At 54.3% G+C, this 115,343-nt stretch carries 113 protein-coding genes and 1 other RNA gene (2 of these 114 cut by a window edge); 58 read left to right on the top strand and 56 right to left on the bottom strand.

Going from position 1 to position 115,343, the window contains the following annotated elements; translation table 11 throughout:
- Positions 1-294, top strand: partial view of a glutathione S-transferase gene (locus J1779_RS18845; RefSeq protein WP_122094497.1) — the 3' end only. The gene continues 375 nt to the left of window position 1, outside the view; the window shows 294 of its 669 coding nt (coding positions 376-669); its start codon lies beyond the left edge, outside the window; it ends in the stop codon at positions 292-294.
- Positions 295-676: 382 nt separating this feature from the next.
- Here the strand turns inward: J1779_RS18845 and J1779_RS18840 are convergent, their stop codons facing one another.
- Positions 677-826 (bottom strand): hypothetical protein, encoded by a 150-nt coding sequence (locus J1779_RS18840; RefSeq protein WP_162997802.1) that lies wholly within the window; start codon positions 824-826, stop codon positions 677-679.
- 14 nt (positions 827-840) lie between these two features.
- On the opposite strand from J1779_RS18840, the gene J1779_RS18835 reads away from it, so the two are divergent.
- On the top strand, positions 841-2,208 hold the full coding sequence (locus J1779_RS18835; RefSeq protein WP_056776138.1) for an NCS2 family permease: 1,368 nt from the start codon (positions 841-843) through the stop codon (positions 2,206-2,208).
- Positions 2,209-2,520: 312 nt separating this feature from the next.
- Complete coding sequence (locus tag J1779_RS18830) at positions 2,521-4,170, top strand: Na+/H+ antiporter (protein WP_056776139.1); 1,650 nt, start codon at positions 2,521-2,523, stop codon at positions 4,168-4,170.
- Positions 4,171-4,231: 61 nt separating this feature from the next.
- Here J1779_RS18830 and J1779_RS18825 read toward each other — a convergent pair whose 3' ends face one another.
- A complete protein-coding gene (locus tag J1779_RS18825) occupies positions 4,232-5,110 on the bottom strand; it encodes a LysR family transcriptional regulator (RefSeq protein WP_217204530.1) in 879 nt (292 codons plus the stop codon).
- Between the two features lie 113 nt (positions 5,111-5,223).
- Here J1779_RS18825 and J1779_RS18820 point away from each other — a divergent pair, with 113 nt between their 5' ends.
- Positions 5,224-5,646, top strand: a complete 423-nt coding sequence (locus tag J1779_RS18820; protein ID WP_183848359.1) for a CidA/LrgA family protein — start codon at positions 5,224-5,226, stop codon at positions 5,644-5,646.
- Entirely contained in the window at positions 5,639-6,328 is a 690-nt protein-coding gene (locus tag J1779_RS18815; protein WP_056776141.1) for an LrgB family protein, read from the top strand. Before J1779_RS18820 ends, J1779_RS18815 begins: the two co-directional genes overlap by 8 nt.
- A gap of 631 nt (positions 6,329-6,959) precedes the next feature.
- Here J1779_RS18815 and J1779_RS18810 read toward each other — a convergent pair.
- The 17 genes from J1779_RS18810 to msrP all read right to left on the bottom strand — a co-directional run bounded on the left by J1779_RS18810 (position 6,960) and on the right by msrP (position 22,409).
- Positions 6,960-7,721: an amino acid ABC transporter ATP-binding protein gene (locus J1779_RS18810; protein WP_056776143.1), complete on the bottom strand. Its 762-nt coding sequence runs from the start codon at positions 7,719-7,721 to the stop codon at positions 6,960-6,962.
- Positions 7,722-7,729: 8 nt separating this feature from the next.
- On the bottom strand, positions 7,730-8,839 hold the full coding sequence (locus tag J1779_RS18805; protein WP_056776145.1) for an amino acid ABC transporter permease: 1,110 nt from the start codon (positions 8,837-8,839) through the stop codon (positions 7,730-7,732).
- A 9-nt stretch (positions 8,840-8,848) separates the two neighbouring features.
- Complete coding sequence (locus J1779_RS18800; RefSeq protein WP_217204485.1) at positions 8,849-10,027, bottom strand: amino acid ABC transporter permease; 1,179 nt, start codon at positions 10,025-10,027, stop codon at positions 8,849-8,851.
- A gap of 110 nt (positions 10,028-10,137) precedes the next feature.
- Positions 10,138-11,163 carry an amino acid ABC transporter substrate-binding protein gene (locus J1779_RS18795; protein WP_056776148.1) on the bottom strand — a complete coding sequence of 342 codons (1,026 nt, stop codon included), beginning with the start codon at positions 11,161-11,163 and terminating at the stop codon, positions 10,138-10,140.
- Between the two features lie 444 nt (positions 11,164-11,607).
- Positions 11,608-11,793, bottom strand: a complete 186-nt coding sequence (locus J1779_RS18790; RefSeq protein ID WP_217204484.1) for a hypothetical protein — start codon at positions 11,791-11,793, stop codon at positions 11,608-11,610.
- A gap of 91 nt (positions 11,794-11,884) precedes the next feature.
- Positions 11,885-12,805 carry a kdo(2)-lipid IV(A) palmitoleoyltransferase gene (gene lpxP, locus J1779_RS18785; protein WP_056776152.1) on the bottom strand — a complete coding sequence of 307 codons (921 nt, stop codon included), beginning with the start codon at positions 12,803-12,805 and terminating at the stop codon, positions 11,885-11,887.
- A gap of 425 nt (positions 12,806-13,230) precedes the next feature.
- Positions 13,231-13,659 carry a DoxX family protein gene (locus tag J1779_RS18780; protein WP_056776155.1) on the bottom strand — a complete coding sequence of 143 codons (429 nt, stop codon included), beginning with the start codon at positions 13,657-13,659 and terminating at the stop codon, positions 13,231-13,233.
- A gap of 202 nt (positions 13,660-13,861) precedes the next feature.
- Entirely contained in the window at positions 13,862-14,158 is a 297-nt protein-coding gene (fis, locus tag J1779_RS18775) for a DNA-binding transcriptional regulator Fis (RefSeq protein WP_004097144.1), read from the bottom strand.
- Positions 14,159-14,179: 21 nt separating this feature from the next.
- The gene (gene dusB / locus J1779_RS18770) at positions 14,180-15,145 is read right to left on the bottom strand and encodes a tRNA dihydrouridine synthase DusB (protein WP_112168396.1); all 966 of its coding nucleotides are present in this window, start codon (positions 15,143-15,145) and stop codon (positions 14,180-14,182) included.
- 402 nt (positions 15,146-15,547) lie between these two features.
- The gene (gene prmA, locus J1779_RS18765; protein ID WP_217204483.1) at positions 15,548-16,432 is read right to left on the bottom strand and encodes a 50S ribosomal protein L11 methyltransferase; all 885 of its coding nucleotides are present in this window, start codon (positions 16,430-16,432) and stop codon (positions 15,548-15,550) included.
- Positions 16,433-16,475: 43 nt separating this feature from the next.
- On the bottom strand, positions 16,476-17,921 hold the full coding sequence (gene panF, locus J1779_RS18760; protein WP_183848366.1) for a sodium/pantothenate symporter: 1,446 nt from the start codon (positions 17,919-17,921) through the stop codon (positions 16,476-16,478).
- A complete protein-coding gene (locus J1779_RS18755; RefSeq protein ID WP_122094492.1) occupies positions 17,911-18,159 on the bottom strand; it encodes a YhdT family protein in 249 nt (82 codons plus the stop codon). The genes panF and J1779_RS18755 overlap by 11 nt, the downstream gene beginning before the upstream one ends.
- Positions 18,160-18,234: 75 nt before the next feature.
- Entirely contained in the window at positions 18,235-19,584 is a 1,350-nt protein-coding gene (accC, locus tag J1779_RS18750) for an acetyl-CoA carboxylase biotin carboxylase subunit (protein WP_056776169.1), read from the bottom strand.
- Positions 19,585-19,595: 11 nt separating this feature from the next.
- Entirely contained in the window at positions 19,596-20,060 is a 465-nt protein-coding gene (gene accB / locus J1779_RS18745; RefSeq protein WP_056776171.1) for an acetyl-CoA carboxylase biotin carboxyl carrier protein, read from the bottom strand.
- 32 nt (positions 20,061-20,092) lie between these two features.
- Complete coding sequence (aroQ, locus tag J1779_RS18740; protein ID WP_112168390.1) at positions 20,093-20,545, bottom strand: type II 3-dehydroquinate dehydratase; 453 nt, start codon at positions 20,543-20,545, stop codon at positions 20,093-20,095.
- A gap of 241 nt (positions 20,546-20,786) precedes the next feature.
- Entirely contained in the window at positions 20,787-21,389 is a 603-nt protein-coding gene (msrQ, locus tag J1779_RS18735; RefSeq protein ID WP_217204482.1) for a protein-methionine-sulfoxide reductase heme-binding subunit MsrQ, read from the bottom strand.
- An 18-nt stretch (positions 21,390-21,407) separates the two neighbouring features.
- The gene (gene msrP / locus J1779_RS18730; protein ID WP_217204481.1) at positions 21,408-22,409 is read right to left on the bottom strand and encodes a protein-methionine-sulfoxide reductase catalytic subunit MsrP; all 1,002 of its coding nucleotides are present in this window, start codon (positions 22,407-22,409) and stop codon (positions 21,408-21,410) included.
- Between the two features lie 283 nt (positions 22,410-22,692).
- On the opposite strand from msrP, the gene csrD reads away from it, so the two are divergent.
- From csrD to tldD, 8 genes are all read left to right on the top strand, one after another.
- Positions 22,693-24,627: an RNase E specificity factor CsrD gene (gene csrD, locus J1779_RS18725; protein ID WP_217204480.1), complete on the top strand. Its 1,935-nt coding sequence runs from the start codon at positions 22,693-22,695 to the stop codon at positions 24,625-24,627.
- A 355-nt stretch (positions 24,628-24,982) separates the two neighbouring features.
- On the top strand, positions 24,983-26,026 hold the full coding sequence (gene mreB / locus J1779_RS18720) for a rod shape-determining protein MreB (protein WP_013577291.1): 1,044 nt from the start codon (positions 24,983-24,985) through the stop codon (positions 26,024-26,026).
- 268 nt (positions 26,027-26,294) lie between these two features.
- Positions 26,295-27,302 (top strand): rod shape-determining protein MreC, encoded by a 1,008-nt coding sequence (gene mreC, locus J1779_RS18715; RefSeq protein WP_056776182.1) that lies wholly within the window; start codon positions 26,295-26,297, stop codon positions 27,300-27,302.
- Positions 27,299-27,787, top strand: coding sequence for a rod shape-determining protein MreD (gene mreD / locus J1779_RS18710; RefSeq protein WP_056776185.1), 489 nt, complete (start codon positions 27,299-27,301; stop codon positions 27,785-27,787). The genes mreC and mreD overlap by 4 nt, the downstream gene beginning before the upstream one ends.
- Before the next feature lie 7 nt (positions 27,788-27,794).
- Positions 27,795-28,388 carry a Maf family protein gene (locus J1779_RS18705; protein WP_122094480.1) on the top strand — a complete coding sequence of 198 codons (594 nt, stop codon included), beginning with the start codon at positions 27,795-27,797 and terminating at the stop codon, positions 28,386-28,388.
- On the top strand, positions 28,378-29,847 hold the full coding sequence (gene rng / locus J1779_RS18700) for a ribonuclease G (protein WP_056776189.1): 1,470 nt from the start codon (positions 28,378-28,380) through the stop codon (positions 29,845-29,847). Before J1779_RS18705 ends, rng begins: the two co-directional genes overlap by 11 nt.
- 97 nt (positions 29,848-29,944) lie before the next feature.
- A complete protein-coding gene (gene yhdP, locus J1779_RS18695; protein WP_217204479.1) occupies positions 29,945-33,775 on the top strand; it encodes an AsmA2 domain-containing protein YhdP in 3,831 nt (1,276 codons plus the stop codon).
- A gap of 142 nt (positions 33,776-33,917) precedes the next feature.
- Complete coding sequence (tldD, locus tag J1779_RS18690; protein WP_056776193.1) at positions 33,918-35,363, top strand: metalloprotease TldD; 1,446 nt, start codon at positions 33,918-33,920, stop codon at positions 35,361-35,363.
- A gap of 33 nt (positions 35,364-35,396) precedes the next feature.
- Here the strand turns inward: tldD and aaeR are convergent, their stop codons facing one another.
- Positions 35,397-36,335 (bottom strand): HTH-type transcriptional activator AaeR, encoded by a 939-nt coding sequence (gene aaeR, locus J1779_RS18685; protein ID WP_217204478.1) that lies wholly within the window; start codon positions 36,333-36,335, stop codon positions 35,397-35,399.
- A 282-nt stretch (positions 36,336-36,617) separates the two neighbouring features.
- Here aaeR and aaeX point away from each other — a divergent pair, with 282 nt between their 5' ends.
- The 3 genes from aaeX to aaeB are packed head-to-tail and all read left to right on the top strand — an operon-like array spanning position 36,618 to position 39,732.
- Positions 36,618-36,821: a p-hydroxybenzoic acid efflux pump operon protein AaeX gene (gene aaeX / locus J1779_RS18680; RefSeq protein WP_015698919.1), complete on the top strand. Its 204-nt coding sequence runs from the start codon at positions 36,618-36,620 to the stop codon at positions 36,819-36,821.
- 7 nt (positions 36,822-36,828) lie between these two features.
- Positions 36,829-37,764 (top strand): p-hydroxybenzoic acid efflux pump subunit AaeA, encoded by a 936-nt coding sequence (gene aaeA, locus J1779_RS18675; protein WP_136376853.1) that lies wholly within the window; start codon positions 36,829-36,831, stop codon positions 37,762-37,764.
- Between the two features lie 9 nt (positions 37,765-37,773).
- Positions 37,774-39,732 (top strand): p-hydroxybenzoic acid efflux pump subunit AaeB, encoded by a 1,959-nt coding sequence (aaeB, locus tag J1779_RS18670; RefSeq protein ID WP_136376854.1) that lies wholly within the window; start codon positions 37,774-37,776, stop codon positions 39,730-39,732.
- Between the two features lie 60 nt (positions 39,733-39,792).
- On the opposite strand, the gene J1779_RS18665 is transcribed toward aaeB, so the two are convergent.
- The gene (locus tag J1779_RS18665) at positions 39,793-40,386 is read right to left on the bottom strand and encodes a sugar O-acetyltransferase (RefSeq protein ID WP_217204477.1); all 594 of its coding nucleotides are present in this window, start codon (positions 40,384-40,386) and stop codon (positions 39,793-39,795) included.
- 184 nt (positions 40,387-40,570) lie between these two features.
- On the opposite strand from J1779_RS18665, the gene J1779_RS18660 reads away from it, so the two are divergent.
- The 3 genes from J1779_RS18660 to J1779_RS18650 all read left to right on the top strand — a co-directional run bounded on the left by J1779_RS18660 (position 40,571) and on the right by J1779_RS18650 (position 42,874).
- The gene (locus J1779_RS18660) at positions 40,571-42,031 is read left to right on the top strand and encodes an NAD-dependent succinate-semialdehyde dehydrogenase (RefSeq protein ID WP_217204476.1); all 1,461 of its coding nucleotides are present in this window, start codon (positions 40,571-40,573) and stop codon (positions 42,029-42,031) included.
- A 94-nt stretch (positions 42,032-42,125) separates the two neighbouring features.
- The gene (locus tag J1779_RS18655; protein ID WP_136376857.1) at positions 42,126-42,575 is read left to right on the top strand and encodes a ribonuclease domain-containing protein; all 450 of its coding nucleotides are present in this window, start codon (positions 42,126-42,128) and stop codon (positions 42,573-42,575) included.
- Between the two features lie 5 nt (positions 42,576-42,580).
- Positions 42,581-42,874: a barstar family protein gene (locus J1779_RS18650; protein WP_056776209.1), complete on the top strand. Its 294-nt coding sequence runs from the start codon at positions 42,581-42,583 to the stop codon at positions 42,872-42,874.
- A 36-nt stretch (positions 42,875-42,910) separates the two neighbouring features.
- Here J1779_RS18650 and yjgA read toward each other — a convergent pair whose 3' ends face one another.
- Positions 42,911-43,462 carry a ribosome biogenesis factor YjgA gene (gene yjgA / locus J1779_RS18645; protein ID WP_056776213.1) on the bottom strand — a complete coding sequence of 184 codons (552 nt, stop codon included), beginning with the start codon at positions 43,460-43,462 and terminating at the stop codon, positions 42,911-42,913.
- A 217-nt stretch (positions 43,463-43,679) separates the two neighbouring features.
- On the opposite strand from yjgA, the gene pmbA reads away from it, so the two are divergent.
- Positions 43,680-45,020, top strand: coding sequence for a metalloprotease PmbA (pmbA, locus tag J1779_RS18640; RefSeq protein WP_122094468.1), 1,341 nt, complete (start codon positions 43,680-43,682; stop codon positions 45,018-45,020).
- Between the two features lie 147 nt (positions 45,021-45,167).
- Positions 45,168-45,554, top strand: a complete 387-nt coding sequence (gene cybC, locus J1779_RS18635) for a cytochrome b562 (protein ID WP_217204475.1) — start codon at positions 45,168-45,170, stop codon at positions 45,552-45,554.
- 632 nt (positions 45,555-46,186) lie between these two features.
- Here cybC and rnk read toward each other — a convergent pair.
- Complete coding sequence (gene rnk / locus J1779_RS18630; RefSeq protein WP_056776220.1) at positions 46,187-46,597, bottom strand: nucleoside diphosphate kinase regulator; 411 nt, start codon at positions 46,595-46,597, stop codon at positions 46,187-46,189.
- A 398-nt stretch (positions 46,598-46,995) separates the two neighbouring features.
- Here rnk and J1779_RS18625 point away from each other — a divergent pair, with 398 nt between their 5' ends.
- From J1779_RS18625 to J1779_RS18580, 10 genes are all read left to right on the top strand, one after another.
- On the top strand, positions 46,996-47,346 hold the full coding sequence (locus tag J1779_RS18625) for a PRD domain-containing protein (RefSeq protein WP_056776222.1): 351 nt from the start codon (positions 46,996-46,998) through the stop codon (positions 47,344-47,346).
- Positions 47,347-47,394: 48 nt separating this feature from the next.
- Complete coding sequence (locus tag J1779_RS18620) at positions 47,395-47,760, top strand: SFCGS family glycine-rich protein (protein ID WP_136377019.1); 366 nt, start codon at positions 47,395-47,397, stop codon at positions 47,758-47,760.
- Entirely contained in the window at positions 47,760-48,059 is a 300-nt protein-coding gene (locus J1779_RS18615) for a DUF4312 family protein (RefSeq protein ID WP_047605601.1), read from the top strand. Before J1779_RS18620 ends, J1779_RS18615 begins: the two co-directional genes overlap by 1 nt.
- Before the next feature lie 32 nt (positions 48,060-48,091).
- Positions 48,092-48,868 (top strand): DUF4311 domain-containing protein, encoded by a 777-nt coding sequence (locus J1779_RS18610; RefSeq protein ID WP_056776226.1) that lies wholly within the window; start codon positions 48,092-48,094, stop codon positions 48,866-48,868.
- Between the two features lie 12 nt (positions 48,869-48,880).
- On the top strand, positions 48,881-49,528 hold the full coding sequence (locus J1779_RS18605; RefSeq protein WP_056776229.1) for a DUF4310 family protein: 648 nt from the start codon (positions 48,881-48,883) through the stop codon (positions 49,526-49,528).
- An 80-nt stretch (positions 49,529-49,608) separates the two neighbouring features.
- Positions 49,609-50,742, top strand: a complete 1,134-nt coding sequence (locus tag J1779_RS18600; RefSeq protein ID WP_056776230.1) for an amidohydrolase/deacetylase family metallohydrolase — start codon at positions 49,609-49,611, stop codon at positions 50,740-50,742.
- Entirely contained in the window at positions 50,732-51,859 is a 1,128-nt protein-coding gene (locus tag J1779_RS18595) for a DgaE family pyridoxal phosphate-dependent ammonia lyase (RefSeq protein WP_217204474.1), read from the top strand. Before J1779_RS18600 ends, J1779_RS18595 begins: the two co-directional genes overlap by 11 nt.
- Positions 51,856-52,596 carry a 2-dehydro-3-deoxy-phosphogluconate aldolase gene (gene dagF / locus J1779_RS18590; protein ID WP_183848384.1) on the top strand — a complete coding sequence of 247 codons (741 nt, stop codon included), beginning with the start codon at positions 51,856-51,858 and terminating at the stop codon, positions 52,594-52,596. Before J1779_RS18595 ends, dagF begins: the two co-directional genes overlap by 4 nt.
- 117 nt (positions 52,597-52,713) lie before the next feature.
- The gene (locus tag J1779_RS18585) at positions 52,714-53,913 is read left to right on the top strand and encodes a lactonase family protein (protein ID WP_217204473.1); all 1,200 of its coding nucleotides are present in this window, start codon (positions 52,714-52,716) and stop codon (positions 53,911-53,913) included.
- A gap of 79 nt (positions 53,914-53,992) precedes the next feature.
- Entirely contained in the window at positions 53,993-55,912 is a 1,920-nt protein-coding gene (locus J1779_RS18580) for a BglG family transcription antiterminator (protein WP_056776240.1), read from the top strand.
- A 124-nt stretch (positions 55,913-56,036) separates the two neighbouring features.
- On the opposite strand, the gene npr is transcribed toward J1779_RS18580, so the two are convergent.
- The 11 genes from npr to J1779_RS18525 all read right to left on the bottom strand — a co-directional run bounded on the left by npr (position 56,037) and on the right by J1779_RS18525 (position 64,054).
- Positions 56,037-56,309 carry a PTS phosphocarrier protein NPr gene (gene npr / locus J1779_RS18575; RefSeq protein WP_056776243.1) on the bottom strand — a complete coding sequence of 91 codons (273 nt, stop codon included), beginning with the start codon at positions 56,307-56,309 and terminating at the stop codon, positions 56,037-56,039.
- On the bottom strand, positions 56,306-57,160 hold the full coding sequence (gene rapZ, locus J1779_RS18570) for an RNase adapter RapZ (RefSeq protein WP_056776246.1): 855 nt from the start codon (positions 57,158-57,160) through the stop codon (positions 56,306-56,308). Before rapZ ends, npr begins: the two co-directional genes overlap by 4 nt.
- Before the next feature lie 67 nt (positions 57,161-57,227).
- Positions 57,228-57,698, bottom strand: a complete 471-nt coding sequence (ptsN, locus tag J1779_RS18565; protein WP_056776248.1) for a PTS IIA-like nitrogen regulatory protein PtsN — start codon at positions 57,696-57,698, stop codon at positions 57,228-57,230.
- A 109-nt stretch (positions 57,699-57,807) separates the two neighbouring features.
- Positions 57,808-58,095, bottom strand: coding sequence for a ribosome hibernation promoting factor (gene hpf, locus J1779_RS18560; RefSeq protein WP_056776250.1), 288 nt, complete (start codon positions 58,093-58,095; stop codon positions 57,808-57,810).
- 23 nt (positions 58,096-58,118) lie between these two features.
- Positions 58,119-59,552 (bottom strand): RNA polymerase factor sigma-54, encoded by a 1,434-nt coding sequence (gene rpoN / locus J1779_RS18555; protein WP_056776252.1) that lies wholly within the window; start codon positions 59,550-59,552, stop codon positions 58,119-58,121.
- A gap of 102 nt (positions 59,553-59,654) precedes the next feature.
- A complete protein-coding gene (gene lptB, locus J1779_RS18550; protein WP_056776254.1) occupies positions 59,655-60,380 on the bottom strand; it encodes an LPS export ABC transporter ATP-binding protein in 726 nt (241 codons plus the stop codon).
- 6 nt (positions 60,381-60,386) lie between these two features.
- Complete coding sequence (gene lptA / locus J1779_RS18545) at positions 60,387-60,944, bottom strand: lipopolysaccharide ABC transporter substrate-binding protein LptA (protein ID WP_056776257.1); 558 nt, start codon at positions 60,942-60,944, stop codon at positions 60,387-60,389.
- Positions 60,922-61,491, bottom strand: coding sequence for an LPS export ABC transporter periplasmic protein LptC (gene lptC / locus J1779_RS18540; protein ID WP_056776259.1), 570 nt, complete (start codon positions 61,489-61,491; stop codon positions 60,922-60,924). The genes lptA and lptC overlap by 23 nt, the downstream gene beginning before the upstream one ends.
- The gene (gene kdsC, locus J1779_RS18535; protein WP_056776262.1) at positions 61,488-62,054 is read right to left on the bottom strand and encodes a 3-deoxy-manno-octulosonate-8-phosphatase KdsC; all 567 of its coding nucleotides are present in this window, start codon (positions 62,052-62,054) and stop codon (positions 61,488-61,490) included. Before kdsC ends, lptC begins: the two co-directional genes overlap by 4 nt.
- Positions 62,055-62,070: 16 nt before the next feature.
- Entirely contained in the window at positions 62,071-63,057 is a 987-nt protein-coding gene (gene kdsD / locus J1779_RS18530; protein WP_056776264.1) for an arabinose-5-phosphate isomerase KdsD, read from the bottom strand.
- Between the two features lie 19 nt (positions 63,058-63,076).
- A complete protein-coding gene (locus tag J1779_RS18525) occupies positions 63,077-64,054 on the bottom strand; it encodes a calcium/sodium antiporter (RefSeq protein ID WP_056776267.1) in 978 nt (325 codons plus the stop codon).
- Positions 64,055-64,391: 337 nt separating this feature from the next.
- Here J1779_RS18525 and mlaF point away from each other — a divergent pair, with 337 nt between their 5' ends.
- From mlaF to murA, 7 genes are all read left to right on the top strand, one after another.
- On the top strand, positions 64,392-65,195 hold the full coding sequence (gene mlaF / locus J1779_RS18520) for a phospholipid ABC transporter ATP-binding protein MlaF (protein ID WP_056776271.1): 804 nt from the start codon (positions 64,392-64,394) through the stop codon (positions 65,193-65,195).
- Positions 65,196-65,210: 15 nt separating this feature from the next.
- Positions 65,211-65,993: a lipid asymmetry maintenance ABC transporter permease subunit MlaE gene (mlaE, locus tag J1779_RS18515; protein WP_112169205.1), complete on the top strand. Its 783-nt coding sequence runs from the start codon at positions 65,211-65,213 to the stop codon at positions 65,991-65,993.
- 4 nt (positions 65,994-65,997) lie between these two features.
- A complete protein-coding gene (gene mlaD / locus J1779_RS18510; protein ID WP_056777186.1) occupies positions 65,998-66,570 on the top strand; it encodes an outer membrane lipid asymmetry maintenance protein MlaD in 573 nt (190 codons plus the stop codon).
- Between the two features lie 39 nt (positions 66,571-66,609).
- Positions 66,610-67,242, top strand: a complete 633-nt coding sequence (gene mlaC / locus J1779_RS18505; protein ID WP_056776278.1) for a phospholipid-binding protein MlaC — start codon at positions 66,610-66,612, stop codon at positions 67,240-67,242.
- A complete protein-coding gene (gene mlaB, locus J1779_RS18500; RefSeq protein WP_056776282.1) occupies positions 67,239-67,556 on the top strand; it encodes a lipid asymmetry maintenance protein MlaB in 318 nt (105 codons plus the stop codon). Before mlaC ends, mlaB begins: the two co-directional genes overlap by 4 nt.
- A 166-nt stretch (positions 67,557-67,722) precedes the next feature.
- A complete protein-coding gene (ibaG, locus tag J1779_RS18495; protein ID WP_056776285.1) occupies positions 67,723-67,977 on the top strand; it encodes a BolA family iron metabolism protein IbaG in 255 nt (84 codons plus the stop codon).
- Between the two features lie 70 nt (positions 67,978-68,047).
- Positions 68,048-69,307: a UDP-N-acetylglucosamine 1-carboxyvinyltransferase gene (gene murA / locus J1779_RS18490; RefSeq protein ID WP_122094450.1), complete on the top strand. Its 1,260-nt coding sequence runs from the start codon at positions 68,048-68,050 to the stop codon at positions 69,305-69,307.
- Positions 69,308-69,382: 75 nt separating this feature from the next.
- On the opposite strand, the gene degS is transcribed toward murA, so the two are convergent.
- The 3 genes from degS to zapG all read right to left on the bottom strand — a co-directional run bounded on the left by degS (position 69,383) and on the right by zapG (position 72,468).
- Entirely contained in the window at positions 69,383-70,450 is a 1,068-nt protein-coding gene (degS, locus tag J1779_RS18485) for an outer membrane-stress sensor serine endopeptidase DegS (protein WP_056776293.1), read from the bottom strand.
- Between the two features lie 87 nt (positions 70,451-70,537).
- Positions 70,538-71,905 (bottom strand): serine endoprotease DegQ, encoded by a 1,368-nt coding sequence (gene degQ / locus J1779_RS18480; RefSeq protein ID WP_217204472.1) that lies wholly within the window; start codon positions 71,903-71,905, stop codon positions 70,538-70,540.
- A 161-nt stretch (positions 71,906-72,066) separates the two neighbouring features.
- Positions 72,067-72,468 (bottom strand): Z-ring associated protein ZapG, encoded by a 402-nt coding sequence (gene zapG, locus J1779_RS18475; protein ID WP_056776302.1) that lies wholly within the window; start codon positions 72,466-72,468, stop codon positions 72,067-72,069.
- Between the two features lie 285 nt (positions 72,469-72,753).
- On the opposite strand from zapG, the gene zapE reads away from it, so the two are divergent.
- The 10 genes from zapE (at position 72,754) to nanK (ending at position 81,766) form a co-directional block, all read left to right on the top strand.
- A complete protein-coding gene (zapE, locus tag J1779_RS18470) occupies positions 72,754-73,890 on the top strand; it encodes a cell division protein ZapE (RefSeq protein ID WP_217204471.1) in 1,137 nt (378 codons plus the stop codon).
- Between the two features lie 317 nt (positions 73,891-74,207).
- A complete protein-coding gene (gene rplM / locus J1779_RS18465) occupies positions 74,208-74,636 on the top strand; it encodes a 50S ribosomal protein L13 (protein ID WP_013577239.1) in 429 nt (142 codons plus the stop codon).
- Positions 74,637-74,652: 16 nt separating this feature from the next.
- On the top strand, positions 74,653-75,045 hold the full coding sequence (gene rpsI, locus J1779_RS18460; protein ID WP_056776311.1) for a 30S ribosomal protein S9: 393 nt from the start codon (positions 74,653-74,655) through the stop codon (positions 75,043-75,045).
- A gap of 380 nt (positions 75,046-75,425) precedes the next feature.
- Entirely contained in the window at positions 75,426-76,067 is a 642-nt protein-coding gene (gene sspA, locus J1779_RS18455; RefSeq protein WP_056776315.1) for a stringent starvation protein SspA, read from the top strand.
- Positions 76,068-76,070: 3 nt separating this feature from the next.
- Complete coding sequence (gene sspB, locus J1779_RS18450; protein ID WP_056776320.1) at positions 76,071-76,565, top strand: ClpXP protease specificity-enhancing factor; 495 nt, start codon at positions 76,071-76,073, stop codon at positions 76,563-76,565.
- Positions 76,566-76,742: 177 nt separating this feature from the next.
- A complete protein-coding gene (locus tag J1779_RS18445; protein WP_217204470.1) occupies positions 76,743-77,525 on the top strand; it encodes a transcriptional regulator NanR in 783 nt (260 codons plus the stop codon).
- Positions 77,526-77,706: 181 nt separating this feature from the next.
- A complete protein-coding gene (nanA, locus tag J1779_RS18440; RefSeq protein ID WP_122094442.1) occupies positions 77,707-78,606 on the top strand; it encodes an N-acetylneuraminate lyase in 900 nt (299 codons plus the stop codon).
- A gap of 89 nt (positions 78,607-78,695) precedes the next feature.
- The gene (locus J1779_RS18435) at positions 78,696-80,186 is read left to right on the top strand and encodes an MFS transporter (RefSeq protein WP_217204469.1); all 1,491 of its coding nucleotides are present in this window, start codon (positions 78,696-78,698) and stop codon (positions 80,184-80,186) included.
- An 18-nt stretch (positions 80,187-80,204) separates the two neighbouring features.
- On the top strand, positions 80,205-80,894 hold the full coding sequence (locus J1779_RS18430; protein ID WP_183848402.1) for an N-acetylmannosamine-6-phosphate 2-epimerase: 690 nt from the start codon (positions 80,205-80,207) through the stop codon (positions 80,892-80,894).
- On the top strand, positions 80,891-81,766 hold the full coding sequence (nanK, locus tag J1779_RS18425; RefSeq protein WP_217204468.1) for an N-acetylmannosamine kinase: 876 nt from the start codon (positions 80,891-80,893) through the stop codon (positions 81,764-81,766). Before J1779_RS18430 ends, nanK begins: the two co-directional genes overlap by 4 nt.
- 65 nt (positions 81,767-81,831) lie before the next feature.
- On the opposite strand, the gene J1779_RS18420 is transcribed toward nanK, so the two are convergent.
- Positions 81,832-83,250: a glutamate synthase small subunit gene (locus J1779_RS18420; protein ID WP_056776343.1), complete on the bottom strand. Its 1,419-nt coding sequence runs from the start codon at positions 83,248-83,250 to the stop codon at positions 81,832-81,834.
- 9 nt (positions 83,251-83,259) lie between these two features.
- Entirely contained in the window at positions 83,260-87,717 is a 4,458-nt protein-coding gene (gene gltB, locus J1779_RS18415) for a glutamate synthase large subunit (RefSeq protein ID WP_056776347.1), read from the bottom strand.
- An 870-nt stretch (positions 87,718-88,587) separates the two neighbouring features.
- Between gltB and arcB the strand changes: the two genes are divergently transcribed.
- Both arcB and mtgA read left to right on the top strand, forming a co-directional pair.
- Positions 88,588-90,930: an aerobic respiration two-component sensor histidine kinase ArcB gene (arcB, locus tag J1779_RS18410; RefSeq protein WP_056776351.1), complete on the top strand. Its 2,343-nt coding sequence runs from the start codon at positions 88,588-88,590 to the stop codon at positions 90,928-90,930.
- An 895-nt stretch (positions 90,931-91,825) separates the two neighbouring features.
- On the top strand, positions 91,826-92,554 hold the full coding sequence (mtgA, locus tag J1779_RS18405; RefSeq protein WP_217204467.1) for a monofunctional biosynthetic peptidoglycan transglycosylase: 729 nt from the start codon (positions 91,826-91,828) through the stop codon (positions 92,552-92,554).
- A 68-nt stretch (positions 92,555-92,622) separates the two neighbouring features.
- Here the strand turns inward: mtgA and dolP are convergent, their stop codons facing one another.
- From dolP to J1779_RS18385, 4 genes are all read right to left on the bottom strand, one after another.
- A complete protein-coding gene (gene dolP, locus J1779_RS18400) occupies positions 92,623-93,198 on the bottom strand; it encodes a division/outer membrane stress-associated lipid-binding lipoprotein (RefSeq protein ID WP_056776359.1) in 576 nt (191 codons plus the stop codon).
- A 9-nt stretch (positions 93,199-93,207) separates the two neighbouring features.
- Entirely contained in the window at positions 93,208-93,798 is a 591-nt protein-coding gene (gene diaA / locus J1779_RS18395) for a DnaA initiator-associating protein DiaA (protein ID WP_056776362.1), read from the bottom strand.
- A 30-nt stretch (positions 93,799-93,828) separates the two neighbouring features.
- Positions 93,829-94,212: a YraN family protein gene (locus J1779_RS18390; protein ID WP_056776366.1), complete on the bottom strand. Its 384-nt coding sequence runs from the start codon at positions 94,210-94,212 to the stop codon at positions 93,829-93,831.
- A gap of 75 nt (positions 94,213-94,287) precedes the next feature.
- A complete protein-coding gene (locus J1779_RS18385; RefSeq protein WP_217204466.1) occupies positions 94,288-96,303 on the bottom strand; it encodes a penicillin-binding protein activator in 2,016 nt (671 codons plus the stop codon).
- 61 nt (positions 96,304-96,364) lie between these two features.
- Here J1779_RS18385 and rsmI point away from each other — a divergent pair, with 61 nt between their 5' ends.
- Positions 96,365-97,234 (top strand): 16S rRNA (cytidine(1402)-2'-O)-methyltransferase, encoded by an 870-nt coding sequence (gene rsmI / locus J1779_RS18380; protein WP_056776374.1) that lies wholly within the window; start codon positions 96,365-96,367, stop codon positions 97,232-97,234.
- Positions 97,235-97,259: 25 nt separating this feature from the next.
- Positions 97,260-97,638: RNase P RNA component class A (rnpB, locus tag J1779_RS18375), an RNA gene on the top strand.
- Between the two features lie 63 nt (positions 97,639-97,701).
- Here rnpB and J1779_RS18370 read toward each other — a convergent pair.
- Entirely contained in the window at positions 97,702-98,406 is a 705-nt protein-coding gene (locus tag J1779_RS18370; RefSeq protein WP_056776378.1) for a pirin family protein, read from the bottom strand.
- A gap of 110 nt (positions 98,407-98,516) precedes the next feature.
- Here J1779_RS18370 and J1779_RS18365 point away from each other — a divergent pair, with 110 nt between their 5' ends.
- Positions 98,517-99,422: a LysR family transcriptional regulator gene (locus tag J1779_RS18365; protein WP_056776382.1), complete on the top strand. Its 906-nt coding sequence runs from the start codon at positions 98,517-98,519 to the stop codon at positions 99,420-99,422.
- Positions 99,423-99,482: 60 nt separating this feature from the next.
- On the opposite strand, the gene J1779_RS18360 is transcribed toward J1779_RS18365, so the two are convergent.
- The 10 genes from J1779_RS18360 to J1779_RS18315 form a co-directional block, all read right to left on the bottom strand.
- Entirely contained in the window at positions 99,483-100,466 is a 984-nt protein-coding gene (locus J1779_RS18360; RefSeq protein WP_217204465.1) for a glutathione S-transferase family protein, read from the bottom strand.
- 152 nt (positions 100,467-100,618) lie between these two features.
- Complete coding sequence (locus J1779_RS18355) at positions 100,619-101,011, bottom strand: DoxX family protein (protein WP_056776388.1); 393 nt, start codon at positions 101,009-101,011, stop codon at positions 100,619-100,621.
- Positions 101,012-101,265: 254 nt separating this feature from the next.
- Positions 101,266-101,550 carry a YqjK-like family protein gene (locus tag J1779_RS18350; protein ID WP_056776392.1) on the bottom strand — a complete coding sequence of 95 codons (285 nt, stop codon included), beginning with the start codon at positions 101,548-101,550 and terminating at the stop codon, positions 101,266-101,268.
- The gene (locus J1779_RS18345) at positions 101,547-101,954 is read right to left on the bottom strand and encodes a phage holin family protein (protein WP_122094431.1); all 408 of its coding nucleotides are present in this window, start codon (positions 101,952-101,954) and stop codon (positions 101,547-101,549) included. The genes J1779_RS18350 and J1779_RS18345 overlap by 4 nt, the downstream gene beginning before the upstream one ends.
- Positions 101,955-101,956: 2 nt before the next feature.
- The gene (locus J1779_RS18340; protein WP_056776398.1) at positions 101,957-102,259 is read right to left on the bottom strand and encodes an ElaB/YgaM/YqjD family protein; all 303 of its coding nucleotides are present in this window, start codon (positions 102,257-102,259) and stop codon (positions 101,957-101,959) included.
- Positions 102,260-102,407: 148 nt separating this feature from the next.
- Entirely contained in the window at positions 102,408-102,785 is a 378-nt protein-coding gene (locus J1779_RS18335; protein WP_056776402.1) for a DUF1090 domain-containing protein, read from the bottom strand.
- A gap of 160 nt (positions 102,786-102,945) precedes the next feature.
- A complete protein-coding gene (mzrA, locus tag J1779_RS18330) occupies positions 102,946-103,329 on the bottom strand; it encodes an EnvZ/OmpR regulon moderator MzrA (protein WP_122094429.1) in 384 nt (127 codons plus the stop codon).
- Positions 103,329-104,009, bottom strand: coding sequence for a DedA family protein (locus J1779_RS18325; protein ID WP_056776407.1), 681 nt, complete (start codon positions 104,007-104,009; stop codon positions 103,329-103,331). Before J1779_RS18325 ends, mzrA begins: the two co-directional genes overlap by 1 nt.
- Positions 104,010-104,392: 383 nt before the next feature.
- A complete protein-coding gene (gene exuR / locus J1779_RS18320; protein WP_056776410.1) occupies positions 104,393-105,169 on the bottom strand; it encodes a transcriptional regulator ExuR in 777 nt (258 codons plus the stop codon).
- Between the two features lie 186 nt (positions 105,170-105,355).
- Positions 105,356-106,648, bottom strand: a complete 1,293-nt coding sequence (locus tag J1779_RS18315) for an MFS transporter (RefSeq protein ID WP_056776412.1) — start codon at positions 106,646-106,648, stop codon at positions 105,356-105,358.
- Positions 106,649-107,507: 859 nt separating this feature from the next.
- On the opposite strand from J1779_RS18315, the gene uxaC reads away from it, so the two are divergent.
- The 5 genes from uxaC (at position 107,508) to J1779_RS18290 (ending at position 113,688) form a co-directional block, all read left to right on the top strand.
- A complete protein-coding gene (gene uxaC, locus J1779_RS18310; RefSeq protein ID WP_217204464.1) occupies positions 107,508-108,920 on the top strand; it encodes a glucuronate isomerase in 1,413 nt (470 codons plus the stop codon).
- A gap of 142 nt (positions 108,921-109,062) precedes the next feature.
- Entirely contained in the window at positions 109,063-110,514 is a 1,452-nt protein-coding gene (locus J1779_RS18305; protein WP_217204463.1) for a tagaturonate reductase, read from the top strand.
- Positions 110,515-110,524: 10 nt separating this feature from the next.
- Entirely contained in the window at positions 110,525-112,015 is a 1,491-nt protein-coding gene (locus J1779_RS18300) for a UxaA family hydrolase (protein ID WP_122094421.1), read from the top strand.
- A 95-nt stretch (positions 112,016-112,110) separates the two neighbouring features.
- Positions 112,111-112,665, top strand: coding sequence for a YgjV family protein (locus J1779_RS18295; protein ID WP_056776425.1), 555 nt, complete (start codon positions 112,111-112,113; stop codon positions 112,663-112,665).
- A 99-nt stretch (positions 112,666-112,764) separates the two neighbouring features.
- The gene (locus J1779_RS18290; RefSeq protein ID WP_338019870.1) at positions 112,765-113,688 is read left to right on the top strand and encodes an IS5 family transposase; all 924 of its coding nucleotides are present in this window, start codon (positions 112,765-112,767) and stop codon (positions 113,686-113,688) included.
- Between the two features lie 150 nt (positions 113,689-113,838).
- On the opposite strand, the gene J1779_RS18285 is transcribed toward J1779_RS18290, so the two are convergent.
- A complete protein-coding gene (locus J1779_RS18285) occupies positions 113,839-114,570 on the bottom strand; it encodes a proteasome-type protease (protein ID WP_136376593.1) in 732 nt (243 codons plus the stop codon).
- 20 nt (positions 114,571-114,590) lie between these two features.
- Positions 114,591-115,343, bottom strand: the 3' portion of a protein-coding gene (locus J1779_RS18280; protein ID WP_056776478.1) for a transglutaminase family protein. 42 nt of this gene lie beyond the right edge of the window; 753 of the gene's 795 nt are visible here — the last part of the coding sequence; its start codon lies beyond the right edge, outside the window; the stop codon is at positions 114,591-114,593.

Genomic DNA, 115,343 nt, shown 5'->3' with positions numbered 1-115,343 from the left:
CTGATCCGCCCGATTGCCGGTGCCATCGGGCAGGGCGTGCAGAAAAATTACATCGATAAACAGCTGACCACCCACATGGATTTCCTCGAGCAGCATCTGGCCGTCCACCCTTATTTCGCCGGTTATCAGTTCAGCGCGGCTGACATCCAGATGAGTTTCCCGGTAGAAGCCATTAATGCGCGCGCAGGGTTGGGAAAATATCCCCGTCTTAATGCCTGGTTATCCAATGTCACGGCGCGACCGGCTTATCAGAAAGCCCTGGAAAATGGAGGGCCATTCACCATCATGCGTTAAGTTTATTTCAGGCTGAGATTTCTTTGTGCCGCGTTGTTTTTATTTTCCGGGCGTTCGTGCGTGACATATTTACGTGATGAGCGCCTTTAAATAAATAACCCTTAATAACTGTCATGATATTTTATTTTCAACGTTTGCCCGCCCGTTCCTGATTTATCTCCGGTGTTTCAGTGCTGAATTTTATTTCTGACGCCGCCGCGTTTTTCACCCGCCGTCCCCGCCTTTTTTGCGTTGCTGTCATCGCGTGCGCAACCGATATCGTTCAGCAAACCGCCATCGGGACAAATTTGCAGCAAATTCGCGTTTTTCTTGACCGGACAACGGTAAATTGTCGGCAAACAGAGTTGAAAAGAGGGTATAAGAGGCCGGATAATCGTTTGCGCTAAATTTTAGTCCCGCCATACGCGATGTGAGTTAAACGTTTGCCCTGCACACGTGACGCCGGTTTTGCCGGTATTTCGTGCATCAGGTAAGGAAGCGAACGTGAAGAAACGGTTTCATAATGACCACGCAGGCTAATCAGTAAAGACATCCAGAGGATTTTCCATGTCGAGTCAACAACCTCAAACGGGCCGCGCTGTTGCGCCAAAGGGCCCGCTTGATGCTTATTTCAAAATCAGTGCGCGTGGCAGCCATGTGCGTCAGGAAGTGATCGCCGGGTTAACGACGTTCCTGGCGATGGTGTATTCGGTGATTGTGGTGCCGTCAATGCTCGGCAAAGCGGGCTTCTCTCCAAGCGCGGTGTTTGTCGCGACCTGTCTGGTGGCCGGTTTCGGTTCCCTGCTGATGGGGCTGTGGGCAAATCTGCCGCTGGCGATTGGTTGCGCCATTTCTCTGACGGCGTTTACCGCGTTCAGTCTGGTCCTTGGCCAGCACATCAGCGTACCGGTTGCGCTGGGTGCGGTGTTCCTGATGGGCGTGTTGTTCACGATTATCTCGGTCACCGGGATCCGTTCGTGGATTTTGCGCAACCTGCCCATGGGCGTTGCGCACGGGACCGGCATCGGCATTGGTTTATTCCTGCTGCTGATTGCGGCTAACGGTGTCGGTCTGGTGGTCAAAAACCCGCTGGACGGTTTGCCTGTTGCGCTGGGCGCGTTCACGTCATTCCCGGTGGTGATGACGTTGCTCGGTCTGGCGGTGATTTTTGGTCTGGAGAAGCTGCGCGTTCCGGGCGGTATTCTGCTGGTGATAATCCTGATTTCCGTTATCGGTCTGATTTTCGATCCGGCAGTGAAATATCAGGGGCTGTTCGCGATGCCTTCTCTGGCGGGCGCGGATGGCAAATCTGTCATTTTCGATCTCGACATTATGGGCGCACTGAAAGCGGCGGTATTGCCAAGCGTTCTGGCGCTGGTGATGACGGCGGTGTTTGACGCCACCGGTACCATCCGTGCGGTGGCCGGTCAGGCGAATCTGCTGGATGAAAAAGGCCAGATCATCAGCGGCGGTAAAGCCCTGACGGCTGACTCCGTGAGCAGTATTTTTGCCTCGCTGGTCGGGGCATCGCCTGCGGCGGTGTATATCGAATCAGCAGCGGGTACGGCGGCAGGCGGTAAAACCGGCCTGACGGCCACGGTCGTCGGCGTGCTCTTCCTGCTAATGTTGTTCCTGTCTCCGCTTTCTTATCTGGTGCCTGCTTACGCCACCGCCCCTGCGCTGATGTATGTCGGTCTGCTGATGCTGAGCAACGTAAACAAACTGGATTTCAACGACTTCGTTGATGCCATGGCGGGGCTGCTGTGTGCGGTGTTTATCGTGCTGACCTGCAACATCGTCACCGGCATCATGCTCGGTTTCAGCTCGCTGGTGATTGGCCGTATTTTCTCCGGCGAATGGCGCAAACTGAACGCGGGCACGGTGATTATCGCCGTGGCGCTGGTGGTGTTTTATGCGGGCGGATGGGCGATTTGATGCCAGGCCGACCGGAAAGTTTCGGTTTCTCACGTGCGGTAATCGCTTAACGCGCTGCGCCGAAACCGCCCAAAGGAGGAAAGTGCTTTTCCTCCTTTGGATCCCTCCTCGCTTTTCAACAAGCGCTTTGCTCGCTGGATCTTAAATTCAGGGGCAGATTGTCTTTTTCTTTCCCGCGACCACGACCTGGGGTTTAAAAACGGGTTTAAGCACGCTCTGATTTAAAAATACGTTTTTTTTGATCTACTATTCCCCCTGTATGTGTCAGACCCCGTCTGATTGAAATCATAAAAACAAGAGTCTAAGGAAAGCATGGAAATATTCTTTACCATTCTGATTTTGATTCTGGTGGTGTCGCTCTCCGGTGTCGTTACCAGAATGTTGCCGTTTCAGGTTCCTCTTCCATTAATGCAGATTGCGGTCGGTGCCTTGCTGGCCTGGCCGAATTTTGGTTTGCACGTGGATTTCGACCCCGAGCTGTTTCTCGTCCTCTTTATTCCACCCCTGCTGTTTGCCGATGGCTGGAAAACCCCGACCCGTGAATTCCTCCACCACGGGCGCGAAATACTTGGGCTGGCGCTGGTGCTGGTGTTACTCACCGTCGTCGGCATTGGCTACCTGATTTATATGATGGTGCCGGATATCCCGCTGGTCGCGGCGTTTGCGCTGGCTGCGGTGCTTTCCCCGACCGATGCCGTGGCGTTGGGCGGTATCGTCGGTAAGGGCCGTATTCCGAAGTCGATCATGAGCGTGCTGGAAGGTGAGGCGCTGATGAATGATGCGTCCGGTCTGGTGTCGTTGAAGTTCGCTATCGCCGTGGCGATGGGCACGATGATCTTTACCGTCGGCGGTGCCAGCGTTGAGTTCCTGAAAGTCGCCATTGGCGGCCTGATGGCCGGTGTCGCGGTGACCTGGCTGTACAGTAAATCACTGCGCATCATGAGCCGCTGGAGTGGTGATGATCCGGCGACGCAAATCGTCTTCCTGCTGTTGCTGCCGTTCGCCTCGTATCTGATCGCAGAACATATTGGTGTGTCAGGCATTCTGGCCGCCGTCGCCGCCGGTATGACCATCAGCCAGTCCGGGATTATCCGTAATGCGCCGCTTGCGATGCGTCTGCGCGCTAACAGCGTCTGGGCGATGCTGGAATTTGTGTTCAACGGCATGGTGTTCATCATGCTGGGCCTGCAATTACCGGGCATTCTGGAAAATTCTATCGATCAGGCGACGCACGATCCGTCCATCGTGACCTGGCATCTGTTTGCTGACGTTGGGATTATCTATTTTGCGCTGCTGATCCTGCGTTTCGTCTGGCTGTGGGTGATGAAGAATTTCAGCAACCGTTTCCTGAAAAAGAAACCGCTGCTGTTTGGCAGCTACAGTACGCGTGAGCTGTGGGTGGCGTCGTTTGCCGGTGTGCGCGGGGCGATTACGCTGGCCGGTGTGCTGTCAATTCCGCTGTTCCTGGCCGATGGTTCGGCGTTCCCGTCGCGTTATCAGCTGGTGTTCCTGGCGACCGGCGTCATTCTGTTCTCGCTGATTGCGGGCGTGATTGCCTTGCCGTTCCTGCTAAAAGGCGTCGTGGTGGCCGATGGCTCGACCTACCGTGAAGAAGAGCGCATGGCGAAATCCATCGCAGCGGAAGTGGCGATCGAAAGTCTGCATAAGATGGAAGAACGTCTGGCGGCGGATACCGAAGAGAACATCGATGAACAGACGCTGAAGGAAATCAGTTCTCGGGTGATCGGGACATTGCGGCGAAGAACGGCCAACCGTGATGATATGGAAACCGCGCTGAAGCTGGAAAACCTTGAGCGTCGCTTCCGTCTGACCGCGTTGCGTGCTGAACGCGGTGAGCTTTATCATCTGCGCGCCACGCAGAAAATCAGTAATGAGACACTGCAAAAACTGCTGCATGATCTCGATTTACTTGAGGCGCTTCTGGTCGAAAAAGAAGTGTAGTCTCGGTCAGAAATGAAAAAACCGCGTGCGCTGAAAGGGGGACGCGGTTTTTTATTGCCCGCTATTTCCAGTGATCGCGGCACAGCGTGATCCACGCCTGCGCGCTGTGAGAAAGATAGCTGCCGTCATGCCAGATGAGCCCCAGTTGCCACGGCATCAGGGGCGCCAGCGGCAGCCATATCAGCGCGTTTTTATCCAGCCGCTGGCAGATGGGTTCCGGCAGGATCGCCACGCCCATGCCGGTTTGTACCATTGCGGCCAGGAAATCCCATTGTCCGCTGCGGGCAGCAATTTTCGGGATGAAACCCTGCGCGGTGAAGGCGTCCATCAGCTGGCGGTACAGGGCAAAATCTTCGTTGTAAATCAGGATGCTTTCATCTGCCAGCTCACTGAGGGCAATATGGGTACGGTTCTCCCAGTACGCCGTGCGCGGTACCACCACGCAGAGCGGATGGCTGAACAGCAGCAGTGAGGCGATGGAGGGCACGGCGTCGGCGGGCAGGGCGGTGAGCGCCAGATCCAGCTCACCGGAGATCACCGCCTGTTGCACCGTCAGGCCGCCGAACTCGGAGATGATCAGTTCAATGCCCGGATACTGCTGGCGGAAGGTGCCGATCAGCGGGGCGATTTGTGTGCCGACCATGGGCGGAATGCCCAGGCGCAAATGGCCGGATTTCAGCGAGTTAATGTCTTCGAGTTCCGCTTCCAGCTGACGGAATTCTTCGAGGATATTCAGCCCGCGCTGATACAACGCCTGGCCGCTGTCAGTCAGGCGTAAACGCCGTCCTTCGCGGACAATCAGCGTGCATTCCAGCTCTTCCTCCAGATGACGCAACATTTTGCTGATGGTCGGCTGGGTGACGAACAGCTTCTCTGCCGCGCGGGTGAAGCTCTGCTGGCGAACCACTTCGACGAAATAACGTAGCGTACGGACGTCCATCATTGAGTATTCCGGTTTGGAATCATTTTTATGATTTTAATTCATTTCTTTACCGGTTTCCTGCCAGCGTATACTTCATTTCTTCCCTTTTTTCGCCTTCCGAGGTCTTTCCCATGTTGCTGGCGTTGCGCACTAAAGCGCCGTCCCTGCTGACCCGCTGTCAAATCCCCGTTCAGGTGGTGTTGTACGCGGTGTTATTTGTGATCGCCGATCGTCTCGTTACCGCGCTGCACCTGCCGCTGCCCGCCAATATTGTCGGGATGCTGATGCTTTTATTGCTGATTATGTTTCGCGTATTGCCCCTGAACTGGGTAAAAGCCGGTTCCCGCTGGCTGCTGGCGGAGATGCTGCTGTTTTTCGTGCCCGCCGTGGTGGCGGTGGTGAACTACGCGCAGCTGCTGATGATCGAAGGCTGGAAAATCTTTCTGGTGATTGGTGTCAGCACGGTACTGACGCTTGCCGCAACGGCATTAGTGGTAGACCGGGTTTACCGGCTGGAACAACGTCTGGCGGCGAGGAAGGCATCCCGTGACTGATCTGCTCATCAGCATAGTCTGTTTTGTCATCACGCTCGGGCTGTATTACGCCAACAAAAAACTCTACCGCCAGCGCCGCACGTTGCTGCTGATGCCGCTGGTGTTCACGCCGATTGTGCTGGTGGTTCTGCTGGTTATCACGCACACGTCGTATCAGGATTACATCGGCGAAACCCACTGGCTGCTGTGGCTGCTCGGGCCTTCGACCATCGCGTTTGCGGTGCCGGTTTACGAGAATATGGCGGTGATCCGCCGCCACTGGATGTCGCTGAGCGCGGGCGTGCTGACGGCTATCGTCGTCGCCGTCAGCAGTTCCGTCTGGCTGGCGCGGATGCTGACGCTGCCGGAAGAGATCCAGCGCAGTCTGGCGGTACGTTCCATTACCACGCCGTTCGCGCTGGCGGCGGCGAAGCAAATGGGCGGTCAGCCTGATCTGGTGGCGCTGTTTGTGGTGATCACCGGCGTATTTGGTATGGCAGTGGGCGATATGTTGTTTTTGCGTCTGGCGGTGAAAAGCGGTCTGGCGAAAGGTGCCGGGTTTGGCGCGGCTTCCCACGGTGCCGGTACGGCCAGAGCGTATGAGCTGGGTGCCGAAGAGGGCGTTGTGGCGAGTCTGGTGATGATGCTGGCGGGTGTGGTGACGGTGGTGATGGCGCCGGTGATCGGGGGAGTGATGTGGTGATGATCTTTTGAAAAAGATCTGAAACGTTTAATTTAAATTCAAATTCAAATTCAAATTCAAATTCAAATTCAAATTCAAATTCAAGGTCGTGGGCGTCGGCCCACACCGACCAGAGACCCGGTAACGCGCGGGCCTCTGGACTCCGCGCTTTTTTAACTGCGCGCTCCGCTCGCGGGCTATGTTTCAGCTGCCCCGGTGATAGCCGCAAAATCCCGCCGCTGCGCGGTGCCCTCCCGTCGGGTTACAACCCGCGCAAAAAAACGCGCGGTTTTCCACCTCTCCCTCCGGCGTGATTTTTGAAAGCGGCTTCAGGCTTATACTTCACAACCTCACCATCTTCTTTTCTGCGGGCGATTCAGACATCTTGCTGAACGGAGCGGCCTGGAGACCAAAGGCTCCAGGACCGAGAGAAGGGACCGCGCAGCGGCAAGATGTCCAGCCTGTCGCAGCGGTTTCTGAAACATAGCCTGAGAGCGGTAGCGCGTGTTGAAAAAGCGAGGGGAAATCCAAAAGGGGAAAAGCACTTTCCCCTTTTGGGCGGTTTCGGCGCAGCGCGATAAGTGATCACCGCCATTGAGAAACCGAAACTTTCACTATGCCGTTCAGATGCCGGTCAAGCTGCGGCCTCAGCTTAATGAATCACCTGTGACAGAAACTCTCTTGTCCTCGCCGATTTCGGATTCGCAAAGAACTCCAGCGGCGGGGCTTCTTCCACGATCTCTCCGCGATCCATAAAGATCACGCGGTCCGCCACGGTGCGGGCAAAGCCCATTTCATGTGTCACACACAACATGGTCATCCCTTCTTCCGCCAGCCCGATCATGGTGTCTAACACTTCTTTCACCATTTCCGGATCCAGCGCGGAGGTCGGTTCGTCGAAGAGCATGATTTTTGGCTTCATGCACAGCGAACGGGCGATGGCCACTCGCTGTTGCTGTCCGCCGGAAAGCTGCCCCGGAAATTTGTTGGCGTGCTCGGCGATACGCACCCGTTTGAGGTAATGCATCGCCAGCTCTTCCGCTTCTTTCTTCGGCATCTTGCGCACCCAGCAGGGCGCCAGGGTGCAGTTTTGCAACACGGTCAGATGCGGGAACAGATTAAAATGCTGGAACACCATGCCGACTTCGGTGCGCACCCGTTCGATGTTACGCAAATCATCGTTCAGCTCGGTGCCGTCCACCACGATGCGCCCTTGCTGATGCTCTTCCAGATGGTTGATGCAACGGATGGTGGTTGATTTCCCGGAACCGGAAGGGCCGCACAGCACGATGCGCTCGCGCGGTTTGACGCTCAGATTGATGTCTTTCAAAACGTGGAACTGTCCGTACCACTTATTCACGTTTTCCAGCGTGATCATCATATTTTGTTGTTCAGTGACGTGATGGTCGCTCATGGTTTACCTCAGTGTGCGGAACGTCCGGTGTGAAAGCGTCTTTCCAGATGCTGGCTATAACGCGACATGCTAAAACAGAAAATCCAGTAAACGGCGGCGGCGAAGACGTAGCCTTCGGTCGACATGCCGAGCCACTCGGGATCGACGGTGGCTTGCTGTACGCTGCTGAACAAATCAAACAGGCCGATGATGATCACCAGACTGGTGTCTTTAAACAGCGCGATGATGGTGTTGACCAGACCCGGTATCACCATTTTCAACGCCTGCGGCAGAATGACTAATCCCTGCGTTCTCCAGTAGCCCAGCGCCAGCGATTCTGCGGCTTCGGTCTGGCCTTTCGGCAGCGCCTGCAGGCCACCGCGCACCACTTCCGCCACATACGCCGACTGAAACAGCACCACACCCACCAGCGCACGCACCAGTTTGTCGATACTCGTCCCTTCGGTCATAAACAGCGGCAGCATCACCGAGGACATAAACAGCACGGTGATAAGCGGCACGCCGCGCCAGAATTCGATGAAGATGACCGAGAGGATCCGCACGACAGGCAGACGCGAACGTCGCGCCAGCGCCAGCAAAATGCCCAGCGGTAATGCCCCGGCAATGCCCACTGCGGCGATGATAAGCGTCAGCGTCAGGCCGCCCCACTGGCGGGTTTCAACGCGGGTCAGACCAAAGAATCCGCCGTACAGCATGAACCAGGTGAAGATCGGGAACAGCACCATCCACACCGCGATGTAACGCCCGCGGCGTGGCGTGGCTTTGAAGAATATCGGCGCCAGCGTCAGCAACCCGACAATCAGCGTGAGGTTGATGCGCCAGCGCTGATCAAACGGATACAGACCATACATAAACTGGCCGAAACGGGCATGGATAAACACCCAGCAGGCACCGGCTTTGGTGCAGTCTGTGCGCGCCGTGCCCACCCAGTTGGCCTGGAAAATAACCCAGTTCAACATCGGAGGGATCACCAGCCACATCAGCCATAAACAAAACAGCGTCAGCAGGCTGTTAAACCAGCTGGAGAACAGATTTTTACGCGCCCACAGCACGGCCGTTCCGACTGGCGTACCGGGCTTCACGGCTCTGACTCCCGGAGGAAGTGTTGTCATCGTCATGGGTTTCCCTTAACGCTCGACCAGCGCGATGCGCCGGTTGTAAATGTTCATCAAAAACGAGATCAGCAGGCTGATGATCAGGTAAACCGACATGGTGATGGCAATGGTTTCAATCGCCTGACCGGTCTGGTTCAGCACGGTACCGGCGAACAGCGACACCATATCCGGGTAACCAATTGCGGCGGCCAGAGAGGAGTTTTTGACGATGTTCAGATACTGGCTGGTCAGCGGTGGAATAATCACCCGCATCGCCTGCGGTAAAATCACCTGACGCAGGGTGACCGGATTCGGCAGGCCGAGTGAGCGCGCTGCCTCATGCTGGCCGTGCGAAACCGACTGAATGCCGGAGCGGATCACTTCGGCGATAAACGTGGAGGTGTACACCGACAGCGCCAGCGTTAACGCCGCCAGTTCCGGGATCAGCACCATGCCGCCCCGGAAGTTGAACCCGCGCAGTGCAGGCACATCCCAGTGAACGGCCGGCCCGAAAATCAGGTGCGCCAGCGCAGGGAAAACCACCAGCATCAGGATTGCCCACGGCCAGATACGCCAGACGCGCCCGGTGTGGATCTGCCGAAAATGGTTGTAACGCCTGAGGGCAAAAATACCGAACACCGCCAGCAGCAGGGCGATAAAACCGGCCAGACTGCCCGGCGATAACTCCGGTGACGGCAGGTACAAACCACGGTTGCTGACGAATGCCAGATCAAATGCGTTGAGGCTTTGACGCGGGCCAGGCAGGTTGCGCAGGACGGCGAAGTACCAGAAGAAGATTTGCAGCAGGGGAGGAATGTTACGGAATATCTCGATGTAGACCGTTGAGACTCTACGGATCAGCCAGTTATCAGAGAGACGGCCTAATCCGATGATAAACCCGATAATCGATGCGAATACGATACACAGCGCAGAAACCAGCAGGGTGTTGAGCAGGCCGATAACGAAAACGCGGGCGTAGGTGTCGCCTTCCTGGTAGTCAATAAGATGCTGAACAATGCCGAAACCGGCACCTTTTTCCAGAAATGCAAATCCCGAGGTGATCCCTCGTGTAGTCAGATTGGTAATGGTGTTGTGGAGCAGGTAACCGAGACAGGCTACCAGCAACACCACCGCGAAAATTTGGTAAATCCAGGCTCGTACGGCTGGATTGGTCAGCGAGAACGAACCTTTTCCGGTTGGGCGTTGCGACATAGTGGATGGCCTTTAGCAATCTATCACCGGGAAGTGATGCACCGGGGAACGGCCGGTGCATCAACATCCTTAAACACTTTATTATTCAAACACGTTGGTGATGAAGGGTATTAACGGACCGGTGGTGCGTACTGGATGCCGCCTTTATTCCACAATGCGTTCTGACCACGTTTGATTTTCAGCTCACTGCCCTGACCGACGTTGCGTTCAAAGCTTTCGCCGTAGTTACCGACTTGTTTGACGATTTTCACCACCCAGTCGTTAGGCACTTTCAGATCTGCACCGTAAGTCCCGGTTTTACCGAGCAGGTTGCTCATGTCCGGCGTGGTCGGGTTAGCGGCCAGCTGCTCAACGTTGGCAGATGTCACGCCCATCTCTTCGGCATTCAGCATGGCGAACAGGGACCAGCGCACTACGGCCAGCCAGTCTTCATCACCACGGCGAACAACCGGACCCAGAGGTTCTTTAGAAATCACTTCCGGCAGCACGATGAACTCATCCGGTTTACCCAGTTTGATGCGCAGTGCGTAGAGCTGAGACTGGTCAGAGGCCAGGGTGTCGCAGCGGCCTGAGTCCAGCGCTTTGGCACTTTCATCAGAGCGGTCGAAGGTGACCGGGGTGTAAGTCATTTTGTTGGCTTTGAAGTAGTCAGCCACGTTCAGCTCAGTATCAGTACCGGCTTGCAGACATACCGTCGCGCCATCGAGTTCTTTCGCGCTTTTCAGGCCCGCTTTCTGATGTGTCAGGAAGCCGATGCCGTCGTAGTAGTTGACGCCCGCGAAGATCATCCCCATGCCCGCGTCGCGGGAAGAGGTCCAGGTGGTGTTACGGGACAAGATATCCACTTCGCCAGATTGCAGGGCGGTAAAACGCTCTTTCGCGGTCAGCGGGGTGTATTTCACTTTCTCAGCATCGCCAAACACGGCAGCGGCCACTGCGCGGCAGACGTCAACGTCAAGACCGGTGAATTTGCCTTTGGAGTCCGCGTAGGAGAAACCCGGCAAACCATCACTGATGCCGCATTGAACAAAACCTTTCTTTTTGACTGCATCCAGAGTGGTACCTGCATGAGCCTGACCAGCCAGTGTCACGAAGCTTGCTGCGGCAATCAGCGTAGAGAGCAATATTTTTTTCATTAAGCGTCCTGTGAGACAAAACTGAGAATTATTATTGTGTGAGTGCCTGAGCACCCTGTCTGTTTTGGGGCGTCGCCCTCTGCTCCTGTCATTGCAAAGGGAGTGCCAACATCGAAAAAACGTCCAACAATCTAGTCACAGTAGGGAAATGCTCAGTAACATTGATGGGCGTTATGAAATGTATTGCCCTGTTTCAGTGCGCGGTCAATGTGACTGCCGTAAAACAGTGCGGATAATTTCAATACTGGAGTGGAGAGCACAGAATGCTAACCCGCTTTGTTTCGATTCCGGAGGAAAGAGAACCGGCAGATGTCGTCAGAGTGGATTTCGCGCAGGGGATTGATCAAGGCGGGGGAAGTGTTGTGACAGGCGGCAGTTTAGCCACTGCATCACAAGGCAATAAAAAACCCGCACGAAGCGGGTTTTGCAGGCAAACCGGACAGGTTATTCAGGCTGGCTTTTGCTGCCCGCAATCAGTTTACGCGCGGCAGCGATCTGGTCGTTGTCCGGTGTTTTAGGTTTGGCTTTGTTGAGCGCGGTGCTGAGGCTGGAGCGCCCCCAGAGATCAAAACTGTCGTCATCTTTGAGGTGATCAAAGATGGAAGGGGCTGCGTCTGGTTTTTTCGCCATGAGGAATACCGCTCTCTTATTGGATGTTGTTCAGTTCAGTCGTCAATGAAAAAGCCCGACGCGGTGGCATCGGGCTTGATGTGATATCAGGCTATCGGTAAAGCGACGGCGTGCCCGCCGGGCGGGTTTTGAAGCGGCGATGCAGCCACAGATACTGATCGGGCGCCCGCATGATTTCAGTTTCGATGACGCGGTTCATGTAAGCCGCCGCGGCCATTTCATCGTCAATCGGGTAATCCTGCAATGCCGGTTGAATCACCAGATCATAACCTTTCGCGGCCGGTTTGCGCACCAGCACCACGGTGACCAGTGCCGGTTTAGCCAGTCTTGCCAGCATGTAGGTTCCGCTGGTGGTTGCGGCTTCATCGACGGCAAACAGCGGCGCAAAAACGCTGCCGCGCGGACCGTAATCCTGATCTGGTGCAAACCAGACGGCTTCGCCCTTTTTCAGCGCATGAACCATGCCGCGTAAATCTTTGCGATCCAGCATCGCTTTGTTAGAACGCATGCGACCCCAGGTCTGCACAAATTCCATCGCTTTGTTGTTGTGCGGTCGGTACATCGCCATCATCGGCTGACATAATCCCATCGCGCGGCCACCGAGTTCAAGTGACATAAAATGCACGCCGATGACCAGCACACCCTGATTATTTTCCTGCGCTTTTTTAAGGTTATGCAGGCCGCTGACGTCGAACCAGCGTTTGACCCGGGCGTCTGACCAGAACCAGGCCATGCCGGTTTCCAGTAAGCCCATGCCAAGAGATTCAAAGTTACTGACGATTCGGGCTTCAACCTGTTCAGACGAGAGATCAGGGAAACACAGCTGTAAATTGCGGCGGGTTATCGACACGCGGCGTTTCAGGAAACGCATGGACGTGCGGCCAAGCCAGACACCTAAACGGTACAACACCGGATAAGGAAGCTGAACCAGAAGGAACAGAACGCCGAGACCGAACCAGGTCAGCCAGTAGCGGGGATGTAAAAATGAAGCGCGAAATCGTGGAGATGTCATAAATGCCTAATCATCTGCATAAAGAAACCGGGGTAACGCGTGAGTAAAAAGTTCGGCGCGGTACGGATTATCCTGCAAATAGTGGGACAACACGTGTCTGAAAATGTTTAAAAAACGACGCCCGTTGACGCATTTTTTACACTAACAGACAGTACATTTTTTTTAGAGGACGGGATCGCGATGCTGAGTGCTGTCCGTAGGCGATGAGCGGGGCGAATACGACTCTGATGGAAAGTATAACATGTTCTCCGGCGGTTCCGGAGAGGGTAATTGTCCGATAAACAGGCAAATCGACGTCCTTTTTTAGACGTTTTAAACAACTGATGTAAAACAATACGAATGGCGGTTTTTCACCTCTGAGTACCGGCTCAACACCGCCAGGCTTAAACGGCATACTTCGGTGAAAAAGTATGCCGGAAACGTTTTCAGCGGTAGAGCGGATTGCTCATTACCGAGTAACGGCCGCTGCCGTAAAGTGCGATAACAAGGGCGGCCATAAAGTAGTAAACAATATCTTCAATCGCCCAGGCACCGACCGGCGTCAGCGCGAAGGTGTGGTGCACACCCACCATCAGCCAGGCGACCACCATTGTGGCTGCCGCCGACAGCGCAGCGAGGCGGGTGAAGATGCCGAGGATCATCATGATCGGGGCAATCACTTCGCCAATGATCACGCCGTAGGCAACAAACGCGGGAATACCATAACCCGCCAGCATGCCCTGAATGCCGCCCAGACCGTCGTGCAACTTATGCCAGCCGTGAAAAATCAGCAGGCCGTAGGTGATACGTAACAGCAAAATAGCCAGATCCGGCTTGTTCAGCGCAGCGGTAAAACGCATATAAAGTTGCTTCATTGTTGCCACTCCCCAGAGACATTTTTTGTTCCTCTAAAGTAATTCCTAATGGCGGAATGAATGAGAGAATTATTCTCATTTGGCTTGATCTGGGTTAGGTTTTGAGCAGATTTACAGGAAGGGGTGTTGCCGGATGACACATAAACAAAAAAGGCGCTCTCCTTGCGGAAAAGCGCCTTTTCAAGACAATGACTGATTAGTATCAGTTCATGCCGTATTTTTTCAGTTTCTTACGCAGCGTACCGCGGTTGATACCCATCATCAGGGCCGCACGAGTCTGGTTGCCACGGGTGTACTGCATCACCATGTCCAACAGTGGCTGTTCAACTTCAGCCAATACCAACTCATACAGGTCATTCACGTCCTGACCATTCAATTGAGCGAAATAGCCCTTAAGTGCTTGTTTTACCGAGTCACGCAGAGGCTTTTGAGTCACCTGATCTTGTGAGTTTACGGTAGAAACGGTCAGTACGTCAGAATTCACGCGTTGTTCGAACATAGTTCTGTCAGCTCTTTTTTGTTACGCAAGATTTTCGAAATATGCTTCCAACGCCTCCAGCTGTTCGCTGGCATCCTCTATGGCGTTGAAGGAGCGCCGAAACTGGTCACTCGGGGCATGTTCCTGGAGATACCATGAAACATGCTTACGGGCGATACGGAATCCCTTGCCTTGACCGTAAAAGTCGTGCAATTCCCGTACGTGCCCTATTAACAAGCGCTGTACCTCACCCAAAGGCGGTGGCGGTAACAGTTCCCCTGTGTCCAGATAGTGCTGGATTTCCCGGAAGATCCAGGGTCTCCCCTGAGCGGCACGTCCTATCATCAGAGCATCAGCTCCGGTGTAGTCGAGCACCGCTCTGGCTTTATGCGGGTCAGTTATGTCGCCATTCGCGATAATCGGAATGGAAACACTCTGCTTAACTGTCCGAATACTGTCGTACTCTGCATCTCCATTGAAGAGACAGGCACGGGTTCGGCCATGAATAGTCAGGGCCTGAATTCCACAGTCTTCAGCCAATTGGGCAATTTGTACACAGTTACGGTGTTCCGGTGCCCAACCAGTACGAATTTTCAACGTGACTGGCACATCTACCGCGTTTACGACGGCAGTGAGGATCTGTTTGACCAAATCCGGATACTGCAAGAGCGCAGATCCTGCCAGTTTGCGGTTCACTTTCTTGGCCGGGCAGCCCATATTGATGTCAATGATCTGCGCACCGCTCGCCACATTAATTCGGGCGGCAGCCGCCATATCTTCGGGATCACAACCGGCAATTTGCACGGCTCGGATACCCGGTTCATCGTTATGCACCATACGCAATCGGGACTTGTCCGTCCGCCACACCTCCGGATTGGAGGAGAGCATTTCGGATACAGCCATCCCAGCACCCATCGCATGACATAAGGCACGAAACGGTCGGTCTGTTATACCGGCCATAGGGGCCGCAATCAGGCAATTTGTAAGCTGGTGGTGTCCGATGCGCATAGACTTAGAATGACCATACTGATGTCCGCAAGGGCGCGTATATTACGCATTTTTGATGTGAGATGAAAGGCCAAACTTTGAGCGATTTGATAAGAAAATGCCTAACCGCGATGAATATGAAGGGTGGCGAGGTTTTTTATTGTGTATTTACATCAGGTTAAGTCATTTTGGTTAAATTGTGCGCTTGAATAAATTCCTAATTTCTCTCTAAATCAGCCCGTTATAGCAGGTGATTCTAAGGGCTTGATCGTCGTTTTAAGCATCAACAACCACAAAATTCCGTGATTCAGATCGCCTGATGGTCAGAAAATGACTCTTTTTTGGAAAGAAAAAATGACAGAGGGGAGACGCGCGGAGCAAACCCGCGCTTTCTGCATAATCAGAAAGCGCGGGTAATGCTTATCAGACTTTTTTAACACCCGTAATGCGGCACCATTCTTCTTTCTCGGCGACCGGATCCAGTTCGAACAGGTCCTGGTAAGCATCGGCCACGCTTTGCGCCTGGCTCGCCAGAATGCCGGACAACCCGAGATGCCCCCCCGCGACCGGCAGCACACTGATCAGCGGTGCCAGTTCACGCAGCGGGCCTGCAAGGATGTTAGCGACGACGACGTCGGCAGACAGGTTCTCAGGCTGGTCTTTTGGCAGATACAGCGACAGACGCTCTGAGACGCCGTTACGTTCGGCGTTATCACGGCTGGCCAGAATCGCCTGCGGGTCGATGTCGATGCCGACCACGTGTTTCGCACCCAGCTTCAGCGCGGCGATCGCCAGAATGCCGGAGCCGCAACCAAAGTCGATCACGGTTTTGTCGGTCAGATCGAGGCTGTCGAGCCATTGCAGGCACATGGCGGTGGTCGGGTGGGTGCCGGTTCCAAATGCCAGACCCGGATCCAGCATCACGTTGACGGCGGTGGGATCCGGCACATCGCGCCAGCTCGGGCAAATCCACAGACGCTCGCCAAAACGCATCGGGTGGAAGTTATCCATCCATTCGCGTTCCCAGTCTTTGTCTTCCAGCTGTTCGATTTTGTGCACGAAACCTTTGCCCAGCAGCGGTTCGTTCTCCAGCATCGCCACCACGTCTTCCATGTTGGTTTCTGCGTCATACAGGCCGATAGCGTCGGTATCGCCCCACAGCAGGGTTTCGCCCGGCAGGGGTTCAAACACCGGATTATCATGGGTATCGAGGAACGTGACAGACACTGCACCACTTTCGATAAGCGCGTCGCTCAGCGTTTCCGCGTCATTACCGGTGGTGTTAATTTTCAATTGGATCCAAGGCATAGCGATTCTCTTCCTAGCAATCTGTTAAATCAGTGCCGCCCGGTCAGGACGGCTTGAGTTCGGTTTCGCGTGGCTGTACGCCAAATTTATTGCCGATGTAAAAAGCCAGCAGGCTCAGCGACAGCGACGGCACAATCGGATGCAGACCCGCAATGTGCAGGTCGATACTGGCAAGCAGGGTATAACAAACGGCGCCAACAATCATTGAGCTCAATGCGCCGGTGGCGTTCGCCCGCTCCCAGTAAAGGCCGAGCACCAGCGGCCACAGGAACACGGCTTCCAGCCCGCCGAAGGCCAGCAGGTTAAGCCAGATGATCATTTCCGGTGGACGCCAGGCGGCCAGAACCACCAGTAAACCGAGAATAAAGGTTGCCCAGCTGGAGAAGCGTTTTAACCGTCGCTCATTGGTGATTTGCTCCGGCCTGACGCCGAGGTACAGATCTTTAACGATAGTCGCCGAGGACTGTAAAAGCTGGGCGTTGATGGTCGACATAATGGCGGCCATCGGGGCAGCCAGGAAAATGCCGGCAGCGTAAGGCGGCAGCACGGTGATCATCAGTGTCGGGATCACCTGATCCGGAATTTTCAAATCCGGCAGGACCGCGCGGCCGAGCGCACCGGCCAGATGCATACCGAGCATCAGCACGGCGACCACAATGGTGCCGAGTACGATACCGCGATGGACGGCTTTGCTGTCTTTATAAGAGATGCAGCGCACGGCAGTGTGCGGCAGACCTATGACCCCAAAGCACACTAAAATCCAGAATGACGCCATAAACGGCAGAGAAAGCACATCATCTCCTCCGTGAACAGACACCAGTTTCGGGTCGATCTGTTGCAGTTTATCGACCGCACTGTGCAGGCCGCCGGCAGCATGGATCACCGCGAACAGCAGCAAAATGGTACCCAGCAGCATCACCAGCCCCTGCATCGCATCGTTGAGAACGCTGGCACGGAAACCGCCAAATGACGTGTAGAGCGCGATACTGATGCCGAAAATCAGCAGGCCGGTGTCGTAAGGAATGCCGGCTGCCGTCTCCAGCAGACGCGCGCCGCCGATGAATTGCACGGTCATTGCCCCGAGGAACGCCACCAGCAGGCTGAGGCTCGCCAGCCAGACCAGCAGACGGCTCTGATAGCGTGCAAACAGCATGTCGTTGAGCGTCACGGCGTTGTAACGTCGCGCCAGAATAGCGAATTTTTTACCTAACACGCCGAGCGAAAGCCAGACCGCCGGCAGCTGGATCATCGCCAGCAACACCCAGCCGAGGCCGAATTTGTACGCCGCGCCGGGTCCGCCGATAAACGAACTGGCGCTGATGTACGTGGCGGTGAGGGTCATCGCCAGAACGAAGCCGCCCATCGAACGGTTACCGAGGAAATACTCCGTCAGGAAGCTGCCTTGCTGGCGGCGCGTATAGGCGTATACCGAAAGCCCGAAGACCAGCAGCAGATAGGCGATCAGCGGTAATAAAACTTCAGTCTGCATGGTGATCCTCCAGCGGAATATCGCGGTAAATCACGCGAACCATCAGCCAGCTCAACAGGATAAAAATCAGCGGGACCAGAAGGCAGGCCATTTCAAACCAGTGCGGAAGACCGGTGATGCCCTGTTTATCATCAGGAATATAGGCGGCAAAACTCCACGCCAGCAGATAAGCAATCGTCAGCCCGAATGCCCAGCGGGCTTCCCGGTTGGCTTGCAGAAAACGTTTATCAGATCTCATTTTCTTCTCCCCCCAAACGTAAAAAAGGCCGGAATATCCGGCCTTGATAAAAGAGTACGCAACGGTACGGTCTTTTTATTTTTCCTGCAAACCGAGTTTTTTCTCCAGATAGTGGATGTTGGTTCCACCGTGCTGGAAGTTCTCGTCGTCCATAATACGCATTTGCAGTTCAATGTTGGTCTTGATGCCGTCGATGATCAGCTCTGCCAGTGCATTTTTCATGCGGGCAATGGCCACTTCACGGGTTTCGCCGTAAGTGATCAGTTTACCGATCATGGAATCGTAGTACGGAGGCACAGTGTAGCCTGCGTAAATGTGCGATTCCCAACGAACACCGAAACCGCCAGGCGCGTGGAAGCGGGTGATTTTGCCTGGGCTTGGCAGGAAGGTGTTTGGATCTTCCGCGTTAATACGGCATTCCACCGCATGGCCTTTGACTTTCACTTCGCTTTGTTTGATCGACAGTGGCTGGCCGGACGCAATGCGCAGCTGCTCTTTGATCAAATCCACACCGGTGATCATCTCGGTAACCGGATGCTCAACCTGGATACGGGTGTTCATTTCGATGAAGAAGAACTCGCCGTTTTCGTACAGGAACTCGAAAGTACCCGCGCCACGGTAGCCAATATCCACACAGGCTTTTGAACAACGTTCGCCGATGAAACGACGCAGTTCTTCAGTGATGCCTGGTGCTGGCGCTTCTTCAACGACTTTCTGGTGACGACGCTGCATGGAGCAGTCACGTTCAGCCAGATAGACCGCATTGCCCTGACCATCGGCCAGTACCTGAATTTCCACGTGACGTGGATTTTCGAGGTATTTCTCCATGTACACCATGTCGTTGTTGAAAGCCGCTTTGGCTTCAGCACGGGTCATGTTGATGGACTGCTCGAGATCTTTGTCGCTGCGCACAACGCGCATACCACGACCACCGCCGCCGCCAGAGGCTTTGATGATGACCGGATAGCCGATGCGTTTTGCGAAGCCACGGTTTTGATCCATGTCGTCGCCCAGCGGGCCATCGGAGCCAGGTACACAAGGTACGCCTGCCGCTTTCATGGCATGGATTGCAGAAACTTTGTCGCCCATCAGGCGGATAGTTTCGGCTTTCGGGCCGATGAAGATGAAGCCGGAACGTTCAACCTGCTCGGCGAAATCTGCGTTTTCGGACAAGAAACCGTAGCCAGGGTGGATAGCCACCGCGCCAGTGATTTCCGCCGCAGCGATGATTGCCGGGATGTTCAGATAGCTTTTTACTGAAGGTGCCGGGCCGATACAGACGGTTTCGTCTGCAAGCAGCACGTGTTTCAGGTCACGGTCGGCGGTGGAGTGCACAGCAACGGTTTTGATGCCCATTTCTTTACAGGCACGCAAAATGCGCAGAGCGATCTCGCCGCGGTTCGCGATAACAATTTTATCTACCATGGTACGCCTCGTTATTCGATGACGACCAGCGGCTCGTCGAATTCAACCGGTTGGCCGCTTTCTACCAGAATTGCTTTAACAACGCCGGATTTGTCTGCTTCGATTTGGTTCATCATTTTCATCGCTTCAACGATACACAGGGTATCGCCGGCGTTCACTTTCTGACCCACTTCGATGAAGGCTTTCGCGTCCGGGCTTGGCGTGCGGTAGAAGGTACCTACCATCGGGGAGCGAACGATGTGACCACTGATTGCAGCCGGAGCAGCGGCTTCAGCAGGTGCAGCTGGAGCAACCGCAGCAGCCAGACCTGGCTGCTGTTGAACAGGCATAGCATAAGCCTGTTGCATCATAGGATAAGCCTGCGCAGGTGCAGCACGGCTGATACGAACTGACTCTTCACCTTCAGAAATTTCCAGTTCAGAAATACCTGATTCTTCAACCAGTTCGATCAGTTTTTTAATTTTACGAATATCCATGGGTGTGATTCCGTACTCTTTTTGCGTAGAAATTAGTGGGTTTTAGACAAGCGATTAACCGCTGCCTGTAAAGCAAAGTGGTAGCCGTCTGCGCCAAGTCCGCAGATGACACCCACTGCGATGTCGGAAAGATAGGAATGATGCCGGAAAGCTTCGCGCGCATGTACATTCGACAGATGGATCTCGATAAACGGAATCGACACCCCCAGTAATGCATCGCGTAGTGCCACGCTGGTATGGGTAAAGGCCGCGGGATTGATCAAAATAAAATCGACGTTTCCGCGTGCCTGATGAATGCGTTCAATCAGGACATGTTCTGCATTGGATTGCAGATGGCTCAGTGCCACATCAGCGGCAGCAGCCTGCGTTTCCAAACCTTTAACAATATCGTTGAGCGTGGTGTGTCCGTACGTTTCAGGCTCACGGGTTCCTAACAAATTCAGGTTAGGACCGTTCAGTAGCAAAATGTCAAACTTATGCGCCATTGTGAGCCTATCTCCGGCAATTAGACAAAGATTGTAGAAAATACCCTGATGTCACCGATTTGTCACCTGTTTCGCGGCAAATCGTCCCGTCTCCTCAACATGAGGTCGGGCATTATAATGATATCGTGGCAATTAGCAGCTAAATACTGGTCTTATCAGCGAAGATAATCAACCCTCGTCCGGTGGCAGAGCGTTGATTTTCAGAAATTATGAGGGGCAGAACCCAGAAAAGTTCCACGGCTTATCGCAGCCACTGGCGGAATTTTTTATAACGCAGGGCCAGCAGGATGGCGGCGATCGTCGCGTAGATCACCGGTTGCGGAGATAGCACTTTCACCGACCATAGGTAGTGGATCGGTGCAAGAATGGCGATCAGATAGATAAAGTTGTGCAACTTCTGCCACGCAGCGCCCAGTTTACGTTGTGCCCACAGCGTCGAGGTGCAGGCCAGCGCCAGCAGAAGGATCCAGCTGATGATACCGAGAGTGAGATAGGGCCGGGAAATCAGTTCACTGCCCAGCAGGCGGATATTGTTGATCCCAAGTTCGAGGAACGAATAACTCAGAAGATGCAGCGTGCCCCAGGCAAAACACCACAAACCGAGCAGACGGCGGGTGCGGATCAGCAAGGGTTGTTTGCCGTAACGCGCAACCGGCGTGACCAGCAGGGTGACCAGTAAAAATTTCAGCGTCATCCTGCCGGTAAAGTGCTGTATATCTTTCGCCGGATCGGCGCTGAACCAGCCCTGATCGACAGAAAGCAGCAGCCAGAGAAAAGGCAGAATGGCAGCAAGATAGATAATCACCTTCAGCCAGGTAATATTGGCGGGGGACAAACGGCGCATCGTGGCGTTTCCTCTTCCTTAATAGAACTTACGTAAATCCATGCCGTGATACATCGAGGCAACCTGTTCCGCATAACCGTTAAACAGCAGGGTCGGCTGACGTTGCACGTCGAGTAATCCGCCTGAGCCAATAAAGCGCTCCGTGGCTTGCGACCAGCGCGGATGGTCAACGTGCGGGTTCACGTTGGCGTAAAATCCGTATTCGTTGTTGGCAATCTGATTCCACGTCGTTGGCGGTTCATCTTTGGTGAACTTGATATTCACGATCGATTTGATGCCTTTAAAGCCATACTTCCACGGCACGGTCAGGCGGATAGGTGCGCCGTTTTGCGGCGGCAGCGCTTTGCCGTACACGCCGACGGTCAGCATCGTCAGCGGATTCATCGCTTCATCTATCCGCAATCCTTCCACGTAAGGATAATCCAGCCCGCCGCCGATAAACCGGTCTTTCTGGCCTGGCATATGTTCCGGATCATACAGCGTCGTGAACGCCACATAGCGCGCATTGCTGGTCGGTTCGGCGAGTTTGAGAATATGACTGAGCTGGAAACCTATCCACGGCACCACCATCGACCAGGCTTCGACGCAGCGCATGCGGTAGATGCGTTGCTCGAGCGGGAAGCGCTTCATGATGTCGTCCATATCCAGCGTGATCGGCTTACCGACTTCACCATCAATTTTGATTTTCCACGGCGAAGTCACCAGTTGTCCGGCGTTCGCGGCAGGGTCGGCTTTATCCAGCCCGAATTCGTAGAAATTATTGTAGCCGGTCACTTTATCTTCCGGCGTCAGCGGCAAATCGTTCTGATAAGCCGCGGGTTTAGTGAAATCCAGCGGTTTACCTGAAGGAGCGGGCGGGCGATCGTGGCCTTTAAACCAGGAAAGAATGTCGGCGTTTGCATTCTGTGGCAACGCCAGTGCCGCTGCGCCGATCCCCAGCGCCTGCAACACTCTGCGGCGATCGTGGAACAGGCTTTCTGGCGTGACATCTGCTTCAGTAAGTTTGCGGGGCTTGTGCATGGCAGTCTCCGTTTTCCGACATCATTCGTATTCATGTTTTTTTATGATTATGCAGACAGCATGGCGTGAATCTCATTGTTTTGCGAGTCATGCCAGGAAAATACCGGGTTCTCTAAATGGCGGCTGGAACATAAGAATTCTGAATTAATGGTTTTTTGAATTGCTATGCTATGAATGTATGCAAAAACCTGTCGGGCTTACTGGGGTAAGATAGCGGGTTCATTCTGGGCAGACGAAGCACAGAGCTCTGCTTTCCATTCACCGCAGCGAGTAAGGCACAGGGATGCGATTTACGACCAGACTTTCAGCACTGATTTCGATGTTAGTTGCGCTGGCAATGTTGCTCATGTTGTTGGGCGTGACCTTCAGTTTCATTTATCTCAACAAGCAAAATACCGAACAACATCTTCAGGCGCTGGTCACGACTTATGATCAGGCGTTGCTGAGACAGTCTCCGGAGCAGGCCGAGCGCTGGCTGCCGCAGGCCATGCGTATGCTGGATGTGACTGATATTGAAGTGAAACTCAATAATTCCACCGTCTATGAATACCACGAGCGCCCTGATTTACATCGGTCGTGGGACAGCGCAATGCCAGAATACAACACCGCCATTTACCCCCTCATGCAGCATACGGATATGACGCTGTACGTCTCTTATATCGATCCGGTCAGCAGTTATATCCGCTCAATGCGCTCAACGCTGACAATCAGCGTCGCCATCCTGATCATGCTGGGCATGTTGTTGCTCAGTTTCCGCTGGCTGCGTCAGGAAACCGACGGCGTCGAAAAACTCGAAGACCGTGCGGTGCGGATTTTACGTGGCGAACGTGAAGGGCTGACCAGCCACCTGGGCGAGTGGCCGCACTCCGCCAGCAGCGCAATTAATCTTCTGCTGACCGATCTGAACGAGGCCCGCGAACAGCGCAGCCGCGTCGATACTCTGATCCGCGCCTACGCCCAGCAGGATTCACAAACCGGCCTCAGTAACCGGTTATTTTTTGATAATCAGCTGGCGACTCATCTGGAAGAAGAGGGGGCGCACGGCGTGATTATGATGCTGCGCCTGCCTGATTTTGACCTGATGCGCGAAACCCACGGACAGACGATGGTGGATGAGTTCCGCTCTGCCATGGTGAATCTGCTTTCAACCTTTGTAATGCGGCATGTTGATGCGTTACTGGCGCGCTATTTCCACAGCGATTTTGCCGTGCTGTTGCCACACCGGACGCTGAAAGAGGCAGAGGTGATGGCGGCACAGCTGGTTAACGCGCTGGGTGTTCTCCCTGCGTCCTCGCAAATTGATCGCGACGCCCTGATGTACATCGGCATCAGCGCGTATCGCTTCGGGCAGACGCCCGATCAGGTGATGGATATGGTGCAGCAGGCGACGCGACACGCTGCGTTTCAGGGCAGCAACAGCTGGTTTATTTACGACAACAATGTGCCGGAGAAAGGGCGTGGAAGCGTGCGCTGGCGAACATTGCTCGAAAATACGCTGGCGCGCGGTGGCCCGCGCTTATACCAAAAACCCGCTTTTAGCCGGGAGGGCAAACTCGATCATCGTGAAATACAGCGGCGTGTGTTTGATGGCGAGCATGAGTTGCTGGCCGCGGAGTTTATCCCGCTGGTGGTGCAATTCGGGCTTTCGCAGAGCTACGATCGCATTATGATAAGTCAGATTATTCCGTTACTTAACCGCTGGCCGGATGAAACGTTGGCATTTCACGTGACGGTTGATTCATTATTACAGCGCTCTTTTGTAGGCTGGCTGCGCGATACGCTGCTGCAGTGCGAAAGAAAACACCGAAATCGGATTTTGATTGAACTTGCAGAGGCAGATCTCTGTCAACATACCGATCGCCTGCGTCCCGCGATTCGTTTATTGCAGGGTTTAGGATGTCGTCTGGCGGTTACACAGGCCGGACTGACGGTCGTCAGTACCTCTTATCTCAAGACCTTCCCGGTCGAAAGAGTCAAGCTTCACCCGGGGCTGGTGCGCGACATTGATAAAAGGATTGAAAATCAGCTTTTTGTACAAAGCCTGCTGAGTGCATGTGAAGGCACTCAGGCACTGGTCTTTGCCTCTGGCGTGCGAACAAAAGAGGAGTGGTCGATCCTGCTGAGCAAGGGGATCCACGGCGGCCAGGGTGATTTTTTTGCCGTACCGGAGCAGGTTGAACCAGCCGGTAAAAAATATTCACACAACAGCGACGTTTAAGTGACCGTAAAGGGATTATTTAACGTAGAATGACCCAGCTTTCGACCGACTCCCTTGCCTGGCATACGGTGCTTATCATCTGGCCGCGGGTTGACGGAGATTCACGGTGAAAGTGTAAGAATTTATGTGCGGTGTTGCTACTTCGCCTGGGTATCTGCCCGAGGTAAACCGAGCCTGCGATACAGAATTATATCGCAGTGCCATCAGCCTCAAAAAGTAACAGCAAGTAAATGGCGACATCGCGGACAATTTTCACGTAAGCAGGACGTTTTTGCGCCTTGTCGCTGCTTCGCGTGGTTGGTAAAGTAGGCGGATTTTATTTTCCGCCCCCAGCTAGCAGGATTATCCTTTCGTTATGTTTAAGAAATTTCGTGGCATGTTTTCCAACGACTTGTCCATCGACCTGGGTACCGCCAATACCCTTATCTATGTAAAAGGACAAGGCATCGTGCTGAATGAGCCATCAGTTGTGGCTATTCGTCAGGATCGTGCTGGTTCACCTAAAAGTGTTGCTGCTGTAGGGCACGACGCTAAACAGATGCTGGGTCGTACTCCCGGCAATATCGCAGCGATTCGTCCAATGAAAGACGGCGTTATTGCCGACTTCTTCGTGACTGAGAAAATGCTGCAACACTTCATTAAGCAAGTTCACAGCAACAGCTTCATGCGCCCAAGTCCGCGCGTGCTGGTTTGTGTGCCGGTCGGCGCAACGCAAGTTGAACGCCGTGCTATTCGTGAATCCGCACAAGGTGCTGGTGCGCGTGAAGTGTTCCTGATTGAAGAACCGATGGCTGCGGCGATCGGCGCAGGCCTGCCTGTTTCTGAAGCGACCGGCTCAATGGTTGTGGATATCGGCGGTGGTACCACCGAAGTGGCGGTTATCTCCCTGAACGGCGTCGTGTATTCCTCTTCTGTACGTATCGGTGGTGACCGCTTCGATGAAGCTATCATTAACTACGTACGTCGTAACTACGGTTCCCTGATTGGTGAAGCGACGGCGGAACGCATTAAACACAGCATCGGCTCGGCGTATCCGGGTGATGAAGTGCACGAAATCGAAGTGCGTGGCCGTAACCTGGCAGAAGGAGTTCCGCGTGGATTCACGCTGAACTCCAACGAAATCCTGGAAGCGTTGCAAGAGCCGCTGACCGGTATCGTGAGTGCGGTGATGGTTGCGCTGGAACAGTGTCCGCCAGAACTGGCTTCCGACATCTCCGAGCGTGGCATGGTGCTGACCGGCGGTGGCGCATTACTGCGTAACCTCGATCGTCTGCTGATGGAAGAAACCGGTATTCCGGTGGTTGTCGCAGAAGATCCGCTGACCTGCGTTGCTCGCGGCGGCGGTAAAGCATTAGAAATGATCGACATGCACGGCGGCGACTTATTCAGCGAAGAGTAATCTCAGCGACGATTTATTTGATGACGGAATGACGGATTTCTTCCTTTATTCCTCTCAAAAAGTGGTCTGCCGGGAAGGTGGTTGTCCGTCAGGTAAAACCTGCAACGTGAAGTGTGCAGTGTTCAATGTGGATCCGCGCAAACACTGGCTGAGCGTCAAAGCTCTGCCGGTGTTTTGGCTATCCCATGAGATTGCCACCTTTTCTCTCAGGGGAAGTTCTGACTTCGACTGACTGAAACCTTCTGTTGCCGAGGAACTCGCATATTTTATGAAGCCAATTTTTAGCAGGGGTCCTTCCCTGCAACTGCGACTTTTTTTGGCTATTCTTACGGCCATTATCCTGATTGTTGCCGACAGTAAAATAGGTACGTTTGTTAAAATCCGCACCTATATGGATACTGCCGTCAGTCCCTTCTATTTCTTGTCAAATGCCCCGCGTGAATTCTTAGATCAGGTTTCCTCGACGTTTGCGACGCGCGGCCAGCTTGAACTGGAAAACCGTGCTTTGCGTCAGGAATTGTTGCTGAAAAACAGCGATCTGATGCTGCTTGGCCAATACAAACAAGAGAATGCCCGTCTGCGTGAACTGCTGGGTTCGCCGTTGCGTCAGGACGAGCACAAAATGGTGACGCAGGTTCTGTCCACCAGCAATGATCCTTACAGCGATCAGGTGGTGATCGACAAAGGCAGCAACAATGGCGTGTATATCGGGCAGCCGGTCATCAGCGATAAAGGCGTTGTCGGCCAGGTCGTTGCCGTTGCCGCACTGACCAGCCGCGTTCTGCTGATTTGTGACGCTTCCCATGCGTTGCCGATTCAGGTGCTGCGCAATGACATCCGCGTCATTGCTGCGGGCAGCGGTTGTGCTGACGATCTGCAACTTGAACATCTGCCAAGCAATACCGACATTCGTGTTGGCGACGTGCTGGTGACGTCGGGTCTGGGCGGTCGTTTCCCGGAAGGCTATCCGGTTGGCGTCGTGTCTTCGGTTAAAGTCGATAATCAGCGCGCGTATACCGTCATTCAGGCGCGCCCGACGGCAGGTCTGCAACGTCTGCGTTATCTGCTGTTGTTATGGGGTTCTGATCGCAACGGCGAGCATCCGTTACCGCCTGATGAAGTTCATCGCGTCGCCAATGAACGCCTGATGCAAATGATGCCTCAGGTATTGCCACCACCGGGTGATATGGGTCCTCCGGCGCCGCTTCCGGCACCTGCAACAGGCACTGTGACCACACCAGTCAGCACCACGCCTGCGCAGGGAGCACGGCAATGAACAGTTACCGGAGCCACGGACGCTGGATTATTTGGCTATCCTTTGTCATAGCCATGTTGTTGCAGGTCATGCCGTGGCCTGAACAAATCTATATGTTCCGGCCCTCCTGGCTGTTGCTGATCCTGATCTACTGGGTGATGGCTTTACCGCATCGCGTCAACGTTGGCACCGGTTTTATTGTCGGTTTCATCATGGATTTGATCCTCGGTTCCACGCTGGGCATTCGTGCGCTGGCGTTTGCCATCACCGCCTATGTGGTCGCGTTCAAATTCCAGTTGTTCCGCAATCTGGCACTCTGGCAGCAAGCGCTGATTGTCATGGTGCTGTCGCTGGCGGTGGACGTCATGGTGTTCTGGGGACAATTTATGGTGGTCAACGTGTCGTTCCGCCCCGAAGTTTTCTGGAGCAGTGTGGTTGACGGCATTTTGTGGCCGTGGCTGTTCCTGCTGATGCGCAAAATTCGCCGTCAGTTTGCTGTTCAATGAGGATGTTATGACCGCACTTTATCTCGCTTCCGGTTCGCCACGCCGTCGTGAATTGCTGGCCTTACTGGATCTGCCCTTTGAGCGTCTGATCACCGACGTAGCGGAAGAACGCCAGCAGGATGAGGCACCCGACGCTTACGTTTTGCGTCTGGCGAAAGATAAAGCGCGGGCCGGTGTGGCGGTTGCAGATGAGGATCTTCCTGTTCTGGGCGCCGACACCATTGTGGTTCTCGACGGTAAAGTGTTGGAAAAGCCGCGCGACGAATCGCAAGCCGCTGTTATGCTTACTGCATTGTCTGGCAGACAACATCAGGTGATGACCGCCGTCGCTTTTGCTGACCGGCGTGATTGCCTCAGTACGTTGGTTGTGACCGATGTCACCTTCCGTTCACTATCCGCCGATGACATTGCACACTATATTCTGAGCGGTGAGCCCATGGATAAAGCGGGCGCTTACGGTATTCAGGGAAAGGGCGGTTGTTTCGTCCGTGAAATTCGCGGCAGTTACTATGCAGTCGTGGGGCTTCCTCTGGTGGAAACCCAGGAACTGCTCAATGAATTTGCTGCCTTACGCGAGCTTAGGAGAAAACATGACAGCTGAATTACTGGTCAATGTCACCCCGTCCGAGACACGCGTGGCCTACATCGACGGTGGCATTCTGCAGGAAATCCATATTGAGCGCGAAACCAAGCGCGGGATTGCCGGCAATATTTATAAAGGACGTATCAGCCGCGTTTTGCCTGGAATGCAGGCGGCTTTTGTTGATATCGGCCTTGAAAAAGCAGCGTTTTTACACGCTTCAGACATCATGCCGCATACCGAATGCGTTGCCCGTGATGAGCAGAAAAATTTCAATGTGCGTGACATCGCAGAGCTGGTGCATCAGGGCCAGGATCTGATGGTGCAGGTGGTGAAAGATCCCCTCGGCACCAAAGGCGCACGTCTGACTACCGACATCACGTTGCCCTCGCGTTATCTGGTGTTTATGCCCGGAGCATCGCACGTTGGCGTCTCACAACGTATAGAAAGCGAAGCGGAACGCGATCGTCTCAAGCGCATCGTCTCTGAATATTGTGACGAGCATGGCGGCTACATTATCCGTACGGCAGCCGAAGGCGTGGGCGAAGAAGAACTTAAGCAGGATGCGGCTTATCTCAAGCGCCTGTGGACGAAGGTGATGGAGCGCAAACGTCGCAACAAAACCAAATACAAGCTGTATGGCGAACTGGCGCTGGCGCACCGTGTCCTGCGTGATTTTGCCGGGGAAGCGCTGGATCGTATTCGTGTCGATTCCCGCCTGACCTATGAATTGCTGGTCGAATTCACCAGCGAATACATGCCGGAAATGACCAGCAAGCTGGAACATTACAACGGCAAGCAGCCTATTTTCGATCTGTTCGATGTGGAAAATGAGATCCAGCGCGCCCTCGAGCGCAAGGTGGAACTTAAGTCTGGCGGCTACCTGATTATCGATCAGACTGAAGCCATGACGACGGTGGATATCAACACCGGCGCGTTTGTTGGCCATCGCAATCTGGAAGACACCATTTTCAACACCAATACCGAAGCGACACAGGCGATAGCCCGTCAGCTGCGGTTACGTAATCTGGGCGGCATTATCATCATCGACTTTATTGATATGTCGAATGAGGATCACCGCCGTCGCGTGTTGCACAGCCTTGAGCAGGCGTTGTCGAAAGACCGTGTGAAAACCGGTATTCACGGCTTCTCCGCGCTGGGACTGGTGGAAATGACCCGCAAACGCACCCGCGAAAGCGTCGAGCATGTTCTGTGCAGCGATTGTCCGACCTGTCATGCGCGCGGCACGGTGAAAACCGTCGAAACGGTTTGCTATGAAATATTGCGTGAAATCGTGCGCGTGCATCATGCGTATGATTCCGACCGCTTCCTGGTCTACGCCTCTGCGGCAGTGGGCGAAGCGCTGAAGGGCGAGGAATCCCATGCACTGGCTGAAGTCGAAATTTTCGTCGGCAAACAGGTCAAAGTGCAGGTGGAGCCGCTCTACAGTCAGGAGCAGTTCGACGTCGTGATGATGTGATCTGAGCCAACGTGCCACACGCATCAAGAAGTTACAGGTTTCCATTGCCGACTGTACGGGAGCGAACCCGCATGGAATGGAAAACAAGGAGAGAAGTTTGAGGCGACTGCCCGGTATTTTATTAACCACCAGCGCAACCCTTGTCGTGATAGTGGCTTTGGTGATCAGTGGCTTACGTCTGGCGTTGCCTCAGTTGAGCCGTTTCCAGACCCAGCTGGTCGCGAAAGTCGAATCTGCGACGGGCGTGCCGATCGAACTGTCACAGATCAGTGCCAGCTGGAAAACCTTTGGCCCGATCATGGAGGTCCGGGGCCTTCAGGTGACGTTGCCGGATTCCACCCTGAAGGTTCAGCGCATCACCCTGGCGCTGGATGTCTGGCAGTCGATGCTGCATCTGCGCTGGCAGTTCCGCGATCTCACTTTCTACAACATGCAGTTGGATCTGAACAGCACGCTGGGCGGAGACAACAATCAGGGCAATGGCCTCAAGCCAAACCGCATCAGCGATATTTTCCTTAAGCAGGTCGATCACTTCGATTTGCGCGACAGCCGTATTTCCTTCCTGACACCGTCCGGCCCGCGCGCCGAATTCGACATCCCGCAACTGACCTGGCTCAACACCCATAATCGCCACCGTGCGGAAGGCCAGCTGAGTCTGTCGAGTTTCAACGGTCAGCATGGCGTGGTGCAGGTGCGGATGGATCTCAATGATTCCAACGGGTTGCTCAACAACGGCAAGATTTACCTGCAAGCTGATGATATCGATATGAAGCCGTGGTTCAGCCGCTGGCTGCGCAGCAACACCGGCCTTGAGAGTGCCAATTTCAGTCTGGCGGCCTGGCTTACCGTGCGTAACGGCGATGTGTACGCCGGTGATGCGCTGCTGAAAACCGGTTCTGCAACCTGGAAAACTGGCGATGACCAACATCGTCTCGACGTGGATAACCTGACGCTGCACGGCAATCGTCAGGGGAATGGCTGGCAGCTTGGTACGAAGCAACTGAACATCAAAACGGACGGCGTGGCCTGGCCAAAAGGCACTCTGGACGCGTTGTACCTGCCGGAAAACAACGAATTCCTGGGTCCCTCGCAGGGCGAAGAGTTGCGTATCCGGGGTACCCATTTGCAACTGGAACGCCTTGGTCCGGTGATACCGACCTTCTCATTCCTGACGCCTGCTGTGCTTGAACGCTGGCAGGATCTGAAACCGTCGGGCAAGGTCGACAGCCTGGCGCTGGATATTCCTCTCAAACAACCCGAGCACACCCGCTTTATTGCTAACTGGCACGATGTCAGCTGGCAGCGTTGGGAATTATTGCCGGGCATCAATCATTTCAATGGCAGCCTGAAAGGCAGCGTCGCCGGCGGCCAGCTCAACGTCAAATTACAAGACAGCCAGTTGCCTTATGGTGAGATGTTCCGCGCGCCGCTGAACGTCAGTGCCGCAACCGGCTCATTCAACTGGACCAACGATAAAGACGGCTGGGCATTGTCCGGTAAAGACGTGGATGTCAAAGCAGACGCGCTGTGGGCGAAGGGCGACTTCCACTATAACCAGCCTGCGAACGGCGAGCCGTGGCTGAATATTCTGGCCGGTATCCGCCTGTACGACGCCGGTCAGGCGTGGCGTTACTTCCCCGAAAAGCTGATGGGCAAACATCTGGTGGATTATCTCACCGGTGCGATCCAGGCCGGGCAGGTGGATAACGCCACGCTGACCTTCAACGGCAATCCGCATCACTTCCCGTTCAAAAATAACGAAGGGCAGTTCCAGGTGTGGGTGCCGTTGCGCCACTCGACCTTCCAGTTCCAGCCTGAATGGCCCGCGCTGACCGATCTGGACATCGATCTCGATTTTCTGAACGACGGTTTGTTCATGAAAGCCGCGCACACAAAATTGGGCAACGTAGATGGCAACAACGTAGTCGCCAATATCCCGGATTACCTGAAAGAAAAGCTGTTTGTCGATTCTGATCTGCGCGGTTCCGGCAAAGATATCGGTGATTATTTCATGAACACGCCGCTGCACGACACGCTCGGCAGCGCTTTGCAGGAGCTGCAGATTAGCGGCGAAGTGAATGGTCGCTTACATCTGGATATTCCGCTCGACGGCGAACTGGTTCGTGCCACCGGTGGCGTGACGCTCAAAGATAACAGCCTGCTGATCAAACCGCTGGAAAGCACCATCAGCCACCTCAGCGGGCAGTTCAGTTACGACAATGGAAATCTGCAAAGCAACAGAATGACCGGCAACTGGTTCGGGCAACCGATCAACGTGATGTTCAGTACGCAGGAGCTGGCAGACGACTTTAAGATTCAGGTGGGACTGGATGCGAACTGGCAGTTGTCGAAGTTGCCAGGGTTGCCTGCGGTGGCCGCCAGCAAAATTTCCGGCGGTACGCCGTGGAAGGCTGACGTCAATATTGCCCTGCCGCACAAAGGCACGCCGAATTATACCGTTGATGTGAATGCCGATCTGAAAGATGTAAGCAGTCACTTACCGGATCCTCTCGCTAAGAAAGCTGGCCATTCGTTGCCGTTGCTGGTGAAGGTGAAAGGCGATTTGCACAGCTTCAATCTTGAAGGCGTGCTGGCCGGGAAAGATCATTTCAACAGCCGCTGGCTGCTGGGTAAACAGCTCAAACTGGACCGCGCCTCCTGGCAGGCGAACACCAAAAAAACACCGGCGTTGCCGCAAGACAGCAGCCTGACGCTTAACCTTCCGGCGCTGGACGGCGAAAGCTGGCTCGGACTCTTGTCGCCGGAGAAAGCGACGCAGGGCAGCGGCAGCAGTAAAATGGCCGGCTTCAGCTTCCCGCATGAAATTATCCTCACCACGCCGGCGCTGACGCTGGGCGGCCAGGTGTGGAATGACCTGACGCTGCGATCAACGCAGGGGCATCAGGGGCTGGCGATTGCCGCCAAAGGCAAGGAGATCGACGGCACGCTGAACATGAATGACACCGGCCCGTGGCTGGCAAACCTGCGCTACCTGTATTTCAATCCGCAATGGACGGTGGCAGACGTGTCGGAGAGCGGTAAACCGGCGTCGAACCCAACGGGCAATGACAAAATTTCCTTCGCCAGCTGGCCTGCGGTGCAACTGCGCTGCGAAGCCTGCTGGTTCCTCGGCCAGAATTTCCGCAAGGTGAACGCCGATGTGACCCCGCAGGGCGATCAGTTAATGCTGCGCAACGGCCTGATCGACACCGGTGTTGCACGACTGGACGTACAGGGCGACTGGAAACAGAACGATCAGGGCGAGAATACCGGCCTGAAAGGTAAACTGAGTGGTAAAAATATCGATCAGGCGATGTCATTCTTCGGTGTCACCACACCGCTGAAAGGTGCGCCTTTTGATGTGAATTTTGACCTGCACTGGAAATCTGTCCCCTGGAAACCGGATGTCAGCACGCTCAACGGCACGCTGAAAAACGAGCTCGGTAAAGGTGAAATCGCCGACGTTGGCGGTGGTCGCGCCGGGCAGTTACTGCGTCTGGTCAGCTTCGATGCGTTGCTGCGTAAGTTGCGCCTCGATTTCAGCGACACCTTCGGTCAGGGCTTCTATTTTGACTCGATCAAATCGACCGCCTGGATAAAAGACGGCACGCTGCATACCGATGATCTGCTGGTTGACGGCCTGGCGGCGGATATCGCCATCACCGGTAAGGTCAACTTTGTGAGTCAGAAACTGGATTTGGAAGCGGTCATCGCGCCGGAAATTTCAGCCACCGTCGGCGTGGCAACGGCGTTTGTGATAAACCCTGTGGTGGGCGTGGCCGTGTTTGCAGCCAGTAAAGTGCTGGCACCGCTGTGGAATAAAATTTCGCTGATCCGCTATCAGATCACCGGCACCATCGCGGAGCCGCGTATCAATGAAATTCTGCGTAAACCCGTCACCGCGCCGAAGGCTGCTGCCGCGCAGTAATCCCATTCAGGATGGCGGCAGGCAACCTTGTCCGGGCTGTGTTAGGCTGTTAATAACCTTGTAACAATGGATTGTCCGGCGCACTGAGCGACGCATTACGCTTGAGTCCGCCGGATTTTCGTCTAAAAGAGAGTGAACATCTATGAGTCTGGCCTTAGTCAGTGAGCAGTTACTAACTGCCAATAATCTGAGTCATCAGGATCTGTTTTCCGTTTTGGGCCAGTTGTCAGAACGTCGCCTCGATTACGCCGATCTCTTTTTCCAGTCCAGCTTCCATGAAGCCTGGGTAATCGAAGACAGCATCATCAAAGACGGTTCTTACAATATCGATCAGGGCGTGGGCGTGCGTGCCATCAGCGGCGAGAAGACCGGTTTCGCTTATGCCGACCAGATCACCCTCAATGCCTTAAATCAAAGCGCCACCGCTGCGCGCAGCATTGTCCGCGAACAGGGCAATGGCAAAACGCGCACGCTGGGCGAAGTGGCCTACCCGCCCCTGTACTCCGCGCTGGATCCGCTGCAAAGCCTGCCGCGTGAAGCGAAAATTGAGCTTTTGCATCGCGTGGACAAAATCGCCCGCGCTGCGGATAAACGTGTGCAGGAAGTCAGCGCCAGCATTACCGGTGTGTATGAAACGGTGCTGGTGGCCGCCACTGACGGTACGCTGGCGGCAGATATCCGTCCGCTGGTTCGCCTGTCCGTGAGCGTGCTGGTCGAGCAGGATGGCCGCCGTGAACGCGGCTCCAGCGGCGGCGGTGCGCGCGTCGGTTATGATTATTTCCTCGAAACGGTTAACGGTGAAGTGCGCGCCGAAGCGTTCGCGCGTGACGCAGTGCGTATGGCATTGCTCAATCTGACTGCTGTCGCCGCCCCTGCGGGTGGGATGCCGGTGGTTCTGGGCGCAGGCTGGCCGGGCGTGCTGTTGCACGAAGCGGTCGGACACGGCCTGGAAGGTGATTTCAACCGTCGCGGAACGTCCGTCTTTAGCGGTCAGATGGGTAAACTGGTGGCGTCCGAACTGTGTACCGTCGTCGATGACGGTACTATGCACGGCCTGCGCGGTTCACTGGCGATTGACGATGAAGGCGTGCCGGGCCAGTACAACGTGTTGATCGAAAACGGTGTGCTGAAAGGTTACATGCAGGACAAACTGAATGCGCGCCTGATGGGCGTAGCGCCGACCGGTAATGGCCGTCGTGAGTCATATGCGCACCTGCCGATGCCACGCATGACCAACACTTACATGTTGGCGGGCAAATCTACGCCGGAAGAGATTATCAGCAGCGTCGAATACGGCCTGTATGCACCGAACTTCGGCGGCGGTCAGGTGGATATCACGTCCGGCAAGTTCGTGTTCTCAACGTCCGAAGCGTATCTGATTGAAAACGGTCGCATCACCAAACCGGTGAAAGGCGCGACGCTGATCGGGTCGGGTATCGAAGCGATGCAGCAGATTTCCATGGTAGGTAACGATCTGGCGCTCGATAAAGGCGTCGGTGTGTGTGGCAAAGAAGGCCAGAGCCTGCCGGTCGGGGTCGGTCAGCCAACCCTGAAACTGGATAATCTGACGGTGGGCGGTACCGCTTAAGTTTTGTTTTAGCCTCCCCTGATCAGGGGAGGTTTACTCCCACGTCGTTCCCTTTTTCCCCTGCCTGTAGCCCTGATACACCTTACTGACCTGTTTGAAGTAATCCGTCAGATAGTTAATGCATACCTGCACTTTCAGCGGCAGTTTGTCTTTTTCGGTATACAGCGCGTAAACCGGGCGAGGATCGGACTGGTAGCTGCGGAACAAAATCTCCACTTCCCCTGCATTGATTTCTTCGATGATCCACATCAGCGGCACATAAGCGATACCCACCCCGGCTTTCAGCCAGCGGATCATCGTTTGCGAATCATTGGTGACGAAACGCCCCTGCGGATTGATCCGGGTGGTAATGCCCTCGGGCGCGATCAGTTCAAACTCGCTGTCGGGGCGCACGCTGTATTCCAGCCATGAGAAATTCACCATATCTGCCGGTTTTTCCGGCGTGCCGTGCTGGGCCAGATAGCTGCGCGCGGCACACACGACCATCGGCATCGAGCCGAGTTTTGTGGAGAACAGGCTGGAATCCTGCAACGCCCCGACGCGGATCACCAGGTCTAAGCCGTCGGCGATCAGATCCGGCGCCGGAATGCCGGTGACCAGATTCACGGTCAGGCCGGGATATTCACTGAGCATCTCGGCAGTCATGGCAGCAAGAACATTTTGTGCCATTGTCGATGAGCTGCCGATGCGCAACGTGCCGGTGGGTGTGTTGTTGAAGGCGTATAATTGCTCATGCACTTCGCGCACGTCTTGCAGCATTTTCCGGCAGCCCTGATAGTAAATCTTTCCGGCTTCAGTCAGGCCAATGCTGCGTGTGCTTCGGTTTAGCAATTTGATTTGTAAGTCATTTTCAAGTTTTGAAATCGTCTGGCTGATGGCGGAAACGCTCATGTCGAGACGTCGTGCCGCCGCGGTAAATGAGCCGCTTTCAACCACCTGGGCGAAAATTGACATACGCTTTAATCGGTCCATTGTTAATCCTGGCTTAAAAGTGATTTAGATCACCTAACGTTGATCACTTGATAATAAGCAGGCTAATATACTCTCCCGGGCGATAACCCTCAGGTCGCATTTTCCTGACGGCTTACCTTCGCACACTTCCCTGGCAACCCCACAGTTTTCGTCGTCACTTCCCGTGAAGATTTATCTCCGGGTTTGTGAGCTGTTGCCTAAAATAATGAATAATGTGTGCGCGGGGCTCACCACACCTTTCTCTGGTCATACTGCCCGTCGTCATAATGTAAGGAATTTTTGATGAGTTTGCTTCCGGTAATGGTGATTTTCGGATTGTCGTTTCCCCCGGTGTTTTTTGAAATACTGCTGGCGCTGGTCGTGTTTTTCCTGCTGCGACGCGTCTTGCAGCCCACCGGGATCTACGACTTTGTCTGGCACCCGGCGTTGTTCAACACAGCATTGTATTGCTGTCTTTTCTACCTGATCTCCTGCATGTTCGTCTGAGGGCGTTGTGAAAAATTTCTCTATAAAAATAATACGTTATGCAATTACGCTGATCCTTGTCGTTCTGGCTGTCATCGCTATTTTCAAAGCCTGGGCGTTCTACACGGAATCACCGTGGACCCGTGATGCCAAATTTACCGCCGACGTCGTCTCTATCGCGCCCGACGTAACCGGCCTGATTACCGATGTCCCGATCACGGACAACCAGCTGGTGAAGAAGGGGCAAATTCTGTTCAAAATCGACCAGCCGCGTTATCAGCAGGCGCTGGACGAAGCGAGCGCTGACGTGGCTTATTATCAGGCACTGGCCGGCGAGAAAAGACGCGAAGCCGGACGCCGCGTGAAACTGGGCGTGCAGGCGATGTCGCAGGAAGAGATAGACCAGGCGAATAACGTTCTGCAAACCGCCCAGCATCAGCTGGCGAAGGCTCAGGCAGCACGTGATCTGGCGGTGCTCGATTTACAGCGCACCGTGGTGGTGGCTCCGGCAGACGGCTGGGTGACTAACCTTACCGTGCATCCGGGGAACTACATTAACCGTGGTTCTACAGCCGTGGCGTTAGTGAAGAAAAACTCCTTCTACATTCTGGCTTATCTGGAAGAAACCAAACTGTCCGGCCTGAGCAAGGGCGATCGCGTGGAAATTACGCCGCTCGGCAGCAACCGCATCATGCACGGCAGGGTCGACAGCGTGGCAGCAGCGGTCACCAACAGCTCTTCTTCTGCGGCGACTAACGGTCTGGCGACCATCGACAGTAATCTCGAATGGGTGCGTCTGGCGCAGCGCGTACCGGTGAAAATCGTGCTTGATGATGCCGACCAGCAACATCCGTACCCGGCCGGGACAACGGCGACCGTTGTGATCACCGGCAGCCACGACCGTCAGCAGAATGAAGGTTCTCCGTTCCGCCGTCTGTTACATCGCCTGAGAGAGTTTGGCTAAGGCCGGAAAATGAATAGTGTACTTATCCCACGTGTGCGTTTTGCATTTAAGCTGACGTTCGCGATCCTCGGCGCGCTGGTGCTCGGGTTCTATCTGCAACTTGAAACCCCGCGCTGGTCGGCCATGACCGCCGCCATCGTGACCTCCGGCCCGGCGCTGGCCGCCGGCGGGGAGCCGTTCGCCGGGGCAATCCGCCACCGTGGTTTTCTGCGGGTGATCGGCACCTTTATCGGCTGTATCGCGGCGCTGGTGATTGTGATTGCCACGGCGCGCGCGCCGGTAGTGATGCTGTTGTTGTGCTGTATCTGGGCGGGTGTCTGCACCTGGTGGTCATCGCTGGTGCGCATCGAGAACTCGTATGCGCTGGGTCTGGCGGGTTATACCGCACTGATTATCGTCGTGACTTCCGCGTCGGCGCCGTTGCAAACGCCGCAGTTTGCGGTGGAGCGGTGCAGTGAAATCGTCCTTGGGATTTGTTGCGCCATCGTCGCTGACTTACTGTTTTCTCCCCGTTCTATCAAAAAAGATATCGACCGCGCCGTCAGCCAGCTGATGCTCGACCAGTTCGCGCTGATGCGGATTTGCGTGAACAACGCGTCGAAAGAAGACATTGATAAATCGTGGAATAATCTGGTGAAGAGCACCACGGCGCTGAACGGTATGCGCAGCAGCCTGATGATGGAGTCGTCACGCTGGCAGCGCTGTAACCGGCGTCTGAAAGCGCTGCACAGCACGTCGCTGAGCATGATCACTCAGGCCTGCGAAACCTATCTGATCCTGCAAAGCACGCCGGAACGGTTATCGCCGGAACTGAAAATGATGTTCGATGAACCGGCGGAGACGGTGGCAGATGTTCACCGCCGGATGAAACAATTACGGCAGGCCATCACTGGCTCGCACAGTGATAACGTCCTGATAACCCTGAGCGCCTGGACTGGTGCAGGCACCCGCGCGCTGTTGCTGATGAAAGGCATCCAGACCAACAGCAGTATCAGCACCATAGAAAGCGGCGTGCTCGATGGCGAAGTGGTGGTGCGCCCTGTGTCGGCAGAGCGCCATCATGCGATGATCAACGGTCTGCGAACGTTTACCGCTACCGCTATCGGCTGCCTGATGTGGCTGTGGACCGGCTGGACCTCGGCCAGCGGCTGCGTGATTATCATCGCCGTCGTGACCTCGCTGGCGATGCGTACTCCTAACCCAAAAGGGATGGCGATGGATTTCATCGTCGGTATGCTGCTGGCTATTCCGGTGGGTTCGATGATGTTTATGCTGATCATGCCCGCCACGCAGCAAAGTCTTTTCCTGCTGTGTCTGATGCTGGGGATTTTCACCTTCTTCATCGGTATCGAAGTGACCAAGCGACGCCTCGGTATGCTCGGGTTGCTGGCGGGCACCATCAATATTTTGGTGCTCAGTAACCCGATGAAATTTAACGTTACTGCGTTTCTGGATAGCGCGATGGGGCAGGCCATTGGGACGGTGATTGCGATGGCGGTGTTGCTGATTATTCGCGATAAATCGCGCGAAAAAACGGGCCGTACCTTGCTCAACCGCTTCATGAGCAGCGCGGTGTCGGCATTGACCACCAAGGCTTACCGCCGCCGCGAAAACCATCTTCCGGCGCTGTATCATCAGCTCAACCAGCTGCTGGTGATGTTCCCCAATGACATCGGTAAATACCGTCTGGCGCTGATGCTGATTATCGCGCATCAGCGGATGAAGATGGCGGAAGTGCCAGTGAACGATGAACTGTCGGCATTCCATAAGAAAATCCGTAATACGGCAGACCACGTTGTGTCGTCATCGGGCGAAGGGAAACGGACGTACTATTATCAGCGTCTGCTGAAAGAGCTGGGCGAGTATCAGGAAAAACTGGTCGAGTACGATGCGCCGCTTAAAGTCACCGAACCGGTTCGTCGCCTCACTGACATGCTGCACCGCTATCAGCATTCATTCCTGGCATAAGCCGATAGTTACCGGCGTAAAGACCACAGGGCCGATGCGGTAACGCACCGGCCTTTTTTATTATTCACATTCTGAAGTCACAAAGGCGTGGCGATCTTGCGGGCCGATGGCACGCATCACGCGGCAAGGCACGCCCACCGCGACCACGTTGGCAGGAATAGATTTCGTGACCACACTGCCCGCACCAATCACGCTGTTACGGCCAATCGTCACCCCCGGATTCACTATCACCCCCGCGCCCAGCCAGACGTTGTCTTCAATAACGATAGGCTGCGAGAACTGTTGCCCGGTGATGCGGATGTCCGGGTCGATCGGGTGCCCGGCGGTGGCGAGCGTCACGTTCGGCGCGAACATCACGTTATCGCCGATGGTCACGGTGGCGTCATCCACCAAGGTCAGATTGAAGTTGGCGTAGAAATTTTTACCGATGTGAGTGTGTGTGCCGTAAGCGACGCGCAACGGCGGCTCAACCCAGCCGTTCTCGCCCAGGCTGCCCATGATGTCTTTGAGCATCCGCTGGCGTGTCTCTTCTTCTGACGGGCGGGTCAGATTGTATTCGTACACCCGCTCCTTTCCCGCGCGGCGCTCCTCCGGCAAGCCTTCGCCCATGTCCGTATACAGCTCACCGATGTTCATTTTTATGCGTGTCGACATCCCTTTTTCCTTAATCAATGGGTGATTCATCACGCAGTTTACTGACCGGCTATGACGTTGTGAACGTGTGACATTCGACTTTGCGACCTGTGTCTCTCAGTGCTGTCTGAGAGACGCTTCCTCGTAAGCCGCTATACTTATTGCTATTCACTGCTTTAAACGGCGCACGTCAGGAGGATTTACCATGTCTGCCCAATACCAAAAACTGTCCAAACATCCTTTATTTAAGACCGGCTATTTCACCGGCGGGAAATGGCACGAGGCGAAAACGACGTTTGATGTGCGGGATCCGGCGACGGGAGAGATCGTCGCCAAAGTGGCGAAAGCCGGAAAAGCGGAAACCGAAGCAGCGATCAAGGCCGCCAGCGAGGCTTTCCCTGCGTGGAGAAAAACCACGGCCAAAGCGCGTTCTGAAATTTTGTACCGCTGGTATCAGCTGATGCTGGAGAACAAACAGTTTCTCGGCGAGCTGATGGTGGCGGAGCAGGGTAAGCCGCTGAAAGAGGCGCTGGGCGAAGTCGATTACGCCGCCAGCTATCTGCAGTGGTTCAGTGAGGAAGCCAAGCGCGCCAACGGCGAAATCATCCCTCCGGCGAAATCCGGTTCACGTATCCTGGCGACCCGCGAACCGGTCGGCGTGGTGGCGGCGATCACCCCGTGGAATTTCCCGCTGGCGATGCTGACCCGCAAACTCGGCCCTGCGCTGGCAGCAGGGTGTACCGGTCTTATCAAACCGGCCAATAACACGCCGCTGTCGGCCTTCGCCCTGCTGCAACTGGCGAAAGACGCCGGTGTACCGGACGGCGTGATCAACGGCGTGGCCGGTGATACCCATGCCATCAGCGATGCGATCATGGCCAGCGACAAAGTGCGCAAAGTCTCCTTTACCGGTTCGACGGAAGTGGGCAAAACGCTGGTGCGCAACAGCGCCGATACGATGAAAAAAGTGTCGATGGAGCTGGGCGGTAACGCGCCTTATATCGTGTTTGACGATGCCGATCTCGAGGCTGCCGTGAAAGGGGCCGTCACCTGTAAATTCCGAAACACCGGGCAGGTATGCGTTTGTATCAACCGCATCTACGTACAGGACGGCGTTTACGATGCTTTCGTGACGCGTCTGGTGGAAGAAGTCCGCAAACTGAAGGTCGGCAACGGCATGGACGACGGCGTTATCGTCGGGCCGCTTATAGACATCAAAGGGCTGGAGAAAGTGGAAGACCACGTCAAAGATGCGCTGGAGAAGGGCGGGCGTCTGATGGAAGGCGGTGAGCGTCATAAACTCGGCGGTAACTTCTTCCAGCCGACGGTGATTGCTGATGCCACCGACGACATGAAAGTGGCGCAGGAAGAAACCTTCGGCCCGCTTGCCGCCTGTTTCCGTTTCAAAACGGAAGAAGAAGTGATTAAGCGCGCCAACGACACGCCTTTCGGGCTGGCGGCGTATTTCTACAGCCAGAATCTGCAACGTATTTTCCGCGTCGCGGACGCCATTGAAAGCGGCATGATTGGCGTGAATGAGTGCGCGATTTCCAACGAAGCGGCACCGTTCGGCGGCGTGAAAGAATCCGGACTGGGACGTGAAGGATCGGTGCTGGGGCTGGAAGAGTATTTGCAGGTGAAAACGTTACATTTAGGAAATCTATAAGTCGTCTTTTCAGAAAGCCGCTTTTAGTTAACAATAATCAGTAGCAAACAAAGGGCCGGAAACGGTGCTTTCCGGCAAAGCACAAAGGACGTCAATGAAGGTATTTAACGGGCTGCGTTCGCGCACGCTGATGATGGCGGCGGCGGTGATGCTGGGGCTGTCGGGCATGGCCGGGCAGGCTGTCGCAAAATCGACATACAATCAGGGCACAATCGTGTCAGGCACCGACGAGAAAACGGTGGTCAGCTATGTGCGTCAACACCAGCGTCTGCCGGACAATTACATCACCAAGAAAAAAGCCCGCGAAGCCGGCTGGGATGCGCGTGCCGGGAATTTATGCGATGTGCTGCCGGGCAAAGCCATTGGCGGCGACCGTTTCTCAAACCGGGAAGGGCGTTTACCGGCAGCCAGCAAACGGGTGTGGCGTGAGGCGGATATCAACTATCGCTGCGGACGTCGTGGCGCTGACCGGCTGCTGTTTGCCAGCGACGGTCTGATTTACGTCAGCCGCGACCATTATCAACATTTTGTTCGGGTGGAGTAATGTCGATGAAAAAAGTGAGCTTCGATTTTAATCACATCCCGGATTTACCCGCATTCTATCGCGAGTTTGTCCGTCAGTTTTCCCTGACTGACAGTTTCGGCGCGAATCTGGATGCACTATGGGATGAAGTAACGGGCGGGATCGCACTGCCGGTTGAAGTGGATTTCATCAACCTGAATGCCAGCCGTAAACGGCGGTTCGGTGCACTGATTTTGCTGTTTGAAGAGGCGGAAGAAGAGCTGGAAGGTGAGCTGCGGCTGAATCAGGTCGATAAACCAGTTGCGAAAGCCAAAGTCTGAAAAGAAAAACCCGCCATCAAAGCGGGTTTTTGTTTTTTATTCCTGGCCTTCAGCCAGTTCGCGCAGATACTGGAAAATCTGGCGGTAAGATTTCGGCGGCTTGTTGGTCGCTTTCTCTTTTTGCGCATTGCGGATGAGGGCGCGCAGTTGCTGACGGTCAGCGGTCGGGTATAAATCCAGCACCGTTGGCACCGCATCATCACCTTCTTCGACCAGACGGTCACGCAGCATTTCCAGTTTATGGAACAGCGAAACCTGCTGATTGTGGCGGTTTTTCAGTTTATCCAGCGCAGTTTCAATCGGTTCAACGTCGCGCGAACGCAGCATTTTACCGATCAGCTGAAGCTGGCGGCGACGGCCTTCTTTCTTGATTTTCTGCGCTAAATCGATAGCGGCGCGCAGATCTTCGTCCAGTGGCAGTTTATCGAGGGAGTTTTTACCCAGATCCACCATTTCTGCACCGAGATCTTTCAGCGCCTCGGCGTCACGTTTGATTTCACTTTTACTGACCCAGATGATCTCATCATCTTCATCGTTCTCATTATTCTCGGGAACGTCATCGAGCCAGTCGTCAATTTTCTTTGTCATGGGCGCTTCCTCTTAACGAGGTAATCCTGTCAGTTTGATTGTGCTTTATTGCTTCGGCGGCATTATGCCACAGAGATGGCTATTCTGTTGCAACTTCGGTCTGATCAACGCCGCACGCAATGCGAAATTATGGCGAGTCTCTGTTAGACTCAAAAGTATAAGTTTCTCTGTCTCAGTGTAGAACAATCCCTTTTATCTCATAAGCGATGGCATGCCGATGAACGTAGTGAATCAAGTTGCGCAGCAGCGTAAAACTCTCGAACAAGCCGTATCTCAGGCTCTGGAACTGGCAAAAGCGGGTTCAGATGCTGCAGAAGTGGCGGTCAGTAAAACCACCGGTATCGGCGTCAGTACACGTTTTGGTGAAGTCGAGAACGTTGAGTTCAACAGCGACGGCGCATTGGGCATCACCGTTTATTATCAGAACCGTAAAGGCAGCGCGTCTTCTACCGATCTCAGCCCGGACGCCATTTCCCGCACCGTGCAGGCCGCGCTGGATATCGCCCGTTACACGTCGCCGGATCCGTTCGCAGGCGTGGCTGACAAAGAGATGCTGGCGTTTGATGCGCCGGATCTGGATTTATTCCACCCGGAAGAGCTGGATCCGGATCGCAGTATCGAACTGGCAGCCCGTGCAGAACAGGCTGCGCTGAAAGCCGACAAACGCATCACCAACACCGAAGGCGGCAGTTTCAACAGCCACTACGGCATCCGCGTATTCGGCAACAGCCACGGCATGTTGCAAAGTTACTGCTCGACGCGTCATTCGATTTCCGCCTCAGTAATTGCTGAACACGAAGGCGACATGGAACGCGATTACGCCTATTCCATTGCCCGCAAAATGAGTGACCTGAAAGATCCGGAATGGGTCGGTGCGGAGTGCGCTCGCCGCACGCTTTCGCGTCTGGCACCGCGTAAATTACCCACCATGCATGCGCCGGTGCTGTTCGCCTCCGAAGTGGCGACCGGTTTGTTCGGCCATCTGGTGGGCGCCATCAGCGGCGGCAGCATTTACCGTAAATCGTCCTTCCTGCTCGACAGCTTAGGTGAGCAGATCCTGCCAGAGTGGCTGACGATTGAAGAGCATCCGCATCTGTTGCAGGGCCTGGCATCCACGCCGTTCGACAGTGAAGGTGTGCGCACGCAGCGTCGCGATATCGTCAAAGACGGCGTACTGCAAACCTGGCTGATGACCTGTTATTCCGCCCGCAAGCTTGGCCTGCAAACCACCGGCCACGCAGGCGGCATCCACAACTGGCGCATTGCCGGTCAGGGTGATGACTTCGCCGGTATGTTGCGTAAGCTCGACAAAGGTCTGGTCGTCACAGAGTTGATGGGCCAGGGCGTCAGCGGCGTCACCGGTGACTATTCGCGCGGTGCAGCCGGTTTCTGGGTCGAGAACGGTGAGATTCAATATCCGGTGAGCGAAATCACCATTGCCGGCAATCTGAAAGACATGTGGCGCAATATGGTCGCCATCGGCAGTGATATCGAAACCCGCAGCAATATCCAGTGTGGTTCCGTGCTGTTACCGGCAATGAAAATCGCCGGCGAATAACCCTCCCTAAAGCAGCGGTCGCCCGGCCGCTGCCTCAATTCTTTACAAAAAATTCATCCCGTTTTCCTCTCTCTAAGCCTATTTTTATAAAGCCTTACAAGCAATGTCGTTTTATTAAACAAATAAATAACAATAGAGAGAAAAATCATGCGTAAACAACTGATGGCGTTAGCGGTGCTAGCCATGCTGGGAAGCAGCACGGCAGCTCTGGCAGCAGATTTAGAAACGGACATGGACACGATTGCCGATAACTACGGCAAAGTGCTGAAAACCAAAGATCAGGCAGAACTGACCACGGGTCTGGCAAACATGAAAGCGGCTGCTGAAGACGCGAAAAAAGCCACGCCGCCGAAACTGAAAGGCAAAGCGCCGGACAGCCCGGAAATGCAGGATTACCACAAAGGCATGGATACGCTGATCGGCCAGATTGATAAGGCATCTGAACTGGCGAAAGCCGGTAAAGTGGATGAAGCGAAGAAAGAAGCGGAAGGGTTTAAAGCGACCCGGAACGAGAATCACAAGAAGTTTAAATAGGCAGATGGCCGCTTCTCAACGGCTTACAGCGGTGAAAATTTCGGTTTCTCAATCGCGGTGATCACACGGCCACTTGCGCCGAAACCGACCAAAGAGGGCTAAGACGAGCCCTCTTTGGGATCTCCACGTCGTAAACTGCGCGCTCCGCTTCAGGTATCACAGCGACAGGCTGGAAATCTTGCCGCTACGCGGTGCCTTCTCCCGGGTTTCGAGCCTCTGGCCTCGAACCTCTCGCTCAGCAAGATCCCTGAATCGCCCGCACGATCTTAAATTCAACGGCAGATTGTTTTCATCTTTTAAATAAGCTTAATGGCGTGCTCAAAAATGGCACCGAATGAATGGTTCGAGACCTGAGGCTCGAAACCTGAAATGAGGGAATCGCGCAGCGATGACATTTTGCGCCACTCACTGTTGCCATGGAACATGTCCATCTTGCCAGCGATAGCGCGCAGTAAAAAAGCGGGGAGAGATCCAAGAGAGGGAAAGCACTTCCCTCTCTTGGTCGGTTTCGGCGCTGCAAGTTAAGCGATCACCGCACGTGAGAAACCGAAACTTTCTCAGTACTCTCAGTACTCTCAGTACTCTCAGTACTCACCGAGGCCGCCATTGCAGCGCCCCCTGCAAAAAAAACCTTAACTTCTCAGTTCCCCTGCCGCTTCCGGCTGAAACAACAACTCCAGCACTTCGATGCGGCTGTTCTCGCCATTGGGCATTTCCCACGTGATGCTTCCACCGACGCGCAGGCCGAGCAGCGCAGCGCCCAGCGGAGCCATCACCGACAACTGTTCGTTGCTGTCTTTCAGTGCCGCCGGATATACCAGCGTGCGGATGTGTTCTTCGCCGTCTTTACCTTCTGTGAAGCGCACCTTACTGTTCATCGTGACCACGTCGGCAGGGATTTGCTCGGGCGGCAAAATCTCAGCGCGATCCAACTCTTCATTCAGGGCGTCGGCGACCGGGCTGCTGGCAAACGCAGGTTGTGCCAGCAGTGTGTCCAGGCGTTCTGCGTCAAGTTCATTGATGATCAGTGTCGGTTTACTCATAACATTCTCCATGGTTCCTTTTGCATCACCCGCTTCATGCGAGTGGGGTGCCGGTCGGCAAAAAATAACACCCCCGCGGGTGAGCGCAGGGGTGTCGGTGATTTGCATGTGTTCTTTGATACTAGGCACTCTTCAGCAGAAATGAAAGCGCTGTGAGGGAATTAATCCGCATTGCGAAAATTCCGATTACCAGTGAAATACGCTGCTACACCCTGCAATATTCAGTGATATGACGACTTAACTTTTCGTTTTGCGAATTGGATCCGCTCAGGGCACCGTATTTCCACTTCGAACTGGAAAAAGACCCTCTACACAGGAAATCTGTGCGGGGTTAGGGTAAAGACAGAAGAAATAAACGGCTGAAATAGTGAGTCAGGAAAGGAGAGAGGTAAACGCGAGTGAATAACGCAAGCGCATCTGTGAAGGGAACCGGGCGGATTGAATTGAAAGATGCTGCGGCGAAAACAGAGCAAGTTTTAAAAGATATTCAGACGATGCAAAGTGCGAAGAATATCTACACCACAGATGTTCAGTTGCAGATGTTAACGTCACACGTGAAAGCCATGGTATTACGATCAATTACCGGCGAACCGTTACCTGACGTTGAAAAAGAGTTATTTGATGAAATCTCTGCTGAGTCCATGCAAATGGCAGAAGAGGTCGTCAGCGAGTTCGGAAATTTACCGATTGAGGAAGCCTATTTGCTCTCGGTGCATTTTGAAGTCGCAAGAGACAACGAGCCGAAATAATATTTTTACTGAACGTTAAGCGAATTAATTAATCCGGAGAAGTGAATTATGGGACAAGTATTAGTTGTGATCGGCGACCGTTTAGGTAAAGGCCAGAAAGTGGCGGCAGGCGTGGAAGCGGCTGGCGGAAGAGCCATTGTTGTCCCAGGCATGGCAGCAGATATGAAACTCGGCGACGTGATGAAAGCAGAAGGGGCCAGCTTAGGTATTTCTTTCTGCGGCAGTGGCGGCGCAGGTGCGATTACCGCACAAAACAAATACGGATATAAAGCCAAATACGGGATGCGCTCAGTGGATGAAGGCGTCACGGCAATTAACGAAGGCTGTTTAGTATTAGGGTTCGGATTTATGGATAAAGAAGAGCTGGGTCAGCGTTTGGTTGAAGCTTATAACAAGAAGTATGGTCAGGCGTAATGAAGCAACAATTAACCACGACAGTTCGGGTTGAAGGAAAGGGCGAAAATAAGGCTGCCGCCTTTTCTTCCGCGCTGAGTCAGGTTCAGAGAACGGTTCTCAAATCTTCGGCGAATAATGTCTTGCTGCGCATTGAACCGCAGGACGTCAAGGTAATAAAAGCAGAAGAGTCCGTTAAAAGAGAAAAGTTTCTGTTCTTTTTTCTGGCCAGGGAAAGAAAGAGTTATTACGTGGCGTTAGACATTACCGTCAACCTGACTGTTATTAATACGGAACAGGTAGTTTTTGTCACGAAATAAAAACGTTAGCTATAAATGACAAGGATATACTGATGTTTTTAATTATTTTATTTAAGTCGCTTATTATCGGCGGACTGGTTGGCGTGGGCGTAGGTGCGGGTGCCGCACGTATGTTCCATGCGCCTACCGTGCAAGGGATGGGGGCTTTTCGTACGCTTGGGGAATTAAACTCCTGCGAAGGCGATCCGGCTTCGCATTTCTCATTTGGTCTGGGCTTCTTCTTTAACGCCTGGGCATCTTCCGTTGCGGCAGGTTCTTTCACACAGGACGTTGACCACCGCATCATCCCTCACTGGGCGACCGCGGCGCTGATGTTCAAAAACCGCAATGTCGCTGAAACCATGCATGACCCACGCAAGATGGCGATTGCCGGCGGCATCATCGGCATGATTGTGGTGGCCTTCCTCAACACCACCGCGTCCGCCGTTCCTCCGGCGTTGCAGGTCACGGCAATTAAAGTGCTGGTGCCTGCGGCAAACCTGCTGGTGAACACTGTCATGCCGGTGATTTTCTGGCTGGCGGCGATTGATGCAGGGCGTCGTTCCGGTTTCTGGGCCACCATTTTTGGCGGTCTGGCGCAGATGATCATGGGTAACGCCGTACCGGGTCTGGTGCTGGGTATCCTCATCGGTAAAGGCGTTGAAGAAAGCGGCTGGAACCACGTCACCAAAGTGATGATGGCGGCGATTATCGCGCTGTTCGTCCTCAGCGGTTTCTTCCGGGGTTTCGACGTCAAACTGTTGCAGTCATTCATGCTGGACGTCCCGACATGGCTGAATGGCATTCACAACTCACTCAGCGGTAAGTAAGGGAGCATGACAATGGAAGAACAAGCCAAACGTGGTTTCTGGTACGCCGAGTGGTCGTTCCCGATTTTTGTCGGACTGCTGTCCTCGGGCGTTTTCGCCGGGACACACATGTATTACCTGTACGGCATCGGCGCGTTTAACGAAGTGGCGTTTGTATCGATGTTGCGTTCCGGTATGGACACCGGCGTGTACGGCGCAGTGGCGGCCTTCGGTGCCAGCTTCCTGTTTGCCCGCATCATCGAAGGGTCACTGGTCGGGATTCTTGATATCGGCGGTGCCATCCAGACCGGGATCGGCCTGGGCGTTCCGGCGATGCTGCTGGGTGCCGGGTTTGTCTTCCCGGTGGCGAACTTCGCGGCTTCGCTGGTGACCGGGCTGATCCTCGGTTTAGCCGTTGGTTACATCATCATTCTGGCGCGTAAATTCACCATCAATCAGAGCAATTCGACCTACGGCGCTGACGTGATGATGGGCGCGGGTAATGCTTCCGGCCGCTTCCTCGGGCCGTTGATTATCCTGTCAGCCATGGCGGCCTCGATTCCTATCGGTCTGGGATCATTGCTCGGCGCACTGGGTTTCTATCTGTGGCAGAAGCCAATCACCGGTGGCGCGATCCTCGGTGCCATGATCCTGGGCGCAATCTTCCCGGTTTCATTGTAAGAACAGCAGCATAGAAGCAAATCAGCAGTAAAGCGGGCGTCGGGAACACTCCTGACGCCCGGCATTATGGAGAACGTCGTATGTATGACTTAATCATCCGCCAGGCATTACGCGCAGACGGCAGCCTGACAGATATTGCAATTCAGGACGGCAAATTCGCCGCCATTGGCACGCTGGCAGCTGATGCCACCGCCCGCCAGACGCTCGATCTTCAGGGCAAGATTTACGCCAGCGCTGGCTGGATCGATTCCCACGTTCACTGTTACCCAAAATCGCCGATTTATCATGACGACGCCGACCTGATTGGTGTGGCCTGTGGTGTCACCACCGTTGCAGATGCCGGCAGCACCGGCGCCAATGATGTCGACGATTTCTATCAGATTACCCGTGCGGCGAAAACCAACGTCTACGCGTTTCTGAATATCGCCCGCACCGGCATCGTGACGCAGAACGAGCTGGCGGATATGACGCAGATCGACAAAGTCGGCGTGCGTGACGCCATCGCGCGAAATCCCGGTTTTATCATCGGGATCAAAGCGCGTATGAGCAGCAGCGTGGTCGGCCAGAACGGCATCAAACCGCTGGTGCGCGCCAAAGAAATTCAGCAGGAAAACGATGACCTGCCGCTGATGGTGCATATCGGTAATAACCCGCCGAACCTCGATGAAATCGCGGATTTACTGACGTCCGGCGACATCATCACCCACTGCTATAACGGCAAGCCGAACCGCATTCTCTCGCCGGAAGGCGTGCTGCGCGATTCGATTAAACGTGCGCTGAGCCGCGGCGTGCTGCTGGATGTCGGTCACGGCACCGCGAGTTTCAGTTTTGAGGTGGCGGAGCTGGCGATTAAGCAGGGCATTTTGCCGCACACCATCAGCTCCGATATTTATTGCCGTAACCGTATGAACGGGCCGGTGCATAGCCTGGCGACGGTGATGTCGAAATTCTTTAGCGTCGGCATGACGTTGCCGCAGGTGATTGATTGCGTGACCTCTCACGCCGCTGACGCGCTGCGCCTGCCGGCCAAAGGCCGTCTGGAAATCGGTGCTGACGCCGACCTGACCCTGTTCGAGCAGCGTTTTGCGCCGCAGGTGTTTGTCGATTCCGAAGGACAGTCCGTGAAGGGCGAAAGTTTGCTGGTGCCTCTGGCCGCTGTGGTCGCGGGCGTCACCCTGTTAACCGAAGAAGGGAAATCTGCTCATGTCTTCTGAACAATCGCTGTATGAAAAGTATCAGTTAAAACAAGTCATTAACGCCTCAGGCCGCATGACGGCGCTGGGAGTTTCCACGCCGCGCGAGGAAGTCGCCGCGGTCGTGAATACCGGTCTGAATCATTATTTTGAGATGAAAGATCTGGTGAACAAAACCGGCGCATACATCGCGAAACTGCTGAACGTCGAAAACGCCGTGGTGGTTTCCTGTGCTTCTGCCGGGATCGCGCAGTCGGTGGCGGCGGTGATCGTCAAAGATAACGCCTGGCTGCTGGAAAACCTGCACGCCGCGCCGCTGGAAATCCCGCACGACATCGTGCTGCCAAAGGGCCATAACGTGAATTTCGGCGCGCCGGTGGGCACGATGATCACCCTGGGCGGCGGTAAAATTGTTGAAGCCGGTTATGCCAACGAATGTTCCGCCGCGCAGCTTGCTGCCTGCATCACGCCGCGCACGGCGGCTATCATGTACATCAAATCGCACCACTCGGTGCAGAAAAGCATTCTGTCGGTTGCGGAAGCCGCCGAAGTGGCGCGTGCGCATAATGTGCCGCTGATCGTCGATGCTGCCGCAGAAGAAGATCTGACCTGCTATTACGAGATGGGCGCGGATCTGGTGATCTACAGCGGCGCAAAAGCCATCGAAGGGCCGACCAGCGGTCTGGTGCTCGGCAAAAAACAGTATGTCGAATGGGTAAAACTGCAATCGGGCGGCATTGGCCGTGCGATGAAAGTCGGCAAAGAGGGCATTCTCGGCCTGACGCAGGCGATTGAAAGCTATATCACGCTGCCGAAAACCACCGGGCAGGAAATGGTCGACAAAATGACGCCATTTATCGCCAGCCTGAATGACATCAACGGCGTCTCGGGGCGTGTGGTCTGGGACAGCGCCGGGCGTGATATCGCCCGTACGGAAATCACCTTTGATGAAGCGGTGCTCGGCTGGAAAACCAAAGCCATTGTGGACGCCATGAAGAACGGCGATATCGCCATTTATTTCCGTGGCTATCGCGCCAACGAAGGCAAGATTGAAGTCGATGTGCGCAGCGTGACGCCGCCGCAGCTCGCTATCGTTGCAGAGCGTTTCAAACAACTTTTCAGCGGAGAAAAAGCATGAAGCTGACCCCGAATTTCTACCGTGACCGCGTATGTCTGAACGTGCTTGCCGGTTCAAAAGACAATGCCCGCGAGATTTATGAAGCGGCTGAAGGTCATGTGCTGGTCGGCGTGCTGTCCAAAAATTATCCGGACGTCGCGAGCGCGGTGGCGGACATGAAAGAGTACGCCGCACTGATTGAAAACGCTTTGTCCGTGGGCTTAGGCGCGGGCGATCCGCGTCAGTCGCTGATGGTCAGCCAGATTTCTGCGCAGGTTCAGCCGCAGCATGTGAATCAGGTTTTCACCGGCGTCGGGACCAGCCGCGGAATGCTCGGGCAAAACGACAGTGTGGTCAACGGCCTGATTTCGCCGACCGGTAAAGTCGGCTTTGTGAAAATCAATACCGGGCCGCTGAGTTCAGCCTCCGCTGACGCCATCGTGCCGGTGGAAACCGCCATTGCGCTGCTCAAAGACATGGGCGGCAGCTCGGTGAAATATTTCCCGATGGGCGGCCTGAAAACCCGTGACGAGTTCGCGGCGGTGGCCCGTGCCTGTGCGGAACAGGATTTCTGGCTGGAGCCGACCGGCGGCATCGATTTAGAAAACTTCGAGCCGATTATGGAGATCGCGCTGGCGGCGGGCGTGACCAAAATCATCCCGCATATCTACAGTTCCATCATCGACAGCGCGTCGGGTCATACCCGCCCTGAGGATGTGAAAACCCTGCTGGCCAGCGTCAAAAAACTGCTGGGCTGAAGGTTCTGACCTTTCCTGCGCGGTAAGCCGTCTGCGCGGTTAAACACCCTGCATCTCCCGTTCACTGCGCGGGTGCAGGGTTCTCTTGTCTGACAGTCCCAAATTCTGAGGAAATGTATGAGAAACTGGTTTCTGATTTCAGGTTTAACCTCCGCGATGCTGGCAGTGTCTGCCATGCCGCTCTATGCAGCAGAAAAAACAATGACTTCGACGACTTCGCATTTTGCTTACGTCGGCACCTACAACCCGAACGGGGAAGGTGTCTACCGCTTTACATTCGATCCGAAAACCGGTGCGCTGAGTGATAAAACCCTCGCCAGCCAGTTGCCCAATCAGGCGCAGATGGTACTCAGCCACGACGGTAAAACGTTGTTTATCGGCAGTGAAACTGACAATTACAACGGCGGTAAACACGGATCCGTGGCGGCTTACCGCATTTCACCAGAAGACGGCAGCCTGACGCTGATTAATCAGGTGGATTCGCAGGGCGCGGGGCCGGTGTACTTGTCACTGACGCCAAAAGGCGAACATCTGCTGGTGGCGAACTACATCAGCGGCGTGGTGGCGGTGTTCCCGGTGGATGCCAGCGGAAAACTGAGCGAAGCCAGTAACAGCCAGCAGGATTCCGGCCCGGCGGGCGCGGGCAAACCGGCCGCCGCCGCGGAAGGCAGTTTTGCCATCAGCGACCACAACGGGCCGCACGCGCATATGATCGCCACCGATCCTTCCGGTAAGTTCGCCTTCTCCACGGATCTTGGGCTGGATCGGATTTATCAGTGGAAACTCAACGGCGAGAGCGGCGCGCTGGAAGCTAACGATCCGCCGTTCATCAAAGCCTCTTCGGAAGGCGCCGGGCCGCGTCATTTTGTTTTCCATCCCAACGGCCACGTGGTTTTCCTGATCAACGAAGAAGCCTCGACGCTGACCAGTTATCGCTTTGATGCAAGCAAAGGCACGCTGACGGAACTGCAGAGCCTGTCCTCGCTGCCCGCCGGTTTCAAAGGCACCAACTTTGCGGCAGGCATCGTGCTGAGCAAAGACGGCAAACATCTGTACGTGGCCAACCGCCTGCACAACAGCATTGCGCAGATCACCGTGACCGGCGAAGGCGCGATGACCTGGAGCGGGGAAACCTGGACGCGGGGCGATTACCCGAGAACGCTGACCCTGTCGCCGGATGGCAAATATATTTACGCAATGAATCAACGAAGCGATAACATCACTACATTCAAGGTATCGCCGGACAGCGGCAAACTGACGTTTGTCGACAGCTACGTGGCGGTCGGCAGTCCGTCGCAAATGGTGATTGCGCCTTAACCGGCGCAGCAGAAACAAACCCCGTCCACGGCCAGTCATTGCCGTGGGCGGGGCCTCGCTGAAACGAACTGGAAAAACCATGGTGAGATTTCCCAATCAACGGCTGGCGCAATTGTTCGACGCGTTACAGACCGAAACCCTGCCTCAGGACGAGCTGGCGAAGCGTCTGGCGGTGTCAACGCGTACCGTGCGTGCCGACATCACCTCGCTCAACGAAATCATCGCCGACTACGGTGCAAGCTTTGTTCACAGCCGTGGCAGCGGGTATCAGCTGAAAATCGACGATCAGGCGCTGTTCTCGTCGTTACAGCACACGACACAACGTAAACCGAACCCGACGCCGCGCACCGCCGCCGAACGGGTGAAAACGTTGCTGATCCGCTTTTTGACCTCAGCTTTTTCACTCAAGCTGGAAGATCTGGCCGATGAATGGTTTGTCAGCCGGGGAACCCTGCAAAATGATATGGCTGAGGTGAGGGAGCATCTGGCGCGCTACCACCTGAATATTGAAACCAAGCCGCGTTATGGCATGAAGCTGTTTGGTGCAGAGCTGGCGATCCGCGCCTGTCTGACCGATCTGCTGTTCCAGCTGGATGCTGAAGAACAGGCGAATCCGCTGCTGAAAGCGGAAAGTCTGGAACCGGAAGCGCTGGTGCCGCTGACGCGCTTTATGCATCAGCTGCTGACGCAGTCCTCCATTCAGCTGACCGATGAAGGCGAGCAGTATCTGATCCTCTATTGCGCGGTCGCCATCAAGCGCATTACCGGCGGCTATCCGCTGACGGATTTTGATGCCGAAGACGGCGACCCGGCGGTGAAACAGGTTTCTGTACGGCTGGCAGCCGAGCTGAAAAATCTCGTCGGCAAGGAGATCCCGGCTTCTGAAGAAGCCTATCTGCGGGTGAATATCGCTGCCCGTCGCGTGCAGCAAATTCTGCCGACCGACATTAATGCCGACGATGACGAATCGCTGGTCGATTACATTCTTTCGTATATCAACTCGCACTATAACTACGATCTGCAGGGTGATAAGCAGCTGCGCGCCGACCTGCTGACGCACATCAAGACCATGATTACGCGGGTGAAATACCAGATTAATATCCCGAACCCGCTGCTGAATAACATCAAACAGCATTATCCGATGGCTTATGACGTCACGCTGGCGGCGGTGTCCAGCTGGGGGAAATACACGCCGTATACGCTCAGCGAAAACGAGATCGGTTTTCTGGTGCTGCACATCGGCGTCGGGCTGGAGCGGCATTACAATATCGGTTATCAGCGCCATCCGCAGGTGATGCTGGTGTGCGATACCGGCAATTCGACCATCCGCATGATCCAGGCGCAGATCAGCCGTAAGTATCCGCAGCTGGTGATGAAACAGATTGTGACGCTGCGTGATTACGAGAAGCTGGAGCACATCGACGAAGATTTTATTATCTCCAACGCCCGAATCAGCGAGAAGAATAAGCCGGTGGTGGTGCTGTCGCCGTTCCCGACCGAATACCAGATGGAACAGCTCGGCAAGCTGGTGCTGGTCGATCGCACACGGCCTTATATGCTGGAAAAATTCTTCGACGAAAAACACTTCATGATCGTCAACGAGCCGATGACCCAGGCGGAATTATTCCGCCATGTGTGTTCGCAGCTGGAGGCCGAGGGATATGTCGATCAGGCGTTTTATCCGTCGGTGGTGGAGCGTGAGGAAATCGTTTCGACCATGCTGGGCGAGGGCATTGCGCTGCCGCACTCGCTGGGGCTGCTGGCGAAGAAAACAGTGGTGATTACGCTGCTCTCGCCGCAGGGCATTGCCTGGGGAGAAGGGGAGACGGCGCACGTGATTTTCCTGCTGGCCATCAGCAAGGCCGATTACGAAGAAGCGATGGCGATTTACGATTTGTTCGTGACGTTTGTGCGGGAGCGTTCGATGAGCCGTTTACTGAGCAGTGAGAATTTTGAAAGCTTCAAGGCTATTGCAATAGATTGCCTTTCCCGCATTTAGCCTGCGTCTTTGACGCCGCAGCGGCGTTCGTTCACCCGAATCACTGACTGATGTCAGCTCATCGGGAGTCTCTCGCTGGCTGCCTTGCTGCAACGCCAATGACTATGGCTAAGAGTGAGGAGTCTTAGTCTTCGTCAAATCCTGAATTGATCAGGTTCACGACCGCTGTCAGCGCCTGCTCTTCATCGGGGCCGGTGGCTTCGATTTCGATCTGCTGACCTTTCGGGGAATCGAGCATCAGCAGTGCTATCACGCTGCTGGCTTCTGCTTCTATGCCTGTGCCATTGCGCAGCATCACTTCCGATTCAAAACTCTGCACCAGTTCAAACAACTTCATGGCCGGACGGGCGTGCATGCCTAACCGGTTTTTGATTTCTACCGTTTGTTTCACCGTCATGATTTGCGTTTTTCCAGCGTGCGATGGCGGGATTGCACATTCTTCCCGCGGGAACGGAAATAGTCGGCCAGTTGTTCTGCGATATACACCGAACGGTGTTTACCCCCGGTACAACCAATGGCGACGGTCAGATAGCTGCGGTTGTTGGTTTCCAGCATCGGCAGCCATTGTTCGAGGTAGCTGCGGGTCTGGTAGATAAAGTTGTGCACTTCGGTGTGACGATCGAGGAACGCCGCCACCGGTTTATCAAGGCCGGTCATCGGACGCAGTTTCGGATCCCAGTGCGGGTTTGGCAGGAAACGCACGTCAAACACGTAATCGGCATCAATCGGCAGGCCGTGTTTGAAGCCAAAGGATTCAAAGACCATCGTCAGTTCACGCTCACGTTTGCCCAAAAGACGGGTACGCAGCATTTCTGCCAGTTCATGAACCGACATTTCTGAGGTATCGATGATCAGATCAGCGGCGGAGCGCAATGGCTCGAGCAGATCGGCTTCTTCATCGATGGCACTTTCAAGGGACAGGTTTTTGCTGGAAAGCGGGTGCAGACGACGGGTATCGCTGTAACGACGGATCAGGGTATTGCGGTCTGCGTCGAGAAACAGCAACTGCGGCGAAAAACTCTCAGGCAGTTGTGACATCGCATGCTCATACACTTCCGGTGTTTCTGGCATGTTGCGCACGTCAATGCTGACGGCGGCAGACGTATTGCGTTCGACAAGTGTCTGGGCGAGCTGCGGCAGTAAAACCACCGGCAGATTGTCCACACAGTAAAATCCCATGTCTTCTAATGCCCTTAGGGCAACCGACTTCCCGGAACCGGAACGGCCGCTGACAATCATCAGCACCATGGTGTCACTCCCCTGGCATTCAGTGTTCAGAATTCACTTTCCCGGCGCGTTGCCGGGAATCATCAATTTATTCGTTTTCTGTCATTATCTGGAACAGTTCTTCGTCGCTTTGCGCTCCGCGCAGACGGCGACACACTGTTTTATCAGCCAATTTTTTGGCCACTAAAGACAAGGTGTGTAAGTGGGTTTTACATTGATCTGCCGGAACCAGCAAGGCAAAAAGGAGATCCACCGGCTGATTGTCGATAGCGTCAAACGCGATCGGTTGATCGAGCTGAATAAACACGCCGACGGCGCGTAATGTGTCTTCTTCCAGCTTGCCGTGCGGGATGGCGATCCCGGCACCGATCCCGGTGCTGCCCATACGCTCACGGGTCAAAATGGCGTCGAAAATCACTTGTGGCGACAAATTCAATTGTTTGGCAGCCAGTTCGCTGATGATTTCCAGCGCGCGTTTTTTGCTGGCGCAATGAACGCCGCTTTTGGTGCATTCGGCATTCAGCACCGACGTTAATTGCATTGCAGTATCGTTGATCATGTCATCTTCACTTTTGCACTGATTCACCCTTAAAGCTATATCGGCTCGTTCCCCGAAGGTCACAAGCCGATGCCCGAAGGTGTGTAGCACAGGGTTGGCTACATGAATGTCAGTGCTGTTTCAGTTTGTCTTTATGTTTGTTCAGCTGGCGCGCCAGTTTATCAACCAGGCCGTCAATCGCTGCGTACATATCCTGATGCTCCGAGGTGGCATGCAACTCGCCTCCGTTCACATGCAGCGTCGCTTCCGCGATTTTCTGCACTTTTTCAACGCTTAACACCACATACACCTGATTTATCCTGTCGAAATACTGTTCGAGCTTCGCCAGTTTCATCGTGATGAATTCTCTCAGGGGATCGGTGATCTCAATGTGATGTCCGGTAATGTTGAGCTGCATAATGTCTTCCTTCTCTGTTGAGGTCAAACTAACTGTTTACGCTGGTTTGAGGGCGGGATGGACAAAGACTCTCGGTATTTTGCGACGGTACGGCGCGCCACCATAATTCCCTGATTGGAAAGCAGGGTAGCTAACTTACTGTCACTCAGCGGTTTTACAGGATTCTCCGCTGCAATTAATTTCTTCACCAGCGCCCGGATCGCGGTGGACGATGCCTCGCCGCCGCTGTCAGTACTGACGTGGCTGGAGAAGAAATACTTCAGTTCGAAAATGCCACGCGGGCTGTGCAGGAATTTCTGCGTTGTAACGCGTGAAATCGTCGATTCGTGCATTTCCACGGCGCTGGCGATATCGGCCAGCACCATCGGTTTCATGTATTCATCACCCATCTCAAAGAACGCCTGCTGCTGCTCAACGATGCAGCGCGTGACTTTCAGCAGTGTGTCGTTGCGGCTCTCCAGACTTTTGATCAACCACTTGGCTTCCTGCAGATTGCTGCGGATAAATTGCCCGTCGCTGTCGCTGCGGGTCGAATTGCCCATCGCAGCATAATGCTGGTTGATTTTCAGTCGCGGAATGCTGTCTGAGTTCAGTTCGACAGTCCAGACACCGGACACTTTGCGTACCAGCACATCCGGGATGACGTATTCGGATTCGCCGGTGTTGATCGACTGGCCCGGTCGCGGATCAAGAGACTGGATCAGGAGCATCGCTCCTTTCAGTGTATCTTCTTTTAGACGGGTTGATCGCATAAGTGCGCGGAAATCATGGTTCGCCAGCAAATCCAGATGTTCGCTGATGATAAGCCTGGCTTCTGTAATGAAAGGCGTTTCCGGGACGTACTGGGAAAGCTGAATCAGCAGACAGTCGCGCAGGTCGCGCGCGGCGACACCCACGGGATCAAAACGCTGAACGCGTTTGAGCACGGCTTCCACTTCGTCCATCGTGACGTCATCATCGCCGATACTTTCGAGAATATCGTCGAGAGAAATCGTCAGATATCCGGTGTCATCCACCGCGTCGACAATCGAGGTCGCGATAGCCGCATCGGTGTCGGAAAACGGCGTCAGTTCGACCTGCCACATCAGGTAATCCTGAAGCGTCTGGGTGGTTTCACCCTGATAAACCGGCAGCTCGTCGTCGCTGTAATCGTTACCGGTACCGGACGGTGTTCCGGCGGTGTAAATTTCATCCCAGGTCGCATCCAGCGGTAACTCTTCGGGCATGTCTTTTTGCTCGAGAGCCTCGCGGGTATCCAGACCTTCACTGTCAGCGGTTTCGACCGCATCGATCTCATCGTGAAGATCGGTTTGTTCCAGCAGAGGGTTGCTCTCCAGCGCGAGTTGGATCTCCTGTTGGAGCTCAAGCGTGGACAATTGCAACAGGCGGATTGCCTGCTGTAATTGAGGAGTCATTGCCAGTTGTTGGCTGAATCTGAGTTGCAAACCTTGCTTCATATCTTGGCTTTATATCCGTAGATGAGTTCGAACGGCAACACTTCGGTCAGAAACGGCCTGTTTCAGTGTAAAGCGAAACAGGCGCGCTTCAGGCGGCGCAGATCACAGACGGAATTCTTCACCAAGATAAACACGTTTCACTTGTTCATCAGCAAGAATGTCGGCTGGGGTGCCGTGGGCGATAAGCTTGCCCTGACTGACGATATAGGCGCGTTCACACACGTCGAGCGTTTCACGGACGTTGTGGTCAGTGATCAGAACGCCCAGACCGCTGTCGCGAAGATGCTCAATGATTTTTTTGATGTCGATAACGGAAATCGGGTCAACACCGGCAAAGGGTTCATCCAGCAGGATAAACTTAGGGTTGGCTGCCAGTGCGCGGGCAATTTCCACACGACGGCGTTCCCCCCCGGACAGTGACTGGCCGAGGTTATCGCGCAAGTGAGAGATATGGAATTCTTCCATCAGCTCATTGGCGCGATCATTGCGCTGTTCTTTGTTCAGGTCGTCACGGATTTGCAGCACGGCCATCAGGTTGTCGAACACGCTGAGGCGGCGGAAAATAGAGGCTTCCTGAGGCAGGTAACCAATGCCGCGACGTGCGCGGGTATGCAATGGCAAAAGGCTGATGTCTTCGTCGTCAACGATGATTCGGCCAGCGTCACGCTGTACGATACCGACCACCATGTAGAAGGTGGTGGTTTTACCGGCACCGTTAGGGCCAAGTAATCCGACGATTTCGCCTGAATTGACTGCCAGGCTGACATCTTCAACGACCTTACGGCCTTTGTATGCCTTCGCCAGATTTTCTGCGATTAATTTTGCCATAAATTATCAGTTACTCTTTTTGGTCTGGCCGCCGGCTGCTGCCGGGGTCTTTTCCTGCAACTGTGTCGGAACCAGCACGGTCGTGACACGATTGCCTTTATCACTGAAGGCTTCCATCTGCTGTTTTTGCACCAGATAGGTAATACGATCGCCTTTCACATTGCTGTCCAGCTGTTCAAGGTAAGCGTTTCCGGTCAGGGTCACCAGATCGGTTTCCACTTCATAACGGACTTTCTGCGCGTGGCCTTTGATCGGTTTACCGTTGTCCTGCAACTGGTAGAAGGTCACCGGATTGCCGTAGCCTTCCACCACTTCTTTGCCGGAGACACCTTGCGGGCGGATCACCACAACTTTGTCGGCTTTAACCTGAATCGAGCCCTGATTCACCACCACATTGCCGGTAAAGGTTGCCGTGTTGGTGTTCACATCCAGCGCCTGATTGGCGGAATCAATGGTGATCGGTTTCGTTGTGTCGTCTTTCAGCGCGAATGCCGGAATGCTGATGGCCAACAACGAGCCGGTGATCAGAAGATTACGGATTTTATTTTTTGCTTTGAATTTCATAAGAGGTCGTTACCTTTTCGATCAGCTCTGCTGTTTTATCGCGCAGATTACCACGCATTTTCATGCCGTTAGATGTAAAACCTGTGCCATAAAGCGTTACTTCATCGTCTGAGGCAACGTCCTGTGTCGTCAGGTTAACCTGTGCATTATCCGTTTTGATTCTTTGCAGCTGTGATGTTTCTGGCGTCAGGCTGTCTGCCTGCACATGCCCATAAAGATAGAGCATTTTATCCTGAGTCATCTTGGCTTTATCAGAACGCAGCACCCAGGTTGGCACTTTATTCTTGTCATACATGGTCGCCACCGGGTTGGTAAACCATGTTACCTGATCGGTGGTGTAGTATTTGACCTGATCCGACACCAGTTTGTAGGTCAGGCTTCCCAGCGGGTCATACACCATGGTTACCGTGTGGGAGCTTTGGTAGGTCGGTTCCTGATCGTTGACCGCCTGCGGCGCATCATCCGTATTGTCTGACAGTGACCAGCCAATCAGTATCAGCACGATGGCGGTCAGTACCAGAATGATCCAAAGTCTTGTTTTATTCATATCGACAGCCCTTTGGCGTCCTCCAGCTTGCCCTGCGCCAGCAGAATCAAGTCACATAATTCGCGTACTGCGCCACGGCCACCGGCAATGCGGGTCACGTAATGCGCCTTTGGCAGCAGGATAGGGTGTGCATCCTGAACCGCAACGGAAAGACCCACTTCAGCCATCACCGGCCAGTCAATCAGGTCGTCACCGATGTAAGCGACTTCCTCTGCCCGAAGCGACAGTGTATCTAACAGTTCGCGGAAGGCCAAAAGCTTATCTGATTGCCCCTGATACAAGTGGCGAATTCCAAGGGTTTTGGCGCGATCTTCCAGTAATTTCGCATTACGGCCTGTAATAATCGCGACCTCAATGTCGGACGTCAGCAGGCAACGAATTCCATAACCGTCGCGAACGTTGAAACTTTTCAGCTCTTCTCCCTGATTTCCCATGTAGATCAGGCCATCAGACATGACGCCGTCCACATCGCAAATCAGCAGGCGAACCGCTTTCGCACGTTCAAGCACATCGGTGCTGACCGGACCGTAGCAGGTATCCACCAGGGCTGCGCTATTACTCATTCAGGGCATTCCTCAATTAAACTACGCCAGCGCGCAGCATGTCGTGCATATGTAACACACCTAACAATTGGTCACCATCGGCAACCATCACACAGGTAATGTGTTTTTCCTGCATTAAATTCAGTGCGTCGACCGCCAGCAGGGAAGGGCGCACGCGCACGCCGCCGGTAGTCATGACTTCGGCAATGGACGCGTTATTGATATTGACGCCCATGTCGAAAATGCGGCGTAAGTCACCGTCGGTAAAGATGCCTTCGATTTTCATTAAATCGTCGCAGATGACGGTCATCCCCAAATTCTTGCGGGTAATTTCCAGCAGGGCATCACGCAGAGACGCATCGCGGCTGACATGCGGGATTTCGTCACCGGAGTGCATGATATCGCTCACGCGCAGCAAGAGCTTGCGACCGAGTGCTCCGCCCGGGTGCGACAGTGCGAAATCTTCCGGTGTGAAGCCGCGCGCTTCCAGCAACGCGACGGCCAGCGCATCGCCCATCACCAGCACGGCGGTCGTGCTGCTGGTCGGGGCCAGCCCGAGCGGGCAGGCTTCTTTCGGAACACGCACGCAAAGGTGTACATCGGCGGCTTTTCCCATGGTACTTTCGGGATTGGCGGTCATGCAGATAAGCGTGATATCCAGGCGTTTTAATACCGGGATCAGCGACAGAATCTCGTGCGCTTCGCCGGAGTTTGAGATCAGGATCACGACGTCTTGTTTGGACACCATGCCCAAATCGCCGTGGCTGGCTTCGCCCGGATGTACAAAGAACGCCGGTGTGCCGGTGCTGGCGAAGGTCGCGGCCATCTTGCGGCCGATGTGACCTGATTTGCCCATCCCCATCACCACGACTTTGCCGGTACAGGCGAAAATCATTTTACAGGCGCGAGTGAAATCGCCATTAATGTATTGATCTAACTGCTCAAGTCCTTCACGTTCTGTTTTCAGCACTTCACGTCCGACAGCCTGGAAATCAAAGTCGGAGGCGAGGGTATCGTTAGCCATAGTCAATTCCTGACAGAGTTCAAAGGCCGATGCTGTCCGGTTGAAGGAACAGCACTGCCATATAGGCGATAAATCCACAGAGTAATAGTGCGCCCGCAACGTGACCGATACGATGTTTGCGCATCAGGCACAGCCCGGAGAGCACGATACTGACCGCCAGCATCACCCAGTAATCGCGATGAAACGCATCCGGGTTGAACGAGCCTGGCGCCACCAGCGCGGGTAATCCCAGCACCAGACAGGTATTAAAGATATTCGCGCCGATGATATTACCCAGCGCGATGTCATCTTCACCTTTGATGGCACCGGCAATAAACGTCGCCAGTTCCGGCAGGCTGGTCCCGATGGCGATGACCGTCAGGCCAATCACCAGCTCGCTGACACCAAAATAACGTGCAATAACCGTACTGTTGTCGACAATCATCCCGGACGCCAGCGGCATGATGATAAAGCCCAATGCCAGCCATAAAAACGCCACGGTATTACTGCTGTCGGAAGGAAGCTCGGACATCTGCTCGTAAGTCAGCGTATCCAGCCCTTCTTTTTCGGCCGCGCGGGCGATTTTTATCGCCAGCATCATAAACGCGGCGGCACTGGCCAGCAGCAAAACACCGTCAAAGCGACTAAGCTCTCCGTCACTTAACAGAAAACCACACAGCCCTGTGACCAGTAACAATAGAGGGAGTTCGCGGCGTAATATATCAGAACGAACGGAAAGTGGATGAATCAGGGCTGCACCGCCCAAAATCAGAAGAATATTAATGATATTTGAACCAATTGCGTTTCCAACCGCCAAATCCATTTGATCATTGATGGCGGCGGTGGTGGAAACGACCAGCTCCGGAAGGGATATGCCGACACCGACTACGGTAATGCCGATGATAAGCGGCGGCATGCCCATCGAGCGTGCTAATACTGCGGCTCCGTACACCAGACGATCGGCGGCATAAACAAGAAGTAAGAGGCCGACAATCATCAGTACGATAGCGAGAAGCATGCAACATCCTTTATTGGGTATAATGCGAGGTTCGTTGCCCGTTCAGGCAGGCGATTCCTTCGTCAACATAAGTTAAGGCAATATTTTGTACGAAAACGGCGCCAGCAGGTTCCTGTATGTTAGACGATGAAGGCTTTTATCATAAAATGGTAATTCGTTGATTTTGACCGTCTGTGGCGGAAAAGTAAATCGATGGCAACTTTGGTAACGAAACTGGGGTAAGTTTTTGTAAAAATACCAAAGTTATACAACACGGCTTGCGGGCCAGACGTATTCTTAGCGAAAGTAATTTAAGCGGAAGTCGTCTTTAGCGAAGGCATTCCGAAGGGATAAACGAATGAGTCAAAGCGAGTCGAATCTGGTTGAGATCAAAGGCATGAGTTTTGTGCGCGGCGATCGTCCCATTTTCGAAGAGATAAACATGACGGTCCCACGGGGTAAAATTACCGCCATTATGGGGCCTTCAGGGATCGGTAAAACGACGTTGCTGCGCCTTATCGGCGGTCAGCTGACGCCTGACAGCGGTGAAATCTGGTTCGACGGAGACAATATTCCCACTCTTTCGCGCCGTAAGCTTTATGAATCCCGCAAGAAAATGAGCATGTTGTTTCAGTCCGGTGCATTGTTTACTGACCTCAATGTGTTCGAGAATGTGGCGTTTCCGCTGCGCGAACACAGTAAATTGCCCGAAGCGTTATTGCGCAGCACCGTGACCATGAAACTGGAAGCGGTGGGTTTGCGCGGTGCCGGCGAACTGATGCCTGCTGAACTTTCCGGTGGGATGGCGAGGCGTGTTGCCCTGGCGCGTGCGATAGCACTCGACCCGGAACTGATCATGTTTGATGAACCCTTTGTGGGACAGGATCCGATCACTATGGGCGTCCTGGTCAAGCTGATTGACGAGCTGAACCATGCGCTGGGTGTCACCTGTATCGTGGTTTCCCATGATGTGCCTGAAGTTCTGAGCATTGCGGATTATGCGTATATCGTGGCTGCGCAACATGTCATTGCTGAAGGAACGCCTGAGGAGCTGCAAAACAATCCTGATCCGCGCGTTCGCCAGTTCCTTGACGGTATCGCCGATGGACCGGTGCCTTTCCGTTTCCCGGCCGGTGATTACAAAGCAGAGTTGCTCGGATAATGGAGTTTCCTATTTATGTTAACTAAGGCGCTCGCCTCAGTCGGACGTCGCGGGATACAAACCTGCGTGTCTTTTGGCCGTGCGGGCCTGATGCTCTTTCGGGCATTGGTCGGTAAGCCACAATTCGCCAAGCAGTGGCCTTTGCTGATTAAGCAACTCTACAGCGTGGGCGTGCTTTCCCTGTTGATTATCCTGGTGTCCGGTCTGTTTATCGGCATGGTGCTGGGATTACAGGGCTATCTGATTTTAACCACCTACAGCGCTGAAGCCAGCCTGGGCATGATGGTCGCGCTCTCTTTGCTGCGCGAACTGGGCCCGGTGGTCACCGCGTTACTGTTTGCCGGGCGCGCCGGGTCTGCATTAACCGCAGAGCTGGGTCTGATGAAAGCGACAGAACAAATCTCCAGTCTCGAAATGATGGCGATCGATCCGCTGCGCCGCGTTGTGGCACCGCGTTTCTGGGCCGGTCTGATTTCCATGCCTCTGCTGACAGCGATTTTTGTCGCGGTGGGGATTTGGGGAGGATCGCTGGTCGGTGTTGACTGGAAAGGGATCGACAGCGGTTTCTTCTGGTCAGCGATGCAAACCGCTGTAGACTGGCGGACTGACTTGCTTAACTGTCTGATTAAAAGCCTTGTTTTCGCTATCACCGTGACCTGGATTGCGCTGTTCAACGGCTATGATGCGATACCGACATCCGAAGGGATCAGCCGGGCAACGACACGTACTGTAGTGCATTCGTCACTGGCGGTGCTGGGATTAGATTTTGTGCTGACAGCACTGATGTTTGGAAATTAAAATCATGCAAACGAAAAAGAGTGAAATCTGGGTAGGCGCATTTTTGATTATCGCATTGATTGCGGTGGTTTTCCTGTGCCTTAAAGTGGCGGATATCCGCTCTATCGGTTCGGATCCGACCTACCGAATCTCTGCGGACTTCGACAACATCGGTGGCCTGAAAAGCGGCTCGCCGGTGAAAGTGGGTGGCGTCGTTATCGGCCGCGTTAGCAGCATTACGCTGGATAAAAACTACTCTCCGCGTGTCGAAATGGACATCGACCAGAAATACAACCAGATCCCGAGCACCAGTACGCTGGCTATCCGTACCTCCGGTTTATTAGGCGAACAATTCCTGGCGCTGAACATTGGTTTTGAAGACCCGGAAATGGGAACGACTATCCTTAAAAATGGTGGCGTTATTCAGGACACCAAATCGGCGCTGGTTCTCGAAGATTTGATTGGACAGTTCCTGTACAAGAGCGGTGATGGCAAGGCGGATCCTGATGCGGGTGATACCACCGCTGCGCCAGCGTCAGAAGAGAAGACCGCGCCAGCACCTGACGCGAACACGGCTCCGCAACCGGCTGCCCATTAAGAATTGGCTCACGGATTCTCCACAAAAGAGGAAATAAGTATGTTTAAACGTTTAGTTATCGCTGCGCTGCTGGTGGTTATGGCCCCGATGGCCAATGCTGCTGTGGATAAAACCAATCCGTACAGCGTGATGAATGAAGCGGCGAGCAAGACTTTCACCCGCCTCAAAAATGAACAGCCAAAAATCAAGCAGGATCCTAACTACCTGCGTCAGGTCGTGCGTGACGAGCTGCTGCCTTACGTGCAAATCAAATATGCCGGAGCACTGGTGTTAGGCCGTTATTATCAGCAGGCGACGCCTGCACAGCGTGATGCTTACTTCGCTGCGTTCAGCGACTACCTGCAACAGGCTTACGGCCAGGCGCTGGCGCTGTACAACGGCCAGAGCTATCAGGTTCAGCCTGAACAGTCTTACGCCGACAAAGACATTATCGCTATCCGCGTGACCATTACCGATCCAAACGGTCGTCCTCCGATTCGCCTGGACTTTCAGTGGCGTAAAAACAGCCGTACCGGTGAGTGGCAGGCTTATGACATGATCGCCGAAGGCGTCAGCATGATTTCCACCAAGCAAAACGAATGGGCGGATATCCTGCGTCAGAAAGGGATTGATGGTCTGACTGCGCGTCTGAAACAGGCTGCAGCACAACCGATTACGCTGGACCAAAAATGAGTGACGCACTGCGCTGGGAATGCCAGCCGCCTTTGCTGACATTGCATGGCGACCTGGATCGCGAAACGCTGTTACCGGTCTGGGATGCGCGGAAAACGCTGCTCGCTGGCGTGACACGTCTGGACGTTTCCGGTCTGGCGCGTGTGGATTCTTCCGGCCTGGCGTTGCTGGTACATCTGCGTCAGGAGGCCAGCCAGCAAGGTGCGTCCCTGACCGTGGAAGGCATCACCGATCGGCTGAGTACGCTTATCGCGCTATACAACCTTCAGGACATTATTCCGGCCAACACCGACGCAGTGTCGGTGAGTCAATAATAGTGAATGGTTACGGCAAGTTAGCGACGCTGCCGTGAACCCCTGACGTCATGACCTCAAAGCCCCTGTGCGAAACTCTTCCTCAGGGGCTTTTTCGTGGTTTAAGATTTGCCCCGATCCCTATAAGATACCGGGCTGTTATGATCCTTCAGAAGAATTGATCCCTATGGAAACGAATGAAATTAAAGACGTGCTGATGAACGCATTGGCACTGGAAGAAGCACACATTACTGGCGATGGCAGTCATTTTCAGGCCATTGTCGTTGGTGCGATGTTTGATGGCATGAGCCGCGTGAAAAAACAGCAGACCGTTTACGCCCCGCTGATGGAATACATCGCCGACAATCGAATTCATGCACTGTCTATCAAGGCGTATACCCCTGAAGAATGGGCGCGTGACCGTAAACTGAGTGGGTTATAAGACTGTCGGGCAGCCGGCAGCTTCCTCGTCTTTGACTTGTATTTGAACCTCATAAAAGAGAGCAGTCACAATGGATAAATTCCGTGTACAGGGTGGGACTCGCTTAAGTGGCGAAGTCACCATCTCTGGTGCAAAAAATGCAGCACTTCCTATTTTGTTTGCCGCACTGCTTGCTGAAGAGCCGGTTGAACTTCAGAACGTTCCTTATCTGAAAGACATCGATACCACGATCAAACTGCTCGGTCAGTTGGGTACCAAAATTGAACGCAACGGTTCTGTGTTCGTTGATGCCAGCGGTGTGAATGAGTTTTGTGCGCCGTACGACTTAGTGAAAACCATGCGTGCCTCCATCTGGGCGCTGGGTCCGCTGGTCGCGCGTTTTGGTCGCGGTCAGGTTTCCCTGCCGGGTGGCTGTGCGATTGGCGCACGTCCGGTTGACCTGCACATCAGCGGTCTGGAACAGCTTGGCGCAACGATCGTGCTGGAAGAAGGCTATGTGAAAGCTTCTGTTGATGGCCGCCTGAAAGGCGCGCACATCGTGATGGATAAAGTCAGCGTGGGCGCGACGGTAACCATCATGAGTGCGGCGACACTGGCCGAAGGCACCACCATTATTGAAAACGCCGCGCGTGAGCCGGAAATTGTCGATACTGCCAACTTCCTCAATACGCTGGGCGCGAACATCACTGGCGCAGGCACCGATAAGATCACCATCGAAGGCGTTGCACGTCTGGGTGGCGGTGTGTATCGCGTGGTACCTGACCGCATCGAAACCGGGACTTTCCTGGTGGCGGCGGCGATTTCCGGTGGCAAAGTCACCTGCCGCGAAGCCCGCCCTGATACGCTGGATGCCGTTCTGGCAAAACTGCGTGAAGCGGGTGGCGATGTTGAAGTGGGCGAAGACTGGGTCAGTCTGGACATGCATGGTAAACGCGCCAAAGCCGTCACTTTCCGTACCGCGCCTCACCCTGGCTTCCCGACTGACATGCAGGCGCAGTTCAGCCTGCTGAATCTGGTGGCTGAAGGGACCGGCGTGATCACTGAGACTATCTTCGAAAACCGCTTCATGCACGTGCCTGAGCTTATCCGTATGGGTGCTCACGCTGAAATTGAAGGTAGCACCCTGATTTGTCATGGTGTTGAGAAACTGTCGGGTGCTCAGGTGATGGCGACCGATCTGCGTGCATCAGCCAGCCTGGTTCTGGCGGGTTGTATCGCTGAAGGCGTAACCGTGGTTGACCGTATTTATCACATCGACCGTGGTTACGAGCGTATCGAAGATAAATTGCGTCAGCTGGGCGCTAAAATCGAGCGCTTTAAAGGCGAGTAATCACTCAGGCCTGAAGCAATAAAAAAGCCGGAAGGGGAAACCTTTCCGGCTTTTTTGTTTGTGTAATATCTGCGGTCAGTGGTCGGGATATTCCTGCACCGTGACGTGCAGCGTCAGCTTGTCGCCGTTTCGCATAATTTCTACCGGGATCACCGTGCCAGGGCGTATTTCTGCCACCTGGTCCATCGTTTCAATGGCGGAGACGGCAGGCTTATTATTGACGTTTACAATCACGTCACTGACCTTCATACCGGCATTCGCCGCCGGACCGTTTGCCGTCACTTCGTTCACGACGATGCCCTGAATACGATCCAGCCCGCTGTTCGGCCCGTGCAGAGGAGAAACTTCGCGTCCGCTGATGCCGATATAACCGCGGATCACACGCCCGTCGCGGATCAATTTGCCCATCACTTTGGTTGCAAGAGCCGTCGGGATTGCAAAGCCAATGCCTTCCGGCGTCGCGCCGTCATTGCTCTGGTCAAAGGATAATGTATTGATGCCCACCAGTTCACCCAGTGAGTTCACCAGCGCCCCGCCGGAGTTACCCTGGTTGATTGATGCATCGGTTTGCAGGAAGTTCTGGCGGCCAGATGGGCTGAGGCCGATACGGCCCGTGGCGCTGATGATGCCCTGCGTCACTGTCTGGCCGAGGTTGTACGGGTTACCGATCGCCATAACAATATCGCCGACGTGCGGATTACGGTTCGGGTTGATCGGGATTACCGGCAGGTTACCGGCGTTGATTTTCAGCACCGCGAGGTCAGTCAGGCTATCGGAACCGACCAGCAATGCTTCGAAAACCCGGCCATCCTGCAATGCGACGATGATCTGATCGGCATTGTTGATCACATGTTTGTTGGTGAGGATATAACCGCTGTCATTCATGATCACGCCGGAGCCCAGCGTGCGGATCTGTAATTCGTTTTGCGAGCTGTTGCCCATGTTGCGGTTGTACACATTGACTACCGCGGGCGCAGCGTGGCGTACACCGGCGTTATAGCTGACCGGTTCTTCGCTGGTTTGATTGAAGTTACGCTCAAAAAGCGGTTCTGTGATCTTTTTACGCAGCATAGGGACCGCCGCCAGCAAAAGGCCGGCAACAATCAGTCCGATAATGGCGGATCTCAATAGCTTAACAAACATGAGTGTATGGGGTGCGAGATGAAAAGTGACTGAAGAATAGCACGACTTAATCGGACGCAGCAGCATCTGCGTCCGATTTTCAACGCTTTACGGCATCAGCAGGTACATATTTTGCCCTTTGCGCAGAATGCTCAGGGCGATCAGGTCCGGTTTGGTTTCAAGGATCTTGCGTAAGGCTGCCAGATTGTCGATGGGTTCACGGTTTACACCGATGATCACATCGTCTTTCTCCAGGCCCACCTGCTCTGCCGGTGTGCCTTTCTTCACGTCATCGACCTGAACACCTTTGCCTGTTTTAGCGTCCACATCACTGAGCGTAACGCCCTGTAAGGCCGGGTTGATTTTCTCGATGCTGACTTCCACTGCCGGGCTCTGGGCCAGTGTGACACTCACCGTCATCGGTTTGCCTTCGCGCAGTAAACCAATCTGCATGACGACGCCCGGACCGGCAGTACCCACTTTGGCGCGCAGTTCCGCGAAGCTGCTGAGCGTTTTACCCTGCAACGTAATCAGCACGTCACCGGATTTTATGCCCGCTTTGGCTGCCGCAGAATCTGGCAGCACTTCATTGACGAACGCCCCACGCTGACTGTCCAGCTTGAAGGCCTGCGCCAGTTCGGGGGTCATTTCACTGCCACGGATGCCCAGCAGGCCGCGTTTGACCTCGCCAAACTCAATCAGCTGATGGCTCAGATTTTTCGCCATGTTCACCGGGATCGCAAACCCAATACCGACGCTGCCACCCTGAGAAGAGATGATTGCGGTATTGATCCCGATGAGCTCACCTTTCAGGTTAAGCAATGCACCACCGGAATTCCCCCGGTTAATGGAGGCATCGGTCTGGATAAAGTTCTCCAGCCCTTCGAGATTCAGCCCGCTGCGCCCGAGCGCCGAGACGATACCGGAGGTGACGGTCTGCCCAAGCCCGAACGGGTTACCTACAGCGATGGCGAAATCGCCGACCTGCAAGGCATCAGAATCGGCCATTGCGATTTGCGTCAGGTTTTTCGCATCAATCAGTTGGATCACGGCGATATCTGACTGGTCATCTTTACCAATCAGTTTTGCCTTGTACTCGCGGCCATCGTTAAGCTGGACGGTAATTTTGTCCGCATTGTTCACAACGTGATTGTTGGTGAGAACGTAACCTTTTGCGGCATCAATGATCACGCCGGAGCCCAGCCCTTCGAACGGCTGTGCACCCTGATTAGGCTCAGGATCTTGCTGACCAAAGAAGAATTTGAATTCCGGAGGAACGTCAGTGCTTGGCGGTTGCGTTCCGGAAACCTGAACGCCGACGACCGCGGGCAAGACTTTTTCAAGCATCGGCGCCAGACTTGGCAGCGGTTGCCCTTGTACAGCCATTGGCAAAGCGGCACTTGCCATCGGCGCAGAAGCGAAGGTTAATCCAAGGCTAACAGCTAACACACTGAGCAAAAATGACTTTTTCTTCATCAGGATAACTCTCTCGCTTTCTGTAATGGGCGTCTTTTACGGACAATCGAACGATGATTCACAGCACGGGAAGGGTCAGGTCTGGAGAACGGTGCATGCGCAGGGCATGCACCGTATTTGTCCCGGCGCCGGAGAACTGCGGGGCCGGGCAATCGCGTCTGTTATTTGCGAACAGGACGCTCGCCACGCAGCAGACCCGATGCACCATCGGAGTAATCGCGTGGCATCTGCACAGGTGCCTGATCGTTATCGGCTTCAGAACCGGTCAGACGGTAGTTGAACGGATTATCTTGCTGTGGCAAGTCCGGCAACAGGTTGTTGGAGCTCTTCGCCATGTGCTGATAAAGCTGACGGTAATCCGTCGCCATGTTATCGAGCAGTTCTGCGCTGCGCGCAAAGTGGCCTGTCAGTTCCTGACGGTATTCGTCGAGTTCTGCTTTGCTTTTCTCCAGCTCATTTTTCATCACTTGCTGATCGCGTAATTGACGATTGCCAAAGCGCATCGCCACCGCACCAATCGCGATACCGACCACTAATCCAATGAGTGCATACTCCCAGGTCATAATGACTCCTATTTTGACTTCGTTGTCCCGCAGGGCTTTTTCACGTAACTTTTATGACTTAACTTTTTTACACAATGGTTTTAACGTAATTGTCACACGCATTCGTCATGCAATAGCTCCACTATAACCGTTAACCTTGTCCGAGTGGAATCCTGCCGTCACAATCACCGCAGCCCGACGCTTTTTTCACGCGCAGACTGAGGGTAAAAGTGGCGAACAGACGGCAAAAAAGCGGCGAAACGACGTGAAAAACGTAAAATTTTTTTCTCAGGGACGTTAACTAACATGCAACCCAAATCACCCCTTATCCTTTATCAGAACGCCGTAGATGCCGGAGAGTTCCAGCCGGACGCCGTTCAGAAGCAGGCCGTCGCTCAGCTCGATGCCATTTATCAGGCGCTGAGTGCCAACACTGCGCCCACCGCTCAACCCGCCAGCCGGGGAGGCCTGCTCGGTCGCCTGTTCGCTAAAGCACCGGTAAAAACCGCGCAACGCCCGGTTCAGGGCTTGTATATGTGGGGCGGAGTAGGGCGAGGCAAGACCTGGCTGATGGATCTTTTTTTCCACAGTTTGCCGGGCGAACGCAAACTGCGGCTGCACTTCCACCGCTTTATGTTGCGCGTGCATCAGGAACTGACCCAGCTTCAGGGGCAGGAAGATCCGCTGGAAGTGATCGCAGACCGCTTTAAAGCTGAAACCGATGTGTTGTGTTTCGATGAATTCTTTGTTTCCGATATCACCGATGCCATGCTGCTGGCGACGCTACTGCAGGCGCTTTTTGCCCGTGGTATTACGCTGATCGCCACCTCCAACATTCCGCCGGATTTGCTTTACCGTAACGGGCTGCAACGTGCACGCTTCCTGCCAGCCATTGATCTGATTAAAGAATACTGCGACGTGCTTAACGTTGATGCAGGAATCGATTACCGTCTGCGCACGCTGACGCAGGCGAATCTGTGGCTGTCACCGGCGGGAGCGCAAACCGCCGATGCGATGCACTCCATGCTTGGAAAACTGACCGGAAACCACAGTGGTTCCGCCAATGAACGGCCTGTGCTGGAAGTGAATCATCGCCCGATGCAGGCCATTGCGGCCGTCGATGGCGTCCTGGCGGTGGAGTTCCATACGCTGTGTGAAGAAGCCCGCAGCCAGCTCGATTACATCGCGCTGTCGAAAATCTATCACAGCGTGTTGTTGCATAACGTCCCGGTGATGGGAGCCGACAGCGAGAATGCCGCCCGCCGTTTTCTGGCGCTGGTCGATGAATTCTATGAACGCCACGTGAAACTGGTGATCTCCGCTGCGGTGCCAATGTTTGAAATTTATCAGGGCGAGCGGTTGAAGTTCGAATACCAGCGCTGCCTGTCGCGCCTGCAGGAGATGCAAAGTGAGGAATATCTGAAGCGACCTCATCTGCCCTGATTGTTAGCTGATTATTTTTTGTTCTATTTGTGATATAAAAGACCCGGTACAGCCTGCATAGCGAACCTTCAGACGGCCCTGAGGGAAATCTTCCTTTTTGTCGAAAAAGGTTCGATTTTTGCAGGAGACTTCTCTATAATCTTGCGACCCCACGTTACTACAAAGTTTTTTTCCCGAAACTTTATAAGTGCCAGCATTGGCTATTCGAAGGGGTAGGTTTGCTGGACGATGGTCGTGTGAACCTCAAATACTTATTTTATAAACAAGTAAGCGTTCGGGTGTTCGCCAACGTGTAACTTTAATTGGGTAAGCTTTTAATGAAAACTTTTACAGCTAAACCGGAAACCGTACAACGTGACTGGTTCGTAGTTGACGCTACCGGCAAGACCTTAGGTCGCCTGGCCACTGAACTGGCCCGCCGTCTGCGTGGCAAACATAAAGCGGAATACACTCCGCACGTTGATACTGGTGATTACATCATCGTTCTGAACGCAGAAAAAGTTGCTGTAACCGGCAACAAGCGTAACGACAAGATTTATTACCATCACACCGGCCACATCGGTGGTATCAAGCAAGCGACCTTTGAAGAGATGATCGCTCGCCGTCCTGAACGCGTGATCGAGCTCGCGGTTAAAGGCATGTTGCCAAAGGGCCCGTTGGGTCGTGCAATGTACCGTAAAATGAAAGTTTACGCGGGTAACGAGCACACTCATGCGGCGCAACAACCGCAAGTTCTTGACATTTAATTCGGGATTATAGGCAATGGCTGAAAATCAATACTACGGCACTGGTCGCCGCAAAAGCTCCGCCGCTCGTGTTTTCATCAAACCGGGTAGTGGTAACATCGTAATCAACCAGCGTAGCCTGGAACAGTACTTTGGTCGTGAAACTGCCCGCATGGTAGTTCGTCAACCACTGGAACTGGTCGATATGGTTACTAAATTTGACCTGTACATCACTGTTAAAGGTGGTGGTATCTCCGGTCAGGCTGGCGCTATCCGTCACGGTATCACCCGTGCACTGATGGAATATGACGAAAATCTGCGTGGCGAACTGCGTAAAGCAGGCTTCGTTACTCGCGATGCTCGTCAGGTTGAACGTAAGAAAGTCGGCCTGCGTAAAGCACGTCGTCGTCCTCAGTTCTCCAAGCGTTAATTTTCTGCTGCTCATGCAGCACAGTGCTACTGCACGAAAATCAACGTCAAAAACCCGGTGCTACACCGGGTTTTTTTATGCCCGTCATTCCGCCAGGGCGTGTGTAAAACAGGCATTAATGATTTTCAGACACACAATTCACCACGAAATCATCTCGCCGTCCCCACAGCACGCGTAAAATCTGGTAAACTATCACACACTTTTGTGCCTATTCGCCGAGCAGTTGACGTTGCCGCGCTTCCTGGTTGGGTTCGCCCTGCCAACGGTTGTCTATGAAACTACGGAACAAAAACTGCAGGCTGGCGATAAAATGATTGTTCAGGATAGCAGCCTGACAGTTGGCTATTCGCTGTATAATTCTAGATAACTTGGAGGTTTTCATGGCTGTCGCTGCCAACAAACGTTCGGTAATGACGCTGTTTTCCGGCCCGACCGACATTTTTAGCCATCAAGTACGTATCGTACTGGCCGAAAAAGGTGTCAGTGTCGAGATTGAGCAGGTTGAGATGGATCACCTGCCGCAGGATCTTATTGACCTCAACCCCTATCGCACCGTGCCAACGCTGGTCGATCGTGAGCTGACCCTGTTCGAATCCCGCATCATCATGGAATACCTTGATGAGCGCTTCCCGCATCCACCACTGATGCCGGTTTATCCGGTTGCACGTGGTGAGAGCCGTCTGATGATGCACCGCATCGAAAACGACTGGTACTCTCTGATGCGTCAGGTTGAACAAGGTACGGCTGCTGAAGCTGATGCAGCACGTAAGCAGTTGCGCGAAGAGCTGCTGGCGATTGCGCCAATCTTCTCTTACATGCCTTATTTCAAAAGCGAAGAGTTTAGCCTGGTCGATTGCTACCTGGCACCGCTGTTATGGCGTCTGCCAGAGCTGGGTATTGAGCTGTCCGGTACCGGTTCTAAAGAGCTGAAAGGCTACATGACCCGCGTATTCGAACGTGATGCATTCCTGGCTTCTCTGACCGAACCCGAGCGCGAAATGCGTTTGCATACACGAGGTTAAGGTATGGAGATGAACGACATGTCTCCGCGCCGGCCTTACCTGTTGCGGGCCTTTTATGAGTGGTTACTCGATAACCAGCTCACTCCGCACCTGGTGGTTGATGTCACGATGCCCGGCGTCATGGTTCCGATGGAGTTTGCTCGTGACGGACAAATTGTTCTGAACGTTGCACCTCGCGCCGTCGGTAATCTTGAACTGGGTAATGACGATGTACGTTTCAACGCCCGCTTTGGCGGTGTGCCGCGTAATGTGTTCGTGCCGATTGCCGCTGTACTGGCGATTTATGCCCGTGAAAACGGGGCTGGAACCATGTTCGAGCCTGAACCGGCTTACGAAGCTGAAGGTGCCTTCGCGGGTAACCTGAGCAACGATGAGACATCAGAACCGACTATGTCAGTGATTGACGGTGATTTACCGGATGTCACGGAAGAAGGCCCTGATGACGAGCCACCTGCGCCACCACGCGGTGGACGCCCGGCATTACGCGTCGTTAAGTAACACGTCGTCAAATGAACCCAGGTTTTCTGAAAGCCTGACAAAAACCCTGCGTTGATACGCGGGGTTTTTTATTGCCTGTCCCTGCCTGTGTCTCCTTTCGCCAGTGCGTAATGGCTGTGTTATGATTCAAAATTATTCGCGCATACCTTTCATTCTTAAAGGTCTTATTCTGACGCTATGAGCACATTTGACGATCAGCCCCCGGAGACGACAGACACCATCGGCCATGCGATGCGTCGCCGACCGCTTGCGCGCAAGAAGCTGTCCGATATGGTGGAAGAAGAGCTGGAGCAAATGATCCGCAGGCGCGAATTTGCTGAAGGTGAGCAACTTCCTTCAGAACGAGAACTGATGACATTTTTCAACGTTGGCCGCCCCTCCGTACGTGAAGCGCTGGCGGCGCTTAAACGTAAAGGGCTGGTGCAGATCAGCAACGGCGAGCGGGCGCGGGTGTCACGTCCTTCGGCTGACACCATCATCAGTGAATTATCCGGTGTGGCGACAGACTTCCTCGCGCGCCCTGAAGGGATTGCGCATTTCGAGCAGTTGCGGATGTTTTTCGAATCCAGCCTGGTGCGTTACGCCGCAGAATTTGCCACCGACGAGCAGATTGCACGCCTGGGCAAAGCGCTGGAAATGAACAGCCAGTCGCTTGATGACAACGATCTTTTCATCCGCTCTGATATTGAATTCCACCGTGAACTGGCTGAAATCCCGGCGAACCCGATCTTCATGGTCGTGCACGTGGCTTTACTGGACTGGCTGATTGCGGCGCGTCCTTCCGTCCCTCAGGAAGAGCTGCACGCGCATAACAACGTCAGTTATCAGCAGCATATCGACATCTTCAAGGCTATTGAGGCTCGTGATCCTGATGCCGCCGATGCCGCGCTGAAAGCGCATCTCAAAAGCGTCTTCGCGGCATATTACGCCTCATCGGCGAAGCGCGGACCGAAGAAGTAATCATTTCTGAACTGGGATCTGCCCCGCACTCTCTTTGATCACCTCTGATCAGCCATCACTATTTCCTATGGTCGGGATCACATTCTGAACCTTCCGTTGTATTGTGTTTGTTTTTTGGTCTGGTATAACAGGTATAAAGGTATATCGATTTGCCTGATAACCCAATAACCAAGAGGCGTTTATGAAACAGAATCTGCGGGGCGTGATGCCGGCATTGCTCACTCCTTTTAATCAGCAACAGCAAGTGGACACCGACAGCCTGCGCCGTCTGGTACGTTTCAATATTGAGCAGGGGATCGATGGCCTGTACGTTGGTGGTTCTACCGGCGAAGCTTTTCTGCAAAGCTCTCAGGAACGTGAGCAGGTGCTGGAAATCGTGGCGGAAGAAGCGAAGGGCAAGGTGACGTTAATCGCCCACGTCGGTGCCATCAGTACCCGTGAAAGCCAGACGCTGGCCGCCGCCGCACACCGTTACGGCTTTGATGCCGTCTCCGCCGTGACGCCGTTCTACTATCCTTTCAGCTTCAATGAACATTGCGACCACTACCGTGCGGTCACGGATTCCGCCGAAGGCCTGCCGATGGTGGTCTATAACATTCCGGCCCTCAGCGGCGTGAAACTGACGCTGGATCAGATCGACACGCTGATCAAACTGCCCGGCGTGGGCGCGCTGAAACAAACCTCCGGCGATTTGTACGAAATGGAAAAAATCCGCCGTGCGCATCCGGATTTGGTGCTCTACAACGGTTACGACGAAATCTTCGCATCCGGCCTGCTGGCGGGTGCCGATGGCGGAATAGGCAGTACCTATAACGTGATGGGCTGGCGCTATATGGCGATCAAAAAAGCCGTGCTGGAAGGGGATGTGCCGCGGGCGATGCATTTGCAAAGTGAATGCAACAAGGTCATCGACCTGCTGATAAAAACGGGCGTTTTCCGCGGTCTGAAAACGATTCTGCATTACATGGATATCGTGGCCGTGCCGCTGTGCCGCAAACCTTTTGCGCCGGTCGATGAGCAATATTTGCCGGCGCTTAAAGCGCTGGCGGCGCAACTTCAGGCAGAACGTAGCGCGTTCTGACGCCTGATGCCGGGCTTTCCGGCATCAACAATTCTTTATCAGTCCTTACCAAAGGGCGGGTTGATGCAAACCCGCCCCGGGGGTGATTTATGCGTAACAATGCCCGACAGATCTCATGGTTTCGCCATTTGACTAAACCGCAATGGAAAGCATTTTCGGCCGCCTGGATTGGCTACCTTTTGGATGGTTTTGATTTTGTTCTGATCGCCTTAGTGCTGACAGAAATTAAAAGCGAGTTCGACCTGACCGGCGTTCAGGCGGCGAGTCTGATTTCTGCGGCGTTCATCTCCCGCTGGTTTGGCGGATTACTGCTTGGTGCCATGGGCGACCGTTATGGTCGCAAACTGGCGATGATCACCAGTATCGTGTTGTTTTCTGTCGGGACGCTCGCCTGCGGTTTTGCGCCGGGATTCACGGTGATGTTTTTCGCACGCCTGATTATCGGCATGGGCATGGCGGGAGAATACGGCTCAAGTGCCACCTATGTTATTGAAAGCTGGCCAAAGCATTTACGCAACAAAGCCAGCGGGTTTCTAATTTCCGGCTTCTCTGTGGGTGCGGTGATTGCCGCGCAGGTTTACAGCCTGGTGGTGCCGGTCTGGGGCTGGCGCGCCCTGTTTTTCATCGGCATTTTGCCGATTATTTTCGCCCTCTGGCTGCGTAAAAATATCCCGGAAGCGGAAGACTGGCAGGCGAAATTCGCCCATAAGCAACCGACCAAAACCATGGTGGATATTCTCTATCGCGGCAAACATCGGGTCGTCAACGTCGGTATGACGATTGTCGCGGCCACGGCGTTGTATTTCTGTTTTGCCGGCGATGTGGGCAGCGCCGCAGTGATTGCCATACTGGGGCTGATGTGTGCGGCTGTCTTCATCAGCTTTATGGTGCAGAGTAGCGGCAAACGCTGGCCGACCGGCGTTACGCTGATGATCGTGGTCTTCTTTGCCTTCCTCTATTCGTGGCCGATTCAGGCGCTGTTACCGACGTATTTGAAAACTGAACTGGCCTATTCACCGACGCTGGTGGCTCACGTGCTGTTCTTCAGCGGCTTTGGCGCAGCGGTAGGGTGCTGCGTGGGCGGTTTCCTCGGCGACTGGCTGGGAACGCGCAAAGCGTACGTGTACAGCCTGCTGGCCTCGCAGCTGCTTATTATTCCGGTCTTTGCGATCGGCGGCGGAAATATCTGGGTGTTGGGATTACTGTTATTCCTGCAACAAATGTTGGGTCAGGGCATCTCCGGCATTCTGCCTAAACTGATTGGCGGTTATTTCGATACCGAACAGCGTGCGGCCGGGCTGGGCTTTACCTACAACGTCGGCGCGCTGGGTGGCGCTCTGGCACCGGTTATCGGGGTGGCGATTGCCCAGCGTCTGGATCTCGGCACTGCGCTGGCGTCCTTGTCTTTCGGGCTGACGTTCGTGGTGATCCTGCTGATCGGGCTGGATATGCCGTCACGCGTTCAGCGCTGGATCCACCCCGAAGCCGTGCGGACGCATGACACCATTGATGGCAAACCTTTCAGCGGTGCGGTGAAAGTGAAGCCGGAAAACACCAAGAGCGGATTGATCAGAAACTGAATTTTGCAGGGAGTTTATATGTCATTGCTTGAAACACTGGATACACAGATTTCACAGGCTGGCGGATTAATTGTCTCCTGCCAGCCGGTTCCCGGCAGCCCGCTGGATAAGCCTGATATTGTGGCCGCCATGGCGCTGGCAGCAGAACAGGCCGGTGCGGTGGCGCTGCGCATTGAAGGTATTGAGAATCTCAGAGCCACTCATGCACGGGTGTCGGTGCCGATCATCGGCATTATCAAACGCGACCTGCCAGATTCGCCGGTGCGTATCACGCCTTTTCTGGCCGATGTGGATGCGCTGGCAGGCGCAGGAGCCAGCATCATTGCGTTTGACGGTACACAGCGTGAAAGGCCGGTGGCGGTGGCGGAACTGCTGGCACGCATTCATCAGCATCACCTGCTGGCAATGGCAGATTGTTCCAGCGTGCAGGACGGACTGGCTTGTCACCGGCTGGGGGCTGACATCATCGGTACGACGCTGTCAGGTTATATCACGGCGCAAACACCGGAAGAGCCGGATCTGGCCTTAGTGAAAGCGCTGAGTCATGAAGGATGCCGCGTGATTGCCGAAGGGCGCTATAACGCGCCTGCGCTGGCGGCTCAGGCGATGCAAAATGGCGCGTGGGCGGTCACCGTCGGTTCGGCAATCACCCGCCTTGAGCATGTCTGCCAGTGGTTCCGGGATGAAATCGTGAAGGTCGCGAAATGACCACGCTGGTGATCGATATCGGTGGCACCAAGCTGGCGGCGGCGCTGGCGGGCCCCGATCTCACTCTCACCGGACGGCGGGAAATCCCGACGCCTGCCAGTAAAACGCCCGATGCCTTGCAGGCTGCGCTGGCGGAACTGGTCGCGCCGCTGGTTTCACAGGCGCAGCGGGTCGCGGTCGCTTCTACCGGTATCATCAGGCAGGGCGTTCTCACGGCGCTGAACCCGGATAATCTTGGCGGCCTCAGCCATTTTCCACTGGTGGAGGTGATCTCCCGGCTGACGCAACTGCCGTGCATGGCCATCAATGACGCGCAGGCGGCTGCGTGGGCGGAATATCATGCCCTTTCGGCGGATATCACTGACATGGTCTTTCTCACTGTCTCGACCGGTGTGGGCGGCGCAATGATCAGTGGCGGAAAATTGCTGACAGGAACGCAGGGGCTGGCGGGGCATTTCGGCCACACGCTGGCAGATCCGCAGGGGCCACACTGTGGCTGTGGCCGGACGGGTTGCGTGGAGGCGATGGCGTCAGGGCGAGGCATCGCCAGCGCAGCGCGTGATGATTTAGCCGGTTGCACTGCCAAACAGATTTTCGCTCATGCGGCGGCAGGGCATCCGCAAGCGGGGGCATTGATCCAGCGTTCAGCCAGGGTGCTGGCAAGATTAATCGCGGATATCAAAGTAGCGACGGATTGTCAGTGCGTGGTTTTGGGTGGAAGTATTGGTCTGGCAGAAGGCTATTTGGCGCAGGTGAAAACGTTTCTTAATGAAGAGCCGGAGGTTTACCGTGTCACGCTTTTGATGGCAAAACATCAGCACGATGCCGGTTTACGGGGGGCCGCCTTGCTGGCGCAGGAGATGGCGTTTTAGTTTCAGCCCGCTCAAAAACAACGGGGCTGCCATCGCTGGCAGCCCCGTTTTCATGACAGAGTGGATCAGACTTCGAGGAAGTTCATGATGCCTTCTGCCGCTTTACGGCCTTCGGCAATCGCCGTGACCACCAGATCCGATCCGCGAACCGCATCGCCACCGGCGAAGATTTTCGGGTTGCTGGTCTGGAAGGCGTTGTCGCTGCCTTCAGGTGCCAGAATGCGGCCCTGAGTATCCAGCTCAACATCGTGCGCTGCCAGCCATTCCATTTTGTGAGGGCGGAAACCAAACGCCATCACCACGGCATCGGCTTCCATCACATGTTCGGAACCCGCGACGATTTCTGCACGACGGCGGCCATGAGCATCCGGCGCGCCAAGTTCGGTACGCGCCATACGCACGCCACAGACGCGGCCTGAATCGTTCAGTTCAATGCTCAGCGGTTGCAGGTTGAATTTGAAATCCACACCTTCTTCGCGCGCATTCTTCACTTCACGACGTGAGCCCGGCATGTTCTCTTCATCACGACGGTACGCACAGGTCACATGCGTTGCGCCCTGACGAATTGACGTACGCACGCAGTCCATCGCGGTGTCACCACCGCCGAGCACCACCACGCGCTTTTTATCCATCGTCACGTAAGGCTCTTCCTGACTGTCATCGTAACCCATCAGTTGCTTGGTGTTGGCGATGAGGAACGGCAGGGCATCGTACACGCCCGGCGCATCTTCGTTCGCCAGACCACCGCGCATGGACTGATAAGTCCCGACGCCGAGGAACACAGAATCGTATTCTGCCAGCAGAGCGTCGATGGTGATGTCTTTACCGACTTCAGTATTGAGCTGGAATTCGATCCCCATCTCCGTGAAGATTTCGCGACGCTTGGTCATCACCGATTTTTCCAGCTTGAAGGCCGGAATGCCGAAAGTCAGCAGGCCGCCGATTTCCGGATGGCGATCGTAAACCACTGCTTTCACACCGTTACGGGTCAGCACGTCAGCACAAGCCAGACCTGCCGGACCTGCGCCGATAATCGCCACGCGTTTGCCGGTAGGATGCACGTGAGACATATCCGGACGCCAGCCCATCTCGATGGCTTTGTCGCTGATGTAGCGCTCGATGTTACCGATGGTCACCGCACCAAACTCGTCGTTCAGGGTACAGGAACCTTCGCACAGTCTGTCCTGAGGACAAACGCGTCCGCAGACTTCCGGCAGGCTGTTGGTCTGGTGCGCGAGGTCGGCGGCTTCCATGATGCGACCTTCGTTTGCCAGTTTCAGCCAGTTCGGAATGTAGTTGTGAACCGGGCATTTCCATTCGCAATAAGGGTTACCGCAGGACAGACAGCGGTCTGCCTGTGATGCAGCCTGAGTTGCTGAGAACGGCTCGTAAATTTCCACAAACTCAATTTTACGGATCTTCAGCGCTTTTTTAGGCGGATCAACACGCTGTAAGTCGACAAATTGATAAACGTTTTGACTCATCTTAACCTCTTACTGCGCTTGTACCCGCAGCTCAGCTGCGGAACGACTACGGTGACCCAACAATGCTTTGACATCACTGGACTTCGGTTTAACCAGAGCAAATTTCGCTGCCCATTCAGGCCAGTTCGCCAAAATTTCTTCACCACGGGCCGAGGCGGTCAACTGTACGTGTTCGATGATCAAACCGCGCAGATGCTCTTCATGGATAGCCAGATCGGCCACTTCCAGGACTTCAACCAGTTCCGGGTTAACGCGTTTGCGGAATTCGCCGTCTTCATCAAGAACGTAAGCGAAGCCACCGGTCATGCCTGCGCCGAAGTTGACGCCGGTACGACCGAGCACACACACAATACCGCCGGTCATGTATTCACAACCGTTATCGCCAATGCCTTCAACCACGGTGATGGCACCGGAGTTACGCACGGCGAAACGTTCACCCGCACGGCCCGCTGCAAACATTTTGCCGCCGGTAGCGCCGTACAGGCAGGTGTTACCGATGATGCTGGCTTCGTGGCTGCGGAACGCTGAACCTATTGGTGGACGGATGGCAATGCGGCCACCGGCCATGCCCTTGCCCACGTAGTCGTTCGCGTCGCCGGTCAGCATCAAATCGACGCCGCCTGCGTTCCAGACGCCGAAGCTCTGGCCCGCGGTACCGTTGAAGTTAATACGTACCGGATCTGCCGCCATACCCTGATCGCCATGTTTCTCAGCGATCGCACCGGACAACATAGCGCCGACGGAGCGGTCAGTGTTGCGGATATCGAAGTAGAACGCTTTGCTCTGCTTGGAATCGATATGCGGCGCAGCCTGTTCCAGAATGTCTTTGTTCAGCTGACCCTTATCGAACGCCGGGTTGCTTTCGGTGCAGTACACCGCTTTGCCTTCATGCGGTGTGGCGGTTGCCAGCATCGCAGAAAGATCCAGACTGTTTTGTTTGGCGGTGAAGCCATCCAGTTCGGTCAGCAGATCGGTACGACCAATCAGATCGACCAGCTGGCTCACGCCCAGTTCGGCCATGATTTCACGGGTTTCCTGCGTGATGAACTTGAAGTAGTTCACTACGCGTTCTGGCAGGCCGTGATAATGGTTGCGACGCAGTTTATCGTCCTGAGTTGCCACGCCGGTTGCGCAGTTATTCAGGTGGCAAATACGCAGGTATTTACAGCCCAGTGCGACCATAGGGCCGGTACCGAAACCGAAGCTTTCTGCGCCAAGAATCGCCGCTTTGATGATGTCGAGGCCAGTTTTCAGGCCGCCATCCACCTGCAGACGGATTTTATGACGCAGGCCGTTGGCGACCAGTGCCTGCTGTGTTTCCACCAGACCCAGTTCCCACGGACAACCGGCGTATTTCACCGAAGACAGCGGGCTTGCGCCGGTGCCGCCATCGTAGCCGGCGATGGTGATGAGATCCGCATAGGCTTTTGCCACGCCGACGGCGATAGTGCCGACGCCCGGTTCAGAAACCAGCTTCACCGAAATCATGGCTTTCGGGTTGACCTGTTTCAGGTCGAAAATCAGCTGCGCCAGATCCTCGATAGAATAAATATCGTGGTGCGGCGGTGGAGAAATCAGGGTCACGCCCGGCACGGAATAACGCAGTTTCGCGATGTACGGCGTCACTTTGTCACCCGGCAACTGGCCGCCTTCCCCTGGTTTTGCACCTTGTGCGACTTTGATCTGAATAACGTCAGCATTCACCAGGTACGCCGGTGTTACACCGAAACGACCGGAAGCGACCTGCTTAATACGGGACACTTTATTGGTGCCGTAACGCGCCGGATCTTCGCCGCCTTCGCCGGAGTTAGAACGTCCGCCGATGCTGTTCATCGCTTCGGCCAGAGATTCATGCGCTTCCGGGCTTAACGCACCGATAGACATCGCCGCGGTATCAAAGCGGGTAAACAAGCCTTCCGCCGGTTCCACCTGATCCACCGGGATTGGCTGGCCTTTTGGTGTCACTTTCAACAGGTCACGCAGTGTCGCTACCGGACGCTCGTTAACCAGTTTGGCGTATTTTTTATAATCGTCGTAATCACCGCTGTTCACTGCGGTTTGCAGGGTGGTGACCACGTCCGGGTTATAAGAGTGATATTCGCCACCGTGGACAAATTTCAGCAGGCCGCCCTGATCCAGCGTTTTGCGTTTCAGCCACGCACGTTTGGACAGGTTCAGCAGATCTTGTTCAAAATCCGTATAACCGGCACCGCCGATACGGCTGACCACGCCGTTGAAGCAGGTGTTGCACAGATCTTTTGCCAGACCGACCGCTTCAAACAGTTTGGAGCAGCGGTAAGAGGCCACGGTTGAGATGCCCATTTTGGACATGATCTTGTACAAGCCTTTGTTGATGCCGTTGCGGTAATTCAACATCACTTCACGGTATTTCTTCTCGATGACCTGAGAGTCGACCAGTTTTGCCAGTGTTTCGTAGGCCAGATACGGATAAACCGCCGTGGCACCAAAACCAATCAGCACGGCGAAATGGTGCGGGTCGCGGGCGCTGGCGGTTTCAACAATGATGTTGGCATCGCAGCGCAGGCTTTTCTCAACCAGACGCAGTTGCAGCGCGCCGACGGCCATTGGCGCAGGCAGCGGCAGGCGGTTGGCCGAAATATTTCGGTCAGACAGCACCAGTAACACGGCGCCGTTGCGCACTTTCTGCTCGCCTTCGTCACAGAGTTTCTGGACGAACTGCTCCATGTTCTGTTCGCTCGGATCGTAAGTCAGATCCAGCGTTTCCGCGCGATAATGTTTGCTGTCCAGCGTGGTGAGCTGTTTAAAGTCAGACCACAGCAGAATAGGCGATTTGAAGCTCAGACGGTGCGCCTGACCTTCGGCTTCGCAGAACACGTTCATCTCGCGGCCAATGCTGGTCGCCAGAGACATCACGTGGGCTTCGCGCAGCGGATCGATTGGCGGGTTGGTCACCTGCGCAAACTGCTGGCGGAAGTAGTCATAAATAATGCGGGGACGACTGGAAAGCACGGCAAATGGCGTGTCATCACCCATCGAGCCGACGGCTTCCTGACCGTTTTCACCCAGTACGCGGATGATCTGATCAAGTTCTTCGCTGCTGTAGCCGAACTGTTTCTGGAAGGTTTCCAGCGTAGTGTCATCCAGCTCGCGGCTGCCAACCTGATCTTCCGGCAGGTCTTCGAACGGCACCAGACGCTGAACGTTTTTCTCCATCCACTCTTTGTAAGGGTGACGGCCTTTCAGGTCGTTGTCGGTTTCAGCGGAGTGATGGATCTTGCCGCTGCGGGTGTCGATTACCATCAGTTCGCCAGGTCCGACGCGGCCTTTTTCGACCACTTCGTCCGGCTGATAATCCCAGATCCCGACTTCAGATGCGCAGGTGATCAGCTTGTCTTTCGTGATGACATAACGCGCCGGGCGCAGACCGTTACGGTCGAGGTTACAGGCGGCATAGCGGCCATCTGACATCACGATACCGGCCGGGCCGTCCCACGGTTCCATGTGCATGGAGTTAAAGTCGAAGAACGCACGCAGATCGTTGTCCATATCCGGGTTCTGCTGCCAGGCTGGCGGCACCAGCAAACGCATCGCGCGCAGCAGATCCATCCCGCCCGCCAGGAACAGTTCCAGCATGTTATCCAGCGAGCTGGAGTCGGAGCCGGTTTCATTGACGAAAGGCGCAGCATCTTGCAGATCGGGGATCAGCGGTGTTTTAAATTTATACGCACGTGCACGCGCCCACTGGCGGTTACCGGTGATGGTGTTGATTTCGCCGTTGTGCGCCAGATAGCGGAAGGGCTGAGCCAGTTGCCAGCGCGGAACGGTGTTGGTCGAGAAGCGCTGGTGGAACAGGCAGATCGCCGATTCCAGACGCAGGTCGGCCAGGTCTAAATAGAAGCGTGGCAGATCCGCAGGCATACACAGGCCTTTATAGATCGTGACCACGTTGGAGAAACTGCACACATAGAAATCTTTATCCTGAATGCGTTTCTCAATGCGGCGGCGCGCCATATACAGGCGTCGCTCCATGTCACGCGGACGCCAGCCGGCAGGCGCGTTGACAAAAATCTGTTCGATACGGGGCAGGGAGGAAAGCGCGATTTCACCGAGAACGTCCGGATTGGTCGGAACGTCACGCCAGCCCACCACGGACAGCGTTTCGTTTTGCAACTCTTCTTCAACAATACGGCGGCTGGCAGCCGCTTCTGTTTCATCTTTGCTGAGGAATAGCATGCCGACGGCATAGTTCTTCGCCAGACGCCAGTTGCGCTCTTCGGCGATCATCCGGAAGAACCGATCCGGTTTCTGTAAATGCAGGCCACAGCCGTCGCCGGTCTTGCCGTCAGCAAGGATCGCGCCACGGTGTTGCATACGGGCCAGCGCGTGAATGGCTGTACGCACGACCTTATGGCTAGGTTCGCCTTCTATATGGGCGATCAGGCCGAAACCACAGTTGTCCCTCTCTTGGGATTTATCGTACAACATAACGTGAACCTCCCCAGGCTCTGCGAGACTCTCACACCAACTGCGAGGGGACTTATAGACAGAGATTGCTCGCATTTTCGCGCACTCTTGCGGTGCGTTGAATGCCCGGGCATCTCCGTCAAAGGCCTCTCGTGATGGTTCTCACAAGTGGTGGTTGACTTGTTTTAATGAGGGAGTCTTCAATTACTGCATAAATATGACGAGTTGCTCACCCGTCGAGATTGCTTCCAGCGGACTCCCAACTTAGCGAGAAAGCATTGACAGGTCAAATGGCGATTTAAGTTATATTAAAAGTGATATAAAGGGATTTAATTATTTGAAATATATATAAATTATGGTGATTTTATTGGCGTAATTTCGGTGTGGTCATGCCTGTAAAGTGTGAGCTGACTCACTATGGAGAAAGCTTCAGATCTCCGCACCATGCTGGCAGGCGACTATTTACCAGTATTTTATACTGCAAAACACAGTCCCCATGCGGTTTGTCACTGTTTTTAACCGGGCCGTAATAATGTGCTAATGCAGCGGATGTAATAAGAATTATTCATACTGCCATGAATGACTTTATTTGCAGTAATAATGAATAGTTATGCCTGTGCGGGCAGCGCCTTTAGGGAAAGGATTAGGGAGTGAAAGGAGAAATACGTTAGCCAGAGGGCAGTTGGCCTGGCAACGGGCAGAAAATTGCCGGCCGATATTAATAATATCGCGGCAGAAATTAGTCAATATCTCTGCACTTATTTCCCGCATTGCACCACCGTAAGCCCCTGCACGGTGCAGGTCACAAACTTTCAGCTCAATACCGCCCCGCGCTCACCCCGGCAAGGTTTTGCGGTATGATTCAGTCGACTTCGTTTTAAGGGAACCGTTATGAAGCAAATCCGGGTTTTAGCGCAGTATTATGTCGATCTGATGGTCAAACTGGGGCTGGTGAGATTTTCACTGCTTCTGGCTTCTGCGCTGGTGGTGCTGGCGATGATTGTTCAGATGGCGGTGACCATGCTGTTGCGTGGTCAGGTGGAAAGTATCGACGTCGTCCGGTCCATTTTCTTTGGATTACTGATCACCCCCTGGGCCGTGTACTTTCTGTCGGTGGTGGTGGAGCAGCTCGAGGAGTCGCGCCAGCGTCTCACCCGTTTGGTCGATAAGCTTGAAGAGATGCGCCATCGCGATCTCGAACTGAATCAGCAGCTGAAAGACAATATTACCCAGCTGAATCAGGAAATTGCTGACCGCGTCAAAGCAGAAGAAGCGCGTCTGGCCGTGGTCGATAAGTTGAAACTCGAAATGCATCATCGTGAACAGGCGCAGATCGAACTGAGTCAGCAATCGGCGTTACTGCGCTCCTTCCTCGATGCTTCTCCGGATCTGGTGTATTACCGTAACGAAGACAAAGAATTCTCCGGCTGTAACCGTGCGATGGAATTGCTCACCGGCAAAAGCGAGAAGCAACTGATCGGTCTGACGCCGAACGATGTCTATACCCCCGATATCGCCGAGAAAGTGGTGGAAACCGATGAGAAGGTGTTCCGTCACAACGTTTCCCTCACCTACGAACAATGGCTGGTCTATCCGGACGGGCGGAAAGCCTGTTTCGAGCTGCGCAAGGTGCCGTTCTACGATCGCATCGGTAAACGCCACGGCCTGATGGGCTTCGGGCGCGATATTACCGAGCGTAAGCGCTATCAGGACGCGCTGGAGAACGCCAGCCGGGAAAAGACGACGTTTATCTCGACCATCAGCCACGAGCTGCGTACGCCGCTTAACGGCATCGTCGGGCTCAGCCGCATCCTGCTGGACACGGAGCTGGACAAAGAGCAGCACAGCTACCTCAAAACCATTCACGTCAGCGCCATCACGCTCGGCAATATCTTCAACGACATCATTGAAATGGACAAAATCGAGCGCCGCAAAGTGCAGCTCGATAACCAGACAGTCGATTTCACTGAGTTCCTGTCCGATCTGGAAAACCTCTCCGGCCTTCTGGCGCAGCCGAAAGGGCTGAAATTCATCATGGATCCGGATTTACCCTTGCCGCGCAGCATCACCACCGACGGCACGCGCTTACGGCAGATTTTATGGAACCTGATCGGTAACGCCGTCAAATTTACCCGTGAAGGGGAAATCGTGCTGAGCGTCCATTACGAAGCGAACGACATGCTGCGCTTCGTGGTGCGCGATTCGGGAATGGGCATTCCGCAGGATGAGCAGGATAAAATTTTCGCCATGTACTATCAGGTGAAAGACCGTAACGGGGGCAAACCCGCAACCGGAACCGGGATCGGTCTGGCCGTTTCTAAGCGTCTGGCGCAGGCGATGGGCGGCGATATTACCGTCAGCAGCGTGCCGGGGCAGGGTTCCTGCTTCACGCTGACGGTGCGTGCGCCGACGCTGGATGCGCCGGTGACGCAAAGCGACGATGAAGAGGAGGAGATGCCGCTGCCGGCGCTTCATGTGTTGCTGGTGGAAGATATCGAGCTGAACGTCATTGTGGCGCGTTCGGTGCTGGAGAAACTGGGTAACAGCGTGGAAGTGGCAATGAACGGGCATGATGCGCTGGAGATGTTCGATCCCGACGAATTCGACCTGGTTCTGCTGGATATCCAGCTGCCCGACATGACGGGGCTGGATATCGCCCGCAAATTACGCACCGATTACGCCGGTAAGCATTTGCCGCCGCTGATTGCGTTGACGGCCAACGTGCTCAAAGACAAAAAAGAGTATCTCGACGCCGGAATGGACGACGTGCTGAGCAAGCCGCTGTCTGTTTCTGCCCTGACCGCGATGATCCAGCAGTTTTGGGATCATCAGCCAGAAGTATCCGTGATGGAAAAGGAGCCCGCAGTGATGAAAGACAGCGAAACTTTACTCGATACCGCCATGCTGGAGCAGTACATCGACCTGGTGGGCCCGCAACTGATTTATCAGAGTGCAGATATGTTTGAAAAAATGATGCCGGGTTATCTCGCGGTATTGGATTCCAACATGACGGCGCGTGACCAGAAAGGCATTGCCGAAGAAGGGCATAAAATCAAAGGTGCAGCGGGTTCTGTCGGTCTGAAGCATTTACAGCAACTGGCGCAACAAATTCAAACGCCAACATTGCCGGCCTGGTGGGATAACGTTCAGGAATGGATTGATGAGCTGAAGGCGGAGTGGCGAAATGATATTCAGGTGCTGCGTGAATGGACTTCAAACGCTGAAAAAAAATAACCCCGGCCGAAGCCGGGGTGCGCGAATACTGCGCCAACACCAGGGAAAATGGTAACCCACGATAGTTGTTAGGGTTTGGATTTCGCAGGTCTTGGAATTCAGGGTAAGTCTAATACATCCTGTAGCCATCAACATAACAAATATAAGCTGAACTGTTACAACATTCATTAAAAACTGTGATGTAGATTAGTCTTTGTCTATACAAAACATCAAGTCTTTATCGCAGGATTTTTGAGAGAATACAAATGAAGGTTGTTGATGACGTTATGACGGCATGCAATTTTGCTTAGGTTCGTGAAAATTCAGACGGCGATTTGCTGGTTTTTTCTACAAAAACTGTGCGTAATCCCCCTGAATACACCGCACGGAACCCGCGGCAACTTACTGTAAATCATGGTGTATGCGTGAAAGTGGATTCGGACCGTCTGTTAAATGGCATAAGATTTCATCTCATTTTATGTAGTGAAATAATTTCACTTAGGTAGACGTCCTGACTGCCCGTCCGTTGTGTGAATTTTCGTCTGCATTGTGGTTTTTTTGAGTAACCGATTTGACTTAGTGACGCCAGGGGCGGGCGAGTTTTTGATGAGTTTTCGTTCACTATCTAAAATTGAATGTATAAATTTTGTTAATCAATAAATTTATGAATTGTTACGGAATGTAGCAAAAGAATACAGTTGATGCCGGGGGATGAAAACCCCTGGGAACCGGTTCCCAGGATCTGGAACTCATTGATGATATGGATCAAAAGCCTTTTAATTTGGTTAATGTGCGGTTAAAAATGGGATAGGCCTGACCAGATTGTTAGCAATCTGCGTCTTAGTTTCGCTAGCCCGAATCCGGTGGTTCTTGCGGAGATTGATTAGATGGTCAGATGTGTTACGGAAAGCGCTTAATGAATAAATCTGCAAAAAAAGGTCTGTTACGTAAGCCACTGTTATGGCTCAAACGTGTGCTGATACTGTTACCCTGCTTATGGATAGCAGGAATTGTGATTTTCGCCTTTTTGCCGGTGCCTTTTTCTGCCGTGATGGTGGAAAGGCAGGTATCGGCGTGGCTGACCGGTGACTTTGGTTACGTCGCCCATTCCGACTGGGTCGCGATGGATGACATTTCCTCGCCGATGGCGCTGGCGGTGATGGCGGCGGAAGACCAGAAATTCACTGAACACTGGGGATTTGATGTGGATGCTATTCAGTCGGTGCTGGACAGTGATAAAGACGGCGGAAAAATGCGCGGTGCATCGACGCTTTCGCAGCAGACGGCCAAGAATTTATTTTTGTGGGATGGGCGCAGCTGGATCCGCAAAGGGCTGGAAGCCGGGCTGACCGTTGGCATTGAAACGGTATGGACAAAGCGACGCATTCTGACGGTTTATCTGAACATCGTGGAGTTCGGCGACGGTGTCTTTGGCGTTGAACAGGCGGCACAGCATTTCTTCCATAAACCGGCCAGCAAACTGACCGCTTCTCAGGCGGCGTTACTGGCTGCCGTGCTCCCCAATCCACACCTGTTTAAGGTCAACGCGCCTTCAGCCTACGTCATTCGCAGGCAACAGTGGATCCTGCGCCAGATGAGCCAGCTCGGCGGTGAGTCTTTCCTGGTGGAACATAAACTGCATTAATTTCCTGAGCAACGCACATAAAAAAAGGACAGCCAATGCGCTGTCCTTTTTCGTGATGGCCGCCGGAATTACTTCACGTAGGTGAATGCCGTGGTCACGTGTTTCACGCCGCTGACACCTGCCGCGATACCTGCCGCAGATTTACCTTCATCCTGTGTCACCAGACCCAGCAGGAAGACTTCGCCGTTTTCAGTGGTCACTTTCACGTTGGAAGATTTCACTGAATCACTGGTCAGCAACTGCGAGCGGACTTTGGTGGTGATCCAGGTATCGGTAGAGGCGGTACCCATGGTCACAGGCTTACCGGTGCGAAGCTCGTTATACACTTCCGTTGCACCCTCAACGCCAACCGCGATCTGCTTGGCGCGCGCGGCCATATCCGGTGTCGGGGTCTGGCCGGTCAGCAGGACTTTGCCCTGATACGCCGTCGCCACAATACGCGCTTCGTCCTTCAGCTGTTTGTCTTTGCTGATGGCATTAGACACCCTGGCTTCCAGCGTGCTGTCATCAACCTGTGTGCCGACGGTACGCGGGTCCGTGGTGGTTTTGGTGGCAACGCCAGCAACGCCAACCACTGCGGCGGCAACGCAACCTTGTAGCAGAAGGGCGCTAAACAGTATTGCAAAGAGAGGACTTGCCTTCATTTGATCTCCTTAATCGTCCTGGTGAGGGAACAGCGTGCTATCAATCAGATCACAGAGGCAATTCACTGTGAGCATATGCATTTCCTGAATACGGGCGCTGCGATGAGACGGGATTCGGATCTCAACATCATGAGGACCCAGCAAACCCGCCAGCTCGCCGCCGTCATAACCTGTAAGCGCCACAATGGTCATATCACGGGTGACCGCGGCTTCAACGGCTTTGACAATATCACGGCTGTTGCCGCGCGTAGAAATAGCCAACAGGACGTCGCCCGCCTGGCCTAAGGCCCGCACCTGTTTGGCATAGATTTCATCATGCAGCCGGTCGTTAGCGATGGCGGTCAGCACAATGTTATCTGCACATAGTGAGATTGCAGGAAGGCTGGGACGTTCAGTTTCAAAACGATTAATCAGACTGGCGGAAAAATGCTGGGCATTTGCCGCAGAGGTGCCGTTACCGCAGCAGAGAATTTTATTGCCGTTAAGCAGCGATTGCACCAGCGTCATTGCGGCGCGGGAAATCGCGTCAGGCAAGGCTTCTGCCGCGGCAATCTGGGTTTGGATACTTTCGGTAAAGCAGACTTTGATTCTATCCAGCACGGGTTTTCGTCCAGTCAGTCGTCATAATATTTATTCCGCATTGAAGGCATCACGCAGCCATTCTATCTGGCTACCGGTGATGGCAAAAACATCAAAACGGCAAGATGATGTGTCAAAGCTTGCATGGCGTCCTGCAAGCCAGAAAGACGCAGCGCTTAACAAACGCTGCTGTTTTTGACGCGTTACGCTTTCCGCTGCGCCGCCGAAACGGGCGGTGCGCCGGTAGCGAACTTCAACAAACACCCAGGTTTGCTGGTCGCGCATGATCAGGTCGATCTCTCCGGTGCGGCACGCCACATTGGCGGCCACAAAGAATAATCCGGCGCTCTCAAGGTAGCGACGTGCGAAAGCTTCATACTGGTTTCCACACGATTTTGCGCCAGTGAGCCGCGGCGTTGACACTTTTTCAAACATCAGTACATCCTTGTACCTGTCACTCTCGCAATACCGGTTCTGAAGAGCGGTTCCCGAGAGTGGCGTTAGCCGTTCTTAAGAAGAAACCGGCACCAGTGAGCCCTGACGGTATTGCAGCCACGGCATTTTACGGTGGATAACGCAATTGCTGTTGGCGCTCAAATCCCCGGTACTGCCGGAGACTTCAAAGCCCGGCAAGGTGCGCATTTGTGAGAAGTGATTCGCCAGACTCCAGGCATCAATCCCCATCGCGTACAGACGCACCAGTGAGTAGTCGTTACCGAATTTCGCGGAGGCCTGTTGCATCAGCGCCGGATTAGAGCCCGCCAGCAACGGAATGTCGCTGAACTGAACGCCTTCCATTTCCAGACGATAATCCGGGCCTGCACCGGCCTGATAGCTGCGGGAACTGGCGTACACGGACGGACGTGAACGGCCACTGCCGCTCATGTCGAGCATCGGCTTGATCAGCGTCAGTTCGCTTTGCGTGGCGACGACATACACCGAATCCACGGCACCTCCTGAACTGCCCTGCACGATCTGCGCATCGGTCGGTGGCGCCGGGATGGTGATCCCGCCAATGGTCACGCCCTGCGCCTGGGCAGGAGCGGCGGTATTGCTGGTCATCACCGGGGTACCGGTCAGACGGATACCGCTGCCGATAGAAGAGCGCAATTCACCTGCTGAACCCAGCCCCTGCTTGAGGACAGTCTGACCGCCCAGTTTCTGCCATTCATTGGCAAAAGCCTGCGCGATACGGTCGCCAAAGTTGCCACGCGGAACCAGCAACAGCGGCATCCGTTTTTGCTGTGACCACATATGACGTGCGGCATCCTGCGCCTCGTCTTCCGGAGAGAGGGCAAAGTAACAGATATTCGGGCTGTTTTTCTCAGTTTCTGGCTGATTGAGCGCTAAAACATTCAGCGGTGTCTGGTCAGAAGCGAGTTCGTTGACCTGATCTTTGAGCAGAGGACCGACAACCAGCGTTGCGCCATCTTGCTGCGCCTGGGTGAGAAGCGCGGCCAGAGGCTGACCATTCGTGTCATAAACTTTGACCTGAGCATTGCTGCTCGCTACCGGAGTAACAACAGGCGCAGGCGTTTGTGGCTGTTCAGCCTGGGAGGCTGTCGCCTCCGGCGCTGAGGTGCTGACGGCTGCATTTGGATCGACCGGTGGCTGCGCCTGAGCGTTTTGATCGGCAGAAGTACTTTGTGGCGCAGGTTGTGACACCTGACCGGTCATTGCCGCGTTAAAACCTTGCTGAATGGCGTTACCGTAAACCTGCGCCGGGCCGCTCATCGGCAGGAACAGGGCGATTTTACCGGTAGAAGCAGGCTGGAATGTCAGCACGTTATTAAGCTGTGTTGGCAGGTTTTTTGCGGCCGGATTGACCGGATAACGGCGCTGCCAGTCTTTAATCCCGGCTTTCAGCAGATCGGGATCCTGCTTGTTACTCTGCCAGACGCTGAGTAAATCCAGCCATCCCTGCAATGTATTTTCATCCGCGTTGATCACGATGCTGCTCGCATCTTGCGGGGAAAGTTGCGTCAGCGACATCCAGGTACGATCGATATTGTCCTGATGCGGCTGGCCCTGCAACAGTGGCTCCTGCGCAATATACGCGCGGATCACGCCCAGACTGACGCGTCCCTGGCTGGCATCGATTTGCGCCTGATAGTAACGCGCCTTCTGATCGTTGGTCAGCGCGGTCGGATCGATGGTGCTCAGCGTGGTTGCCGCAGGGGCGAAATCTTTGATGGCCAGTTGCACTTCGGCCGTCGTCAGCTTTTGCTCCAGCTGCTGCGCGGCAGTGAGTTCTTGCGGCAGGGTCTTCAGCTGATTGTAGGCTTCAGCCGCTTTGCCTTCACGCACCAGGGCACGCACTGCAAGCAATTGCCAGTCAGCCTTGTTATCATCACCGCTTTGCTGTGCCTGTTGCAGATAATAATCAGAGCTGCCAGTCGCCGCGCCCTGGACACTTTCAGTCGGTGCCTGTGGCGCCTGACCGGTACAGCTGGCGAGAAGCATCGCCACGATAATGGCAGGGAGTAAACGTCCCGAACGGGTACGAAAAGTCATTGAGGAAGGCATTCAGTTTCCAGTGATGTTTTTTCAAGATGCTCAATATTAAATCGGCAATCCGGATGAAACAATGAATCAACACGATCAAGCAGATATTTCTGCATCAACGCTGTACATCGTACCCACGCCAATCGGCAATTTAGGGGACATCACCCAACGGGCATTGGCCGTGCTGAGCAGCGTGGATTTGATTGCGGCGGAGGATACCCGTCATACCGGATTATTGCTGCATCACTTTGGTATCAGCGCAAAAATGTACCCGCTTCATGATCATAATGAACAGCAAAAAGCGGAGCATTTATTATCAAAACTTCAGGAAGGTCAAAGCATTGCGCTGGTTTCCGATGCAGGAACGCCGCTGATCAATGACCCTGGCTACCATCTGGTGCGTTGTTGTCGTGAAGCGGGTGTGCGCGTTGTACCGCTGCCGGGTGCCTGTGCGGCGATTGCGGCATTGTCTGCCGCCGGTTTGCCGTCCGACCGCTTCTGTTATGAAGGCTTTCTGCCTGCCAAAACGAAATCACGAAAAGATACACTTCAGGCCCTGATCGAAGAGCCGCGCACGCTGATTTTCTACGAATCGACCCACCGGTTGCTCGACAGCCTGCAGGATATGGTGGAAGTCTGGGGGCCGGATCGCTACGTGGTGCTCGCCCGTGAGCTGACCAAAACCTGGGAAAATATTCGTGGTGACGCGGTCGGCGCATTGCTCGCCTGGGTACTGGAAGATGAAACCCGCAAGCGTGGCGAAATGGTGCTGATCGTTGAAGGTCACAAAGCCGATACCGAGGCTTTGCCGGCGGAAGCGTTGCGCACGCTCGCGCTGCTGCAAAAAGAACTTCCGCTGAAAAAAGCCGCCGCGCTGGCTGCAGAAATTCACGGTGTGAAGAAGAATGCGTTGTATAAATACGCGCTTGATGAGCAAGAGGGTGACAAGTAGGTGATTTTCCCCTATCATCCGCCGCGGAGTTGACCAGACAGTCGCCGCTTCGTTGCCGTCCCTTTCGGGGGAGACAGATGGAGGGGAGGAAAGTCCGGGCTCCATAGGGCAGGGTGCCAGGTAACGCCTGGGAAGCGCGAGCTTACGACAAGTGCAACAGAGAGCAAACCGCCGATGGCCCACGCAAGTGGGATCAGGTAAGGGTGAAAGGGTGCGGTAAGAGCGCACCGCGCGGCTGGCAACAGTCCGTGGCAGGGTAAACTCCACCCGGAGCAAGGCCAAATAGGGGTTCACATGGTACGGCCCGTACTGAACCCGGGTAGGCTGCTTGAGCCAGTGAGCGATTGCTGGCCTAGACGAATGACTGTCCACGACAGAACCCGGCTTAACGGTCAACTCCCTCGTCAAAAAGAAAGCCCGCGCAGTGTTAACTGCGCGGGCTTTCACCTTTCTGAAATCCGAAAAACTCAGACCGGCAAATCAATCAGCAGCGCGCGCAATGGCGTGCTGGCAGACACGGTCAGGCTGTTTTCCTGATGAATAAAGGCCCCATCGCCACAGGCCAGTCTTTGCGATTCGTTGCTGACCGCGCCCTGTGCATCAACCTGCCCGTGAATCGACTGCAAATAAGCACGCGGTCCGCGGATAGGTATCGAAATATGATCGCCTGCGGCTAAATCCAGATGATGGATCCACACGCTCTGGCGCAACTGCAGGCTGCCTGCTTCACCATCCGGCGAGGCCAGCAGGAAATGCTTCGCATCCGGCAGCATCATTTTCTGGGTAATTGGGTTTTCATGCTCGGGGCAGGCATCCAGCCACAGCTGCATCCGCGTCAGTGGCTGTTTCTCGCGGGTGTTCAGCTCGCTGTAGCTGACGCTGGCCTGCGTCGATAACAGCGCCGCTTCTCCGGCTTTCACCCGCACGCTATGACCTTCACTGTCGCGATACTCGGCCTCGCCCTGCAACACCAGATTGAGCACGTCAACGCGCGGATAAGTTCGCGGCTGAAAACTCGCCCCCGGTGCCAGCACTTCCTGATTCAGCACCCGCAAAGAGGCATAGCCCATCAGCTTGGGATCGAAGTAGTGACCAAAGGAAAACGTGTAGCGGGCTTGCAGCCAGCCAAAGTCAGCGGTGCCGCACTCTTTTGCCGTTCTGCTGGTAATCATGGCGGTCGCCTCAGTTAAAAATATCAATGGATAAATGGTAAGCGTCTGGACGTGTGATTGTTAGCCAGTTAATCTGGTCGCTATATTCAAATTTCCTGAAAGAGAAAAGAATGGCTAAGGATCGCGCACTCACACTGGAAGCCTTACGGGTCATGGATGCGATAGACCGCCGGGGCAGCTTTGCCGCGGCTGCCGACGAGCTGGGCCGCGTCCCTTCTGCCCTGAGCTACACCATGCAGAAGCTGGAGGAAGAGCTGGATGTGGTGTTATTCGACCGCTCAGGTCATCGGACAAAATTCACCAACGTTGGCCGTATGCTGCTTGAACGTGGCCGCGTGCTGCTGGAAGCGGCAGATAAACTGACGGTGGATGCCGAAGCGCTGGCGCGCGGCTGGGAAACCCATATCACCATCGTGTGTGAAGCGCTGTCGCCGGCAACGAAACTGTTCCCGCTGATTGAAAAGCTGGCGCTGAAAGCCAATACGCAGGTGTCGCTGATCACTGAAGTGCTGGCCGGTGCGTGGGAGCGCCTTGAGCAGGGGCGCGCAGACATTGTGATCGCCCCGGATATGCACTTTCGCTCATCAACAGAAATTAACAGCCGTAAGCTTTACAAGCTGGTCAGCGTGTACGTTGCCGCACCGGATCATCCGATCCATCTGGAAGCCGAGCCGTTATCTGACGTCAGCCGCGTGAAGTACCGGGGCATTGCGGTGGCGGATACTGCCCGCGAGCGCCCTGTGCTGACCGTGCAACTGCTGGATAAGCAGCAACGTCTGACGGTCAGTACGCTGGAAGAAAAACGTCAGGCATTGCTGGCAGGATTAGGTGTAGCGACGATGCCTTATCCGATGGTCGAAAAAGACATTACCGAAGGGCGTTTGCGGGTGGTGAGTGCCGAATACAATCACGAAACCGACATCATTATGGCGTGGCGTCGCGACAGTATGGGCGAAGCGAAAGCCTGGTTCCTGCGTGAAATTGTCAAACTGCTGGCTACGCGTGAAGTGAAGTAAGCGTCGGTCAGTTGCTACGCCACACCTTCCTCCGATGAAAGGGGAAGGTGCAGATGCAGATCAAAAACGCGTATCACGCCCGTGCTCAGATTCTAAATCCTGCGCGGGTCCGGTGGAGATAATGCCGTGCGGGTTGATCGTCGCGTGGCTGCGATAGTAGTGGTGACGAATGTGGGCAAAATCCACAGTTTCACGAATGCCCGGCATCTGGTAGATATCGCGCAGGAAGCCGTAAAGGTTCGGATAATCGCTGATCCGGTAGCGATCGCATTTGAAATGCGTAACGTACACCGGGTCAAATCGCACCAGCGTGGTCCACAGGCGAAGATCGGCTTCGGTCAGTTGGCTCCCCGTCAGATAGCGGTGTTTACCCAGTAATTCCTCGGCACGGTCAAGCGCGGCAAACACACCGTCAACGGCCTCATCGTAAGCATCCTGAGACGTCGCAAACCCGGCTTTGTAGACGCCATTGTTAATTTGCGGATAGACCCATTCATTGATCTCATCAATCTGCGGGCGCAAGGTCTGCGGATAATAATCCCCGGCTTTTGCACCGACCGCATCAAAAGCGCTGTTGAACATGCGAATGATATCGGCAGATTCGTTACTGACGATGGTCTGCTGTTTCTTGTCCCACAGAATCGGCACAGTGACGCGCCCGGTGTAATCTTTCTGCGCGCGCAGATAGATTTCATAGGCAAAATTCAGGTGATACAAATCGTCGCCGGTGGCCGCCGGGAAATCCGTTCCGAAGGTCCAGCCGTTTTCCAGCATCAGCGGATGCACGACGGAAACGGGAATGATCTCTTCGAGGCCTTTCAGCGCGCGCATCAGTAAGGTGCGGTGCGCCCACGGGCAGGCGAGAGAAACGTACAGATGATAACGATCGCGTTCTGCCGTAAAGCCACCCGCACCATGCTCACCCGGTGCGCCGTCTGCGGTGATCCAGTTACGAAATTGCGAAACGGAACGTTTGAAGTGCCCGCCGGTAGAGCGGGTGTCATACCAGGTGTCCTGCCAGATGCCGTCAACCAGTTGTCCCATCGTTATGTACCTTTTTATCAGATGTATTTTCAGAATAAAAAAGGGCGAGGTGATAAATCACATCGCCCTGCAGGTCTTACATATTATCTAATTATTTGAGTATAGCGTGGTATTGCCGGTGCGATGCCCGGCGTTATCCCTGGTGCGGACGATTACCAGTTTTTCTTGATCAGACGGTCGATGCTGAATGCACCAGGACCCGAAGCAAACAGGACGAAGAAACCACCGGCGATGGACAGGTTTTTCATGAACATCATCTGGTTTACGCCCTGGGCGAAATCAGTGTGGAAGATGACGGCGGTCAGGATGGTGAAGATTGCCGTGATCAACGCGGTAGTACGGGTGAAGAAGCCGAACAGGATCGCCAGACCGCCGCCAAATTCTAACAAGATAGTCAGTGGCAGGAAGAAGCTTGGCACGCCCATGGACGTCATGTAGCCCGCGGTGGCGGTGTAACCGTTGATTTTGCCCCAGCCTGCAACGATAAACAGAATGGGCATCAGGATACGTGCAACCAGCAAAGCAGTGTCTTGTAACTTAGTCATCTTCATCTCCGAAAGGTCATGCGCTCAAATTGAGCTAAAAATGTTACCGGCCCGGTCGGAAAATGTTTCCTGCCGTTACCGCATCAGTTGATGACGGAATAATAGGTCGGATGAATAAGTTTTGTTAGCAAGTAAATCTGTCTGAATGATTCAAAAAAATTGAATGGACTCTGGATTGTTATTCAAAAGAAAAGGGCCGGATGAGTATTCATCCGGCCCTCAGACGTGAAAGCATTGATACGAAAAAAGAGCGTTTATTTCTGAGCGAAAGTCTTACGGAACAGTCTGACCGTTCCCCAGATCCCGAAAGCCCGTCGTGACCAGCGCACAATCACGCTGGGGTGGCGAATACCGTAAACGGCAATCAGGCTTGAGCCCACTACCAGATATTTGCGCATATCAACGAGTTTCACCCAGCCGCGATCGATTTTCGCTGTGGCATCCAGCCAGTCATCACCGGCACGAGATAACTCCTGCCGCTGGCGCTCAATCTTGCGCATAATTCTGACTTTTTCGATAGCGCGGTTCGGGATGCTCATTCCTCGTCATCCTTTTCAAGCAGGGCACGGTCAACGTCCAGTTGCTTGCGCGTAAGGCTGAGCAGCGTCGAACGTTTGGCTTTCGCCAGCGTTAACATGCCCAGGATCACCGCGAGCAATAACAGCACGCCTGTGGTCGTGCCCATCGCCATCAGACGGTATGCCGGATCGATAGCCCAGAAAAGGACCACCAGCAGACTCATCAGGCCGAAGGCTGTAAAGATCAGGGTAATGCCGGCCATGAGCAGCAGTTGGAAAATATTGGCCTTTTCCTCTTCCAGCTCAATAACGGCCAGTCTGACGCGCGTTTCGACAATGCCGACCACGACGGTGGCGACACGTTGAATGATGTCGAAAAGCCCCTTACCCGGTCCTTGTGGTGAAGGTTTTAACGGTTCAGTCATGGTTATCGGCGAGCTAACAGAACGCCGATGACTACGCCGACCGCGGCACCAATACCGACGCCCGTCCAGGGTTTATCATGTACATAATCGTCGGCTTTACCGGCAATTTCTTTGGTCTGGTAGGCAATCTTTTCGCCCGTATCGCTCAGACGTTCGCGGGTATCTTTCAGCAGGGATTCTGCTTTACCACGCAGTTTATCGAGTTCAGCTTTCGGCTTATCGGTAGAGGTCTGGAGCACTTCTTCCAGGGTATCTGCCAATGACTTTAATTCAGCCCGCAGTTGTTCTGATGTATTACTCGCCATGTGTAAGTCACTCCATACGTTAACTGATTCGAACTTTTAACATAGCGGATATTCAGGTGATCGCAAATGCGAATTGTCTGTTTCAAAACGCAAGATCCCCGAATAATCCGCTGTGGCGTGGTGCAAAATCACCGCTGGCGGAACAGGATTACAGGCCCTGGGCCTGTTTCAGTTCTGCCTGTGCTTCCTGCAATTTATGCTGTTTCTTAACGATTTTTTCGTGATCGCCCTTGGCCTGAGCTTCTTTCAGCTCCTGCTCACGTTCAGCGACTTTTTCACGCTTCTCTTCAACACGTTGTTGATTTTCAGCTTTCAGACCGGCATCGGTGCAATGCGCCTTATTTTCACGCAGTGCCTTTTCCAGACCGTCTACGCGGTTCTGGTTTTTATGGGCACGGGCTTCATCGATCTGTTTCTGAATTTCGTTTTGTTTGGTCACGCAGCTTTCTGGCTGAGGCGCAGCAAAACTGGCGGAGGTGAACAACAATGCCGGGGCGAATACGAGGGCGGAGAGAGTCAGTTTCATCGTGTAGCTTCCTTTTGATGGTTAAGTGAGTGTGGCACTTAATTCCTTGAACAGGGGACTGCGTGTCAAATCATGGGTCGCATGAATGACTAGCCCATGAATAATATCACCGTCGAATGGACGGTGATATCAGACATTTTCCCTAAACCTGACGAAAGGCTTAACCGAGCTTCAGCCGGTTATGATTGAGTTTTTCCATCAACGCTCTGGAATGGGAGGGTTCACAATTCCTGATGATGAATCCCTCCGGCAGGATGTCTTGCAACGCGCTGTGCGCCATCTGGCGCTGCTCAGCGGAGTCGAGCTGCACGACTAAACCGTCATCGAGGGGCGTGATGCTTTTGATATGGATGCCGCGCTGACTCAGGCTCTGATACACGTAAAAGCCGTCTGGTAATGAGATACCGGTTCTGGCCGGGCGGATTTGCAGCGCATTGCCGTTGGCTGGCATCCGTGAAATAGCCAGCCCGATCATGGCGGCCGCTGCCAGCAGCATGATAATCACCGGCCAGAGTAGGGAACGTTTGAGAAACCTGCGGTTCATTATGCGCTCTTGCCTTTATTCTGGCGGTCAGCGTGTTTTTTACGCCACAGCACAATGATCGAACCGACCAGCCCGCCAATTAATAACAGAACCGGCAATAACATCAGGCAGTTCATCACGGCGTCTTCGTATTTCAGGAACAGCGGTGTTTTGCCGAGGAAATAGCCCAGAGACGTGAGGATGAGGATCCATAACAATCCGCTGACCCAGTTAAAGAACTGAAAGCGGCTGTTGCTCAGGCCCGATAAACCGGCGATTGTCGGCAGCAGGGTACGCACAAAGGCCAGAAAACGGCCAACTAACAGCGCCGACAGGCCATGCTTGTGGAAAAGTGCATGGGCACGTTCGTGATAATGCACCGGCAAATTCCCCAGCCAGCTTTGTACTATTCGGGTGTTTCCCAGCCACTTTCCCTGCGCATAACTCAGCCAGCAACCGAGGCTGGCCGCGCTGGTCAGCAGGAAAACCGTCAGCGGGAAATTCATTGCATCTTTGGCAATCAGTACGCCGACCAGAATTAACAGGCTGTCACCGGGTAAAAACGCCGCGGGCAGCAGACCGTTTTCCAGAAAAATGATCATGAATAAAATCAGGTACAGCGCCCAGACCAGCGAAGGATCGGCCAGGGTTTTATAGTCTTGTTGCCAGAGTGCATCGATGAGAGAACTGATAATTTCCATCTGGTTTCTAAAACTCCATCATGTTCAGTGAGTCAGCGAAATACATCTGCGGAGAAAGTCTCGACGCGGCATGTACAGCTGAAAAAGGTCGCCTGTTCCCTGGCGTGCTGTCTGGTTACGGGTACTGCGATTTCCCGCGCGTCGTTTTGGCGTGTTTCACCTGGCGCAAACGGGTAAGAAAAGTCGTCTAACTGTAACAAAATAACAATAAGTCAGACAGGTAAATATAGCGCGTCGGCGGCGATCATTTAAGCCTCAGGCACGATATGAAAAAGGGTTTTACATTGACTGACACTACTCGACAGTGGCTGACAGGGAAGGGCGAAATCGGGCAGAGGAAGATAAATGGCAGGTTGGACGAATGAACCTGCCGTAATGCGGATTTATTTAGAATTCATCAGCGGCGGATCGAGATGAACCACCGGATTTTCTGAATAAAGATAGCGGTCTACATTGAACTCAAAATCATCACTGGTGGCGCGGAAAAGCATCTGCTTGGTGTTTTCCAGGTGCTGCCACATCGCCAGTTTTGCGGCGTGCGGATCGCGGCGGATTAACGCTTTGAGGATCAGATCGTGTTCTTCACACCAGCTTTCGATTGAGCGCTCATCGATATGCTCATGCAATTTACGCCAGTACGGGTTATGTAATCGCTGGCTCCACATCTTTTCGACAATCGTTGCCAGTGCGCTGTTTTGGGTTGCCTGCGCCACCTGCACGTGGAATTTCAGATCCCATTCCGAATCGCGGAAACGGTCTTCCTGCCGCGCGTACTCTTGAATTTCCATCAGGCGCATAATGTCTTGTTTGGTCACCTGCGTGGCGGCAAATTCAGCGATGTTGCTTTCAATCAGCTGGCGCGCCTGCAACAGTTCAAACGGGCCTGCCGTACCAAATTCACTGCCGCAATCCGGCACAACCAGATGGCGCTGCTGATTGGACATGACATGAATGCCCGAGCCTTTGCGCACTTCCACATAGCCCTCCACTTCCAGCATGATGATCGCTTCACGCACCACGGTGCGGCTGACGTTCATTTCATCGGAAATCAGACGTTCAGCGGGAAGTTTCTCGCCAACCGGATAGACTCCGGATTCAATGCGTTCCTTGAGCGTGGCAGCCAGTTGTTGATAAAGGCGTCTGGTGTCTGTGGATTCCATGTGAGTGCTCTTTAAAGTAGTGAAACCTGCCGGATGGGTGCCTGAAAGATCCCGGGACCTGTCATACAACTCCAGTATACGATTTAAGAAGAGGGGATGCACCGTGCATTGGTCAGAAAGGTTGGCGGTTAAAGTCAGGAAATAGCAAAGCCCGGTAAAGTGACTTACCGGGCTGCGTTCAGGCTATCAGGCTTTCGCGGTACTGAGCGGAACCGGCACAGGTTCTACTGCGGACCGGTTTTGCAACACTGTCCAGATGATAATGGCACCGAGCAGATCGAAGACCGCAAGGGCTGCAAACAGCGGGCTGAATCCGATGGTATCGGCCAGCGCACCGACCACCAGTGCAAACATCGTACTTGCCATCCAGGCGGCCATCCCGGTCAGTCCGTTAGCCGTCGCCACTTCGTTACGACCGAACACGTCAGAAGAGAGCGTGATCAGCGCGCCGGACAGTGACTGGTGAGCGAAACCACCGACACACAGCAGGGCGATAGCCGCATACGGGCTGGTGAACAGACCGATCATCCCCGGGCCGATCATCAGGACAGCACCCAGCGTCACGACCATTTTACGAGATACGATCAGGTTCACTTTGAAATGCTTCTGGAAGAACGGAGGCATGTAACCGCCGAGGATACAACCGAGGTCAGCAAACAGCATCGGCATCCAGGCAAACATCGCAATTTCTTTCAGATTGAAGCCATACACCTTGAACATGAACAGCGGGATCCAGGCGTTAAATGTGCCCCAGGCCGGTTCAGCCAGGAAGCGTGGCAGCGCGATACCCCAGAACTGACGGTTACGCAGGATCTGCATGGCAGACATTTTCTTGCCGTTGGTGGTCTGATGCTGTGCTTCCTGACCATCAAGAATATAAGCGCGTTCTTCGGTGCTCAGCTTTTTCTGATCTTTCGGGTGTTTGTAGAACACTAACCAGCTGATGGCCCAGATCAGGCTGAGAGCGCCGGTGATGATGAACGCCAGTTGCCAGCTGTGCATGATGATGCACCAGACAACCAGTGGCGGGGCAATCATCCCGCCGATAGACGAACCGACGTTAAAGTAACCCACGGCAATAGAGCGTTCTTTCGCCGGGAACCATTCGCTGCTGGCTTTCAGACCGGCAGGGATCATCGCGGCTTCCGCCATACCGACAGCACCACGTGCGATGGCCAGGCCACCCCAGCTGCTTGCCAGCGCCGTGGCCATACAGAAGATGGCCCACATGATGGCGAACATGGCGTAACCCACTTTAGTTCCCATCACATCCAGAACGTAACCGGCAACCGGCTGCATCAGGGTATAGCAGGCGGAATAGGCGGCGATAATATAAGAATATTGCTGTGTGGTGATGTTCAACTGGCTCATCAGCGTTGGCGCTGCGGCGGCAATGGCGTTACGTGTTAAATAACCCAGTACAGTGCCGCATGTGACCAATGCGATCATGTACCAGCGTAACCCTTTAATCTTACCCATTTAACTCTCTCCCAGTAAATAATCCGGCGATGACGGCCAAAGCTGTCACGGCGTATTTCGCGCCATCTGTCTCAGCATGGGCTTCTGGCTTCCTTAAAGTGTTTTTTCCGGGTACACCGCCGCCAGAGAATCTCGCTGGGGGAGCTGCCCGATGACTCACGCACTGCTTTATTGTTATCTGTGCGTAAGGATCCGATGAACTTCCTGCACACCAGAACAACTGCACTGTCTTCCGGCGAACGGCGCCCGGTAAGTGTTATCCGGACAACAGCGAAAGGACGTGGCAGGTAATCTCTGACGCTCTTGTCCGGACGCAGCAAAGATAACTTGTCATACAGATTTAAAATTTGAATGACATCACAAAACCACATTTAAACTGTGTGCTTACTTAACTTTTTTAACTTCACGGTTATTTACTTGATTTTACACAGGTAATGGTAGGTTTGTTGATCGGCTTCACACTTTGAGGGGAGGATGTAACAAGCTGGGAATGAAAATCTCTACAAAATTGGTGTAACAACTTTACCTGATGATCACATTCAGGCGCAGGGCGGCAGACGGGGCGGTGTCATGTGAATAAGACGAGATACAAGGCACAGAGCCATAAATAACTTGTTATACCGATTTAAAGTTTGAGTGACATCACAAAATGACACTCTGAATGTGAGGATAATAGCCCCCGGTGCTTAAAGACTCTAAAGTTTTTGTTTTACAGAGGATTAGTGTGTGTTTATGGCCGCGAATCGCCCCCTTTCGCGCCGGAGTACCCCTAAAAAGAGCTGGACGATAAACTGAATTGGTGTGATAACTTCGCACCATTGAGAGACAACTCTACAGAATTCATGATGAGGAACCTAAGATGGCGCAGTTTTTAACAGAAGACTTCCTTCTCGACACTGAATTTGCACGTCGCCTGTATCACGACTATGCGAAAGATGAGCCGATCTTTGATTACCACTGTCACCTACCGCCGGAACTGATCGCGCAAAACCATCAGTTCGAAAACATGTATGAAATCTGGCTGAAAGGCGATCACTATAAATGGCGCGCAATGCGTACCAACGGTGTGCCTGAACGTATGTGTACCGGTGATGCCAGTGACCGCGAGAAGTTTGACGCCTGGGCTGCAACGGTTCCCCACACTATCGGCAACCCGCTGTACCACTGGACGCATCTTGAGTTGCGCCGTCCGTTCGGCATTACCGGCAAACTGCTTTCTCCGTCTACTGCGGGCGAAATCTGGGAGCGTGGTAATGAACTGCTGGCACAGGATGAATTCTCCGCCCGTGGCATCATGAAACAGATGAATGTGAAAATGGTCGGCACCACCGATGACCCGATCGATTCTCTGGAACATCATAAAGCTATCGCCCGGGACGCCAGTTTTGATGTCAAAGTTCTGCCAAGCTGGCGCCCGGATAAAGCGTTCAACATTGAAGCGGCGACTTTTGCTGATTACATGGAGAAACTGGAAGCCGCTGCTGATGTGTCGATTACCCGTTTCAGCGATCTGCGTGACGCCCTGAAAAAACGTATGGATCACTTCGCGGCGCACGGCTGTAAAGTCTCTGATCACGCGCTGGATGTAGTGGTCTACGGCGAAGCGGATGACGCCACGCTGGACAGCATTCTGTCCCGTCGTCTGAGCGGTGAAACGCTAACTGCGCAAGAAATCGCCCAGTTTAAAACCGGCGTTTTGCTGTATCTGGCTTCCGAATATCAACGTCGTGAATGGGTACAGCAGTACCACATTGGCGCGCTGCGCAATAACAACACCCGTATGTTCCAGCTGATCGGTGCAGACGTCGGTTTTGACTCTATCAACGACCAGCCGCTGGCAGAACCGCTGTCTAAACTGCTGGGCGCGCAAGGTCTGGCCGGTGGCCTGCCAAAAACCATTTTGTATTGCCTGAACCCGCGTGATAACGAAGTCATCGGCACCATGGTCGGTAACTTCCAGGGCGAAGGGATGCCGGGCAAAATGCAGTTCGGTTCCGGCTGGTGGTTTAACGACCAGAAAGACGGGATGCAACGCCAGATGACTCAGCTCGCCAACCTGGGCTTACTGAGCCGCTTCGTCGGCATGCTGACCGACAGCCGCAGCTTCCTGTCTTATACGCGTCATGAATACTTCCGTCGCATTCTGTGCCAGATGATTGGCCGCTGGGTGGAAGACGGCGAAGCACCGGCAGATATCGAACTGCTGGGCAATATGGTGAAAAACATCTGCTTCGACAACGCCAAACAGTATTTCCAGATCGAACTGAACTAAAAAAGCACGACGGAGCGCAGGTTCCTGCGCTCCGTAAATAAACAAAGCAAAAACAACTAATTATCCCATTTAGCACGGCGGCCACAGGACACACCGATTGTCCTCAAAGACCGGCGTCTGAGCAAATTAAGGTGAATGTGAGATGCAAAGGTTAAATCGCCGTGACTTCCCTGGCCGTCAGCACCCGGACAAAATTATTCAGTTCGGGGAAGGTAACTTCCTGCGGGCGTTCGTAGACTGGCAGATAGACCTGCTGAATGAACATACCGATCTGGACGCCGGGATAGTGGTTGTTCGCCCGATTGACACCGATTTCCCACCTTCACTCAGCACGCAGGATGGTCTGTACACCACCATTATCAGCGGCCTGAACGAGCAGGGCGAAACGGTGCGCGATACCCGCATCATCCGCTCGGTGAACCGCGAAATTAATATCTATCATCAGTTTGATGAGTATCTGGCGCTGGCCCGCGACCCGAATATCCGCTTCGTGTTTTCCAATACCACCGAAGCCGGTATCAGCTATGTTGAAAGCGATCGTCTGGAGGATGCGCCACCGGTCAGCTTCCCGGCCAAACTGACCCGTTTACTGTTTGAGCGCTTCACGCATTTCTCCGGCGCGGCCGATAAAGGCTGGGTTCTGCTGCCATGTGAACTGATCGACTACAACGGCGAAGCTTTGCAGGAACTGGTGCTGCGTTACGCACAACGTTGGGCGTTGCCGGCGGCATTCACTCAGTGGCTGGAAAACAGCAATACCTTCTGTTCAACGCTGGTTGACCGCATCGTGACCGGTTATCCGCGCAGCGAAGTGGAGAGCCTGCAACAGGAACTGGGCTATCAGGACAGCTTCTTCGACAGCGCCGAGCACTTCTATCTGTTTGTGATCCAGGGGCCAAAAAGTCTGGCTCAGGAACTGCGTCTGGACAAACTGCCGCTCAACATCCGCCTGGTGGATGACATCAAACCGTACAAAGAACGCAAAGTGGCGATCCTCAATGGCGCGCACACTGCGCTGGTGCCGGTGGCCTTCCTGTCAGGGCTGAATACCGTTGGCGAATCGATGAATGACGCGCAGATCAGCCGCTTTGTGGAACTCGCCATTGCCGAAGAAATCTCGCCGGTGCTGGATCTGCCACAGGATGAACTGACGTCGTTCGCGCAGGCGGTGCTGAGCCGTTTCCGCAACCCGTTTATTCAGCATCAGCTGTTGTCGATTGCCCTGAACGGGATGACCAAATACCGCACCCGCATTCTGCCGCAGCTGCTGGCGAGCCAGGAAAAGAATCAGATCCTGCCACCGCGCCTGACGTTTGCTCTTGCCGCCTTGCTGGCGTTTTACCGTGGCGAACGCGAAGGTGAAATCTACCCGCTGCAGGACGATGCGCACTGGCTGAGCCTTTTCTCTCAATTATGGAGCAGCGTGCGTAACGGTGAATTATCACTCGGCGGGCTGGTGGAAACCGTGCTGGCCGATGAAGAACACTGGGGACGGGATCTCAATACCGTGCCTGGCCTGACCGCTAAAGTGACCGGACAGTTACAGGCGATCGAAGACCGTGGCATGCGCGATGCGCTGGCGGCTTACAGTTAAGAGGGCGACTATGCAAAGTATCATTCAAATTCATCCTGCAGATAATGTCGCCGTGGCACTGCGCGACATTGAAAACGGCGAGCAGGCAGAGGCTGGCGGCTATCATGTCGTGATGCCTCAGCCGGTGGCCCGGGGTCACAAATTCGCCCTGCGCCCGATTGCGGCGGGTGAAAATATTATCAAATACGGGCTGCCGATTGGCCATGCGCTGACCGCGATCGCGCCAGGCGTGCATATCCATTCACAAAATGGCAAAACCAATTTAAGCGATCTGGACGAGTATCAATATCAGCCGGAGTTCGCCAGCCTGCCGGAGCAGATGGCAGATCGTGAGGTACAGATCTACCGCCGTAAAAACGGTCTGGTGGGGATCCGCAACGAGCTGTGGCTGATCCCGACCGTCGGCTGTGTGAATGGCATTGCCCGCCAGATCCAGACACGTTTCCTGAAAGAAACCAACGACGCGGAAGGCATCGACGGCGTTTACCTGTTTACGCACCCGTTTGGCTGTTCACAGCTGGGCGACGATCACGTCAATACCCGCACCATGCTGCAAAATATGGTACGTCACCCGAACGCCGGTGCAGTGCTGGTGATTGGCCTCGGTTGTGAAAACAATCAGGTGGACGTGTTCCGCGAGACGCTGGGCGAAGCAGATGAAGAGCGCGTGCGCTTCATGACAATGCAAAAGTTCGACGACGAAGTGGAAGCCGGTCTGGAACGTCTGCGCGAACTGTATGCCGCAATGCGCAACGATAAACGTGAAAGTGGCAAACTCAGCGAGCTGAAGTTTGGCCTCGAATGCGGCGGCTCTGACGGGCTTTCCGGCATCACGGCGAACCCGCTGCTGGGGCGTTTCTCGGACTACGTGATCGCTAACGGCGGCACTTCCGTACTGACCGAAGTGCCTGAAATGTTTGGCGCAGAGCGTATTCTGATGAGCCGCTGCCACGACGAAAGTACGTTTGAAAAAACCGTTCATATGGTCAACGATTTCAAACAATATTTCATCGAGCACAATCAGCCGATCTACGAAAATCCGTCGCCGGGCAACAAAGCCGGCGGTATCACTACGCTGGAAGAAAAATCGCTCGGCTGTACGCAAAAAGCCGGTCACAGCCCGGTGATGGACGTGCTGAAATACGGCGAGCGTCTGACCAAACCGGGGCTGAACCTGCTCAGCGCGCCGGGTAACGATGCCGTCGCTACCAGCGCACTGGCCGGAGCCGGTTGTCACATGGTGCTGTTCAGCACCGGGCGCGGCACCCCTTACGGTGGTTTTGTGCCGACGGTCAAACTGGCGACCAACAGCGAACTGGCGGCGAAAAAACCGCACTGGATCGATTTCGATGCCGGACAACTGATCCACGATGTCACAATGGATCAACTGCTGAAAGAGTTTGTGGATCTGATCGTGGAGATCGCCGATGGCCGCAAAGCCAAAAACGAACTCAATGATTTCCGCGAATTAGCCATCTTTAAAAGCGGCGTCACATTGTAACCGGTCAGGTTTATCGTTAGGATGAAACGGCGTTTCAGTTATGGAACGCCGTTTGCTTTTGCAGCGCAAGTCTTCCACGGATGAGATCAGGATAAATGACGTATTACTGGTTGGCACAGTCAGTCGGTGTTGTGGCCTTTGCGGTCGGCATCACGATGTTTTTCAACCGCAGCGACCGCCGCTTCAAACAACAACTTTCCGCTTACAGCGCCATTATCGGCGTGCATTTCCTGATGATGGGCGCAGCGCCCGCCGGGATGAGCGCCTTACTCAACTCCCTGCGCACCCTGATTTCCCTGCGGACCCGCAACCAGTGGATCATGGTGGTTTTCATCGTCCTGACGCTGGTATTAGGGCTGAGCCGCGCACACCATTGGGTGGAATTATTGCCCGTCGGCGCCACCGTCGTCAGTACCTGGGCGCTGTTTCGCACCAGCGGGCTGACCACGCGTTGCATTATGTGGTGTTCAACCTGTTGCTGGGTGGCGCACAACATCTGGCTCGGCTCGATCGGCGGCTCGCTTATCGAAGGCAGTTTCCTCGTCATGAACGGTTTTAACATCATCCGCTTCCGCCGCCTGCAACTGCGCGGCATCGACCCGTTTGAGGTCGAGAAGAAGATACTGCAGAAGAGGGATGAGCAGGGGTAATCCCTGCTTTTGAGTGCGTAATGGCGTTGTTGAATAAATCGAACTTTTGGCCGTAGTTAGGATCAGATCACCACACTCCTGATCCTGCAGCGATATCACGTGGCAAAACAAAAGTTCAAAATCACCAACTGGGCCACCTACAACAAGGCGCTTGTCAATCGGGGCTCACTGACATTCTGGCTTGATGAGTCGGCCATTCAGGCCTGGTATGACGAACCCAACACGTCTTTACGCGGTCGTCCGCAACGTTATTCTGAGCTGGCCATTTCAACCGTTCTGATGCTCAAACGCGTTTTTCGCCTCACACTTCGCGCTGCGCAGGGATTCATTGACTCCATCTTTACCCTAATGAAGCTCCCGCTCCGTTGCCCGGATTATTCCTGCGTCAGCAGGCGGGCTAAATCCGTCAGCATCCCTTTCAAAAACCCAACGCGCGGTGAAATTGCCCATCTGGTTATCGATTCCACCGGCTTAAAAGTCTTCGGTGAGGGTGAGTGGAAGGTGAAAAAACATGGCCAGGAAAAGCGCCGCGTCTGGCGGAAACTGCACCTGGCGGTGGATGCTGATACGCATGAGATTATCTGCGCTGACCTGTCCCTAAACAACGTGACTGATGCAGAGGCATTCCCGGGGCTTATCCGTCAGACGCACAGGAAAATCAGGGCCGCCTGTGCCGACGGGGCTTATGACACAAAGCGGTGCCACGACGAGTTGCGGCGCAAGAAAATTAAGGCGCTTATCCCGCCGCGAACGCGCGCCGGCTACTGGCCGGAGGAGTATGCCGACAGAAATCAGGCGGTGGCGAGGCAACGGCTTACTGGGAGCAATGCGTACTGGAAATGGCACACGACTTATAACCGGCGTTCAGTGGCCGAAACGGCGATGTACCGCGTAAAACAGCTGTTTGGTGGGCATTTTACGTTGAGGGATTACGATGCGCAGGTTGGAGAAACTATGGCCATGATCCGTGCCTTAAACAAAATGACGCGTGCAGGGATGCCAGAAAGTGTGCGGATTGCCTGAGGAAGTCAGTGACGAGAGGCGCTTTTATCTAAATCCGAATTATTCAACAAAGCCTATTTCACCTCAAATATCCGTATTAAGGACGGGATATTGATAATACGGGGCAGGTCTGAGGTTGTCCATGTTCCCCAGACCTGATGTGGCGGAGGTTTACTCGTCTAATTTCAGCGGTGGCAGTTGGGCAAAAATACTCAGCAGGCCTTCGCCCCAGCCTTTGCGGATCATGTCGAAATACGGGTGTGTTTCGGTGATCCGGTACTGTTGCGCCGTGCTGTAGCTGTCGACCGGGTAGGTCAGCACATCCAGCGGCAGGCCGACGGAAAGATTACTGCGCAGCGTCGAATCCATCGAAATCAGCGCGCACTGCATGGCCTGATCCAGCGGAGTATCGAAGTTCAGCACGCGATCGATAATCGGCTTGCCGTACTTGCTTTCCCCCACCTGAAAATAGGGTGTGTCATGGGTGGCTTCGATGAAATTACCCTGCGGATAAATATGGAACAGCCGCAACCCTTCCCCCTTGATCTGGCCGCCGAGCAGCAGGTTACAGCTGAAATCCGTGGTGCCGCCCTGATTGGCGCCGCTGTCACGGGCAATCACTTCGCGCACCGTTTCCCCGAGCAGGCTGGCGGCGTCGTACATCGATTCCACGTTAAGCAGATTTTCCCGCTGATCATCGAGGCAACGCCGGTGCAGCAGGCTGATAATGCTCTGTGTGGTCGCCAGATTTCCGGCACTTTGGAGCACCAGCACCCGTTCATCGCTGTGATGAAAAACATGCAGTTTGCGGAAGGTGGAAATGTGATCCACCCCGGCATTGGTGCGCGAGTCTGAAACAAACACCAGGCCAGAGGACAAGCGCATGGCCACACAGTAAGTCATAGGATTCGTTCCTGTATCGATTATTGCGGTATGTCGAACATTTCAACTGCCGCGACAGTGCGCATGTCTTCGCATCCTCCACCTAACCGGATACCGCGGACCGGGCAAGCATCAAGATAATCTATGCCGATAGCCAGTTTCAAATGCTGATTGGGCTGGCAGGTGTTATTGGTGACGTCAAAGCTCTGCCAGCGGTCATCCAGCCAGGCTTCTGCCCAGGCATGCATCGCCACATGGGCGGAATCTTCAGTATAAAGGTAGCCGCTGACATAGCGCGCCGGAATGCCCAGACTGCGGCAGCAGGCGAGAAAGACGTGAGTGTGATCCTGACATACGCCTTGCTGCGCGGAAAACGCCTGCGACGCGCTGTCTTTCACCGTGGTGGTGCCGGGGCTGTAGGGCATTTTCAGCAGCAGCTCACCCATCAGGCTGCACAGGCTTTCGTGCTGAGCCTGTGGCCGGTAATAACGATGCGCAAAATCGCGGATCGCGCCGTCGGCCTGTGTCAGCGGGCTGGTACGTAAGAACACCAGCGGCGAGAGATGGCCGCAGCTGTCGTCTTCGGTGTTGTCTTCGATCTCCACCATGCCGTTGGCCTCAATGGTGATCGCCTGATGCGGCTGGTCGAGGGTCAGCACGTGCAAAACGTTGCCGTAGGCATCAAAGGTGCGGGTGGCATATTCCGGCAGGGTTAAATCCCATGACAGGATTTTCTGATGGCTGGAGTTTTGCGGGGTAAGGCGCAGGTATTGCGTGCTGTGTTTGACCTGCTG

The organism is Rahnella rivi (genome assembly GCF_019049655.1).
Classification (GTDB): Bacteria; Pseudomonadota; Gammaproteobacteria; order Enterobacterales; family Enterobacteriaceae; genus Rahnella; species Rahnella rivi.
The sequence above is the reverse complement of the archived record's forward strand: the minus strand, read 5'-3'. Positions and strand labels throughout refer to the sequence as shown.

Excerpts from the sequence above, each read along its gene's own strand:
- J1779_RS18840 (WP_162997802.1), bottom strand. The coding sequence starts at position 826 with ATGTCTTTACTGATTAGCCTGCGTGGTCATTATGAAACCGTTTCTTCA.
- J1779_RS18835 (WP_056776138.1), top strand. The coding sequence starts at position 841 with ATGTCGAGTCAACAACCTCAAACGGGCCGCGCTGTTGCGCCAAAGGGC.
- J1779_RS18830 (WP_056776139.1), top strand. The coding sequence starts at position 2,521 with ATGGAAATATTCTTTACCATTCTGATTTTGATTCTGGTGGTGTCGCTC.
- J1779_RS18825 (WP_217204530.1), bottom strand. The coding sequence starts at position 5,110 with ATGGACGTCCGTACGCTACGTTATTTCGTCGAAGTGGTTCGCCAGCAG.
- J1779_RS18820 (WP_183848359.1), top strand. The coding sequence starts at position 5,224 with ATGTTGCTGGCGTTGCGCACTAAAGCGCCGTCCCTGCTGACCCGCTGT.
- J1779_RS18810 (WP_056776143.1), bottom strand. The coding sequence starts at position 7,721 with ATGAGCGACCATCACGTCACTGAACAACAAAATATGATGATCACGCTG.
- J1779_RS18805 (WP_056776145.1), bottom strand. The coding sequence starts at position 8,839 with ATGACGATGACAACACTTCCTCCGGGAGTCAGAGCCGTGAAGCCCGGT.
- J1779_RS18800 (WP_217204485.1), bottom strand. The coding sequence starts at position 10,027 with ATGTCGCAACGCCCAACCGGAAAAGGTTCGTTCTCGCTGACCAATCCA.
- J1779_RS18795 (WP_056776148.1), bottom strand. The coding sequence starts at position 11,163 with ATGAAAAAAATATTGCTCTCTACGCTGATTGCCGCAGCAAGCTTCGTG.
- J1779_RS18790 (WP_217204484.1), bottom strand. The coding sequence starts at position 11,793 with ATGGCGAAAAAACCAGACGCAGCCCCTTCCATCTTTGATCACCTCAAA.
- lpxP (WP_056776152.1), bottom strand. The coding sequence starts at position 12,805 with ATGACATCTCCACGATTTCGCGCTTCATTTTTACATCCCCGCTACTGG.
- J1779_RS18780 (WP_056776155.1), bottom strand. The coding sequence starts at position 13,659 with ATGAAGCAACTTTATATGCGTTTTACCGCTGCGCTGAACAAGCCGGAT.
- fis (WP_004097144.1), bottom strand. The coding sequence starts at position 14,158 with ATGTTCGAACAACGCGTGAATTCTGACGTACTGACCGTTTCTACCGTA.
- dusB (WP_112168396.1), bottom strand. The coding sequence starts at position 15,145 with ATGCGCATCGGACACCACCAGCTTACAAATTGCCTGATTGCGGCCCCT.
- prmA (WP_217204483.1), bottom strand. The coding sequence starts at position 16,432 with ATGCCTTGGATCCAATTGAAAATTAACACCACCGGTAATGACGCGGAA.
- panF (WP_183848366.1), bottom strand. The coding sequence starts at position 17,921 with ATGCAGACTGAAGTTTTATTACCGCTGATCGCCTATCTGCTGCTGGTC.
- J1779_RS18755 (WP_122094492.1), bottom strand. The coding sequence starts at position 18,159 with ATGAGATCTGATAAACGTTTTCTGCAAGCCAACCGGGAAGCCCGCTGG.
- accC (WP_056776169.1), bottom strand. The coding sequence starts at position 19,584 with ATGGTAGATAAAATTGTTATCGCGAACCGCGGCGAGATCGCTCTGCGC.
- accB (WP_056776171.1), bottom strand. The coding sequence starts at position 20,060 with ATGGATATTCGTAAAATTAAAAAACTGATCGAACTGGTTGAAGAATCA.
- aroQ (WP_112168390.1), bottom strand. The coding sequence starts at position 20,545 with ATGGCGCATAAGTTTGACATTTTGCTACTGAACGGTCCTAACCTGAAT.
- msrQ (WP_217204482.1), bottom strand. The coding sequence starts at position 21,389 with ATGCGCCGTTTGTCCCCCGCCAATATTACCTGGCTGAAGGTGATTATC.
- msrP (WP_217204481.1), bottom strand. The coding sequence starts at position 22,409 with ATGCACAAGCCCCGCAAACTTACTGAAGCAGATGTCACGCCAGAAAGC.
- csrD (WP_217204480.1), top strand. The coding sequence starts at position 22,693 with ATGCGATTTACGACCAGACTTTCAGCACTGATTTCGATGTTAGTTGCG.
- mreB (WP_013577291.1), top strand. The coding sequence starts at position 24,983 with ATGTTTAAGAAATTTCGTGGCATGTTTTCCAACGACTTGTCCATCGAC.
- mreC (WP_056776182.1), top strand. The coding sequence starts at position 26,295 with ATGAAGCCAATTTTTAGCAGGGGTCCTTCCCTGCAACTGCGACTTTTT.
- mreD (WP_056776185.1), top strand. The coding sequence starts at position 27,299 with ATGAACAGTTACCGGAGCCACGGACGCTGGATTATTTGGCTATCCTTT.
- J1779_RS18705 (WP_122094480.1), top strand. The coding sequence starts at position 27,795 with ATGACCGCACTTTATCTCGCTTCCGGTTCGCCACGCCGTCGTGAATTG.
- rng (WP_056776189.1), top strand. The coding sequence starts at position 28,378 with ATGACAGCTGAATTACTGGTCAATGTCACCCCGTCCGAGACACGCGTG.
- tldD (WP_056776193.1), top strand. The coding sequence starts at position 33,918 with ATGAGTCTGGCCTTAGTCAGTGAGCAGTTACTAACTGCCAATAATCTG.
- aaeR (WP_217204478.1), bottom strand. The coding sequence starts at position 36,335 with ATGGACCGATTAAAGCGTATGTCAATTTTCGCCCAGGTGGTTGAAAGC.
- aaeX (WP_015698919.1), top strand. The coding sequence starts at position 36,618 with ATGAGTTTGCTTCCGGTAATGGTGATTTTCGGATTGTCGTTTCCCCCG.
- aaeB (WP_136376854.1), top strand. The coding sequence starts at position 37,774 with ATGAATAGTGTACTTATCCCACGTGTGCGTTTTGCATTTAAGCTGACG.
- J1779_RS18665 (WP_217204477.1), bottom strand. The coding sequence starts at position 40,386 with ATGTCGACACGCATAAAAATGAACATCGGTGAGCTGTATACGGACATG.
- J1779_RS18660 (WP_217204476.1), top strand. The coding sequence starts at position 40,571 with ATGTCTGCCCAATACCAAAAACTGTCCAAACATCCTTTATTTAAGACC.
- J1779_RS18655 (WP_136376857.1), top strand. The coding sequence starts at position 42,126 with ATGAAGGTATTTAACGGGCTGCGTTCGCGCACGCTGATGATGGCGGCG.
- J1779_RS18650 (WP_056776209.1), top strand. The coding sequence starts at position 42,581 with ATGAAAAAAGTGAGCTTCGATTTTAATCACATCCCGGATTTACCCGCA.
- yjgA (WP_056776213.1), bottom strand. The coding sequence starts at position 43,462 with ATGACAAAGAAAATTGACGACTGGCTCGATGACGTTCCCGAGAATAAT.
- pmbA (WP_122094468.1), top strand. The coding sequence starts at position 43,680 with ATGAACGTAGTGAATCAAGTTGCGCAGCAGCGTAAAACTCTCGAACAA.
- cybC (WP_217204475.1), top strand. The coding sequence starts at position 45,168 with ATGCGTAAACAACTGATGGCGTTAGCGGTGCTAGCCATGCTGGGAAGC.
- rnk (WP_056776220.1), bottom strand. The coding sequence starts at position 46,597 with ATGAGTAAACCGACACTGATCATCAATGAACTTGACGCAGAACGCCTG.
- J1779_RS18620 (WP_136377019.1), top strand. The coding sequence starts at position 47,395 with ATGGGACAAGTATTAGTTGTGATCGGCGACCGTTTAGGTAAAGGCCAG.
- J1779_RS18615 (WP_047605601.1), top strand. The coding sequence starts at position 47,760 with ATGAAGCAACAATTAACCACGACAGTTCGGGTTGAAGGAAAGGGCGAA.
- J1779_RS18610 (WP_056776226.1), top strand. The coding sequence starts at position 48,092 with ATGTTTTTAATTATTTTATTTAAGTCGCTTATTATCGGCGGACTGGTT.
- J1779_RS18605 (WP_056776229.1), top strand. The coding sequence starts at position 48,881 with ATGGAAGAACAAGCCAAACGTGGTTTCTGGTACGCCGAGTGGTCGTTC.
- J1779_RS18600 (WP_056776230.1), top strand. The coding sequence starts at position 49,609 with ATGTATGACTTAATCATCCGCCAGGCATTACGCGCAGACGGCAGCCTG.
- J1779_RS18595 (WP_217204474.1), top strand. The coding sequence starts at position 50,732 with ATGTCTTCTGAACAATCGCTGTATGAAAAGTATCAGTTAAAACAAGTC.
- dagF (WP_183848384.1), top strand. The coding sequence starts at position 51,856 with ATGAAGCTGACCCCGAATTTCTACCGTGACCGCGTATGTCTGAACGTG.
- J1779_RS18585 (WP_217204473.1), top strand. The coding sequence starts at position 52,714 with ATGAGAAACTGGTTTCTGATTTCAGGTTTAACCTCCGCGATGCTGGCA.
- J1779_RS18580 (WP_056776240.1), top strand. The coding sequence starts at position 53,993 with ATGGTGAGATTTCCCAATCAACGGCTGGCGCAATTGTTCGACGCGTTA.
- npr (WP_056776243.1), bottom strand. The coding sequence starts at position 56,309 with ATGACGGTGAAACAAACGGTAGAAATCAAAAACCGGTTAGGCATGCAC.
- rapZ (WP_056776246.1), bottom strand. The coding sequence starts at position 57,160 with ATGGTGCTGATGATTGTCAGCGGCCGTTCCGGTTCCGGGAAGTCGGTT.
- ptsN (WP_056776248.1), bottom strand. The coding sequence starts at position 57,698 with ATGATCAACGATACTGCAATGCAATTAACGTCGGTGCTGAATGCCGAA.
- hpf (WP_056776250.1), bottom strand. The coding sequence starts at position 58,095 with ATGCAGCTCAACATTACCGGACATCACATTGAGATCACCGATCCCCTG.
- rpoN (WP_056776252.1), bottom strand. The coding sequence starts at position 59,552 with ATGAAGCAAGGTTTGCAACTCAGATTCAGCCAACAACTGGCAATGACT.
- lptB (WP_056776254.1), bottom strand. The coding sequence starts at position 60,380 with ATGGCAAAATTAATCGCAGAAAATCTGGCGAAGGCATACAAAGGCCGT.
- lptA (WP_056776257.1), bottom strand. The coding sequence starts at position 60,944 with ATGAAATTCAAAGCAAAAAATAAAATCCGTAATCTTCTGATCACCGGC.
- lptC (WP_056776259.1), bottom strand. The coding sequence starts at position 61,491 with ATGAATAAAACAAGACTTTGGATCATTCTGGTACTGACCGCCATCGTG.
- kdsC (WP_056776262.1), bottom strand. The coding sequence starts at position 62,054 with ATGAGTAATAGCGCAGCCCTGGTGGATACCTGCTACGGTCCGGTCAGC.
- kdsD (WP_056776264.1), bottom strand. The coding sequence starts at position 63,057 with ATGGCTAACGATACCCTCGCCTCCGACTTTGATTTCCAGGCTGTCGGA.
- J1779_RS18525 (WP_056776267.1), bottom strand. The coding sequence starts at position 64,054 with ATGCTTCTCGCTATCGTACTGATGATTGTCGGCCTCTTACTTCTTGTT.
- mlaF (WP_056776271.1), top strand. The coding sequence starts at position 64,392 with ATGAGTCAAAGCGAGTCGAATCTGGTTGAGATCAAAGGCATGAGTTTT.
- mlaE (WP_112169205.1), top strand. The coding sequence starts at position 65,211 with ATGTTAACTAAGGCGCTCGCCTCAGTCGGACGTCGCGGGATACAAACC.
- mlaD (WP_056777186.1), top strand. The coding sequence starts at position 65,998 with ATGCAAACGAAAAAGAGTGAAATCTGGGTAGGCGCATTTTTGATTATC.
- mlaC (WP_056776278.1), top strand. The coding sequence starts at position 66,610 with ATGTTTAAACGTTTAGTTATCGCTGCGCTGCTGGTGGTTATGGCCCCG.
- mlaB (WP_056776282.1), top strand. The coding sequence starts at position 67,239 with ATGAGTGACGCACTGCGCTGGGAATGCCAGCCGCCTTTGCTGACATTG.
- ibaG (WP_056776285.1), top strand. The coding sequence starts at position 67,723 with ATGGAAACGAATGAAATTAAAGACGTGCTGATGAACGCATTGGCACTG.
- murA (WP_122094450.1), top strand. The coding sequence starts at position 68,048 with ATGGATAAATTCCGTGTACAGGGTGGGACTCGCTTAAGTGGCGAAGTC.
- degS (WP_056776293.1), bottom strand. The coding sequence starts at position 70,450 with ATGTTTGTTAAGCTATTGAGATCCGCCATTATCGGACTGATTGTTGCC.
- degQ (WP_217204472.1), bottom strand. The coding sequence starts at position 71,905 with ATGAAGAAAAAGTCATTTTTGCTCAGTGTGTTAGCTGTTAGCCTTGGA.
- zapG (WP_056776302.1), bottom strand. The coding sequence starts at position 72,468 with ATGACCTGGGAGTATGCACTCATTGGATTAGTGGTCGGTATCGCGATT.
- zapE (WP_217204471.1), top strand. The coding sequence starts at position 72,754 with ATGCAACCCAAATCACCCCTTATCCTTTATCAGAACGCCGTAGATGCC.
- rplM (WP_013577239.1), top strand. The coding sequence starts at position 74,208 with ATGAAAACTTTTACAGCTAAACCGGAAACCGTACAACGTGACTGGTTC.
- rpsI (WP_056776311.1), top strand. The coding sequence starts at position 74,653 with ATGGCTGAAAATCAATACTACGGCACTGGTCGCCGCAAAAGCTCCGCC.
- sspA (WP_056776315.1), top strand. The coding sequence starts at position 75,426 with ATGGCTGTCGCTGCCAACAAACGTTCGGTAATGACGCTGTTTTCCGGC.
- sspB (WP_056776320.1), top strand. The coding sequence starts at position 76,071 with ATGGAGATGAACGACATGTCTCCGCGCCGGCCTTACCTGTTGCGGGCC.
- J1779_RS18445 (WP_217204470.1), top strand. The coding sequence starts at position 76,743 with ATGAGCACATTTGACGATCAGCCCCCGGAGACGACAGACACCATCGGC.
- nanA (WP_122094442.1), top strand. The coding sequence starts at position 77,707 with ATGAAACAGAATCTGCGGGGCGTGATGCCGGCATTGCTCACTCCTTTT.
- J1779_RS18435 (WP_217204469.1), top strand. The coding sequence starts at position 78,696 with ATGCGTAACAATGCCCGACAGATCTCATGGTTTCGCCATTTGACTAAA.
- J1779_RS18430 (WP_183848402.1), top strand. The coding sequence starts at position 80,205 with ATGTCATTGCTTGAAACACTGGATACACAGATTTCACAGGCTGGCGGA.
- nanK (WP_217204468.1), top strand. The coding sequence starts at position 80,891 with ATGACCACGCTGGTGATCGATATCGGTGGCACCAAGCTGGCGGCGGCG.
- J1779_RS18420 (WP_056776343.1), bottom strand. The coding sequence starts at position 83,250 with ATGAGTCAAAACGTTTATCAATTTGTCGACTTACAGCGTGTTGATCCG.
- gltB (WP_056776347.1), bottom strand. The coding sequence starts at position 87,717 with ATGTTGTACGATAAATCCCAAGAGAGGGACAACTGTGGTTTCGGCCTG.
- arcB (WP_056776351.1), top strand. The coding sequence starts at position 88,588 with ATGAAGCAAATCCGGGTTTTAGCGCAGTATTATGTCGATCTGATGGTC.
- mtgA (WP_217204467.1), top strand. The coding sequence starts at position 91,826 with ATGAATAAATCTGCAAAAAAAGGTCTGTTACGTAAGCCACTGTTATGG.
- dolP (WP_056776359.1), bottom strand. The coding sequence starts at position 93,198 with ATGAAGGCAAGTCCTCTCTTTGCAATACTGTTTAGCGCCCTTCTGCTA.
- J1779_RS18390 (WP_056776366.1), bottom strand. The coding sequence starts at position 94,212 with ATGTTTGAAAAAGTGTCAACGCCGCGGCTCACTGGCGCAAAATCGTGT.
- J1779_RS18385 (WP_217204466.1), bottom strand. The coding sequence starts at position 96,303 with ATGCCTTCCTCAATGACTTTTCGTACCCGTTCGGGACGTTTACTCCCT.
- rsmI (WP_056776374.1), top strand. The coding sequence starts at position 96,365 with ATGAATCAACACGATCAAGCAGATATTTCTGCATCAACGCTGTACATC.
- J1779_RS18370 (WP_056776378.1), bottom strand. The coding sequence starts at position 98,406 with ATGATTACCAGCAGAACGGCAAAAGAGTGCGGCACCGCTGACTTTGGC.
- J1779_RS18365 (WP_056776382.1), top strand. The coding sequence starts at position 98,517 with ATGGCTAAGGATCGCGCACTCACACTGGAAGCCTTACGGGTCATGGAT.
- J1779_RS18360 (WP_217204465.1), bottom strand. The coding sequence starts at position 100,466 with ATGGGACAACTGGTTGACGGCATCTGGCAGGACACCTGGTATGACACC.
- J1779_RS18355 (WP_056776388.1), bottom strand. The coding sequence starts at position 101,011 with ATGACTAAGTTACAAGACACTGCTTTGCTGGTTGCACGTATCCTGATG.
- J1779_RS18350 (WP_056776392.1), bottom strand. The coding sequence starts at position 101,550 with ATGAGCATCCCGAACCGCGCTATCGAAAAAGTCAGAATTATGCGCAAG.
- J1779_RS18345 (WP_122094431.1), bottom strand. The coding sequence starts at position 101,954 with ATGACTGAACCGTTAAAACCTTCACCACAAGGACCGGGTAAGGGGCTT.
- J1779_RS18340 (WP_056776398.1), bottom strand. The coding sequence starts at position 102,259 with ATGGCGAGTAATACATCAGAACAACTGCGGGCTGAATTAAAGTCATTG.
- J1779_RS18335 (WP_056776402.1), bottom strand. The coding sequence starts at position 102,785 with ATGAAACTGACTCTCTCCGCCCTCGTATTCGCCCCGGCATTGTTGTTC.
- mzrA (WP_122094429.1), bottom strand. The coding sequence starts at position 103,329 with ATGAACCGCAGGTTTCTCAAACGTTCCCTACTCTGGCCGGTGATTATC.
- J1779_RS18325 (WP_056776407.1), bottom strand. The coding sequence starts at position 104,009 with ATGGAAATTATCAGTTCTCTCATCGATGCACTCTGGCAACAAGACTAT.
- exuR (WP_056776410.1), bottom strand. The coding sequence starts at position 105,169 with ATGGAATCCACAGACACCAGACGCCTTTATCAACAACTGGCTGCCACG.
- J1779_RS18315 (WP_056776412.1), bottom strand. The coding sequence starts at position 106,648 with ATGGGTAAGATTAAAGGGTTACGCTGGTACATGATCGCATTGGTCACA.
- uxaC (WP_217204464.1), top strand. The coding sequence starts at position 107,508 with ATGGCGCAGTTTTTAACAGAAGACTTCCTTCTCGACACTGAATTTGCA.
- J1779_RS18305 (WP_217204463.1), top strand. The coding sequence starts at position 109,063 with ATGCAAAGGTTAAATCGCCGTGACTTCCCTGGCCGTCAGCACCCGGAC.
- J1779_RS18300 (WP_122094421.1), top strand. The coding sequence starts at position 110,525 with ATGCAAAGTATCATTCAAATTCATCCTGCAGATAATGTCGCCGTGGCA.
- J1779_RS18295 (WP_056776425.1), top strand. The coding sequence starts at position 112,111 with ATGACGTATTACTGGTTGGCACAGTCAGTCGGTGTTGTGGCCTTTGCG.
- J1779_RS18285 (WP_136376593.1), bottom strand. The coding sequence starts at position 114,570 with ATGACTTACTGTGTGGCCATGCGCTTGTCCTCTGGCCTGGTGTTTGTT.